Source organism: Nonomuraea sp. NPDC050022, from assembly GCF_044460705.1.
GTDB lineage: Bacteria > Actinomycetota > Actinomycetes > Streptosporangiales > Streptosporangiaceae > Nonomuraea.
This window is the reverse complement of the sequence record NZ_JBITKE010000009.1, coordinates 396,381-510,169: the sequence shown is the minus strand read 5'-3', so window position 1 is coordinate 510,169 and position 113,789 is coordinate 396,381. Positions and strand designations below refer to the sequence as shown.

Here is a 113,789-nt window from a genome sequence, read left to right as displayed (position 1 = left end):
GGACGATCGACATAGCCAGAGCCGCCGGCGTGAGCCAGGCCCTGCTGTTCTACCACTTCGAGACCAAGGACGAGCTGTTCGCGCAGGCGTTCGCCTTTGCCGCCCGGATGCATCTCGACACCCTGGACGCCATCGAGCACTCGCCGGGCACACCGCGCGAGCGGCTGCGCGCGCTGTTGCGCCGCTCCTCCCCCGCGGGCTCCTCCGATGGCTGGCGGCTGTGGATCGACGCCTGGTCGGAGTCCATGCGCAACAAGGAGCTCGAACAGACCGCGCGACGGCTCGACCTGCGGGGCAGGACGATGCTACGCGGGATCATCGAAGCCGGTGTGGCGTCGGGCGACTTCGTCTGCCCCGATCCCGAGGAGTCCACCTGGCGGATCTTCGCGTTGCTCGACGGGCTGGCCATCCAGATCCACGTGCACCCCAAGGTCGTGTCGCGCCGCTGGGCCACCCGGCTCCTCCGTGCGACGGCCGCCGCCGAGGTCGGCCTGAACCCGGACGACCTGTGACTGGCGTCACTCTTCCCCTCTTATTGGATGCTTCGTACAATTACCGGGCGAGGAGAGGAGCAGGCGATGACACGCGCACCGAGCTCTACCACCGCCAGGGAGACCGACGAGCGGGTCGCCGACCGGAGCGCCTACGAGGCGGTCATCCAGCGCCTGTCGAAGGCGTCGGTCGACAAGCACTGGGAGCCGTACAAGGACATCCCCTGGGAGGATCCGGAGTTCCTCGTCGACCAGACCGATCCTCGCTGGGAACTGCCGCAGGTGGACAAGCTCGGCGCCCACCCGTGGTACCAAAGCCGCTCCCCCGAGACGCGGGCCAGGATCGGGCTGTGGCGGCTGGCCACGGCGATGAAGATCGGGCTGCAGTTCGAGAACCTGCTCAAGCGCGGCCTGCTCAACTACGCCTACCGGCTGCCGAACGGGTCACCCGAATTCCGCTACGTCTACCACGAGACCATCGAAGAGGGACATCACGGGATGATGTTCCAGGAGTTCGTCAACCGGACGAAGCTCCCGGTGCGCGGCATGCCGGGGCCGCTCAGCCTGCTCGCCCAGGTCGCCCCCTGGATCCCGCTGATCTCGACCGAGCTGTTCTTCGTGTTCGTGCTCGGCGGCGAGGACCCGATCGACCACGTCCAGCGCAAGGTGCTCAAGGACGACCGGGTCCACCACCCGCTCGAAGAGACGATCATGCGCATCCACATCGCGGAGGAGGCCAGGCACATCTCCTTCGCCCGGCACTACCTGCGCAACCGGGTGCCGAGGATGCCGCGCTACCGGCGCCTCATGCTGGGTGTCGCCTCGCCGATCATCCTGGGGATCATGGCCAGGATCATGCTGGCGCCACCGGGGCCGATGATCAGACGGTTCGCCATCCCGCGTGACGTGGTGACCGAGGTGTACCTGCGCAACCCGGCGGCCAAGCGGGAGATCCGCGACTCGGTGGGCAAGACGCGCGAGCTGTGCACCGAGATCGGCCTGGTGAACGCACTCACCCGGCCGATCTGGCAGGTCATGGGCATCTGGGCCTGAGGGGCTTCGGGCGCGACGAGCTTTAGGAGCGGCGGGCGACCAGCACTTCGGTGGTCGCCCGCTCTTCCCACACGCCCGACGGGTTGGCGACCAGGAGCACCCGCCGGACCGCTTCGGTGAACTCCGTCACCCTGGCGCCGAACCTGTCGGGAGTGGTGTACGAGTACGACAGCTGCAGCCCGATCACGGCGTCGAGGTCCCAGGTCAACCGCCTTTCGAACAGGCTATGAACTGCTGCTCATATTCGCTATGAAAGCCTGAACATCCGCCGTGATCTGTCAAGGTTTCCTCTTGGTTGGCGGCGGTTCGGCCGGGCCGAGCATGATCGGCCCGAGGGCGTGTCATGGGTCGGTGGGGTGCTCGCCGCATCGTTGCCTGCGGTGTCGCTGAGTCTGCCCGCTTGCGATCGCGACAGAGCCAAGAACCGCCCCACCCCGAAACGGCCCACCCGCACCACGTCAGCCAACTCACGAAACAGCTCGCCAGACAACCCGATGACTTTCAGCCGTGTGCCCGACCGGCGCACGGTGCCCGCCCCACCGCCCACCAGCGGTGGACAGCGTCCGGCGGGCCATGCACCCAAGCCGGGACGGCACCAGCCGTACCGGACAGGGTATGTCAGGAATTCTCACCATCGGACCGGCTTCCACCACGCCAAAGCCGCCCCCGTGCTCACGCTTGCCGAGCACGGGGGCAGCCCAAAGCAGGCTACGCCTGTCCGAGTTGCCTGATTCCTTCAGGGAACCACAGGGAATTCAAGACGCTCGACTCCAGCCGGTCGAACGGCGAGTCGCGAGCACGTCGTCATGGTGCTCCCCGCTGGCCTGGAAGGAGTTGGCCGCCATGAACTCGTTCACCGCGAACTCGGCGCGCACCTCCCGCACGACCGGCTCCCACGCGTGCTCGCCGGGGTCGCGGGAGGGGCCGATCAGAGCCACCGCCCCGTCCGGCGGCAGCAGCAGGTCCAGCTCGGCGAGTACGGCCCTGCGGTCCATCCAGTGGAACGATCGGCCCATGACGACGTCGTCGAACGGCGGCAAGGCGGCCAATGTCGTGGAGTCACCGGACAACCAGCGGATGTTCGGCGCACCGGCGGCGAGGCGCCTGCCCTCGGCCAGCATGCCCGCGTCCGGGTCCACGGCGATCACCTCGCGCACGGCCTCCGCCAGCGGGATCGCCACCGTAACGGGGCCGCAGCCGAGGTCGAGCACCCCGCTGCCGGGGCCGAACGCCCGTGCCAGGCAACCGATCGCCTCCTCCCCGTGTCCGGCCCGGTACTTGGCGTAGAAGGGGGCGGCACCGCCGAACAGGTTCGTCATGGTGAGACGATATTCGGGTTTCTGTTGGCGTCCGCTCTCGTTCGAGGGTGATGAGTTCGACGGTAAAGAGGAGGTCGCGTTGAGGGGCACGGTTCACCGGCTCACCCGGCGACGAGACTTGACGAGTTCGGTGAGACGGCTGGTCGTGATCCTGCTGCTCGCCTTCGCCGGGGTGGGCGTCGCCCTCCCGGCGCGAGCGCACAACGTGCTGGTCGGCAGCGACCCCAAGGACGGGGCGACACTGAGCGCCGCGCCCGGGCGGATCACCCTCGTGTTCGACCAGGCGGTACGCCAGGGATACGCGCAGGTGGGCGTGACCGGGGCCGACGGCACGGCGTGGGCCGACGGGACGGCCGAGGTCGCCGCCGAGAAGGTGTCGATCAAGGTCAAGCCGCTGCGGACGGCCGGGGCCTACGTGGTGGGCTACCGGATCCTGTCGGCCGACGGGCATCCGGTCACCGGCAAGATCGGCTTCACCCTCGCGGCGGGCGCCACGGCCGTACAGGAGGGCGCCGCGACGCAGGACGCCGTCAAGGGCGGCACCGGGGACGCCGGAGCCGAGGCCGCCGAGGCGGCGGCGAACGGCGGGGCGGGGATGGCCGTGGTCTGGATCGTGGGGGCGCTGCTGGTGCTGGCCGCCGGCACGGCCGTGTCGCTGCGCCGCGCCCGCACCCCGGCCCCCGCCGACAGCCTGACATCCGAGGGTGAGGCGCGTGATGGTGAGGCGCGCGACGGCGAGAGGGCGGGCGCGTGACGATCACCGCGCCCCCCAGGCAGCGGGTCGGCGGGCGGTGGGTGGTCGGGGCGTTCACGGTGTGCGCGATCGTCGCCGCCGTGGCGGCCAGCACGTTCACCGCCCAGGAGGCGGTGCCGGGCATCCCGATGCCGGGGCCGGTCGTGGCGTACGGGCTGCCGATCGTACGGGTGCTGCTCGATCTGGCGGCCGTGGCCGTGGTGGGGCTGAGCCTGGTGCCCAAGCTGCTCGGCTTCGACGCGCCGGACCTGACCGAGCCGGTCCTGCGCAGGACGCGGCCACTCACCGTCACCGCCGCGTGGGCGTGGGCGGTCTGCGCGCTGCTGACGATCGTGTTCCAGACCGCCGAGCTGAACCCGGGCGGCCTGCCCACGGTCGGCATGATCGCCGCCTACGTCGACGGTGTCGGCACCGGGCAAGGCTTGCTGTTCAGCGCCGCGTGCGCGCTGGTGGCGGCGGGCATCGGGCTGATGGCCGTGCGGTTCGGCGAGAAGGTTCCCGCCGAGCTGCGGATCATCGTGGCGCTGTTCGGCCTGCTGCCGATTCCGGTGACCGGTCACGCGGTCAACTCCGTCTGGCACGACCCCATCATGATCGCGATGGAGACGCATGTGATGGGCGCGGCGGCGTGGGCGGGCGGGCTGGTGGCGGTGGCGGTGTTCGTCGCGCCGCACCCGTCGCTGCTGGCCGCTGCGCTGCTGCGCTTCTCCAGGATGGCGACCGTCTGCCTGCTGCTGGTCGGCCTGTCCGGGCTGATCACCGGGCTCGGCACGATGGCGCTGACGCCCGGCGTGGAGCTGCCGGGCGCCATCGTGACCAGTCACTACGGGGTGCTCGTGGTGGTGAAGCTGACGCTCACCGCGCTGCTGGTGCCGCTGGCCGGGCACATCAGGTTCCGGCTGTTGCCGCTGATCCGCCGCGCCGAGCCCACGGCCGTGGTCGGCTGGGTGGCCGCCGAGGTGGCCCTGATGGGGATGGCCTACGGCGTGGCGGTCGCGATCACCCGGGCCTCGATCGGCTGACGCCGCGTCGCGAGCCACTCGCAGACCAGCCAGGCGATCATCAGCCCCGCCCCGGCCCAGACGGCCGACGACGGGACCAGGGGCGGCGCGCCGAGCAGGCCGGTCTGCCTCTTCAGCGCGCCGTACACCGCTCCCATGATCGAGCTCTGCGCGGTCAGCGCGCCGTAGACGGCGGCCGTCGCCACGGCCGCCCCGAGCACCGCGCGCACCGGCGCCAGACCCCGCATGGGCAACCGTACGGCGAACGCGAGGTCCACGCAGATACCGGCGATCACCAGGAAGTACGGCAGCGCGGACGGCGGGAAGTTGGTGAACGTGAGCAACGGCCAGGCCACCGTCCTGAAGGCCAGGTAGGAGCCGGCCACCAGTGTCGCCGCCCCGAACCTGCCGATCATCATCCGGGCCACGACCAGCACGGTCACGCCGACGACCACCGCGTACACCGGATAGAGGAAGTCCGGCACGGGAAGGGTGAAGTTGGTCATCATCACCCGGTCGACCGGACGGCCCATCTGGTCGGCGGCGAACCGCAGCAGGATGGGCTCGGCGTATTTGACGCCGTTGTCCCAGGCGCCGCTCGACAGGATGCCGTATTCCTGGTGCTGTTCGGGGAAGTGCACGTTCTCCAGGAAGAACGCGAAGAACGCGCCCAGCATGACCGTGCGTTCCCTGCCGGGCGGCGCGCCCATGAACCAGCCGCGGATCACCCCGGCGATCATGAAGAACGAGCCGCCGTACAGCATGAGGTGGGACGGGCTCCACGAGGTGATGTCCAGGCCGTTGACCCGGTGGTTGATCAGGTCCAGCGGCACCGCGACGAGGAATATGCCGGTGCCCCACTGGATCAGCCGGAGCGCCGCCTTGTCCACGCCGAAGCCGGTGTAGCCGTGGATCACGGTCAGCGCGAGGGCCAGGGCCGTGCCGACGGAGTTGAGCAGGTGCGGCGGCGCCAGGTCGTCGCGCAGCCACTTGAAGTGCCAGGAGACGTCCCAGGTCGCGCCGAGCACCTTGAACGTGAACGCCACCAGCCAGCCGTAGTAGAGAACCCTGAACAGGTCGGGCGGCGTCTCGCGCCCCGCCTGCCCGCGGGTCCAATGCGGCAGAGCCCACTCGGCGGCGGTCTTGATGATTGCGGGAGCCTTCACGGCGGAAATCTTACGATGCCTTCTTCCGGAGCAATACGTGCATCTCCCTCGTGCTGTTGTTCTGCCGCCGAAGGCATCGAGACCGGCGCGCATGGTCAGGCGGAGGTCAACGGCTTTCCTCGGTGTCTCAGCTGTACAGGCAGGTGTTTGAGCCCGTTCTGGAAGTTCGACGTGAGGCGGACGGGCGCCCCCGCGAGCTCGACGTCCCAGGCGAGCAGCTCGGCGAAGACCGCCCGGAACTGCACGCGCGCCAGGTGAGCGCCGAGGCAGAAGTGCGGGCCGAAGCCGAAGCTGACGTGGTCGTTCGGGGTGCGGGCGATGTCGAACCGGTCGGGGTCGGTGAAGACGGACGGATCGCGGTTGGCGGAGGCGTGGTAGACGACGACCTTCTCGCCCGCGCGGATGCTCCGGCCGCCGAGTGTGAGGTCGCGGGTGGCCGTACGGCGGAAGTCCATGACCGGCGGCCAGAACCGCAGCATCTCCTCCACCGCCGAACCGAGCAGAGTCGGGTCGGCGCGCAGCCGGGCCAGCTGGGCGGGGTGTTCGAGGAGGGTGAGCAGGCCGCCGGGGATGCCGTTGCGCAGCGTCTCGTTGCCGGCGACGGCGAACAGGAAGAACATGTTCTCGAACTCCGCCTCGGTCAGGCCGCCGTCCCTCATGGCCGACATGACCGACTCGCCGTGGGTGGTCTTGGCCAGGGCGTGCGCGTACGCGAACATGTCCGCCAATGCCGCCCGGGAGCGGGGGTTCACCCCCGGCCCGAGCCGCGGGCGGGAGGCGGTGGCGAGGCGGCCGATCGGGCTGAGCGACTCGGCGTCGGCCGTGGACAGCCCCGCGTAGTCGGCGTCCTGGTAGCCGATCACCCGGGACGCCCAGTCGTACAGCAGCCGCCTGTCCTCGTCCGGCACGCCCATGACGTGCGCGAGCGTCCAGACGGGCAGGTCGGCGGCGACCTCCACGAAGTCGCACGCGCCCGCGGCGAACAGCGACGCGGCCCGCTCCGCGATCGTCCGCTCCAGCGCCCGCACCGCGCGCGGCGTGAACGCGGCCGCCACGATCCCGCGCAGCCGGAAGTGGTCCGGCGGGTCGGTGTTCAGCATCATCGCCTGCACGAAGGCCAGGTCGGCGGGGGTGTCGGGGTCACGGATCTGCGTGGCGCCCAGGTGCGAGGAGAAGTCGTCGGCCGCGCGCAGCACGTGTTTGACGTCGGCGTGCCGGAACACGCCCCAGTATCCGGGCCCCTCGCGCCATGGGCCGACCGCCGGTTCCGGAATCCGGCAGACGGGGGCTTCCCGACGCAGCCGGTCGTAGAGGTCGTACGGGACGGCGTGCGCGTACGTGGCGGGCAGAAAGACCTCACTCACGGGCGGCGAGTCGTCCGGAACCGGCACAGGCGGCTTTTCCACAGGCGGCTTTTCCACAGGGCGCGTCCGTGGCGGAACGTTATCCACAGGCTCTCGCCGCGTCTCCTCGCTCATGCCTGCCAGCCTGCATGATGGGCGGGTGACTCCAGAAGACGGTGAGGCCATTCTGCGCGACTACTTCGCGCCCTGGATCCAGCAGCTCGGGCTGCGCGTGCGGGAGCTGGGTGAGCGCCACGCGGTGGTGTGCCTGCCCTGGTCCGACGCGCTGGCCAGAGAGGGTGGCGGCCTGTGTGGCCAGGCCATGATGGCCGCCGCCGACACGGCCACGGTCATCGCGATCTCCTCGGCCAGGGGCGGGTTCGTGCCGATGACGACGGTGCAGCAGTCGACGACGTTCCAGCGGCCGGTGACGGGCAAGGACGTGCTCATCGACGTACGCATCTCCAAACTCGGCCGGACGCTGGCCTTCTCCGACGTGACGCTGACGGCCGACGGGGCGGCCGAGCCGGCCGCGCGGGCGTCCACGGTCTACGCGATCTTGGGCTGATCCACTGTCTCAGGGGTTTCTCAGGTGCGGAAAGTAGGCTCAACCACATCAACTACCACTGGTTGAAGCTGGTGGTTTGCTCTCACGGTCCCGTCTGGGTGAAAGGAGGCCGGTAGCGTGTGGCTGGTTGATGGCAGCCCAGCCCGCTATGCCGCGTGTGGCGATGTTGCGGGCTGCGATGTGGTCGGCGTGCCCAGCGAGGCCGCACCTTTTGCAGACGAAGCGGCCCCGCGCCGGCCGGTTCGCCGTGGTCACGCACCCGCATTCTGGACACGCCTGCGAGGTGTAGGCGGGGTCGACCAGCAGGAAGGCGACTCCGGCCCGGGCGGCCTTGTAGCGGGTGAAGGTGATCTGCTGGGCGAAGGCCCAGTTGTGCAGGGTGCGCCGCTGGAACCGATGAGCCCTTACCCGGCCGCGGATGCCCTGAAGGTCTTCCAGGGCTATGCCGCGGCCGGTGCGTTCGGCTTCGCGCACCACGTATTTGCTGATTTGGTGGTTGAGGTCGGTCATCATCCGGTGTTCACGCCCGGCAAGGCGGCGCAGCACCCGCCGCGCCGCAGACGTGCCCTTCCTCTGCAACCGACGGCGTTGCCGATGCCGCCGCTGCCGCAGGGTGCGCACGTGGCCATTACCGCCGACCGGCCCCGGCAAGGCGGGGCCGGGCAACACCACCCGGTCGGAGGTGACCGCCAGGTTAGCCACCCCTTGATCCACCCCCACGAAGCCGCCGACCGGCTCACGCACTGCCGGTCGGGGCAGGGTGAGGGTGAGGTGCAGCAGCCACACCCCGCGCCGGCAGATCAGATCAGCCTCCCCCACCGGCAGCGCATCGATCGCTTTGAGGTCTTCCGGCCGGCCGGTGTAGGCGACGGTGACGCGGCCGGTGGGTGTCCACAACGACACCATCCGGGCGTCACGGTTGAAACTCATCAACCGGGCGTCGTAAGGGACAGCGCCGTGCGGCCGGAAGATGTGAGCGCGTTTCTTGCTGACGCGCCGGTTGGCATACGCGGCGGCGACCCGGGCGATCGCCCGCACGGCCGCCTGCGCACCCAGCCCGGCCACCTGCCCGCGCACCTCGTAATAGGCCAGCCGATGCAGCTCCACCACAGCGAAGACCCGGTGCTGCCAGGCCAGCCGGGACACGGCAGTGGCCGCCTGATTACACACCTGCACCGCCGCCGCCAGCGCGTCGGCCTGGGCCGGGGTGGGCGTGAGCCGCAGTTGCACGACCGTGGGCAGGCCGTGTCGTTTGGTGGCGGAGCGGCGGATCGCCATCGCGCACCTCCTGTCACAGCGGCCTCACCCACCGCACATATTACCGAAAGTGACCGAGCCTTTCCATACTGTTTTCGAGAGGAGGGGTGGCGCTTCCTCTCGGTCCTGAAGGACCGGGTCTCCGCGCCACCATTCAGATGAAACGTGTAGCCGCGCTGGTCACGGTGCTCGCCCTCGTGGGGGTGGTGACGTGGCTGGTGTGGCCGTCCGCCCCCGAGGCGAAGGGCCTCGACCAGCGCATCTCCGTCGTCGACGGGCCGGCGGGCGACCAGCGGGTCGAGCTCGACGCGACGTTCTTCCCGGCCGCGGGCGGCGGGAAGGCTCCGGTCGTGCTGCTCGCGCACGGGTTCGGCGGCAGCAAGCAGAGCGTGCGTCAGCAGGCTCAGCGGCTGGCGCAGGACGGCTACGCGGTGCTGAGCTGGTCGGCCCGCGGTTTCGGCCGTTCGACCGGCGAGATCGCGCTCAACTCCGCCGACTACGAGGTCAAGGACGTCAAGCAGCTCATCGACTGGCTGGCCAAGCGGCCCGAGGTCCGGCTCGACGCACCCGGCGACCCGCGGGTGGGCATCGCGGGCGGCTCCTACGGCGGGGCCATCGCGCTGATGACGGCCGCCTACGACAGCCGCGTGGACGCGATCGTGCCGCAGATCACCTGGGCCGACCTGGCCGACTCGCTGTTCCCCGACGGCGGTGGCCAGGGCCCGGCCAACGGCGTGTTCAAGCGCATGTGGGCGGGCTACTTCTTCGGCCGCGGCGCCCCGGTCCAGGGCGGCGGCGCGGCTCAGGGGCTCGGCGCCGCTCAGGGACTGGGCGCGCTCAGTCGGCAGAGCGTGCCGCTGACGGCCGAGCAGGCCAGGTGCGGCAGGTTCCTGCCCGCGGTCTGCGAGATGTACCAGCAGGTCGCCAAGACCGGGCGGGCCACGCCGGAGGCGATCGAGCTGCTGCGCAAGTCCAGCCCGGTGACGGTGGCCGGCCGCATCAAGGCGCCGACGCTGCTCATCCAGGGGCAGCGCGACTCGCTGTTCCCGCTCGGCCAGGCCGACGCCAACGCCAAGGCGATCGCCGCCGCGGGCACGCCGGTGAGCCTGGCCTGGTTCGACGGCGGCCACGACGGCGGCAACGGCGAGGCCGACTGGCTCTACGACCAGACGGCCGGCTGGTTCGGCCACTACCTCAAGGGTGACGGCTCACCGGTCCCGGAGCGGTTCACCGTGACCCGTGACGGCGGCCGCGACCCCGGCACCCGCCAGCGCATCAGGCTCCACCCCGAGTCCACCGCCTACCCCGGCCTCGGCGGCACCGCCACCACCGCGGTCACGCTCAACGGCCCCGAGCAGAACATCGCCAACCCGCCCGGCGGCTCACCCGCCTCCATCTCCACGGTGCCCGGCACCGGCGGCCTGCTCGGCGGGAGCGGCGGCGCGACCAACCTCAGCGTCGGGCTCGACATGCCCGGCCAGGTGGCCGTCTTCGAGTCGGCGCCGCTCACCGCTCCGCTCCAGCTCACCGGCAGCCCGTCGGTCAAGCTGAAGGTCTACGGCAAGGGCGAGGTGACGCTGTTCGCCAAGGTCTATGACGTGGCCGACACCGTACAGCCGCCCAACCTGCCCGCCGGGCTGGTCTCGCCGTTGCGCGTGACGGTTCCGGAAGGCGCCGACAGCGTGGAGGCCACGGTCACGCTGCCCGCCGTCGACTACCGCTTCGCGGTGGGACACCGGCTGCGGCTGGCGGTGACAACGACCGACATGGGTTACGCGACACCCGTCGAACCGGCCTCCTACCGGGTCGGCCTGGCGGCGCCCGCCCTCGCCGTACCAACGGTGTCCGCGCTGGCCGCACCCACGACCGGGGTGGCGTGGTGGGTGTGGGCGATGCCGCTCGCCGCCATCGCGCTGGCCGCCCTCATCATGGCCACCGGCCGGACCCCGTCCCGCCGCCGGATCCCCGGCGTACGAGACCGGCGCCGAACCGCCACCGACCAGCAGGACGGCAGTTCGTCGGACGTGCTCGGGGAGGACGGCGATCCGTCCGGTGCGGGACCCGTGCCTGGCGAAGAGGTGCCGTTGGAGATCAGGGGGCTCACCAAGGCGTACCGCAATGGTGAGCTGGCCGTTGACGACCTGTCGTTCCGGGTCGAGCGTGGTCAGGTGCTGGGCCTGCTCGGGCCCAACGGCGCGGGCAAGACGACCACGATGCGCATGATGATGGGCCTCATCCAGCCCGACGCCGGTGAGGTCCGCATCTTCGGCGACCGGGTGACACCCGGTGCTCCCGTGCTGTCCAGGCTCGGGTCGTTCGTCGAGGGGCCAGGGTTCCTGCCGCACCTGTCCGGCCGCGACAACATCGAGCTCTATTGGGCCGCCACCGGCCGCCCCACCGCCGACGCCCGGTTCGACGAAGCGCTGGAGATCGCGGATCTGGGCAAGGCGCTGGAGCGGGCCGTACGCACCTACTCGCAGGGCATGCGGCAACGGCTGGCGATCGCCCAGGCCATGCTCGGGCTGCCTGACCTGCTGGTCCTCGACGAACCCACCAACGGCCTCGACCCGCCCCAGATCAGGGAGATGCGCGAGGTGCTCAAGCGCTATGCCCGCGACGGCCGTACGGTGATCGTCTCCAGCCACCTCCTGGCGGAGGTCGAGCAGACGTGCAGCCATGTGGTGGTCATGCACAGAGGCCGTCTGGTGTCGGCGGGTCCGGTGTCGGTGCTGCTCAGTGCCGCCACCTCCACCAACGGACATGGGCCGCGCCTCGAAGACGTGTTCCTCGACCTCATCGGAGAGAAGTCGTGACCCACGGCTCCACAAACGGCTCCACCAACGGGATCGCGACCTTGACCGAGTCGGGGACCGCGACAGGCTCCGTGACCGGGTCCACGGCCCGGTCGGCGGCCGGCTACGCGCCCCGCCGGACGTTGCCGTTGCGGGTCGAGATCGTCAGGCAGTTCAAGCGGCGGCGCACGCTCGTCATGTTCGGGCTGCTGCTCGCGCTGCCGTGGATCCTGGTGATCGCCTTCCAGTTCGGCCCGCAGTCCAGCGGGCAGCAGCAGTCAGCGTTGCGCATCTCCGACCTGGCGACGGCCAGCGGTCTCAACTTCGCGGCGTTCGCCCTGTCGGTGTCGGCCAACTTCCTGCTGGTCGTGGCCGTCGCCCTGTTCTGTGGCGACACCGTGGCGAGCGAGGCCAGCTGGTCGTCGCTTCGTTATCTGCTGGCCGCGCCGGTGCCGCGTGATCGGCTGCTGCGGCAGAAGATCATCGTGGCGCTCGGCTACTCGGCGGCGGCGGTGATCTGCCTGCCCCTGATGGCGCTGCTCGCCGGCACACTGGCGTTCGGCTGGCACGACATCCAGGTGCCCGGCACGGGTGAGACGATCCCGGCGCTCGACGTGCTGCCGCGCTTCGGCATCGTGATCGGCTACGCCCTGGTGAGCCAGCTGGTGGTGGCGGCGCTGGCGTTCCTCATCTCCACGATGACCGACTCACCGCTCGGCGCGGTCGGCGGGGCGGTGGGTCTGTGGATCATCAGCACCATCCTGCAGGCCGTGGAGGCGCTGGGCTCGCTGCGGGAGTTTCTGCCGACCTTCTGGAACACGGCCTGGACAGACGCCCTCGCACCGGAACTCGACTGGAGCGGCATGGCCAAGGGCGCGTCGGTGTCGGTGACGTACGCGGCCATCCTGATCGCGGTGGCCTTCCGCCGCTTCCGCCGCAAGGACGTGGTCAGCTAAGACGCCCACCGCCGCAGGAAGGTCCCGCCCACGCCGCCGGAGTCATCCGCCTTCGGTGGCATGGGCCTCTTCGGCGGCGCAGGCCCCTTCGGCGGCGAACGCCCCCGATCGCTCAAGCCCGTTCTGCGGCGGACGCCTTCAGTGAAGGACATCTGCGCCGACCGGTTTCTGGCCGGTGACGGACTTCTGGCGTATGAGGAAGGCGGCCTGCTATGAGACGCCCTTTGTGTCTGGCCTGCCTGCCTAACGGCGCCTAATGGCGTCCAATGACACCCAACGGCGCCTAACGGACGGTCACCCCCAGTGAGGTGGCTTGTCGTCCAGGTAGAAGGAGTCCGGGTCGGTGTCCTGGGAGTCGCGCCAGTCGCCCCAGCCGAGGTCCGTATCGTCGTCCGTCTGCTCCGGGAGGAATTCACTCACGGTATACATGCTACTCAGAGGGACAAACCCATTCCCGGCCCGCGCGGCTTATCCCGTGCGGCGAAGGGCCTCAAGGGTACGATGCCAAAGCAGGTGTCGCCTATCCCCCGTGAGGTCGCCCATGGCCACCCCGACCGGCTGGCGGCGAGAAGGCAATCTGCCGTCGGAGCTGACCAGCTTCGTGGGGCGGACCCGCTTGCTCGCCAACCTCAAGCGACATCTCGCCGAGTCGCGGCTGGTGACGGTCACGGGCATCGGCGGTGTCGGCAAGTCCCGCACGGTGCTTCGGCTGGCGCACCAGATCCGCTCCCAGTACGAGGACGGCGTCTGGTTCGCCGACCTGGCCCGGTTGCAGGACGCCGGGATGGTCAAGCACACCATCGCGTCGGCGCTGGGCATCGCCGACCAGTCGTCGCGGGCCGAGTCCGAGTCCCTGTCGGAGTGGGTCGGCGAGCGCGACATGCTGCTCATCATCGACACCTGCGAGCATCTGGTGCAGGGCTGCGCCGAGCTGGTCGAGGAGTTGCTGGAGCGCGCTCCCAACCTGAAGGTGCTGGCCACCAGCCGCCAGTCGCTGCACCTGCCCTATGAGCACGTGGTGCCCGTTCCGCCGCTGCAGGTGCCGGGCGACGACCCGACCGAGAGCCTGTTCACCAATGAGTCGGTGCAGCTGTTCGGGGCTCGGGCCGGCGCGGTGATGCCCGATTTCGTGCTCGACGAGCAGAGCATCGGGGCGGTGGCCGAGCTGTGCCGCCGACTCGACGGCATTCCGCTGGCGATCGAGCTGGCGGCCGTACGCCTGCGGGCGCTGTCGGTCGATCAGATCCTGGGGCTGCTGGCCGACCGCTTCAGCCTCCTGGCGGGCGCCAGTCGTACGGCACTACCGCGCCATCAGACGCTGCGCGCGGCGATCGGATGGAGCCACGAGTTGTGCGAACCGGCGGAGAGACTGCTGTGGGCGCGGCTGTCGGTGTTCGCGGGCGATTTCGAGCTCGACGCGGCCAGGTTCGTGTGCGCCGACGACCGGCTGCCGTCCGAGGACATCACCGACCTGGTCACCGGGCTGGTGGAGAAGTCGATCCTGCTGATCAGGAGCAATCACGCCGGAGTCCGCTACAAGCTCATCGACACGCTGGCGGAGTACGGCGAGGAGTGGCTGGACAAGCTCGGCCAGACCGAGCAGATGCGGCACCGGCATCTGGAGTACTACCTGAGCCTGGCGCAGCGCAGCGAGGACGCCTGGTCGGGGCCGAGGCAGATCTACTGGTTCGTCCGCATGCGCCAGGAGCACGACAACGTGCGAGTGGCCCTTGAGCACGCGCTGCGGTCGCCCGGGGAGTCCATTCTGGCGCTGACCCTGCTGTCGTCGCTGTGGTTCATGTGGGTCTGCTGCGGATTCGTACGCGAAGGCCGGCTCTACCTGGAACGCGCCCTGCAGGCCAACCCGGGAGTGAGCAAGCAGCGCTGCAAGGCTCTGTGGGTGCTGTCCTACGTACGCAGCGGCCAGGGCGACAGCGCCGGTGCGCTGGCGGCGGCCGAGCAGTGCAGCACCGAGGCGGTCAGGGTCGGCGACTCCAAGGCGGTCATCCTCGCCTCCAAGATGCAGGGGACTGCGGCCCTGCTGCAGGGCGACCTGCAGAAGGCCAGCGCGCTGCTGGGTGTGGCGATCGAGTTCAACACCGACAACAAGGAGCTCAACCCGGGCCTGCTGCCGGCCATCGTCGAGCTGTCGCTGGTGCTGTCCGCGCAAGGTGAGCTGTATGAGGCCGAGTCCCTGCTGCAGGACTGCCTGCAGGTGTGCCGCGAACGCGGCGAGCTGTGGCTGAGCTCCTACGCGCAGTGGTCGCTGTCCATCACCCGGCTGGCGACGGGCCGGGCCGGGGACGCGCTGCAGAGTGCGCGTGAGGGACTGCGGATCAAGCGCCACTTCCACGACACGCTCGGCACGCTGCTGGTGCTGGAGACCACGGCCCGGATCTTCGCCGTCATGGAGCAGGCGCCGCTCGCCGCGCGGCTGCTCGGCGCGCTCCATCAGAACTGGAAGACGGCCGGCCTGCCCATGCTCGGTGCGCCGTTCCTCACCAGCGACCACGAGCAGTGCGTCAAGGAGTGCCAGAAGGTGATGGGCGAGGACTCCTACAAGAACGCCTTCGAGGAGGGCACGCGGCTCGATCTCGATGAGGCGTCCGCGCTCGCGCTCGGCGAGCTGGACGCCCCAGGAGATGTCGACTAGACGGCCTGCGGCCAGCACGTGCCGGTCGGCCAGGCCTGGACGTAGCGGGCGCTGCCGAGCGAGAACTCGATGTGCCCGCGCACCCAGTGTTCGAGGCCGCGTACATACTTGTGCACCGGTAACGAGGCCCAGCGGTCGAGCACCGCGCGCCGGTCGAGGAAGGCGGCGATGGCTTCGTTGTGCATGTTCGCCACCTCTTGCAGGGCCTCTTGCAGGGTGAGGGTCTTGTGCGTGGCCAGCACCGTGACGAGGTTGTGCCGGGCCTTGTCGTTGCCGCGCTCCTTGGCGTACGACAGCAGGTCATTGTCCCAGCCGATGAGGTCGCAGGCTAGGTCGGAGAGCGCGCGCACGTCCGGATGGTGCCATTCCTCCGCTTCCAGCCGGTAGCCGCCGCACGCGTCAATGAGCGCGAGGCAGGTGTACGTGGCTCCGGTGATGCGGCGCATGAGCACGTAGTCCTCGGGCGTGGGGATCAGGTCGACCTCCCGGTTGGCGGCCTCCCAGATCTGGGCGAAAAGGTACTCCTTTACTGTGATGCGCCATCTGTCCACTTGAGCGGGCGTGGCGGTGTCCGAGATTCGGTGGAGCAGCTCGCTCAGGGCGAGCCCGAACGGGTCGGTGGCATCCGGCTCCTTGCGGCCGTCGAGGATCTCGAGGAGCGGCGGAAGGGCGCGGGCCAGCGCAGAGGCCCGGTGTCCCATCAGCTCGCCCTCGCAGAAGGCGTCGTCGAACGCGAAGAGCCAGTTGTACCAGTCGTTGATCAGCCTGAGACTGTCCCGCGGCACGATGGGGTTGGTACGTGCGGCGAGCAGGCCGATCTTTGAGCGCCGGAAGTGCTCGATCGTGTCGGCTCCGGCGAGCATGTGCGAGGCGGCCAGCCATGCGTGGCTTTCCGAGTCGATCTCTGTGGCGTGCACGTTGATCTCGTTCGGGAACGGGCATGGCAATGGAGGGATGCGAAGCGGTCGCCTACTGAAGGAGTGCGCAGAAGTAACCACCTTCCCAGCATGACGATGGGCTGTTCGAAAGGCCACACTCGATAACTTCCCGGACATTTCGCCATATTTCACGCTATGTGCTGATTTGCCGGAACCATTCAAGGAACTGGTCGTTCGCGAACATCCGCGCCGTGTCCACCGCCGAGGGGGCTCCGGCCGCCGGATCCGCGCCCGCGTCGAGCAGCGCTCTGACCACGGCAGACTCCTTCTTGAACACAGCACCCGCCAGAGGTGTCTGGCCACGGTCGTTCGCTCTTCCCGGGTCGGCGCCCAGCTCGGCGAGCATCCGGACGGTCGCGGCGTGACCGTGATAAGCCGCCAGCATCAGCAAAGTGTCACCTTTGCTATTGGTGAGATTTGCCGGAACCCCGGCGTCCACGTAGGCGCGCAACGTCTCCGTGTCGCCCGCCCTGGCCAGGTCGAACATCCGTGTCGCGAACTCTTCGAGCTCCGGATCCTCGTCCATGTCCACCATTCTCCCTCGATAGGGTGCCTTGCACGGAATCGTTGCGGCTCGTCGTAGGTTCTGGAGAGAGTACCTAGGGAAAGGCTGTCCAACCGTGTTCGACCCGACGGATCTCTACAAGCTCGCAGAAGATGCGCCCGAGCTGGCCGATCCCGTGCTCTTGTACCACTTCGACGGCTTCGTCGACGCGGGTGGTGCCGGACGCCTCGCGCTGGGCCACCTGCTGGCTGAGCTGGAGCACCGGACCGTGGCGACGTTCGACGTGGACCGCCTCCTCGACTATCGCTCGCGGCGGCCCATCATGACCTTCGACACCGACAGATGGGTCGAGTGCGAGTCCCCCGAGCTGGCCGTCTACGCCGCGAAGGACGCCACCGGCACCCCCTTCCTGGTGATGAGCGGACCCGAGCCGGACCGTGAGTGGGAGCTGTTCACCCGGGCGGTCGGCGCCCTCATCGACCAGCTGAAGATCAGCAAAATTGTCACGTTGCACGGCATCCCGATGGCGGTCCCGCACACCCGGCCGCTCGGCATCACCATGCACGCCAGCCGTCCCGAGCTGATCAATGCCCAGACCAGCTCCTTCGGCCGGGTACAGGTGCCGGCCAGCGTGGCCGCCCTGATCGAGTTCCGGCTCGGCTCCCAGGGGCACGACGCGCTGGGGTACGCGGTACACGTACCGCACTACCTGTCACAGGCCGAATACCCGCACGCCGCGGTCGCCGCCCTGGAGGCGGTCACGCGGGGCACCGGCCTGCTCTTCCCGCTGGACGCGCTGCGCGAGGCGGCCCAGCGCACCACGACCGAGATCGAGGAGCAGATCCAGGCCTCGACCGAGCTGTCCACGGCGATCAGCGGTCTTGAGCAGCAGTACGACGCGTTCGCGGGCGGCACCGACCGCGAGAACCTGATCGCCGAGGCCACCCCGATGCCCACGGGTGACGAACTCGCCGCCCAGTTCGAACGCTTCCTGGCCGAACGCGACGACGAGTAGCCAGCCACCCACGGCGCGCCCCCACCGCACATCAGGACGAAGACGGCGGGCCACTCCAACCGCACGCCGGACCACGGCGAGAGATCCCCGCCGCGCGCCGGACCGACCACGGCGAGAGAACCCGGCCGCCCGTCAGGCCGAAGACGCGAGCGGCCCCCAACCGCCGCCGGACCAATCGCGGCGAGAGACCCCCACCGCGCCGGGCGATGGCGGTGGGGGCTCGCGTTACGCTGGGCCGATGAGCGAGATCGAGGTCGGCCTGGTCGGGTACGGCACGGCGGGCGCGTTCTTCCACGCGCCCCTGATCCACGCCACGCCCGGCCTGCGGCTGTCCGCCGTCGTCACCGGAAACCCGGCGCGAGCCGACGAGGTGGCCGCGCGCTACGGCGCGGTCCCCGTGCCCGAACTGGCCGGGCTGTGGGACCGCTGCGACCTCGTGGTCGTCGCCTCACCGAACAAGACCCACGTGTCGGTGGCCACCGAAGCCCTCACCCGCGGCAAGCCGGTCGTGGTCGACAAGCCTCTCGCCCGTACCGCCGAGGAGGCCCGCGAGCTCGTACGACTGGCGGCCGAGCGCGACCTGATGCTGACCGTCTTCCAGAACCGGCGCTGGGACGGCGACTTCCGCACCCTGAGCCGGCTCACCGGAGAGGGCCGCTTCGGTGACGTGCTGCGCCTGGAGTCCCGGTTCGAGCGCTGGCGGCCGGTGCCCAAGGGCGGCTGGCGCGAGGCCGGCGGCCCCGAGGAGGTCGGCGGTCTGCTCTACGACCTGGGAAGCCACCTTGTCGACCAGGCGCTGCAGCTGCTCGGGCCAGTACGCGACGTCTACGCGGAGAGCGACATCCGGCGCGAGGGGGTGGCGGCCGACGACGACACGTTCATCGCGCTGTCCCACGTCAGTGGTGCCCGGTCACACCTGTGGGCGGGTGCGCTGGCCGCTCAGGGCGGGCCGCGGTTCCGGGTGCTCGGGTCGCGGGGGGCGTACGTCAAGTACGGGATGGACGTGCAGGAGGAACGGCTGCGCGCCGGGATCTCGCCCGACTCGCCGGGGTTCGGCGAGGAGAGCGAGGCGATGTGGGGGCTTGTCGGGACGGAAGACGACAAAACTGCGGTCCGCACCGAGGCTGGGGCGTATCTCGACTTCTACCGCGGCGTCGAGACCTGCCTGCGCGCGGGCACCGCGCCGCCGGTGAGCCCCGACAGCGTGATCGACGCGCTGACCGTCATCGAGGCGGCCCGCCGGTCGGCGGCCGAGCGCGTTGTCGTGCGACTGCGGCAGGGTACGGCTGAAAGAACCTGATGCGTCGTCACACGACCGTCTCGATCCCCGGTGACGGTCCGTGGTGGCTGAGGTCCTTTAGGAGGGATACCCCCTCCGGAGGAGCGGGAGGGGACGGCCCGTAGCGGCAGAGGTCCCAGGGAGGAGAGACCCCTCCGGAGGAGCGGGAGCGGACGGCCCGTAGCGGCAGAGGTCCCAGGGAGGAGAGACCCCTCCGGAGGAGCGGACGAAAACGGTCCGTGGTGGCTGGGGTCCTTGGAGAGGTCCCCCTCCGGGGGAGCGGGAGAAGACGGCCGTAGTGGCAGGCGTCCCAAGGAGGAACGGCCGGAGGGCCTACACGCGTAGGCGGGCCCGCATCATCTCCGTGTCGGCCTCCGTCCATCCGTTCGACTCCAGCCACGCCGCCGGCCCGCCGAACCGTTCGTCCAGCACCGACAGGAACTGCTCCATGTACCGCGCCCGCGGCATGTGGTCGTCGGCCGGCCGTGAGTCCAGGTCGTCGCGGTACGTGGCGCTGCCGCGCAGCCGGCGCAGCACCTGCTCCAGCCGCTCCCCGGTGGCCACGTAGTCAGCGATGATGCCCTCCCGGGTGACGCCTGTCACCTCCAGGGCCAACGCCGACAGCACCCCGGTGCGGTCCTTGCCGGCCGCGCAGTGCACCACGGCCGCGCCGTCGTTCAGCGCCATCGCCCGCAGCGCGGCCACCACCGCCTCGGGCCGGTCCCGCAGGTAGCCGTAGTAGAAACCGGTCATCCGCAGGTCCTCGTCCAGCTCACGCTCCTGCCAGGGCAGCACCCGGTCGCCGTCGATGGTGTCGGCCTCGACGTCGGTGTGCCTGCCTCCCTCGGCGAACAGCGTCAGATGGTGATGCGTCACCTCGGGCATCCGGGTCAGCGGCCCGGGGCCCTCCAGCGCGACCTCGGCGTTGGAGCGGAGGTCCACGACGTGGCGCAGTTTGAGCTCGCCGACCAGCCGGGACACGTCCTTGTCGGTGAGCCCTTGGAGATTGTCCGCCCGAAAAATCCGTCCGTAGCGGGTGACGCCGCCGTCATGGGTGGTGAGTCCACCCAGGTCGCGCACGTTGACGGCGCCTTCCAGATCGATCCATCGCGTCATCTCGTTCATTGATTAGACCCTATATGTCGCTTAAAAATGAGCGGATTCGAGGTTCATAACGCAGCATGAACGGTATGGATCCGCGTGCTCTGCCCCCGAGGCTGGTGATCGACCCATCCCTGCCTCCGGACATCTCCATCCAGCTGCGATCCAGCCCGCACGTCCTCCGCATGGCCAGAACCGGCCGGCAGATGGGCTCCTCCTTCAATCCCGTCCTGCTCCTCGTCCTTCCGGCGCTCCTGATGATGATCTGGGCCATGACCGGCACGAGCGGCGCGATCGTGGCCGCGCTCGGGATGAGCCTGATCGGACTGCTGCGGTGGATGGCTGTGGACTCGACGAACCGGGCGGCCAAGAAACGCCTCCGGCTCGCCTCCGAGTACGCCGCCGCCTACGTCCTGCCCGAAGATCTCGACCATCCCTGCCAGATGCTGCTTCGCCGCGCCCAGGACGCCGTGGACGCGATCCTGAACTCCCAGGTGAACAGGGCAGGGCTGATCGACACCATCGACAATCGGGTGACGTTGCCGGAGGAGGTGTGGCAGATCGCCCAGCGGCTGGCCAAGCTGTCGTCCATGCACGCCGAGCACGGCCGGCTCATCCCCCGCGACCTGCCCACCGGCATGGAGGACGCCTTCAAGCCGTACACCACCGCGCTGGACGCGGCCTGGACGTCGCTGTCGCGGCGGGTGCGCCACCTGGAGAAGTACGCCAAGCAGGTGGTCAAGGCGGACAAGGTCTTCCACGCGCACCGGCGGCTGGAGGCGCTGGCCGCGCGGACGCCGGACTACCAGCAGCTGATCGCCGAGACCGTCCACGACGAACAGGCCCGTACACACATCAGGGAGCTGTCCGACCAGGCCGCGCATGTGCGCAAGCTGTTCGAGGAGAGCATCTTCCAGGCTCGGCAGGCCGCCGGTGAGCTGATCAGGGCTCCACTCCCCTGATCAGGACTCCACCTTCCTCAGCAGCTCCAGCGTCCTGCGCATGCCGGCCTCGTTGCCGAGGCTGCGGTAGATGTCCCTGGCCTGGGTCAGGGGCTCGACGGCCGCGCGCGGCCCGCCCGAGTCGAGGTGCGCCTCGCCGAGGTAGCGCAGGCTGAGTGCCATCCACCACCGGTCGTCGAGCTCCTCGAAGGCGTGTACGGCCCGGCGCAGCTCACCCTCCGACTCCTCGATCCGGCCCAGCCTGGCCAGCGCCCGCCCGGCCGACAGCGCGGTGCGCGCCACTCCCCAGGAGTCGCCGAGCGCCACCAGGATCTCCTCCGCCCGCCGGACGAAGTCGAGCTCGCGCAGCCCATTGGACGGGTCGCCGACCTCGCCGGCGGCACGCAGGCAGCGGGCCTCCTCCCACAGTTCGCCCCGCTGCCGGAACATCTCGGCGGCGCGGTCGAGGCTGAATCCGGCCTTGGTGAAGCCCTCCAGAGCGGCCCGGTGCTCGCCTTCGCGGTGCCGGCCGCGGGCCTGCGCGGCGAGCACCTCGCCGTAGGCACGCAGCGTCTGGGCCTCGGAGTAGCGGTTGCCCGCGTGCTTGAACACCTCAAGGGCGTCTTCGAGCAGCTCCCTGGCCTCCTCGGGCCGCCGCTCGGCCAGCCGCATCTCGGCGAGGTTGCGCTGGGTGCGGGCCATCCACCAGAAGTCCTCCTCACCCTTGAAGGAGGTGATGGCACCGATCAGGTAGGACTGCGCGCGGTCGAGGTGGCCGTCGTTGAACAGGGCCATGCCGATCGCCCGCATCGCCCGGGCCGCCCACCACGTCTCGCCCAGGTCGGTGAAGATCTCCAGCGCCTGCTCGGCGCCCACCCGGCCCTGCTCGTGCCCGCCGAGACCGCCCTGCACGGCCGCGCGGTCGAGCAACGCGATGCCCAGGGCGCGCCGGTCGCCGGTGTGCCGCGCGGCCTCGCAGCCCGCCTCGGCCACGGCGTGCCAGTCGGTCCAGTAGGCGCGCAGCGAGTGGCACAGCGAGCAGAACGCCCTGGCCAGCCCCGAGGTCAGCTCCCACAGCTCCAGATTCCTGGCCAGGTTGATCATGGCGAGCAGCGAGAGCCGCTCGGCGTTGAGCCAGTCGCCCGCGTGCGTCTGCCCCTCGATGCCGGAGCTGCGCCCGCCGCGGCTCCAGTCCTGCGGCCAGCGTTCCTGGGCCGCCTCCTCCGCGCGGCGGCGGTAGCCGTACAGCACCCGCTCGATCGCGGCCCGGCGCCGGCCCTGGTCGTCCTCCTCAGCCAACTCGGTGGCGAACAGCCGGACCAGGTCGTGCAGGCGGTAGCGCATGGCGCCGGTCTGGTCGACGCCCGAGCTCTCGGCGAGCTGCGCGTCGATCAGCGCCTCCAGCTGGTCGGCGCCGTCGAGCCCGGAGATGTCGAGCAGCTCGCCCGCCACCCAGCCGGGCACGTCTGGCGAGGTGAGCGCGGACAGCAGACGCAGCAGGCGACGCTGCATGCCGGTGCAGTCGTCGTAGCTGAGCTGCACGGAGGCGCGCACGCTCTTGTCGACGGTCTGCGCGAGTTCGAGCTGGTCGAGACGGCGGCGCTCATCGGCCAGCCGATCGGCCATCTCGCGCAGCGCCCAGTGCTCGCGGGTGGCCAGCCGGCCGCCGCAGATGTTGATCGCCAGCGGCAGGTAGTCGCAGATCCGGACGATCTCCTTGGCCGAGGCGAGGTCGTCGACCACCCGGTCGCCGCCGGCCAGCCTGGCCAGCAGCTCCACACCGTGGGCCTCGCTGAACACGCCCAGCTGGGTGTCGTGGGTGCCGTTGAGGAACAGCGGCTGGCGCGAGGTGACCAGCACGGCGCAGCCCGGCTCGGCCGGGATCAGCGGCTTGACCTGGTCGGCGCCGTGCGCGTTGTCGAGGCCGATGAGGATCCTGCGGTCCTTGGTCCAGGTCAGCCAGAGCTTGCGCAGCTCGTCGAGACCGCCGGGATCGGTGGTCAGCCGGACGCCCAGCGCGCGCAGGAACCCGATCAGCACCTCCTCCGGGCGCACCGGGGCGTCGACGCCGCCCCGCAGGTCCGCGTAGAGGCGCCCGTCGGGGAACGCGCCGGCGACCTCCTGCCCGAACCTGGCCGTCAGCGCCGACTTGCCGACGCCGCCCCGGCCGTACACGGAGACGACCAGCGGCGGTGAGACATCTCCGGCCTTGGACTTGCGCCGCTCGCCGAAGACCGTCCGCAGCTCGGCGAGCGACTCGACGCGCCCGGTGAAGTGCTCGGGCACGGGCGGCCACTGGTCCGGCGGACGCGAGGACGGCTCGGCCGTGATCTCGCGCTTGGGCCGCGCCTCGGTCGTGGCCCAGGTGGTGAGCCCGACGAGGAGCGCCGCGATCATCGTCACGCCCACCTTCGCGACGGGCGGGATGTCCCAGTCGACGGAAGCGGCCAGGACGCTGGCCGCCGCGGCCGCGATGCCGGCCGAGACCGGCGCGGCCCATGGAACCCTCCTACGCCGCGAACGCGGCTTCTCCGGCAGCTGCCCTGTCAAGGACCACCTCCGGGGGTGATTCAAGCGGATGGGGTACGGCCTGCGCCAGCCGTACCCCGTCCTTAAGCTAAAGGCCGATCACCGGGCAGGTGGCCGTCACCGTCTTGGCCGGGTCGCTCTCCGACGTCGCGGTGAGCTTGACCTTGCCGAGCCGGTCACCACCCGAGGCGCGCACGGCGTTGACCGTGACCACCTCCTGCTTGCCGAAGTCGACTGCGGCCAGGGCGTTGGGCAGCTGGGCGGTCCAGCCCTTGCCCTGCACCTCGGCCTTGAGCCGGTAGACGTCGGAGTTGAGGTAGGCGCTGACGTCCTCGGGGTGCTGCCCCTGCGCCGAGGCCGCCTTACCGGTGTTGAACAGCGGGAACTTACAGGTCGTCACGCCCTTGCCGGCCGGGATCCCGGCCGCGGGCAGCAGCTTGACGCCGCGCTTCTGCGGGCCCGCGCCGTCGAGCGAGCGGATCGCGACCGTGTACGACAGCGTGCCCTCGCGGTCGCGCTTCAGGTCGGTCACGTAGAAGTGCAGGCGGTTGGCCTGGTCGACGTACTCGTACTGGCTGCCGGAGCCGGTGCCCGCGTGGAAGAGCGCGTCGGACAGCTGGCGGTAGTCGCCGATCGTGATCGGCACCTTGGTCCCGTCGGGCATGACGTAGTCGGTCATCCCGATGTCCTGCGGGTTGGCGTCGATCACCCACTCGAACGGAGAGCGGTCCTGGTTCTTGGTCTTGGCCACGAGCACGCCGGAGTCGGGGGTGAAGGAGTCGGTGCCGACCCGGTCGACGACCTCGACCGTGTAGTTCTCGTAGCCGCCGCCGTCGCAGAGCGGGTTGGTCTGCGTGCTGCAGGCCGGGCCCTTGTCGCCGGTGTCGAAGGAGATGTTGACGCCCGACAGCTCGTTCTGGCCCGGCTGCACCTCGCGGGCGATGACCCTGGCCTTGACCAGGCCCGACTCGTCGAGGGCCTCACGTGACAGGCGCAGCACGTTCTGCTCGTCGACCATCGCCAGCTTGATCTTGTTGCGCAGCATGTGCTGGGCGCCCATGGAGGCGCCGGAGGTCGGCGGGATCAGCCAGCGGGAGTGCGGGCCGCCGGGGCCGTTGAAGCTGCCCCGGCTGAGCATCTCCCAGATGCCGGTGTAGGCGCGGCGGGCCGGGACGCCGTAGGGGTTGTTGTAGTTGTCCGCTACACCGAGGATGTGGCTGAACTCGTGGGCGTACACGGCCATGCCGGAGCTCTCGGCCTGGACGGAGTCGACGCCGAGGTTGGCGTTGGGCCAGAAGGTGGAGCCGGCCTGCCAGGAGGTCCAGTCGACGTAGCGGGTCTCGGCCCAGTTCGGCAGGGCGGGGTCGGGCGGACCCCACTCGTCGGTCACATCCTCCTTGGTAGGAAATTTCATCATCCCGAACTCCTGCCAGGTGGACGACTCGTCCTGGCCGGCGCTCACGTAGAAGATGAAGTCGAACTGCTTGGCCGCCTCTTCGCCGATCGCGCCGATGAACGCGGCGTGACCGTCGGTACGCAGGTTCTTGTCGCACGAGTCGCCCGCCGGGCAGGCGGTGCCGCCCTGGAACTCCATGGCGTACTCGTGGTCCTTGCCCGGCATGGTGTACGGGCCGAAGCCGGTCAGCTCGACCCCGTAACGCCCACCGGAGTCCTCCATCCAGTACTCGTGGATGGTGTGACCCTTGTTGAGGTCGTTCGGGGTGTTGAGGAAGTCCTGGTAGAACTTCGCCACCTGGTCACGCGGGATGTCGTGGGCCTCGGCGCTCGGGTTCTTGAAGATCGTCGAGCCCTTGGGCTGGGTGACCACGAACGGCTGGTTCGGATAGTCCAGGAGCACCAGCGCGCCCTTGAAGGTGCGCTTGGAGCCCTTGACGGCCGGGTCGTTCCAGCGGGTGCCCGGCACCTTCTTGTAGTCCGCCCACGTCATGTGGTCGGGGTTCTCCCAGTTCTGCGGGTCGATGGGCGCGATGCCGCCCACCGAGCGGCTACGCAGCGACTGGGCGTCCGAGGGCGCGTCCTGTTGCCAGGGCTGGGTCTGCGGCCAGTGGTTCTGCCGCCAGGGGTACTCGGGATCGTCTGTGGGGGGTGCTGCGGAAGCCGGGGTCGCCACAAGGCTCATCGGAATCAGCACGAGGGCCGCCAGCAGACCTTTCAGCAGCTTCTTGGGGGCAATCACGGATCGACGTTATAGACGAAGTTGACGGAGATCACCGATCAGTTGTAGGGAAGACTTGTGGCGTGTCCTCCTACAAATGACGAAATATCCAGGTGACGTGGTGGCGGATCTCCAGCGGACCGTGGACGAGCTGGCCGCTCGCCTTGACAGACCGCTGTTGCTGGAGGACCGCGTGCAACGCGTCGTCGTCTACAGCGAGCAGAACGGCGCCATGGACGACGTCCGCCGCGAGTCGATCCTGCGCCGGCACTCCACCCCCGAGGTGCGCCAGTGGGTGCGGTCGGCTGGGATCCACGAAGCCACTGGGCCGTTACGCATCCCGGGCGCGCCGCACCTGGGCCTGCTCCCCCGGGTCTGCGTTCCGGTGCGGCACGAGGCCGGGCTGCTGGGCTTCCTCTGGTTCATCGACTCCGGCCCGGCCATGTCCGGCGCGCGGATGGCCGAGGCCGCCGCGGCGGCGCCCGCCCTGGCCCTGACGCTCTACCACGAGAGCCTGGCCACCGGGCTGGCCTCGCACCGGGAGCTGGAGGCGGTCACCGGCCTGCTGCTCGGTGAGCGGGACTCGGCCAGGCAGCTGATCGAGGCCGGCGCCTTCCCGCAGGCTCAGCCGGTGACCGTACTGGTGGCCAGACCGCTGTCGGACGAGCCGGACGAGGCGCTGCGGCTCGCGCTGGAGCAGGGCCTGCTCGCGCTGCGGCGGCGGCTGAGCGGGCACCACCCCCTGCACCTGGTCCGCTACGACCACGCCGTGCTGCTGACCGCGGGCGGCGCGATGGCGGCCGACGAGCTGCACGCGGCGATGTCGATCCCGGTGGTGGTCGGGATCGGGCGGGCCAGGCCGGCGCTCGCCGAGGCCGCCGAGTCGTACACGGAGGCGCGGCACGCGGCCGAGGTGGCCGCCCGGGTGCCCGATCTCGGGCGATCGGTGGAGTGGGCCCGGCTCGGCGTCTACCGGATGCTCACCCATCTTCCGCACCACGAGCTGCATCCGGGGCTGGCGGAGCTGCTCGCCGACGAGCAGTATCTGCCGCTGCTGGAGACGCTGGAGACGTACCTGGATCTGGCGGGCAGCGCGGTGGCCACGTCGCGGGCGCTGCGCCTGCACCGCACCTCCCTGTACTACCGGCTGCAGCGGCTGGAGGAACTGGCCCGCACCGATCTGAAGGACGGCGGCGAGCGGCTGGCCCTGCATCTCAGCCTCAAGCTCGCCCGGCTCTCCGGCAGCTACCGGCCCAGGGAGGCGCGGCCCGGCACGTGATTGCATGCCCGGCCCAGCTCACGTTTAATGCCCAGAAGGAAAGCCCCCGCAGGTAAAGACCAGAAGGTTTAAGCCCAGCGGGTAAATCCAGCAGGTCATCCGACGGGAGGTCCTCTTGCCGTCCGCGAAGCGTGCCACATCTGGCCGAGCGCCGAAACTCGGCAGGCGCACGCCCGCGCCCATCGTCCTCCACTCCGCCCCGCTGGTGCTGCCGATCGGCGCCGACCCGCTGCGCGGCGCCGCGATCGCGGTCCGGGGCGAACGCGTCCTCCAGGTGGGGCTCCGGGAGGAGCTGCTCGCCTACTTCCCCGTCACCCGGGAGCAACGCTGGCCGGGGATGATCGTGGCGGGGCTGGTGGACGCCTGCGCCACGGCGGCCGTGCCGCCGCCCGGGGTGACCGCGAGAGCCGGCGTCGCCGCCGACCCGGCCGAGCCGGCCCGGCTGCCCGGCGTCTCCTACGTCGAGGTGTCGTACGAGTCCGAGCAGGTCTGGGAGGAGACCGGGCGCGACGCGGTCATCACCGCCATCCGCGAGGTCGATCGGCCGCGTACGGTGGGCATCGCCGCCTACACGCCCGACCCGCAGGTCCTGGAGGACGTGGCGGTGCTGGCCAGGACGTTCGGCCTGCGGCTGCTGGCCGACCTGGACCGCCATTCGCCCGCGGCGCTCGACGAGGCGGGCATCCTGGGGCCGCACTGCCACGTGGCCTGCGACCGGCCGCTGGATCCCGGCGAGCGCAAGCTGCTGCGGCTGCGCAAGAGCGTGGTCGCCCTCTGCCCGTCGCCGCCCGACGACCTGCCGGCGCTCCTGGACGAGGGCAACCGCGTCGCCTTCGGCACCCGCGCCCCCGCCCCGGTGGCCGATCTGCTCACCCTGGCCAGATCCATCAGGCAGTACGCCAAGGGGCGCGGGCTGCGATCCCCGGGCCTGGACCGCAGGCTGGTCGAGGCCGCCACGCTGGGTGGGGCGCGGGCGCTCGGCATGTCGAGTGGGGCGGGCCGGATCGGGGCGCTGGGGCCGGGCAGCCGGGCCGACTTCGCGGTGTTCGACGCCCGCGGCCGTTACCCGTACGCCGCCCTGCTGAGCGGGGCACCCTGCCTCGCCACAGTCGTCGGCGGCGCGGTCATCGGTGGCGCGGTCGTCGGTGGCGCGGTCGTCGGTGGTACCGTCGAAGACGGCGCGGTCGGCGAGAGCTGAGTGGCGCCTAGCGTGGCTGGCCGTCGACCACCCCGAGCAGCTCCTTGAGCTGGTCGCGCTGGTCATCGGACAGGACCGCGAACAGGTCCTGACCCGCCTGTCTGCGCGCCTCTCGCGACCGCTCCTGCATCTCGCGGCCCGTCGGCGTGATCACGACCAGCGTGGAGCGCCGGTTGGCCGGGTCGATCTCCCTGCGCACCAGGCCCGCCCGCTCCAGGGTGTCGATGACCGGCGTGACCGAGCGCGGCACGATCCTCAGCTCATCGGCGAGCTGCACCATCCTGAGCGGCCGGTCGGCGTCGGCGAGCGCGCGCAGCGCCCGCGCCTGCCCCGGGTTCACGCCGAGGGGGGCGAGGCGATGCGCGTAACCGTGCCGCAGGCGGCGGCTGACCCGGTGCAGGAGCTCCGACAGCTCCACGTCCTCCATGCCGGATAGCTTAGCCGGAATAAGTATGAGTTAACCTCTGTTTGAGGGAGCATCTGATTAGGAGGCCTACTTGGCCGAGGAACCACGCGCGCCCTTGCGGCGCATCATCAAACTCTTCCGCGCCTACCGGGGGCGGCTGGCCGTGGTCGGCGCCCTCATCCTGCTGTCGTCACTGGTCTCACTGGCCTCGCCGTTCCTGCTGCGCGAGGTGCTGGACGTGGCGATCCCCTCCCGCGACGCCATGCTGCTCGCGCTGCTGGCCCTGGGCATGATCCTGGTCGCGATCATCACCAGTGTGTTCGACGTACTGCAGACGCTGGTGTCCACCACGGTCGGCCAGCGGGTCATGCACGACCTGCGTACCGCCGTCTACGGCCACCTGCAGCGCATGTCGCTAGCCTTCTTCACCCGCACCAAGACCGGTGAGGTCCAGTCCCGCATCGCCAACGACATCGGCGGCATGCAGTCGGTGGTCACCTCCACCGCCACCTCGCTCATCTCGAACCTGACCACCGTGATCGCCACGGTCGTGGCCATGCTGGCGCTCGACTGGCGGCTGACCCTGATCTCGCTCCTGCTGCTGCCGGTGTTCGTGGGGATCAGCCGCAAGGTCGGCGAGGAGCGCCACCGCATCACCACCGAGCGGCAGCGGAAGCTGGCCGTGATCTCGTCGATGGTGCAGGAGTCACTGTCGATCAGCGGCATCCTGCTCGGCCGTACGATGGGCCGCTCGCCCGCGCTCACCGAGCGCTTCGCCGACGCCTCCGACGAGCTGGCCGAGCTGGGCGTGCGGTCCAGCATGGCGGGGCGCTGGCGGCAGTCGTCGATCCAGATCGTCATGGCCGCGATGCCCGCGCTGGTCTACTGGGCGGTCGGCTACACCGGCGTGATCTCCGTCGGCACGCTGGTGGCGTTCACGACGTTGCAGGTCAGCCTGTTCAGGCCGGCGGTGTCGCTGCTGCGGCTCGGGGTCGAGGTGCAGAGCTCGCTCGCGCTGTTCGGGCGCATCTTCGAGTATCTGGACCTGTCGATCGACATCCACCCGGGCACGCGTACGCTGAGCGACGTCCGCGGCGAGGTCCGCTACGAGCGGGTCGACTTCTCCTACGACTCCCACGACGAGGAGCCCACGCTCAGCGACGTGGACATCACCGTGCCGCCGGGCACCAGCCTGGCCGTCGTCGGCGAGACCGGCTCCGGCAAGACGACGCTCAGCTACCTGCTGCCCCGGCTCTACGACGTGACCGGCGGCCGGGTGACCATCGACGGGGTGGACGTCCGCGACCTCACCTTCGAGACGCTGGCCGAGACGGTCGGCGTGGTCTCCCAGGAGACGTACCTGTTCCACGCCACGATCGCCGAGAACCTGCGCTTCGCCCGCCCGTCGGCCACGGACGAGGAGCTGGCGGAGGCGGCCAGGGCGGCGCGCATCCACGACCACATCGCCTCGCTGCCCGACGGCTACGAGACGCTGGTGGGCGAGCGCGGCTACCGGTTCTCCGGGGGTGAGAAGCAGCGGCTGGCCATCGCCCGCACCCTGCTGCGCAACCCGCCGGTGCTCGTGCTCGACGAGGCGACCAGCGCTCTCGACACGCAGACGGAGCGGGCCGTACAGGAGGCGCTGGACACGCTCGCCGAGGGCCGTACCACGATCATGATCGCGCATCGCCTCTCCACGGTCCGCGACGCGGACCAGATCGTCGTCCTGGACGGCGGCCGGGTCGTCGAGCGCGGCACGCACGACACGCTGATGTCGCTGGAGGGCCACTACGCGGCCCTGGTGGACCGGGACCGCCCACTCGAACCGGTCTGACCTTCTTTCACCGGGCACCCGCCCGCAGTGCCCGCGCTGGACCGCAGCGCCTCCATCTGGCCGCTGAACTCCGGCCGGCCGGCGTCCATCCCTGGAGAACGCCTGACGGCACACCGTAATCTCGGACAGGTGCACACCACCAGATACGCCCCCAACGGCATGGTGTCCAGCGTCGACCACCTCGCCTCCTCCGCCGGAGTGGCGGCGCTGGAGCGCGGCGGGTCGGCCGCCGACGCGGCCATCGCCGCCAACGCCGTCCTGGCCGTAACGGCGCCGCACATGTGCGGGCTCGGCGGGGACCTGTTCGCCCTGATCCACGATGGTTCGGGATCGGTCAACCCCGGGCAGGCGGGCGTAGTCGGCCCTAGGAAGGCGGGCGCGGTCGGCCCTGGGCAGGCGGGCGCGGTGAGCGCGCTCAACGCGTCCGGGAGGGCCGGCTCGGGCGCCGACCCGGACCGGCTGCGCGCCGAGGGACACCGGCGCATGCCGCACCAGCACGACATCCGCTCCGTGCCGGTGCCCGGCTGCGTCGACGGCTGGCTCGCGCTGCACGCCAGGCACGGCCGCCTTCCGCTCGCCGACCTGCTCGAACCGGCGATCCGCCTGGCCCGCGACGGCTTCCCCGCCTCCCCGCTGATGCTCGCGGGCGCGCGCGTGGCGTCCCAGAGCCCCGGCAGTGGCGACTTCGCGACCGTACGCAGGGCGGGCGACCGCGTGTCGCGACCCGGTGTCGCCCGTACGCTCAAGGCCATCGCCGCGTCGGGACGCGAGGGCTTCTACGGCGGCGAGTTCGGCGCGGGGCTGCTCGAAATCGGCGGCGGCGAGTACGCGGAGTCCGATCTGTCCAGCCCGCTCGCCGACTGGGTCGAGCCGCTGAAGGTGCGCGCCTTCGGCCACGACGTCTGGTCGATGCCGCCGAACTCCCAGGGCTACCTCCTCCTGATGTCGCTCGGCATCGTCGAAGGGCTGGGCCTGCCGGTCTCACCGGGCCACGCCGCCTGGGCCCATCTGCTGGCCGAGGCCGCGCGCATCGCCGGGCACGACCGTCTCGACGTACTCCATGAGAGCGCGAAGGACCTGCTCACCCCCGATGAGATCGCCCGGCGGCGCTCACTGATCGACCCGGCGGCGCCGCTGAGCGTGCGGGCCCCGAGCGCCGACGGCGACACGACCTATCTGTGCGCGGTGGACGGCGACGGCGTGGGCGTGTCCTTGATCCAGTCGAACGCGGCCGGGTTCGGCAGCCTGCTGTTCGAGCCACGCACCGGGATCAACCTCCACAACCGGGGCATCGGCTTCTCGCTCACGCCCGGCCATCCCGCCGAGTACGCTCCCGGCCGCCGCCCGCCCCACACCCTCGCGCCCGCGCTGATCACCCGCCCGGACGGCTCACTCCGCTCGGTCGTCGGGACGATGGGCGGCGACGCGCAGCCGCAGATCCTGCTCCAGATCATCACCCGGCTGCTCAGGTACGGGGAGACGCCCGGTCAGGCCGTCTCCGCGCCCAGATGGCGGTTGAGCCCCGGCGACACCGGCTTCGACACCTGGGCCGCCCCGGCCGACCCGGTCATCGACCTGGAAGAGGGCGCCACCTGGGCGGACGGCCTGTCGGCGCTCGGACATCAGGTGTCCGCCCGGCCGTACGGGAGCCTGTTCGGGCACGCGCACGTCATCGACGTACGCCCGGACGGGATGCTGGCGGGGGCGGCCGATCCACGCTCACTCATCGGCGCCGCGCTCGGCCGGTAACGGTATTACCAGGGGCAGGGTTCGGGGCGTGGCGCTGGGTAGGAGAGCGCGTATGACCGAACAACCTCCGGACAGGTACGGCTTGAGCGACGAGCAGCGGATCGAGGTCGACGAATGGACTGACGACCTCGGCCTCAGCCACGACATAGAAGAGGACGACCCCGCGCACGAGGACACGCTCGACGAGCGACTGCGGCGCGAGGCGCCCGACCGGGAACGCGCCCCCCGCCCCTCGCACCGGCTCACCCAGCCCGACGAGGGGCTGGCACCCGACACGGAGAGCGAGGAGTGGGGCGAGGATTGGGGGCAGGACGACGGCGACCTCTCCGCCGAGGAACGCGCGGTCCGCGTCGACCCCGATGACGAGCTGAGGTGAGCCGCTCCAGCGCGGACGGCAGACCGTCGTGACGAACTCAGGCGAGCCGTTCCGGCGCGGGTGGTCGGGCGGGATGAGGAACTCAGGCGAGCCGCTCCAACGCGGGCAGCAGGGCGGGCAGATCGTCGACGATCATGTCGGCGGCCCGCGCCTGCGGCCGCTCGGCGTGCAGATACCCCCAAGGGCCCCGGCGCAGCAACGCCGTGCGCATGCCCGCCCGAGAAGCGGGGAGCACGTCGTTGTCCAGCCGGTCCCCCACATAGAGGATCTCGGCGGGCTCCCGCCCGGCGATGGCCGCCACCTTGGCGAAGAACTCGGGAGCGGGCTTGGACACCCCCCAGCCCTCAGAGGTGTGCACCGAGTCCACGGGTAGGTCCATGGCGACCAGCGCGCCATAGGCCCTGGCCGGCTGGTTGCCCGCGACGATCACCTGGAATCCCGCCTCACGCAGGGCCTTGAAGGCCGCGCGGACGTCGGGGTAGAGATCGTCGGCGTCGAAGTGGTTGCGCAGGCTGTGGGGCTCGTCCCGCTCCCAGGCCGCCATCTCGGCCTCGATGTCGAGGCCGGGCCGTACGAGCTGGAACGCCTCGCTGTGGGAGCGGTCGAGCGCGGCCATTCCGCCGAGCGCGCCCATCAGCACAAAACTGCTCACGCCGAGCCGGTCGGCCCAGCGGGACCAGATGCGGGTCTCGTCGATGAGCGTCTCACCGACGTCGAACACCACTGCCTTGATCATCAAGCCTCCTGGATAGTCCCCCTAACTGTACGGATTCCTCATCGATCTCCAGCAAAGGGACATGTCATCCGTGAAACGGGCGACGCCAAGGACCGGCAACTCGAAGAGCACCGGGCGCCGACGTGTCAGGGACGTCTCGGGACTGAGGGGCTTGAGCTTCCTGGGTTTTGGAGTGTGTTCGAGTCGGGCACGTGGAATACTTAGCGTGCCCGTTCGAATACGAAGGGACAGATTCGCATGGTCGCCATGGCTATTCGGGACGACGAAGACACCGAGCAGGAACAGGTCAGCAACAGCCTTCTGCCGTCTACCGCCCGAGAGTTGTTCGATGCCCTCCCCGAACTCCCCGGCCTCCGGGCAGAAGTCATCGAAGGGAACTTGATCGTGAGCCCAGTAGGCAGCCCTGAACACAGCTGGATCGGCTCCGACCTCTTTGTAGCCCTCCTGCCGCTCAGAGATGAACGCGGCTGGCGAGCCTCTCTGGGCACCCTGAACATCTGCATCGACGGTTCACGAGACTCTCTTGTGCCGGACTACGTGCTAGCACCCCGCGATTGCCCGCGCTGGGGTACCTACGAACTGCAGTCTCAGCACCTCTTCATGGTGGCGGAAGTCGTCGCGCCGAGCAGCGTTCATCGAGATCACCATGAGAAGCCGCAGATCTATGCACAAGGCGGAGTGCCGGTCTACCTGTTGATCGATCCGATCGCCGCTCAACCAGCCGCCACCGTGTTCAGCGAGATCAAGGATGGCGTCTACCAGCAAGCGGCCAGAGCAGTCATGGGGGCTCCACTGCACCTGCCCAAACCGATCGACTTCGAGCTCGACACCTCCATCTTCAAGGCCTAAGCCGCTCCAGACAGAGGGACGAACTCAACGGTGACCGCCTCTCGCACGCCACACGCGAAATTTCACTGGATCGGCGATCAGCGCATGCCCGCGACCGCGCGGGAGATGTTCGACGCCCTCCCCGAACTCCCCGGTTTCCGGGCCGAGGTCATCGACGGGAACCTGATCTTGACTCGCGTTGGGACTCCCGAGCACGCCGACTGCGCGATGGCGCTCTTCCGGACGCTCATACCTGTCCTGGACGAGCATGGTTGGGAAGTATTTACCGGCAACGTCGATGTGTGCATCGAGGGGCCACAAGATCCCGTCGAGCCCGACTTCGTCCTGGCTCCAGTCGACTGCCCCCGCTGGGACGAAAGAGAACTGCTGTCCTCAGGCCTGATCATGGTCGCCGAGGTCGTCTCCACCAGCAGCGCCCGAAGAGACCGAGAAGACAAGCCCCCGCTCTACGCGACCGGCGGCGTGCCGATCTACCTGCTGATCGACACCATCGCCAAACCACCGTCCGTCACCGTCTACAGCGGCATCGACGACGGCGTCTACCGGACCACGGCCACCGTGCCCGTCGGGACCCCGCTCCGGCTGCCGGCCCCGATCGACGTCGAGCTCGACACCTCCATCTTCAAGGCGTGAGCCGCTCGCTCAATCTTCAAGGCGTGAGCCGCTCCATCTATCTCAAAGCGTGAGCTTCTCCATCGCTTTGGCGATGCGCTTCTCCGACACCGGCGTGGGCGTGCCCAGCGTCTGGGCGAAGAAGCTGACCCTCAGCTCCTCGATCATCCAGCGGATCTCCAGCACGTCCGGATCTGAGCGTCGCGCCGGGTGGAGCCGGGCCAGCAGGTCCTCATAGGCGTCCTCCACCTTGTGCACCCGGTCCATCCACTCCTCGTCCCGCCACGGCTCCTCGGGGAGCTTGGTCAGGCGGCGTTCGATGGCTCGGATATAGCGGAGTATGTCGGGTAGGCGGCGATAGCCCGTCGCGGTGATGAAGCCCGCGAAGACGAGTTTGCCCAGTTGGTCGCGGACGTCCGAGGTGGAGGCGCTCTGCCGTAGGGCGTCGAGACGGGTGCCGATCGCGTGCCACACGGTCAAGATCTGCTCCGTGCGCCCCAGCACCTCGGCCGAGGTCTCGTGCACGTGCGCGCGTACGTGCTGATAGAGCCGGTCGAACGAGACCGGGTCCCAGGCGGGGCCACCCAGGTCGAGCATCAGCTTGTCGATCGCCGCGTTGACCACGTCGTCGAAGAGCGCCACGGCGCCCCCGTGCGGGCTGCGCGAGAGGGCCAGTTTGGCCTGGTTGGACAGGCCGCCCAGCAGTGACTTGGCCGGGTTGGTGACGTTGAGCAGGAGCAGGCGGCGGGTGCCGGGCCAGTGGGAGCGGCGCTGCTCGGCCTCCGTCTCGAAGATCTTGATCGACACGGAGTCGCCGTCGTCCACCAGCGCCGGGTAGCCCTTCATGCGGCCCTGCTCGAAGACCTTGGGCAGGGTGCCGAAGCTCCAGGTGTGCAGGCCCGACTGCTCCAGGTCGTCGGCGGCGGCCGAGAGCGTCTTCCGCAGGCGCGGCGCCAGGCGCCGCTTAAGGGCGTCGAGGTCCTTGTCCTCGGCGATCGTGCGCTTGCGCTCGTCGATCACCCGGTAGGTGATGCGCAGGTGGTCGGGGACCTGGTCGAGCTGCCAGGCGTCGTGCGGCACGCGTACGCCGGTCAGCCGCAGCAGCTCCCGCTCCACGGCCTCCAGCAGGGGTTCGCCGCCTTGGCGTACGCCTTCGAGCACCTGCTTGGCGTAGTTGGGGGCGGGGACGAAGTTGCGGCGCAGGTGCTTGGGTAGCGACCTGATCAGAGCGGTGATCAGCTCGTCGCGCAGGCCGGGGATCTGCCAGTCGAACCCGTCGGAGCTGACCTGGTTGAGCACCTGCAGCGGTACGTGCACCGTGACGCCGTCGGCGTCGGCGCCGGGCTCGAACTGGTAGGTCAGCTTCATCCGCTGGCCGAGCTGCCGCCAGGCGTCGGGGTAGTCGTGGGCGCTGACGTCGGCGCCCTCGTTGACCAGCATCTCGGGCGAGTACGTCAGCAGGTCGGGCTCGGCGGTCCTGACCTTCTTCCACCAGGAGTCGAAGTGGCGCGCGGACACGACGTCGGCGGGGACGCGCTGGTCATAGAAGTCGAACAGGGCCTCGTCGTCGACCATGATGTCGCGCCGGCGGGCCCGGTTCTCCAGCTCCTCGACCTCTTCGAGCAGCTTCCGGTTGTCCTGGAGGAAGCGGTGGTGACTGTCCCAGTCGCCTTCGACGAGCGCGTGCCTGATGAACAGCTCGCGTGACAGGTCGGGGTCGATGCGGCCGTAGTTGACCTTCCGCCCGGCCACCAGCGGCACCCCATAGAGGGTGACCTTCTCCAATGCGATCACCGCGCCCTGGTTCTTCTCCCAGTGCGGCTCGGAGTAGGTGCGTTTGACCAGGTGCTGGGCGAGTGGCTCGACCCAGTCGGGTTCGATCTTGGCGTTGACCCTGGCCCACAGCCGGGAGGTCTCGACGAGCTCGGCCGACATCACCCACTGGGGCTGCTTCTTGGCCAGCGCGGAGCCGGGGAAGATGGCGAACCGGGCGTTGCGGGCGCCGATGTACTCCTGGATCGGGCGGCGCCCGTCGGGGGCCCGCTTCTCCATGACGTCCTTGACGCCGATGTGCGACAGCAGGCCCACCAGCAGCGCGGCGTGCACCTGCTGCGGGTCGGCCTGCTGGCTCCCCGGCTGGGCGCCGAGGGACTGGCGGATCTGGCTGTAGATGTCCTGCCACTCGCGTACGCGCAGGTAGTTGAGGAACTCCGACTTGCACAGGCGGCGGAAGGCGCTGGAGGACAGCTCGCGCTGTTTGTCCCGCAGGTGGTTCCACAGGTTGAGATAGGACAGGAAGTCGGACTCCGGGTCGGCGAAGCGGCGGTGCTTCTCGTCGGCCTGCTGCTGCTTGTCGACGGGCCGCTCGCGCGGGTCCTGGATGGACAGCGCGGCGGCGATGACCATGACCTCGCGCAGGCAGCCGTTCTTCTCAGCCTCCAGGACCATCCGGCCCAGGCGCGGGTCGACGGGCAGCCCGGCCAGCTTGCGTCCGATGCCCGTGATGCCGCCCTGGCCGTCGAAGGCGCCCAGCTCGTGCAGCAGGCTCACGCCGTCGCGTACCTGGCGGCGGTCCGGCGGCTCGACGAACGGGAACGCCTCGATGTCGCCCAGCCCGATCGAGGTCATCTGCAGGATGACCGAGGCGAGGTTGGTGCGCAGGATCTCCGGGTCGGTGAACTCCGGCCGCTTGAGGAAGTCCTCCTCCTCGTAGAGCCGGATGCAGACGCCGTCGGAGGTACGGCCCGAGCGGCCCTTGCGTTGGTTGGCGCTCGCCTGCGAGATGGCCTCGATCGGCAGGCGCTGCACCTTGGTGCGGTGGCTGTAGCGGGAGATGCGCGCGTAGCCCGGATCGACGACGTATTTGATGCCCGGGACGGTCAGCGACGTCTCGGCCACGTTGGTGGCCAGCACGATGCGGCGGCCGGTGTGGCGCTGGAACACGCGGTGCTGCTCGGCGGCGCTGAGCCGGGCGTACAGCGGCAGCACCTCGGTGTTGCGGAAGTCGGCCTTGTCGAGCGCGTCGGCGGCGTCGCGGATCTCCCGCTCGCCCGACAGGAACACCAGGATGTCGCCGGGACCCTCGGTGACCAGCTCGCGGCAGGCGTCGACGATGCCCTGCGTCTGGTCGTCGTCCTCGTCGAGCGGCCGGTAGCGCACCTCGACGGGGTACGTGCGGCCCGAGACCTCGACGATCGGGGCGTCGTCGAAGTGGCGGGAGAATCGCTCCGGGTCGATCGTGGCGCTGGTGATGATCAGCTTGAGGTCGGGGCGCTTGGGCAGCAGCTGCTTGAGGTAGCCGAGGATGAAGTCGATGTTGAGGCTGCGCTCGTGCGCCTCGTCGATGATCAGCGTGTCGTACTGCTCCAGCAGCCGGTCGTTCTGCAGCTCGGCCAGCAGGATGCCGTCGGTCATCAGCTTGACCAGGGTGCGGTCGCTCGCCTGGTCGGTGAAGCGCACCTTGTAGCCGACCGCCTGGCCCAGCTCGGTGCCCAGCTCTTCGGCGATGCGCTCGGCCACCGTACGGGCGGCGATGCGGCGCGGCTGGGTGTGGCCGACCAGGCCCCTGACACCGCGGCCCAGCTCCAGGCAGATCTTCGGGATCTGGGTGGTCTTGCCGGATCCGGTCTCCCCGGCGATGATCACGACCTGGTGGTCGCGGATGGCCGCGAGGATGTCGTCCTTGCGCTGGGATACGGGGAGATTTTCCGGATAGCTAATTTCTGGTACGGCTTCGCGGCGCCGGGCGAGGCGTCGCTCGGCGCGTTCCACGTCGGCGAGGATCTCCGCGGTGATCTTGTCCCGGGCCTCGCGGGAGCGTACCCGGCGCACGCCGTCGAGCCTGCGCCGCAATCGCCGCTGGTCGCGCGGCATCAACTCGGGCAGGCGGGACTGAAGCTCGGTGAGTGGAGAGGACAACGCAGAGGTTCCCATACTGCTATCAGGATATTTGAGCTCCGCGTCCCCGGAGCCAACCCACCATGCTGCCCGACGGCGCCGGTGTCCGCATCCGAATATCCGTCGACGGTGATCGCCCAGGTAGGGCCCGCGCTCGCTGGTTGACCGTGATCGCCCAAGACGGGCCCACTCTCCCCAGAGTTGTCGCCTTGGACGACCACGGTCACTAATGAGACTCCCGAGAAGCCCATCAGGTTGCGCTCCGGACCAACCTTTCTTGATCACCCAGGTCGGAGCGTTGCGAAGAAGACGGTCTCACCGTCTCGTACCGGCGCCCGGCCTGCTCCACCGGAGGAGCGTCTCCCTGGACAGACGCCAGCCACGGGCGGCGGGTGGGGCTCACCGTGCCGTGCCGTACAAAATAGCTATTTGACGGCGAGAGCCGCTCCTATGATGCCCGCTTCGTTGCGCAGGCGAGCGGGAACGACGGCGGTGTCCACGTGCACGTACGGAAGGAACTTGTCCGCCTTCTTGCTCACCCCGCCGCCGATGACGAACAGCGACGGCGAGAAGAGCATCTCCACGTGCCGCAGGTACTCCTCCACCCGCCCGGCCCACTTCTCCCACCCGAGGTCGTGCTCCTCACGGGCGTGATCGGAGGCGCGGCGCTCGGCGTCCTTGCCGTGGAGCTCCAGGTGCCCCAGCTCGGTGTTGGGTACCAGGACGCCGTCGACGAACACCGCGCTGCCGATGCCCGTCCCGAACGTCAGCATGATGACGGTCCCCATCCGGTCCCGGCCCTCGCCGAACCTCATCTCCGCGACGCCGGCCGCGTCGGCGTCGTTGAGTACGGTCGCGCCGTCGAAGAGCTTCCTCGCGTCGACGCCGATCCAGGAGCGGTCGACGTTCGCGGCCGTCATGATCACGCCGTCCACGACCACACCGGGGAACGTGACGCCGACCGGGCCCGTCCAGTCGAAGTGCTTGACGATCTCCACCACGACCTCGGCCACCTCACGCGGCTTGGCCGGCTGCGGCGTGGGGATGCGCAGGCGCTCCTCCGTCAGCCGCCCCGACGCGGTGTCCACGGGGGCGCCCTTGATCCCGGATCCGCCGATGTCAATGCCCAAAACTTCCATGTACCTCAACTCCCCAGGAAAACGCCCGATTGACGTCCAAGGCCAATATTTCTGACCGTTACTGAACCGCACTTGCGTCCCCCACGTATCTCCGGCCACAAGCGCTAACAAGGAGGCACGGATGCGGCTCCGCATCATCACACTCTGCGCTGGTGCGGTCGTCTTGAGCACGACCCTCACCGCCCCCGCACAGGCAGCGACGAATACCAAGTTTGACGTCGTGAATCTCATTTCCGACATCCAGGGGAAGGCAGCAGTCCACGATCCTAAACTGGTCAACCCGTGGGGACTGGCCATGGGCAAGACCCTGTGGGTCTCCGACACGGGCACCGGCACCGCGACCGTCTACTCCGGAGCGGGCAGGAAGGAGGCGACCGAGGTGGCCATTCCCGGTGGCGCTCCGACCGGCCAGGTGTTCAACTCGGGGGAGGGCTTCACCGTCAAGGGCAAGCCCGCCACGTTCATCTTCGCCAGCCCGAGTGGCGCGATCACCGGCTGGAACGCCGAGGTGGACCCGAAGAACGCGATCATCGCGGCCTTCACCCGGGGCGCCGACTACAAGGGCCTCGCGATGGTGAACACCGACGACGGCGACTTCCTGCTGGCCGCCGACTTCGCCAACGGGCGCCTCGCCGCGTGGAACTCGGAGTTCGAGAAGATCAACCTGTCCCGCAGGGCGTTCAGGGACCCCTCGGTCCCCTCCAACTACCACCCGTACAACGTGACGTTCAGCGGCGGCAGCGTATGGGTCGCCTATGCCCTGCGGGACTCGCAGACCGGCAAGTCCATCGCGGGCTCCGGCAAGGGTTTCGTCAGCCGCTATAACGTGAACGGGCGCCTGGTCGGGCGCATCGCGCGTACCGGGCTCAACGCCCCTTGGGCCGTGACCGCCGCGCCGAAGCAGTTCGGCGCGTTCGCCGGATCGGTCCTGGTCGGCAACTTCGGCGACGGGACGATCCACGCCTACCGCGGCAACCGCCACCTGGGCGCGCTGCGCGATGGCAACGGCAGGACGGTCCAGTTGCCGGGCCTGTGGGACCTCGAGCCGGGCACCGCCGCCACCGGCGGCGAGAACGCCCTGTGGTTCTCCGCCGGCATCGACAAGGCCCAGCACGGCCTGGTGGGCGTGCTCCGGCCCGCCGGCACGGGATCGCAGGTGAGCACGCCTTCGTCGAGCCCCACGCCGACTAACCACTCGTCGCACAAGCCGTCGACGACGTCCAGTCAGTCTCCGTACGGGAGTTACTGACCGGACCCGCTGAACGTTTCCGGCACGGCAGGCGCGAGCCGTGCCGGAAACAAGCTCTTGTTCTTGTACGAGTTATGTAGGTCGTTTATGAGGCTTGGACGGGATAACACGCATCCCGTGCAAGTCCATATGCATTTATGATCATTCTTCCCAACGGACCGTCTCCTTCCACTCGGCCGAAGGGGGTTTCGCTCCAAGAGACCTCAGCCACGACGGGCCGTTTCCCTTTCGCTCCCTCGGAGGGGTATCCCTGCCGAAGGACCCCAGCCACCACCGGCCGTTTACTTCCGCTCCCCCGGAGGGGGCATCCCTCGCAAGGACCCCAGCCACCACCGGCCGTTTACTTCCGCTCCCCCGGAGGGGGCATCCCTCGCAAGAACCCCAGCCACCACCGGTCGGCACAGGGATCGAGACGGTCGTGTGACGAACCCCCCGGGGAACCTCGGTCGCTAGTCGAAGAGCCCGGTGAGCGCGGGAGTCAGGTCGGCGATGCTCCGGTAGTGCACACCGGTCATCCCCAGGGCCGTGGCGCCCGCCACGTTCTCCAGCCGGTCGTCGACGAACAGGCAGCGCTCCGGCGCGACGCCCGCCAGCTCTGCCGCGAGCTCGTAGATCCGCCGGTCGGGCTTGGCCACCCCCACCCGGGCACTGCTGACCACCGCGTCCGCGAAGTAGGCCAGCCCGAGCCGCTCCAGGTGCTCCTCCAGCGTGTCCATGGCGTTGGTGACCAGCACCACGGGCACCCGCCCCTGCGTCCGCGCCAGCAGCCCCCTGACCTCCTCGTCCACCCAGAACGGCACCGCCGCGAACTCGGCGGCGGCCCGGCGGGCGCGCTCGTCGCCGCCCAGCGCCACAGCGATGGACTCGACCCACTGGGCCTCGGTGATGTGACCGAGCGTGGCGGGGCCGATCAGGTCCGGGTCGAAGGCGGTCTTGCGCAGGGGCAGGCCATAACGGGCCTCAATGTCGGCCTGAACCGCGTGGTCGAAATGGCGGAGCACTCCATCGAGATCACAGAGAACCGCGTCAAAGGGGGTCACAGCCACCCATTGTGCCGTGCCAGCTGGGCGGCCTCGATCCTGTTGCGGGTGTTCGTCTTGCCGATGGCGGACGACAAGTGGTTGCGTACCGTGCTCTCCGAGAGGTGCAGCCGCGCCGCCACGTCCGCGATCGTGGAGCCGTCGAGCGCCGCGGTCAGTACGTCGCGCTCGCGATCCGTGAGCGGGCTGGGCCCGGCGTTCAGCGCGGCGGCGGCCAGGGCAGGATCGAGGATCCGCTCCCCCGCCACCGCCCGCCGGATCGCCGCGGCCAGCTCCTCAACCGGCCCGTCCTTGACCAGGAACCCCGCCGCCCCCGCCTCCATCGCCCGCCGCAGGTAGCCCGGCCTGGCGAACGTCGTCAGAATCAGCACCACGCACTCCGGCAGCGCGGCACGCAGTACGGGCAGCACGTCGAGCCCGCTGCGGCCGGGCAGCTCGATGTCGAGCAGCGCCACGTCGGGCCGGTGCTCCGTGGCGGCCGGCACGATCGCGTCGCCGGAGGAGACCTGGGCGACGATCTCCAGGTCGTCCTCCAGCCCGAGCAGCAGCGCCAGGGCGTCGCGCATCATCCCCTGATCCTCGGCGATCATGACCCTGATCACGACGCCTCCCCTCGCGCTGCGCGCCTACTTCCAGAAGGCCAGCTGGTGCTCGGCAGCGTAGTCGACCGGCCGGACGGCCCCCGGCGCCAGGGACAGGGTGCCGGACGAGACTCGCGGCCAGGCGGGCAGCCCGCGGCCGTTCGGGTCGCCGGTGCGGGCGAAGTTCGTCCAGTAGCTCATCATCTGCCCGGACAGCTTCTCCTGGGCGGGCGACAGCTTGGCCTTGGTCTCCGGGAAGATGTACGGCAGGTCGCCGGCGTGGTAGGCGCCCCAGTCGAAGTCCGCCTCCAGCGGCAGGAACATCGGCGCCTTCCGGTCGGCGAACTCGTAGCCGTAGACCGGCGCCTTCTTGGCCAGCAGGGCGTTCTGCTCATGGGTGGCCCGGGCCCACATACGATCGGTCAACACGGTAGCCCAAGCAATACTTGGCGACTTATAGCGATTTACCGGATATTTCCGGGCAATTCTCTCAGCCTTCGCCCCGAACGCATCTTTTAGCAATTTCCGGTAATCCGGAGAGGTGCCCTGGACGTCGTAATTCATCCCGACAAAGATCCGGTGTTCGTCCTTCGTCGTCCCGGCCAGGACCGGCATCGGGCTGGTGTGCCCCTTCCGCATCGCGTCGGCCGGCGACTCGGGCAGGACGTCGTTGCCGTACGCGTACGACTGAAAGGCGTTCATGATCTGCGGGACCTCAAGGATCTTCTTGACCGGCAGCGCGCGCAGGCACGCCAGGTCCGAGCAGCCGAGCTGCTTGGCGTACACCTCTCCTATAGCGCTCACCTGTGCGGCGGGCCGCCACGCGAAGGACGGCAGGGCGGGCACGCCCGGCACCATGCTGTTGGCGGGCATGTCCATCAGGGTCTCGCCGCTCTGCATGATCGCGCGCTGGAACAGGCCCTTCGCGCCCGGCGAGGATAGCTGGCCGCCGATCGACAGCGCGCCGTAGGAGACGCCGAAGGCGGTCACGTTGCCGGGGTCGCCGCCGAAGACCGCCGCGTTCCGCTTGACCCAGCGCAGCGCCTCCTGCTGGTCCTGCAGGCCGTACGTGCCCGAGTCGCGCAGCCCCGGATAGCCGAACCCGCTGAACACGCCGAGCCGGTAGTTGATCGTCACGACCACCACACCCTTGGCGGCCAGCTTCCGCGCGTCGGAGAAGTGGCCCGCGCCGACCGCGCCGTCGCCGTGGATCCACACCATGACCGGCCGGCCCTTCCCGGGGACGGCGGGCGTCGTGACGTTCAGGAACAGGCAGTCCTCGTTGTCGCTGCTGGTCGGCGCGTAGACGGTGCCGACCTGCGGGCACATGGCGCCCGGCTTGGTGGCCGCCCGCACTCCCTGCCACGCGGGCGCGGGCTTCGGCGCCTCCCAGCGCGCCGCCGTGGCGTACTTGATGCCCTGGAACAGGCGGTTCGTCGTGGTCACCGTGCCGCGCACGGCTCCCGACGCGGTCTCGACGACCGCCGGATCCGCGACGGGCCCGGGTTCGCCGACGGACGTTTCGGCGCACCCCGTGAGGAGTACGGCCAGCGCTAGCAGAATCTTCATGCCTCCACGGTCTCGAGGCCGGGGCGCCGGCAGAAGATTCGCCTGTACGGGATCGCCCAGGACAAAAGTCCTGACGCAACGGTCGGCATTACCATCTCCGAGACAGGATTCGGTACTGAAACGGTGGGCATGAACGATCACCAGCTGCCACGTGAGGTGTGCCAGCTGTTCGCCGACGGCGGCAGAGGGCGGCTCCTGCCGGTCGGTCTGCCCGAGGGCGACGTCGTGTGGCCCGACCCCGGCTACACGCACCAGGGCGAGGCGTCCAGGCCCGCGTTCTGGATGAGCGACGAGGCCGTGACGGGCGACGACTGGGCTCGGTTCCGGGCCGCCCACGCGCGCAGCGGTCTGTGGCCCGTTCTGCTGGACGAGTCCGCGCAACCCTGGTCGATCGGGCAGATCGTGCCGGACGAGGCGCTGATGATAGATCACTTCACGGCCGAGGGGTTCATGGCCGAGGTGTGGCAGGAGTGGGTCTCCCAGATGCCGCCGGACGCCCTGGCGGAGCTGGAGCCGTTCGGAGCGCTCTGTCCGGGTCCTGCCCCGCCGGGCGTGCTGATAGCCGATCCGGGGGCCGTCGCCGACTGGTACGCCCGTGAGCTGTCAGCCAGGGGCCTGCCGCTCGGCCTGGTCGCCGCGCATCGGGGTGCCGACGCGCTGGCCGTGATGGGCTGGCAGGGGGCTTTGCACCACAACGAGTGGATGGTGCCGATGGCGGCGGTGGTGCGCAGCTGGGAGGACCGGTTCGGGATCCGGGTGGTGGGGGTCGGCTTCAACACGCTGGAGCTGAGCGTCGCCGCGCCGCCGGTCGAGCCCGAGCACGCGCTGCATGTGGCGGCCGAGCACTGGACCTTCTGCCCGGACAACGTCGTCCAGGGGCCGGGGGATCTCCAGAGTTACGCGGAGCAGATCATCGGGCGGCATTACTGGTCGTTCTGGTGGGACTAGGCGGGGGTTCGTCACGCGACCGTCTCGATCTCTGTGACGGTCTGCGGTGGCTGATGTCCTTAGGAGGGAAACCCCCTCCGGGGGAGCGAAAGGGAAACGGCCTGCGGTGGCTAGGGTCCTTCGGGAGGGACACCCCTCCGAGGGGAAAGAAGGAGCCGGTCCGTCATGGCTGGGATCCCCAGGGAGGGATACCCCCTCCGGGGAGCGGAAGGAAACGGCCTGCGGTGGCGGAGGTCCCTAGCGAGGGACGCCCTTGCGGGGGAGGAAGAAGACGGTCCGAGGGTCCGGCCGGTTTGGCGGGCCGGACCCTTGGGTGCGGGCGTCCGTGTGACGGCCGCGCGGGCGCCGTGGCCGGCGGATCAGGGAAGGCGGGCCACGGCGCCGTAATTGCCCGACGAGCTCGGCTGGTCCGCGCACACGGAGTCGCCGTCGGGCCGCCAGAGCGGGACCCACACCAGGCCCGGTTCCAGCAGCTCGAGCCCGTCCAGGAGGGTCGCCACCTCCGCACGTGAGCGGATCACGTGTCCAGGCAGCGTCATCGCGAGCAGGTCGTTGATGGCGGGCAGCAGTTCGGCGGGGATTCCGTCGAAGGTGGTCTGCAGGATCGCCAGGTAGCTGCCGTCCACGACGGCGTGGCGCAGGCGTTTGATCACGAAGGAGGCAAGCTCGTCGTCGGTGAGGCTGTGGGTCGACAGAAGCAGCACGCCAACGGGCCGCTCCCAGTCGATGAACCGGGCCACGACCTCGTCGGCGAGCATCTCGTCGATCTGTCGTATGTCGCCCTCCACCACCCGTACGAGGTCGTTGAGCGGCTCAATGGTGACGCGGGCACTGGCCAGTATCAAAGGGTCGTTCTCGACATAGACGACGCGCACATCGGACGCGGCGGACGCGCCACGGGCGACGTCGTGTAACTGACGTCCGGGCGGCAGCGCGCTGGGCACGCCACTGCCGATGATCAGGAACTGGTCGATGCCGGAGCCGGCCAGGTGGGCGACCACCCGCGCCAGGTAAAGCAGAACTGCTCGCGCGGCGGAACCGGTGACCGGAACCGCCTCGTCGTAACGGCGCACCGCATCACTGTCAACCTCGAAGTGGTTCTTCCCTCCCGCGGCGGCGTCGAGTATTCGGGTGACACTCGCGCGGGTGGTGTCAAGGTTGGTCAGATTTCGGATGGCACGCTGACGCATTTGAGTGTTGCCCCTTTCCCCTCGCCGTATCTCACGGGAAAGTCGGTCCCACTGACCCCACTCAATTTGGCCCAACAATACCAATGATCCATCAACCTCAGGATCTGACAATACGAAGAACAATATTTGTTGGGAAATATCCATTTCCCGTTTTTCGTGCTAGGGAGTGTCAGATCACCGATGGCTCAGACGGTCACGGTGCGCGTACAGCAGCTCGTGCGTCTCGTCGCCCATGGTGGTGGAGACCGACAGCTTGGTGAACGCCTGGTGGTAGGCCTCTACCGCGGTCGCGTCGGTGATCACTTCGTCCGATTCGATGGCGTGGGCGCAGGCCACATCGGGCTCGAAAGCCTCCGGGAAGCGCCACATCGTGAACGGACCGCAACGGGGCAGGAAGATCGGATCGTCGATCGGCACCACGTGCAAGGAGATGTTGGGCCGCTTCGCGTACTCGATCAGCCGGTCGAGCTGAGCGGCCTGCGTCTCGGGGTCGGCGATCGAGCGCAGCAGGACGCTCTCGTCGATCACCGCCCACAGCACGGGTCCGTCGCCATGGTTCAGCAGGGCCTGGCGGGAGCGCATCAGGCGCACCGCCGCGTCGGCCGACGCCTGGCCGAGACCGGCGCTGCCCGACACCTCGATGGCGGCCCGCGCGTAGGCCTCGGTCTGCAGCAGCGGGGGGACGATCTGGGTCTGGTACGTGCGGATCAGCGACGCCCGCTGCTCCAGGGCGTAGGTGGCGGCCATCCAGACGGGCACGGAGCCGGCGTCGTACCAGGAGGGCGGGCGTTCGCCGCGGGCCAGCGACAGGACGTATTCGCGGGTGGGCAGGGCGCTCACGCCGTAGAGGGTGAGCAGGCGCTCGACCGTGACGGGCGCGGGCGCGACGCGGCCCTCCTCTATCGCGCCGATGGCGGCGGCCCCTCTGCCCAGGGAGGTCTCGACCTCCTCCGGCGACATGCGCGCGATCAGCCGCAGGTTGCGCAGGCGGTCGCCGAGCGCCTCACGCTGCGGCGCGGTCAGCGGCGCCGCCGCCTCAGGGATCTCGGCAGTAGCGGGGGGCTGGTCGGGCAGCCCCTCGGCCGCGCGCGCGAGCTCGATCACGCCGCGCAGTACGGTCAGCGACCCGTCGGACAGCCCGGAGACCGACGCGCCGATGGCGGCGGCCCGCAGCTGGAGCTCCTCGACCGCGCCCGAATCCGTGGCGTCCTCGCCCAGCAGCCAGCCCACGCTCACCTGTAGGCAGGCGGCCAGGGCGCGCAGCACCTGGAGGGTCGGGTTGGTCTGCTTGCCCGTGCGCAACTGGCTGACGTAGGCGCGGGTGATCGGGATGCCGGCTTCGGTGAGGGCCGCGGCGAGTTGCGCCCCCGTGAACCCGCGCTTGCTCATAGCGAGACCGAGTCGCTCGGCGAAGTTCGCCACTCGTACCTCCCAGCCGCCAGGAGCCTCCAGCGTAAAGGAAGCCTGGCTCGCCGTCCCCTGCCCTGCGGGGCGCGAAACTCCGCAGGGGGAGGTCAACATATACGAAAACTGTCAGTTGACACAACGAGCTGGGTACACCCACTATCGTACTGATCGTGGTAAGTGAGACTTGACAGCCGGAGGGTTCTGGAGAGTCTCCGGCGAGGAGGTGGCCGGACGTGACCGTCGATTCCGTCGATTCCAAGGTCCGTTCCTGGTTCTCGAAGAATCCGGCTCCCCCCGCGCAGGCCAGCGTGATCAGACGCGTCTGCGCTCGGGCGGCCCCTGAAAGGAACGTGATCCATGTAGCAGAGCTGCCACTCGGCGGCGTACAGGTCTGGGTGGAGGACACCCCTGACCGCTGGAGCGTGCAACACCGGATGGCCCGCGAGCTGAGGCTCGCCGGATGGCACACGGAGGCGAGCGCCGATCGCCTGCTGGTGCTCGGCTGGAGCGCCGACTGCCTCCACCACCGCGCCCGCATGCTCGCCTCGGCGCTGCGGGGCCGGCTGGCCGACTTCGACCAGACCGCGGTCATGGCGGTCATGATCGCCAACCCGCTGAAGGACCGGGACCTGTCCATCGACGAGATCGTCCTCGAGGTGGAGGAGCAGCTCAGCAGGTCGCTGCGCTGGCCCGACCGGCTCGCCGATCTCGACGGCCTCGAACGCACCGCGACCGTGGAGTCGCTGCGGCTCCGGCTGGCGCAGATCGCCGGTCTGGAGGCCAAGGTGGCCCGCCGCTGTGCCGAGCACCTGAGCCTGGCCACGCAGGTCGCCCTCACGCTGGCCGGCGGCGAGGTGCCGACCAGGATCCGCGAGAGCGGCCGCGACGTCGGCCTGTCCGAGCGGGTCGTGGCCGCGAGCGTGCCGAACAACAGTCCGGCGCCGGTTCCCGCCGAACCCGCCCCTGCCCCCGTCGAGCCCGAACTCAGCTACGCGGAGTCGACGCGATGACCCTGACGCCCATCCGCGAGGGCGTCGCCGGTCCCACGATGGTGCCCGCGATGCCGACCGCTCGCCGGTTCCGGGGGCGATTCGCCGTACTGCGGCTGGTCGCCTCCGGGGTGGTGGTCGCGATCATGGCGGACAGCACCGCGACGACGCTGGCGATCCCCGTGCTCAGCCGCGACCCGCTGGCGGCCGCCATGCCGCTGTCCGAGGTCACCTGGGTGAGCACGGTCAACTTCGCCGCCGTCGCCGCACTGCTCGCCACCGCCGGACGCTTCGCCGACCTGCTGGGCAGGCGCAGCGTGCTCGCGCTCGGCCTGGCCCTGTACGGGCTGGGCGCCACGACGGTCATCGCCGCCCCCTCCTGGACCCTGCTCCTGGCCGGACGGGTGGCGCAGGGAGTGGGCGCGGCGCTGATGTTCCCCGCCTCGCTGGCGCTGCTGCTCGGCGAGCTGCCCGCCAACCGCCGTGCCGGCGCCATCGCGCTGTGGAGCGCGTCGTCCGGCATCGGGGCCTTAGCCCTGCAGGCGGGCGGTGGCTGGCTGCTGACCGAGTACGGCTGGCGCGGCCTGTACCTGCCCGGCGCGGGGCTCGCGGCGGCACTGCTGATGCTCACTCCGGCACTGCCCCGCAACCGCGGCACCAGGCAGGGCGTACCCGACCTGTTCGGCGCGGTCCTGCTGATCGGCGCGGTCGCGGGAGCGGTGCTGGCCATCTCCCAGGGCAGCCTGTGGGGCTGGACCTCCGTGCGCACGCTGGCGTGCGCGGGAGGCGGCGGGCTGCTCCTGGCCCTGGCCATCGCGATCTCGTGGCGGCATCGCGCCGGAGCGATCGACATGAGCCTGTGGCGGCGTCCCGGCTTCCTGTGGGCCGGTGCCACCTCCTGCATGTACGGAGCCGCGTCCTTCGTCGTGCTGGCCATGGGGCCGCTCTACCTGCGCAACGCCGAGTTCGACGCCAGCACCATCGGCCTCTGGCTCACCCCGATCTCCATCGCCATGATCGTGTCGAGCCCGATGGCCGCGCCCATCAGCCGGCGCATCGGCGTCAACGCCGTCATCTACAGCGGTGCCCTCATCCTCGGAACGGGCTGCGCGCTGATGCTGGCCCAGCCGTCCCCGAACCTGTGGTGCCTGCTGGGCGCCGTCATGCTGGGCGCCGGGTTCGGCTTCCTGTCCACCGGAACGTTCATGGTCGGCTCGATGGCCGCCGACCCCAGCCAGTACGCCTCGGCGGTCGGCGCGATCAACACCGCGCGCATGCTCGGCGGAGCCATCGGCGTGGCCGGCGCCTCGGTGCTGGTCGACCATCCCATGCTGGCCGGACCGATGCCGGGCTTCTCCACGGTGCTGGTGGCCTGCCTGGCGGTGGCGGTGCTGCTCGGCGTCGCGGCGCTGATCCGCGTAGCCCTCGCGGCCACCAGCAGCCGGCCACGCCGTCCCTCGCTGCGCGAAGCGGAGGCGGAGCTGGTCGTGTTGCGCGGCCTGCTCGCCGAGCTCCGCGACAGCTTCGTCCAGGTCCGCAGCGAGGCCGAGCACGAGCTGGCCCGCTTCGGAGTCCGCGATCCGTCCGAGTTCCGGGCCCTTGACCAGCGCTGACAGGAGTGATCATGCTCGCGAACGAGACCCGCAGGCCGTACCCGCACCCCTATGAAGTGCGTTCGCCCAGGCAGGTACTGCCGTCCAGTGCGGCGCCCGATACAGACGACACACAGCCCGCGAGGATCCCACGCCAGAGCATCCCAGCACAGACGATCCCTCGACAGGCCATTCCTACGCAGGCCATACCTACGCAGAGCATCCCCACCCAGGCGGCCTCCGTGCCGCCGCAGACCCCGCCCGAGTTGACGGCCCGCACCGTCCACCGTCTTCGTCACATACGGCAGGTGTCGGACCAGGCGATCAGCGTGATCGACCAGGTTCTTCACCACGTGCCCTGAACCCCCCAGGCTCCTTCGCAGGAGGAACTCATGCTCACCATCCAGGTCGAATCCCCAGCAGGACTGGCAGTCGACAGACAACGGGAGTTCGCCGATACCGTGATCGGGGCAGCGGTGGATCTCCTAGGCGTGGAGCGCGGCGAGATACAGCTCGTCCTCACCGACTGGGACGAGGCACGGGCGCGTCGAGAGGCGGCTTTCTGGGCCGCGGCTTGGTCGGGTTGCTGATGCCGGCCACCCTTACCCGCCGGACGACCGCCGGCGAGGGCGGAAACGTTCTGGGGGTGTCGTTCCGCTGCCCTTACGGTTCCAGAAGGGTCCCCACGGTGCCCGTGCCGGTGCCGCCTACCGTCCCCGTCGTACAAGCACTGAAGCACAAGGCGAACGCCGTAGCGGACGCCGAACTCGGCCGGCTGGCCTCCCGTGCCCCCAGCCTGGACGCCGCCGCCCGCGCCGAGATCAGGGACGCCGTCCAGCGAGTGGTCGACGCCTTCCTGTACGAGCCGATCAACCGGGTGACCAGCTACGCCGACTCCCCTCTGGGAGAGAGCTACGCGGATGCCTTACGTGAGCTGTTCTCCCTGGAACTGCCCGCCTTCGGTCCGGCCGGGAGCGCGGGATGAGCCGGGGCCGGGTCGGCGTGTTCGTACCGCCGGCGAACCCATCGGTGGAGCCCGAACTGGCGCGCCTGTTCGGGTCCCGCGCCGACATGTACGTCAGCCGCTTCCCGGTACGCCCCGGCCTCACCCTGGCGGAGCGGCTGGAGAGCTACAACGAGGTCCTGCCCGCGATGATCTGCTCGTTCGGCAACCTGCCGCTCGACGCGCTGGTCATGGCCTGCAGCGGCTCGCGATATCTGTTCGCACCCGAGGAAGATCGCGCGAGGTGCGACAAGCTGAGCGGTGAGGCGGGCATCCCGTTCGCCTCGGCGACCCTGGCGACGCGGGAGGCGCTGGAGCACATCGGGGCGCAGGAGTTCGTGCTCGTCTCGCCGTATCAGCCCTGGCTCACCGAACTCGCCGAGCGCTTTTGGGCCGCGGCCGGTCTGCACGTCTCCCGCGTGATACCGGTCAGGGCGCAGGGCGGCTTCTCACCGTACGACGTCACGCCGAACGAGCTGGTCGAGCAGGTGGAGCAGGCAGGACTGCCGTCCGACGCAGTGGTGCTGTTCAGCGGCACCGGGATGTCCACGCTGCCCGCGCTGGGCCCCCTGGGCGCCGGAAACGACCGGGTCCTGCTCACCTCGAACCTGTGCAGCGCCTGGTGGGCGCTGGCGCACGCGACCGGTCAGCCGGTCACGCTCAGCCGGGTGCCGCACCGCCCGGTGGCACAGGGCCGGCCGTCATGAACGGCGTCACCGTGGTCGGCGCGGGCCCGGTCGGACTGACCGCGGCACTCACCCTGGCCCGCGCCGGAGTGCCGGTGATGGTGCTGGAACGGGAGCCGGGCCTCAACCGCCAGTCGCGCGCCTCGACCTTCCACCCGGCCACACTCGACCTGCTGGAGGAGCTCGGGATCGCTACCCCGCTGATCGCCCGCGGCCGGGTGGTGGAGCGGGTGCAATGGCGTGACCGGTCGGGCCGGGTGCTGGCCGAGATGCTGATGGGCAGCCTCGACGGCCTGACCGAGCACCCGTTTCGGCTGCACGCCGAGCAGTCCACGCTCACCGCGCTGCTGCTGGAGGCGCTGTCGGCCTACCCGGAGGCGGACGTGCGCTTCGGCACCCCGGTCGACGGGGTGGCCGAGGGCGGCACGGGCGTCCGGCTGCGCATCGGCCGTACGTGGGCGCGGGCCCGCTACGTGGTCGCGGCGGACGGCGCGCACAGCACCATCCGCAGCTCGCTCGGCCTGCCGTTCCCCCGCTCGGAGTATCCGACGCAGGCACTGCGGATCTTCACCGACTCACCGCTCGACGCGCTGCTGCCCGGCCTGGCGCCGCTGACCTACATCCGCGACTCCCGGCAGTCGTGCAGCCTGCTGGCGCTGCCCGATCACTGGCGGATCATCATCAGGATCCCGCACGACACCCGCGACCCGCTCAATCCCCAGAACGTGGCCAAGCTGCTGTTCCGTGCCCTGCCCACCGAGCAGGCGCCGATCCGGGTGATCGGGGCCGACCGCTACAGCCTGGCCCGCGGCGTGCTGGGCGACTACCGGTGCGGGCGGGTGCTGTTCGCCGGGGACGCCGCCCACCTGACCTCCACCGCCGGCGGCCTGAACATGAACGCCGGCATCCACGACGCCGTCGAGATCGGCCAGGTGCTCGCGGCCGTGCTCGGCGGGTTCACCGCACCCGCCGCGCTGGACGCCTGGGCCTGGCGGCGGCGCACCGTACTGGTCAACCGGGTGATCCCGCGCAGTGAGGCGCGGGTGGCCGGCGTACAGGACCGGGACAACACCAAGCTGGCGGCGGCCATGGCGGGACTGCGCGCCATCGCCGGCGATCCGGAGTCCACCCGCGCCTACTTGGCGCAAGCCTCGATGCTCGACACCGTTCCATCTGGCCCGACCCCCCATCACGTGAGGCACGGCTGACATGCGCATCTGGTTCCAGAAACACACCGTCGAGGGTCGTTCCGCGCTGCTGGACAAGCTCTACGCCGAGCATTTATCCAAGATCACCGAACCCGGCACCGAGGTGGAGATCCACACGCTGCCGGCCGACACATACGGCACCGACCTGCCCGAGCACCTGGTCGGATACGGGCAGCTGGGACTGCTGTTCGGCAACTACTTCGCGCAGACGGCCGTGGCGGCCGAACGCGACGGGTGCGTGGCCTGGATCAGCGGCGCGGGGCAGGACCCCGGGCTGGCCGCCGCCCGCTCGCGCGTGTCGATCCCCGTGGTCGGCTACGGCGACGCCGTCTGGCAGGCGGCGCGCATGGAACGCCACCGGCTGGGCCTGATCGGCTTCATCCCGCATCTGGCCGAGCCCATCACCGACAACATCCGGGCGGCGGGCGCCGACCTGGCCTCCTATCAGGTGGTAGAGGACGGCACCACCCTCGTCCAACGGGCCCTGGCCGAGGACTTCGGGCCGCTGCTGGCCGCCTACACGAAGGCCGCCAAACGGGCGGCGGACGCGGGGGCGCAGTGGCTGGTCCCCGCCGAAGGCATCCCGAACGAGATCCTCGTCCACCTCGGCGTGCACGAACTGCACGGCCTGCCGGTGATCGACCCGGACGGGCTGGCGGTCAAGACGGCCGAACACCTGTGCCAGCTGCGCCGGCTCAACATCACCGCGCGCAGCACCTCCGGCTACTGGTTCCGGCTCCCGCCCGCGGACGCCGTCAGGCACGCGGAACGTGTTTTCCTCGGCAAGGTAATCGGAGGCTAGAACCCATGAGCTTCCCCGCAGACCGTCCCCGCCGCCTGCGGCGCACCTCCGCCCTGCGTGGCCTGGTCGCCGAAACCCGGCTGCACCCGGCCGACCTGATCCAGCCCTTGTTCGTCCGCGAAGGACTGGAGGAACCCCGAGAGATCCCCAGCATGCCGGGCCAGGTCCAGCACAGCCGCGACAGCCTGCGCAAGGCCGCCTCGGCCGCGGCCACCGCCGGCGTCGGCGGCCTGCTGATCTTCGGTATCCCGGCCGCCAAGGACCCCGAGGGGTACGGCGCCTGGGACCCGTACGGCATCGCGCAACTGGCCATCGCCGACGTCGCCGCCGAGGTCGGCGACGCCACCGTGGTGATCAGCGACATCAACCTGGACGAATACACCGAACACGGCCAGGTCGGCATCCTCGACGCGACCGGCGACGTCGACAACGACGCCACCCTGCGCGCCTACGCCCAGGTCGCCATCGCCCAGGCCAACGCCGGCGCCCAGGTGGTGGCCCCGAGCGGCATGATGGACGGCCAGGTCGCCGCCGTCCGGCAGGCGCTCGACCAGGCCGGTCACCATCGGGTGGCGATCCTGGCCTACGCCGCCAAGTACGACTCCGCCTTCTACGGCCCGTTCCGCGACGCCGTCGAATCGCGGCTGACCGGCACCCGCTCCACCGCCCAGCAGGACCCCGCCAACAGCCGCGAGGCGCTGCGCGAGGTGCTCCTGGACATCGAGGAGGGGGCCGACATGGTGATGGTCAAGCCGGCGGGCCACTACCTGGACATCGTCCGCATGGTGGCTGACACGGTCCGCGTGCCGGTCGCCGCCTACCAGACCTCCGGCGAGTACGCGGCGATCGAGGCCGCCGCCGCCCAGGGATGGCTCATGCGCGACCGGGCCATCCGGGAGAGCCTCATGGCGATCCGCCGGGCCGGCGCCGGGAGCGTGATCACCTACTGGGCTACGGAGATCGCGGAGCAGTTACCCGGCTGAGGCTTCTGTTTCGGTGACGGGTACGACCTTTAAGGAGGTGGCACGGGTGATGTGGCGGACGCTGACCGACGACGTACGCGAGGAAATCCGCGAGCTGTGCGACGAGTACGGATCCCACCTCTATGACTACTGCCGCACGGAACTCGCCCAGAGCGAGGCCGAGCTGGCGGTCGCCGGGGCGCTGCTGTCGGCGTACGGCCACACGCACCGGGTCGTCGACTCCTCCCTGGTGCGGCCGTGGCTCTATGGGCTGGCCCGGGCGCATCGCGCGGCCGTGGCCGGTCCGGCGAGCATCGGCTCGTGGTCGCGTTCCGGCCGGATGCCGGACCTGCTGCCCGAGGCCCTGCGCGCGCTGGACGGCCCGCAGCGGGAGCTGCTGGACCTGTCCGTACGGCACGGCCTCGCGCATCAGGAGATCGCCGTGATCTTCGATGTGACGCCTCCGGACGTGGATGTCATCGTGACCGAGGCGGCCCGCGGGGTGGAGCGCTGGTTCTCCGCCGTCATCGCCGCCCGGTCCGCCAACGGCTGTGGCCAGCTCGCGGCCAAGGTGACGGCCTGGGCGACGACGCCCACGCGGCGCAACCGGGCCCGCATCAGCCGCCACATCCCCACCTGCCCCACGTGCCGGGCGGCGCCCCGGGCCGTGGTGGCGGCCACACTGCTGCGCGAGCTGCCCATCGCCACCGCTCCCCCCACGCTGCGCGACCGCCTGACGTGGGCTCAGCCGCTTCCGGACGCGGGCGAGCTGTGGCGGGTGGACGGGTTCCCCGTGCAGGTTCGGGGGCTGGTCGAGGCCGCCCCGATGTTGATCTCCCCGATCGCCGACCCCACGGCGGCGATCAGGGGTAGCGCCTGGCCGGCGGCGGGCGCGGCTGCCGCCGGCCAGGAACGCAAACCCCACAGGAGCCACCGCGCCCCCACCCCGCCCCGCTCCAGCACCCCGACATCCGCCCCGCCCCGATCCGGCTCCCCCGCCGCTGCCCCATCCCGCAGCGACGCCCCGGCCGCCATTCCGCACCAGCGGTCCGATCCGGATGCGATCGCGGCGGCTCTCGACCACGAGACCACCATTCCGCTCGCCCGGAAGCCCGCCGCCGGGGTCCTCCCGCGACGTACTCCGGCCACCGGCCCGTCCGCGCCCGGCCTCCTGGCCGCCCCCGTCTGCGAGTTGCCTGCCGCTGGGCCGGTCTCGTCTCCGTCGGAGCCGGTCCTGCGGCTGCCCGGGCTGGTCATCGGCGGGCCGCCCGTGCTGAGCGCCCCCGTCAGCGACCCGCCCGTGCGCGACGCGTCGAACGGCCAGGCACCTCCGGACAGGTCGAACGGCCAAGCACCGCCCGACACCTCGAACGTCCATGTGCCGCCCGACGCGGCCGATCGTGGCCCGGCCGGTGCCGGTCCGCGTGGTCGTCACCCCTTCGGGGATCGCCAGCGGGACGTCCTGGTGGCCACCGCCCGCGACCGGCAGGGCGTCTTCGTCGCGGCCAGCGGCACCCGCCGGGACACCCCCGCCACCAGGAGCCGCCCTGCCCCGTCAGCCCCGGGCAGCCGCCGGGACGCCACCACCACGAGCCCGCACCGGGACGCGGCCGCCCCCGCCAACCGCCGGGGTGCCCCCGAGACCCATCGGGACGCCCAGACCACCACCGGTGACGCCCAACGAAGCGGACAGCTCGCCACCCCAGACACCAGCCGAAACGGACAGTTCGCCAGCGCAGACACCGGCCGAAACGGACAGTTCGCCACGACAAGCATCCGTTCCGGCGTCCAGAGCGCGAGCCCGACTACGGACGCCCTGATCGCGGGCGCCCAACGGGACGCCCTGATCACCACCCCCGGCACCCGCTGGGACGCGCCGTTCCCCACGACGGACACCCACATGGGCACCCAGGCGGACGCCCGCGCGGAGGCCCTGTTCACGACGGCGGCCACGCTCCGAGACGCCCTGATCATGGCCACCGGCGAGCACCGAGACCTGCTGGTCGCGACCCAGAGCACCGACGGCGACACAGACGACGACGGGCCGGACGGTCCGGGGTCGGAGTTCTGGCGTAACGGTCAGGACGACCAGCAGACCGAGTTCTGGCGCAACCGCCCGGGCGAGTACGAGTCCGACGGCCGGTTCTCCATCCGGTCCATAGCCACAGTGGGGCTGCTCGTCGGCGCCGGGATGCTGGTGGCGAGCCTCGCCTGGTCCGGCATCCAGAGCCGCCACCAGCCCGAGGTGCCCGAGCCGCAGACCAAGCTGTCGGGCCCCGGCAGCGCCCCGGCCGTACCGCCGGGGAGCGGGAGCACCCCCAACCTCATGCTCAACCCCACAGTGGTCCCACCGCCCACGGACGTGCCGGCGGCCCCGACGGCCAACCCGGACTCCAAGATGAGCGACACCGCCACCGGCGAGGTCCGGCCGCAGAAGGTGAGTCTGCCCGGCCCCAGGCCGCCGGTCGCGAGGCTGTCGCCGTCGTCGATCAACCTGGGCACCCGCCGTACCGGATCATTCGGGCTGGTCTGTCCGGGAAGCTGCAAGATCACTACGGTGTCCGGGACGAAGGGGATCGCGGTCTCCGCGCACGCGTTCCGCGTCCAGGCGCCCGCGTCGCGGCCCGGCTGCCCGGGGCCGCCCGCCACCGAGTTCGGCAAGGTCACCGTACGGTGGACCGGCACGTCCAGCGGCAACGGCCAGAGCACCACGGGCCTCGTGCGCGGCAGCGGGACCCTCACCCTGCGCCTGTCCTGGACCGTGGCCAACGCCAAGGGATCGTACGTGTCCGACGGCAAGGGCAGCGGCTACTGGACGAACTGCGGCTGGCCCGCCACCGGCGGCGAGGGCGCCCAGCACCAGCCGCTGCCCGGCTCCGGATGAACCTCCATGTGGTGGCGGGCGTACCCGCCACCACAGAGCGAACTTAGAACGCGAACGCTAGAAGAAGGAGTTCTCCGGCTCCGGCAGCTCGATCCGCGCCGGTCCGCGGAACTGCGTCGTGTCCTTCGGCACGTCCACCAGCGGCGCCCCCTGCGTGAACGGCACGATCACACTGCTCCTGGCCAGGTCGAGCGTGACGTTCGCGCCCGTGCCCGCCTCAGAGGTGTAGGTCGTGTCGGTGCCCGCGACCACCAGGGCGATCCGGTGTCCCTTCCGGAAGGTGTAGTCGTGCGGCAGCGTCTGCCACTTGACCCTGCCCCACGTCCCGACCGGCAGCGGCGACGGCGCGCTGAGCGAGTCGCGGTTCTGCACGTCGATCCAGCCGCGGGCGACGATCTCGGCGGGCCGCGTCACGGTGTTCGTGGTCACCTTGCGGTAGCAGGCGTCGTCGGCGGCGGTGCTGTCACCGTGGCAGTCCTCCTCGGCGAGCGTGGTGATGCCCTGGCCGCGCCCCCAGTCGACGCGGTTCGCCTCGCCGAAGTCGACGAGCAGGGCGGTCAGGTTGGCGGCCGGCTTGTCGAGCTTGACCCGCAGGTCGGCCGTGGGCGTGCCGGACAGGCGCAGGTCGAGCGGGAGCGCGCCGCTGGTGAACGCCACCCGGCCCGGCTTGGCCGTACCGACGTCGGCGATCATCTCCTCCTCGTCGAGCGGCACGTCCGTGAAGGACACGCTGGCGTCGCGCCTGGCGGCGGCGAGGCCGAGCGAGCCGTCGGCGGCCGGGCGGAGCGGGACGTTCGTCGCGAACGGCGCCGGCCAGTCGCGCTGGGTGATCCACTGCGTCGGGCCAGTCTGCACGTCGGCGCGCGGGGCGTTCATGATCCCGTTGCGCACGCCCTGCAGCCAGTAGTCGAACCAGCCGTGCAGCGTGTCCACCCACACGTCCCTGCGGCCCTCGAAGTCGAACGGGTCCACGTGCTGGTACTGGCCCACCCAGATCTTGCGCGGTACGTTCCGCTTGGCCAGGGCCTGCCACCAGGTGGAGAAGTTGTCCGGCTTGACGTTCAGGTCGTTGGCGGTGTGCACCACGAAGACGCTGGCCCTGACCTTGGAGGCATCGCCGAGCAGGCCGTTGACGTAGTCGCGCTCGGCCCAGAAGGCGTTGTAGTCGCCCGTGTCGTCGCCGTCCTCGGCGTCCATGCGATCCCGTACGGCCTGGCACTTGGCCTCGGGGTCGGTGTCGACGTAGTTGGCCAGCCAGGAGGCGTAGTCGTAGTTGTAGACCACGCCGTTCGAGCGCTGGTACCTGTACCAGGAGCTGATCGCCGAGATCGGCACGATCGTCTCCAGGCCGCGTACGCCGGTGGCGGCGACGGCGTTGGCCAGCGTGCCGTCGTAGGACTTGCCGATCATTCCGGCCTTGCCGGTGGTCCAGTCGGCCACGGCCTGGGTGCCGTCCGCGCGGTAGGCCTTGGCCCGGCCGTTCAGCCAGTCCACGACGGCCTTGCCGCCCAGGACGTCCGCCTTGCCGCCGATGTCCGGGCAGCCCTCGGACTTGGTGGTGCCGAGCATGTCGACGTTCAGGACGGCGTAGCCGCGCGGCACGAAATAGTTGTCATAGAAGAGCGGAAATTTCGTGACATTCCCGGCGGCGTCGTAGACCTTCCGCTCCGCCTCGTTGCCACGTCCAGAATTGTCGTAGTACGGACTCTCGTCGATGATCACCGGCACCTTGAGCCGGGGACCGGACTCCTTGGGCCTGATGATGTCGACGCGTACCCTGTCCAGCCGGCCGTCGGAATCGCCGTCGACGCTCGACTCGACGTAGACGTATTCGCGGACTGCGTCCGCGTAGGAGAAGACCGGCTGCGTACGGCCGTTATCAACGGTGATCCTGGGTCCGGCGGCCGCTTGCGCGGGACTCGCGATCGCCATGGTCAGGGCGACGGCGATGAGGGCCGGGCGTAATTGAGGCACGCGTGTCCTCCGAGACGATGGGCGCCAAAGTACCCGCAATCTCTCACCCGGCAGGGGGCCTGACAAGATCCGGTGCACCTACGTGCAGGGGCGTGTCGGGCGGATATGGCCGCATCCGGCCAGTGACGTGAGTGCACCTACGTGAACGACGGGGCGTCCTCTCCAGTCTCTAACCGATCCACCCCGATCCCATGGAGGGCCCATGCGCGTCATCAGCCTCACCGCCGTCGTCCTGCTCGCCGTTCCCGCTCCCGCGTACGCCGCCGGACCTCCCGCCGGAGTGCCGAAGGGCGCGATGAGCGTACGCGTGGCCAAGATCGTGAACGGCGACACGATCGACGTCACGACCGGCGGCGGCAAGAAGGCGCGCGTCATGTTCCTGGAGGCGGACGCTCCCGAGCGCGGCCAGTGCTGGGGCAAGGCCGCGACCCAGCGCACGGCGGCGCTGCTGCCGGTCGGCCGGCTCGCGTACGTCGTCGCCGACAAGAAGCCCGTGGACGGCTTCGGCCGCCGGCTGTTCTACGTGTGGAACGCCAAGGGCGTGCACGTCAACCGCAACCTCGTCCGGTACGGCTACGCGAAAGCGGTCCTGGTCAAACCGAATGATCGCTACATCAAGGTGATGCGGAGCGAGGAGGCCGTGGCCAAGCGGCAGAAGCTGCGCATCTGGTCCGGCAAGTGCGACACCGGCACGACGACCCCCACCCCGACTCCCACTCCGACTTCTGGCGCCAACGACCCGCGCTACCGGACCTGTGGTGACGCCAACGCCGCCGGGTACGGCCCGTACCGGAAGGGCGTTGACCCCGAGTACGCCTGGTACCAGGACCGCGACGGCGACGGCCTCGTCTGCGAGCGCTGACCCCGGCCGATGACCGATCACCTGACGGCCGCTTAGGATACGGTTTCCTTTAGGCAATCACTGAGAATCGGCGAACGGCTCATGCGAAACGTGGCGCGGACCTCCCTCGTGGACGCCGCGATCGAGGAGCTCCGGGGGGAGATCACCAGCGGCGCGTGGCCGGTGGGGACCAAGATCCCGTCCGAGCTCCGGCTCGCGGAGACCCTCGGCATGAGCCGGCTCTCGGTGCGGGAGGCCGTACGCGTGCTGGCCCACTCCGGGCTGCTGACCACTCGCCAGGGCGACGGCACCTACGTCACGGCGGTCGACGAGTCGCAGGTCGCGCTGGGCAGGCGGCTGGCCAAGGCGGCCGCGATGGACATCATCGACGTGCGACGTGGCCTCGACATGGTGGCCGCCCGGCTGGCCGCCGGGAAGCGGACCGAGCAGGACCTCACCGGCCTGCGGGAGGCGCTCGTACGCCGGGACGCGGCCGGACGGGCGGGCGACGTGGACGCGTTCGCCGACGCGGACGTCGACTTCCACCTGCGAGTGGCGGACGCGGCGCACAACCCGCTGCTCGGCGACCTCTACCGGAGCATGAGCGAGGCGTTGCGCGACAGCGTCCGCCACATGGAGCAGGCGGCGCTGGTGCTCGACGGGTCGCACGAGGAGTTGCTGCGGGCGATCGAGGACGGCGATCCCGGCGCCGCCGTGGCGATCTCCGTCGCCATCCTCGACCAGCAGGAACGCGACCTCTAGGGTCTGCGGGCCAGGCCGAGAACGTGGGTCAGGGCCGGCGACCCCGGTGTAGCCCGATGGACGAACCGGTCGGAGTCTTCGATCACGAACCCCGCCTCCCGGATCGCCGCCCCGGTGTCCCGGTTGGGCCGGCAGTCTCCGGCCATCAGCCGCCACAGCGGAGTGATGAGATCCTGCAGCACGCCCCGGACCGGGTTCGCCGAGCGTACGTGCTCGAAGAAGCGCAACTCGCCACCCGGCCTGAGCGCCCTGCGCAACTCGGCCAGCAGCACGGCCGAGTCGGGGACGGAGCACAGCACCAGCGACACCACGGCCGCGTCAAACGACCCGGCCTCGTACGGCAACGAACCGCCATGCCCCCGCACCACCGTGACGGGCACCGGCGCCAGGGCCGCGGCCCGCTCCCCCAGGGCGCGCAGCCGGTCCTCCGGCTCGATGGCGACGACCTCGGAGACCTGCGGGGGATAGTGCGGGAAGTTCAGCCCGTTTCCGGCGCCCACCTCCACCACCCGGCCGCTGAGCCCGGACAGCAACCGGCGCCGCAGCCCGGTCATGCCGTGCCGCTCGGCCTCGGCGCTGAGCCGCTCGTACATGCGGGCGAAGCGCGGATGCTGAAACGCCGAAAGATCCTGCATGCCCCCACGCTAATTCGCCCTAAGGCCCACCGCGCATGGCCATGGCCGCCACTGTGGCGGCCATGGTCTCGCTGGGGGCTGGTTCCGTCAGGGGCTTACGAGCGCTGACCCGGCCCGCTCACTGCGACACGGTGTTGTTGATGTAGCGCTCGATCTTCCACTCGCCGCCGGACTTCTTGAGAAGGAAGAACTCCCGATACTTCTCGCTGCCCTCGGTGCTGGTGGTCCGGACGAAGGCCACATCGCCCATCATGCGTGTCTCGTCGATGGTGTGCGTGGCGATCATCTTCGCCTTGAACAGCTCCTTGAACAGTGTGGTCAGCGCGTCGGTGCCCTGTGCGGTCGGCTTGCCCTCCACGGCCGCCATTCCGTCGGTGGCGAACGCCTCGACGGCCTTGTCCGGCTCTCCGGCCTTGGCGGCGTCGAAGAACGCCATCACGGCCGCGCGCGGCGTGGTCATCGGCGCCATCGACGCGCTCTCGGATGGTTCGGGGCTCATGTTGCCCGACTCGGATGGCATCGGGCTCATGGTGCCCGACTCCGATTCGTACGGTGAGGGGCCCGATTCGGAGGGCATCGGCGATGCCGCCGCGCCCATGAGTCGCATATCGTTACCGCCCGCGGCACAGCCCGTGACGAGCAACGCCGGGACGACTGCCGCCAGCAGGAGTGCTCTGGCCTGGGATTTTGTGCTCATAGCGGGGTGATTCCCCGCAAAAGCCGTCACGAATGCGCCATTTGTCCACTCCGGACGACCCCTTTACCAGCTGCCGCCTCAGCCCCTGGGATTGCTCACAGTAACCTTCACAGGAGTTGATGAGATCGTTCAGAGGTTGGATCGTTGCCGGGCCGCGACCAAACGGCCGCCGCCTCGCCGATAGCGTCCAACGAGTGCCGCACCTGGAGACCATCCTGAGCACTACCCCCGAACCCGAGCCCCTGCCGCAACGCGACGACGCGGAGCGCTGCGACAGCGTCGACTCCGACCGGCGCTGTGTCCTGCCGGTGGGACATCAGGCAGCCCACGTGTACCCACCGGCGGACGTATTGGCCGAACCATAGAAGCGACCCTGGCGCCCGCTAGGCGCCCGTACCCACCTGTACCAGCCCGGCCTCCACCCGTATCGGATAGACCGGAACAGAGAACTCCGGCTCATCCAGACACACCCCGCTCACCAGCGAGAACACCTGCTTGTGCAGGGGCGACGCCACAGTCGGCTCCCCCTGCCGGGTGCCGACGATACCCCGCGACAGCACCTGCGCCCCACTGAACGGGTCCAGGTTGCCGATCGCGTGGACGGTGCCGTCGAACGTACGGAAGACGGCCACCTGCCGTCCGTCCACCAGAGCGCACACCCCGCGCTCCGGCAGCAGTCCCTGATAGCCACAGACTGGGATCCAACCACTCATCGGGCAGCCACCTCCACGGGCTTGATCTGGTCGCGTTCGGTCTCGAAGACGATGGACGGGTCAGGGACCCCGGGCGCGTTGACGAAGCTCACGAACCTGCCGAGCTTGTCCGGGTCATCGATGGTCGTCTGCCACTCGTCCACGTACGTGGCGACGTGGTGCTCCATCTGGGCGTCCAGCTCGGCGCAGATCCCCAGGGAGTCGTCGATGATCACCTGTCGCAGGTAGTCGAGCCCGCCGTCGAGCGACTCCAGCCAGGCGGCGGTGCGCTGCAGCCGGTCGGCCGTCCGTATGTAGAACATGACGAACCGGTCGATCGTCCTGATCAGCTCCTCGGTGGTCAGATCCGCCGCCAGCAGGTCGGCGTGGCGCGGCTTGAAGCCCCCGTTGCCGCCGACGTACAGGTTCCAGCCCTGCTCGGTGGCGATGACCCCGAAGTCCTTCGAGCGGGCCTCCGCGCACTCACGGGCGCAGCCGGACACAGCCGACTTGAGCTTGTGCGGCGCGCGCAGGCCGCGGTAACGCAGCTCCAGGTCGATGGCCAGGCCGACGGAGTCCTGGACGCCGTAGCGGCACCAAGCCGAGCCGACGCACGACTTCACCGTCCGCAGCGCCTTGCCGTAGGCGTGGCCCGATTCGAACCCGGCGTCCACGAGCCGCCGCCAGATCTGCGGCAACTGCTCGACGCGGGCCCCGAACAGGTCGATCCGCTGCCCTCCGGTGATCTTGGTGTAGAGGCCGAAGTCGCGGGCCACCTCGCCGATCACGATGAGCTTGTCCGGCGTGATCTCGCCGCCGGGGATACGCGGGACGACCGAGTAGGTGCCGTTCTTCTGGATGTTGGCCAGGAAGGCGTCGTTGGTGTCCTGCAGGGCCGCCCGCTCGCCGTCCAGGACGTGCCCGTTGTGCAGCGAGGCGAGGATCGAGGCCACGGCCGGCTTGCAGATGTCGCAGCCCCTGCCCTGCCCGTGCGCGGAGACCAGCTCCGAGAAGGTGCTGATGCCGCGCACCCTGACGATGTCGTACAACTCGGCCCTGGAGTAGGCGAAGTGCTCGCACAGCGCCTTGCTCAGCTCGACCCCGGACTTCTCCAGGAGCTGCTTGAGCATCGGCACGCAGCTCCCGCAGGTGGTGCCCGCCCGCGTGCACGCCTTGACCCCGGGCACGTCGGTGAGCGCCTTGTCGGCGATGGCGGTGCGGACCGTCCCCGCGCTGACGTTGTTGCACGAGCACACCTGCGCGTCGTCGGGCAGCTCCAGCTCCGCCCCCGACCCGGTGAACAGCAGGTCGGACGGCGCTGCGGGCAGCGGCTTGCCGACGAAGGGCCGCAGCGACCCGTACGGCGAGGCGTCGCCGACGCAGATGCCGCCGAGCAGCGTCTTGGCGTCGTCGCTGATGAACAGCCTCTTGTAGACGCCGGCCACCGGGTCCATGTAGGTGACGTCGAGCGCCCCGTCCATCGCGCCGAACTGCGCCACCTCGACACCGAGCAGCTTCAGCTTGGTGGACATGTCGGCCCCGTCGAAGGTGGCGGCCCCGCCCAGGATGCGGTCCGCGGCCACCTCCGCCATGGTGAAGCACGGCCCGACCAGCCCGTACACCATGCCGCCCGCCAGCGCGCACTCGCCGATCGCGTAGATCGCCGGGTCCGAGGTGCGCATCCCGGCGTCCACCGTGATGCCGCCGCGCTCGCCGACCTCCAGCCCGCTCGCGCGGGCGAGCTCGTCGCGCGGCCTGATCCCGGCGGAGAAGACGACGATCTGGGCGTCGAGCAGCGTTCCGTCGGGCTTGCGCAGGCCGGTGACGCCGCGCTCGCCCGCGACGATCTCCTTGACGCCCGCGCCCGCGTGCACGCTGAGCCCGAGCCCTTCGATGTGGCTCTTGAGCACCGAGCCGCCGCCCTCGTCGACCTGCCGGGGCATCAGCCAGGGGCTCATCTCCACGATGTGCGTCTTGAGTCCCAGCCCGCGCAGCGCGTCGGCGGCCTCCAGGCCGAGCAGCCCGCCGCCGACCACCACGCCCTCGGTCGCGTCCTTGGCGGCCATCCTGATCGCGTCGAGGTCGTCGATCGTCCGGTAGACGTAGGCGTGCTCCGCGCCAGGCACCGGCGGCACGAACGGCGCCGACCCGGTCGCCAGCACGAGCACGTCGTACGACTCGGCTGATCCGTCGGCCAGCGTGACCGTACGGGCCGCGCGGTCGATCCCGGTGACGCGCCCGCCGAGCCTGGTCACCGTGCCCGGCGGCACCGGGTAGGTGAGGTCCTCGACGCTGGTCCCCGACAGGTAGGAGGTCAGCGCCACCCGGTCGTAGGCGGGGCGGGGCTCCTCGCCGATCACCGTGACCTGGCCGCCGAAGCCCCGCTCGTGCAGCGTTTCGACGAGCCGGTGGGCGGTGGGTCCGTAACCGACGACAACGATCTTGCTCATGCCGAGATCCCTTCCTGCTCACACAGCCAGCCGACGATGCCCTCCACGGCATCCCGGCACGTCCCACACCCGGTCGTGGCCCTGGTCGCGGCCGCCACTCCGGCCACGTCCCGCGCGCCGGCCTCCCAGCACGCCCTGATCTGGCCCTTGGTCACGTTGTTGCACTGGCAGACCTTCGCCGCGTCGGGCATCAGCACCGGGCTGTCGGCCACGGTGACCGCCCCCAGGCCGGGGAACAGCAGCCCGGCCCGATCACCCGGCAGCGGCCCGCCGCGGTCGAACAGCTGGGTGAGCGTGCCGACGGCGTCGGTGTCACCCAGCAGGATCGCGCCGACCAGCCGGCCGTCGCGGATGACGAGTTTGCGGTACGTACCGCGGGCCCGGTGGGTGAAGCGCACCACCTCGGCGTGCTCCTCGGTGAGGTGGGTCTCGCCCATCGCGGCCAGCTCGACACTCCTGGCCTTGAGCCTGGTCACCAGCCGCGAGCCCCGGTAGAGCGCCTTGCCGCCGGTGATGATCTCGGCGGCGACGGCCGCCTGCTCCCAGGCGGGGGCGACCAGGCCGTAGACGGTGCCCTCGTGCTCGGCGCACTCGCCGATGGCGAACACCGCCGGGTCCTCGGTACGCATCTCGTCGTCCACGACGATGCCCCGCCGGACGTTCAGGCCCGACTCCTTGGCCAGGGCCGTCATGGGCCGCACGCCGCAGGCCAGCACGACGAGGTCGCCCTCGACCAGTTCGCCGTCGGACAGCCGTACGCCCTCCTCCAGGATGGCCTCGGCCGTCACGCCGGTGCGGATGTCCACGCCCAGCCCGGTGAGCGTCTCGCCGAGCACCAGCCCGGCCTCGGCGTCCAGCTGCCGCTCCATCAGATGGCCGGCCAGGTGCAGCAGCGTCACTGGCAGGCCGCGCCCGGCGAGCCCGCGCGCGGCCTCGATGCCGAGCAGGCCGCCGCCGACCACCACCGCTCTGCGTCCGTGCTCGGCCGCCGCCAGGATGCGGTGGCAGTCGTCGAGCGTGCGGAACGGGATCGCCAGCTCGGCTCCCGGCACCGGCGGAACGATCGCCTCGCTGCCGGTGGCCAGGACCAGCACGTCGTACGGTGTGCTCCGCCCGTCGGCGGTGATCACCGTCTGGGCGTTCCTGTCGACGCGCACCACCTCGGTGCCGAAGACGGCCTCGACGTCGTGTGTGGCGTACCAGCTCGGGTCGAGCAGCCGCACCTGGTCGGGACCCGAGCTCCCGGCCAGGACGTTGGACAGCAGCACCCGGTTGTAGGGCTGCCAGGTCTCGGCGCCGAACACGGTGACCGGCATGTGCGGATCACGTGCCCGCACCTCACCGACCAGCCGCGACCCGGCCATTCCGTTCCCCACTACGACGAGCCTCATGCGACCTTCTCCACCCTGACGGCGCAGACCTTGAACTCCGGCATCCGCGATGACGGATCGAGCGCGGGATTGGTCAGACGGTTGGCTCCCTCCCAGTGGAACGGCATGAAGACGGTGTCTCGCCTGATCGAGTCGCTGACCCTGGCGACCCCCGTGCTCTCGCCCCGCCGGCTGAGCACCCGTACGACGTCTCCGGCGGTGATGGCCAGCTGCTCGGCGAGGTCGGGATGGAGCTCGACGAACGGCTCCGGCGCGGCCTTGGACAGGGCGGCGATCCTGCGGGTCTGCGCGCCGCTCTGGTACTGGGCGAGTACGCGGCCCGTGGTCAGGTAGACCGGGTAGTCGTCGTCGGGCTCCTCGGCCGCGGGCCGGTGCTCGACGGGCACGAACCTGGCGCGCCCGTCGGGAGTGGCGAAGGAGTCGAGGAACGGACGCGGCCGGCCGGGGTCGTCCGGCGACGGACACGGCCAGAACACGCCGGTCTCCTCGGTGATCCGCTCGTAGGTGATGCCCGCGTAGTCGGCCACCCCGCCCGCGCTGGCGCGGCCCAGCTCCTCGAACACCTCCCGCGGCTCGGCCGAGAACCGGTGGCCGAGCCGGCTGGCCAGCTCCCGGACGATCTCCAGGTCGCTCCTGACCCCTTCGGGAGCGGGTACGGCCTGACGGCGCAGCAGGACCCGGCCCTCGAGGTTCGTCATCGTGCCGGTCTCCTCGGCCCACTGCGTCACGGGGAAGACCACGTCGGCCCGTGCGGCCGTCTCCGACAGCACGATGTCGCAGACCACCAGCAGGTCCAGCGCGTCCAGCCGCTCGGTCACGTGCGCGGAGCGCGGCGCGGAGACCACCGGGTTGGAGCCGAAGACCAGCAGGGCGCGCGGCCCCTGGGGCGTCCCTAGCGCGTCGAGCAGCTCGTACGCCGAGCGTCCCGGGCCGGGCAGCTCTTCGGGTCGTACGCCCCAGATCGCGGCGACGTGCTCGCGGGCGGCCGGGTCGTCGATCTTGCGGTAGCCGGGCAGCTGGTCGGCCTTCTGACCGTGCTCCCTGCCGCCCTGGCCGTTGCCCTGGCCGGTCAGGCAGCCGTACCCGGAGCCGGGGCGGCCGGGCAGCCCCAGCGCCAGGGCCAGGTTGATGAACGCGGTGACGGTGTCGGTGCCCTTGGCGTGCTGCTCGGCTCCCCGCCCGGTGAGCACGGCGGCCCGTCCGGCCGAGGCGAGCGCGCGTACGGCCTCGCGCATCCTGGCCACCGGCACGCCGGTGACGCGTTCGACCCGCTCGGGCCACCAGGACGCGAGCGACGTACGGACCTGCTCGAAGCCCGAAGTCCTGGCGGCGACGTAGTCCTCGTCGACGAGCCCTTCGGCGATGACCAGGTGCAGCAGCCCGAGGGCGAGCGCCAGGTCGGTGCCCGGCGTGGGCTGCAGGTGCAGCCAGGCCAGCTTGGCCGTCGCGGTGCGGCGGGGGTCGATAACGATGAGCCGCGGCCCGGTCAGGTGGCGGACGAAGGGCGGCATGGTCTCGGCGACGTTCCCGCCGGCCAGCAGCACGACGTCGGTCTCGGCCAGGTCGGTGATGGGGAACGGCAGGCCGCGGTCCAGCCCGAACGCCCTGAGCGAGGCGGCCGCGGCCGACGACATGCAGAAGCGGCCGTTGTAGTCGATCTGGCTGGTGCCGAGCGCGACCCTGGCGAACTTGCCGAGCTGGTAGGCCTTCTCGTTGGTCAGCCCGCCGCCGCCGAACACGGCCACTCCGTCGGGGCCGTGCACGGCGCGTATGGCGGTCAGCCGGTCGGCGACGTAGTCGAGGGCGGTGCCCCAGGCCACGGGCCGGCCGTGGAGCAGCGGCGTGGTCAGGCGCTCGCCGTTGGTCAGCAGGTCGGCCGCCGTCCAGCCCTTCTGGCACAGGGCCCCGCCGGAGTTGGCCGGTACGTCGGTGCGCGGGGTGATCGTGATGTCGGTCCCCGTGGCGGTGATCGTCATGCCGCACTGGAGGGCGCAGTACGGGCAGTGGGTCGCGGTCACCACGGCGTCCTCAGACACGGGCGTGGGCCAGACTGCCGACCAGCGAGACGCCGACCTTGCGCGTGTAGCACCACCAGGTGAGCGCGAAACAGGCCACGTAGAAGGCGCCGAACCCGACGAACGCGGTGGCCGGGCTCCCCGTCTCGGCGAACGACATCCCGAACGCGCGGTTGATGAGGAAGCCGCCGAGCGCCCCGACCGCGGAGATGATCCCGATGGCGGCCGACGCCTGCCGCTTGCCGTACATCAGGGCCTCCTCGCCGGTGCCGCGCTCGGCCACCGCCTTGGCCTGGAAGATCGCGGGGATCATCCGGTAGGTGGAGCCGTTGCCGACGCCCGCCGTGAGGAAGAGCATCTGGAAGGCCAGGAAGAACAGCCAGAAGTCGCCCGAGGTGCTGCCGAGCCAGACCAGGACCACACCGACGCCCATGGCGGCGAAGTTCCACAGGGTCACCGGCGCGCCGCCCATCTTGTCGGCCAGCCAGCCGCCCACCGGCCTGATCAGCGAGCCGAGCAGCGGGCCGACGAAGGCCACCGCCGCCCACGGCGAGCCGGGGAACAGGCTCTTGGCCAGCAGCGGGAAGGCCGTCGAGTAGCCGATGAACGAGCCGAACGTACCGATGTACAGGAACGACATGATCCACGTCTGCGCCCGCCCGGCCACCGCCAGCTGCTCACGCGGCTTGGCCCTGGCGCTCGACAGGTTGTCCATGAAGAACCACGCGCAGGCGGCGGCCACGACGGCCAGCGGCACCCAGAACCACCCGGCGGCCGCCAGCCCGAACCCGCCGATCACCAGCGGCATGACCAGCTGCACGGAGCTGACCCCGATGTTGCCACCGGCCGCGTTCAGCCCGAGCGCCACGCCTTGCCGCGAGCGCGGGTAGAAGTAGGTGATGTTCGCCATACTGGAAGCGAAGTTGCCGCCGCCGACCCCGGCCAGCGCCGCGATCACCAGGAACATCCAGTACGGCGTGCCCGGATCGCTGACCGCCAGCCCGAGCAGCACCGCCGGTATGACCAGCAGCAACGCGCTGACCGTGGTGAACGTGGCGCCACCGAACCTGGCCGGCCCGAAGGTGTAGGGGACGCGCAGCACGGAGCCGATGAGGTTGGGCAGCGCCACCAGCCAGAAGAGCTGGTCGGTGGAGAAGTCGTAGGCGCCCATCTTGGCGGCCACGATGCTCCACAGCGTCCACACCGTGAACCCGAGATGCTCGGCCAGGATCGAGAAGGCGAGGTTGCGCCGGGCGATCCGCTTGCCGGTGCTCTCCCAGAAAGCCTTGTCGTCGGGGTGCCACTCGGCGATCCAGCGCGCCATCGTTCCTCCTACACTCGGCCCACTTGGCCAACTCGGCCGTTCGGCGGCCAGAACCCGAATGTAGGAATCGCGCGTTACGCACTTTGACGATCCGTGGCTGTGCGTTCGTTACATGTAACTCACTGGCGTAACGAGCAATCAACATGTGTCACGGCGGAAACCTGCTGTTAATCCAGACTTTTGCTGGTGTAGGCGGCGACTAGTCCAGGTTCTTGCCGATGTAGGCGGCGACCAGCTCGGCGAACTCCTCAGGGGTGACGATCCGCACCCCGAGCTGCTCGGCTTTGGCCCGCTTCGACCCTGCCTTCTCCCCGGCTACCAGGAGTGACGTCCGGGCTGAGACGCTCGACGACGACTTGCCGCCGGCACGCTCGACCAGCTCGTTGACCTCGTTGCGGGTCAGCTCCGCCAGCGGCCCGCTCATGGCTCCGGTCACCACCACCGACATCCCGTCCAGCGGCCGCGCCTCCTTCGTCTCGCCAGTCGGCTCCTCGCCCGCCGGCAGACGCGTGGCGCCCCCGGGCTCGGTCATGTTGACCCCCGCGGCCACCAGCTTGTCGATCAGGTCGGTGAGCTCGGCCAGCTCGGCGACCAGCAGCGTGGCCTTCTCCGGCCCGACGCCCTCCACCTCCTGCACCCCGTCGGCCCCGGCGGCGCGGATGGCGTCCATCATGCCGAAGTGCCGGGCGATGCGGCGGGACATGGACCGCCCGGTGCCGCGCACACCCAGCGCGCAGAACACCCTGCTCAGCGGCTGGGCCTTGGCCCGCTCGATGGCGGCCAGGAGATTGTCGGTGCTGATCTCGCCCATCCGCTCCAGGCCGAGCAACTGCTCGCGGGTCAAGGTGAACAGGTCGGCGAAGTCGACGATCAGCCCGGCGTCGAGCATCTGCTGGATCCGGTTTTCCGCGAGCCCCTCGATGTCGAGGGTGTCACGGCCGACGGCGTAGGCGATGGAGGCGATCGCCCGGCACTGGCGCCCGCGCACGCATCGCCAGCGCTCCTGCGAGGCGTCGATGGCGTCACCGCACGACGGGCAGACCTGGGGAATCTCGATCGGCTGCTCGTCGCCGGTGCGCAGGTGCACCACCGGGGCCTCCACGCGCGGGATGACGTCGCCCGCCTTGTAGACGGTCACGCTGTCGCCGAGCATCAGGCCGCGGCGGGTGATGTCGGCGACGTTGTGCAGGGTGGCGTAGGTGACGGTGCTGCCGTCGAGCTCCACCGGCTCCAGCACGGCCCGGGGGGCGATGATGCCGGTGCGGCCGGTGTTCCACTCCACGCCGATCAGCTTGGTGATCTTCTCGGTGGCGGGTAGCTTGTAGGCGATCGCCCAGCGCGGCGCTCGTGAGCTGAACCCGGCCGCCACCTGGTCGACCGCCAGATCACACTTGATCACGATGCCGTCGATGCCGAACGGCAGCTCCGGACGGACGGCGGCGATCTTTTCGACGCGCTCCTGAACCTGCTCCAGCGACTCGGCCACGATGCCCGCGACCGGCGTGGCCGCCGTGGTCTGCACTCCCTGCCCGGCCACCCACGCCATGACCTCGCTGTGCGGCAGCTCGCGCAGGCGCACGGCCGGCTCGGAGCCGTCATCGGGGTGGGGCAGCGCGCCGTAGCCGAAGAACGTCAGCTCGCACACATACGGCCGGTCCTGTGCCCGCAGCGTGCCCGCCGCCGCGCTGCGCGGATTGGCGAACGTGGTGCCGTCATGCGCCTGCCGCTTGGCGCAGGCGTCCTCGAACTGCGAGGCCGTCATCATCACCTCACCGCGCAGCTCCACCGTGACCGCCTCGGCCAGCCGGTCGGGCAGGCCGACGATCGTGCCGATGGCGTGGGAGACATCCTCGCCGGCGACGCCGTCTCCCCGGGTCACGAGCTGCGTCAGGCGGCCGTGCCGGTAGCGCGCCGAGATCGCCAGGCCGTCGAGCTTGGGCTCCACGCTCCAGGCGGCCACCGCCCGCCCCAGCCTCCGCTCCAGCCCGGCGGCCCATTCAGCCAGTTGCTCAGCACCGAACACGTTGTCCAGACTCAGCATGGGCACGGTATGCGGCACATCCCCGACCACCGCCCCGCCGGCCACCTTCCCGGTCGGCGAGTTGGGCAGCACCTGGTCGGGGTGCTTGGCCTCATATGCCTCGATGCCACGGACCAGCCGGTCGTAGGTGTCGTCGTCGCGGGTGGAGGTGCCGTCGGTGTAGTAGGCAGCGGCGGAGTCGACAGCAAGCTGCACGGCTTCGGCGTAGGCCGTTTCGTCGGCCAGGACGGTGATGGGGGGCTCGTCGGTCATAGGGCCATCATGCCTGTTGGCACCGACAGTTCTGCGCCGGACATCTGGGGCTTGAGCTGCGCTTGAACCGGCCCACCCGCCCGGCTCATCGGCGCCGTGCCGCGCCCGATCGGGCCCGTGACCCTCGCGGACGCCACGACTCCGCTCAGTTCGGGACAGCCGAGCCCACCACCGAACAAGCCTGCCCGTCCGCTCAGTTCGGGACAGCCGAACCCACCGTTCGGTTCGGGACGGCCGAGCCCTACCACTCAGTCCGAGACGGCCGAGCCGACCGCCGAGCCGGTCCGCGTGTGCATCCGGCCCGCGGGCAGGTCGCGCAGGCGCCGCAGCGGGCTCGCCAGCAGGATGAGGCCGCTCAGCGCGAAGACACCCAGCATCACCCACAGGGCCGCGCGCACGGAGAACGCCTCGGCCAGCGTGCCCGCCACCAGGGCGCCGAGCGGGATGGCGCCGAAGTTGACCACCTGGATACTGGTGCTCACCCTGCCCATCAGCTCGCCGGGCACGTACGACTGCGTGAACCCGCTGAAGATCACGTTCCCGGCGACGATCCCCCCGATGATCGTGATGCTGGCCGCCACGAACAGCACCAACCCGACGCCGCGATCCGCGCACGCGATCAGCAGGCCCAGCGGCGCCAGGCCGGCCTTGCCGAGCAGGACGGCCCGCGCGCTGCCCAGCCGGGCCGCCAGCGGTCGGGCGGCGAAGGCGCCGGCGACGCCGCCCGCGCTGGTGGCCGCGAGCAGCGCGCCTGTCGTGCCCGCGGACAGGCCGATGTCGCCGACCAGGAAGACGACGAGCAGCGACTGGTAGCCGGTCAGCGCCAGGTTGGCCACGCAGCCGTAGAACATGTTGCCGCGCAGCAGCGGGTCGCCCACCACCGTGCGCAGCCCGTCCCTGATCTCGCTGCGCAGCCGTCGCCGGGGCCGCGGCTCCACGATCTCGACGTGCCTGACGCGCATCAGGCAGAGCGCCGAGACGGCGAAGCTCACCGCGTCCACCACCAGACCGCCGAGCGCGGAGGCGAGCTGGGCGAGGAGCCCGGCCACGCCAGGCCCTGTCAGGTTGGCCACCTGCTCGCTGCCCTGCAGCTTCGCGTTGGCCTCCAGCAGGTCGTGGTCCTCGACCAGCGACGGCAGGTACGCCCGGTAGGCGGTCGCGAAGAACACCTTCGCCGTCCCGGCGACCAGCGCGACCGCGACGAGCTGGCCGGTGGTCAGAACGCCGAGCAGGGCCGCGGCCGGAACGCTGAGGAAGGCCGCCATCGACACCCAGTCGGCGGCGAGCATCACCCTGCGCCGGGAGAGCCGATCGACCCAGGCCCCCGCGGGCAGGCCGACCAGCAGCCACGGCAGCCAGACGGCCGCCGCCAGCACGCTGACGGCGAACGGGGAGGCGTGCAGCACGGTCACCGCGACCATGGGCAGCGCGACTCCGGTGACCGCGCTGCCCAGGCTGCTGGCGCTCTCGCCGATCCACAGCAGCCGGAAGTCACGCTTCCGGAGCAGGCCGAACCTGGGCTTGGTAAGCGTCTCGGCCGTCATGGCCGCCCCGGAACGCCACGGGCGAAGGTGAAGACGGTGGCGCGTTCCTGGCCATCGTCGGGGATGTCTCGCTCGGCCCATTTGTCCATGACGGCGATGATCTCGGCGGCGAACTGCGCCAGCTCGTCGTCGGTCGCCTGGATCCAGGTCTCGGTGGAGAACGGGCCACGCTGCCAGCGTTCATGCTCGGATTGGGGCTGGTCGGCCCAGCGCCGTACGTGGCCGACCTGCCGTTCCAGGTTGAGCGACTCAAGGGCGCGGGCGATGGCCTCGCCCGCCGCGTCCTCGGCGAAGTCCGTGGAGGACCAGCACAACTTCTCCGAGGTGCGCCGCCACCAGCGCTCGCGCCGGTCGCGGGCCAGCTCGGGCGCCTCCTCGATCAGCCCGGCGCCGGCCAGGGCGCGCAGGTGGTGGCTGACATTGCCCACCGCCTCGCCCGTGCGCTGCGCCAGCGCGCTCGCGGTGCCGGGGCCGTGGATCTTCAACAGGTCGAGCAGGCGCCGGCGCACCGGGTGCGCCATGGCCGCGAGCACCCTGGAGTCGGTGATCTGGGACATGACGCCACCCTAAATACACAAGAGCCATTGTGCAACATTTCTTGTGCTTTAGACGGCACCGACCGGCGTCTGCCAGGGCTCATCAAGGGTGTCCCGTTCATCGAGGTGGAGGGCGGCCCGCACAACATCGGCCGGACCTTCCCCGAAGAGGTCGACCGCGCCCTGCTCGACTTCATCTGAGAAATTTCGCGCTCCCCTGTCGATCCGGGCCATCGCGATTCGTGTGAAGGGTGAGACGCCGGCACGAGAACGACGCCAAATCCGACAGGAGAAGCTCGCCATGAAGATTGTCGTGACCAGCAGCGTGACGCTCGACGGGGTGGCGCAGGCGCCGGGCCGCCCGGACGAGGACCCGCGCGGCGGCTTCAGCCACGGCGGCTGGGCCCTGCCCTACAGCGACCACATCATGGGCGCGGTCATGGGGCGGCGGATGGCCGAGGAGGGCAGCCTGCTGCTGGGCCGCCGCACGTACGAGGACTTGTTCGGCTACTGGCCCGAACAGAACGACGGCAACCCGTTCACCGAGGTGCTCAACCGGACACACAAGTACGTGGCATCGCGGACGCCGTCCCAGCCGTTGCCGTGGGCCAACTCGACCCTGCTGGACGGCGACGCGGTCGAGGCCGTGGCCGGGCTGCGGGCGCAGCCAGGCCCGACCCTGGGCGTCATCGGCAGCCTGGACCTGGTCAGACAGCTAGCTCGCCGTGATCTGATCGACGAGTACGTCCTGCTGACGCATCCGCTGGTGCTGGGCACCGGCAGCCGGCTGTTCGCCGACGACGGCGCCTCCCGCCCGCTGCGGCTGACGGACAGCGTAACGACCACCACCGGCGTAGTGATCGCCACCTACCAGAGGGAGACCCGATGACCGAGTACCTGCTCAGTGTGTACCAGCCGGACGGGCCACCACCGGCCCCGCCGATCCTCGCCAAGATCATGGACGACCTCGAAGCACTGAACCAGGAGCTGCGGGCCGCCGGTGCGTGGGTCTTCAGCGTGGGTCTATACCCACCGACCACGGCCACGGTGCTCCGCGCCCAGAACGGCGACGTACTGATGACCGACGGCCCTTTCACCGAGGGCAAGGAACACGTCGGCGGCTTCACCGTTGTCGAGGCCCCGGACCTGGACGCGGCCCTCATCTGGGCCGGCAAGATGGCCCAGGCCACCACCCTGCCCATAGAGGTCCGCCCAATCCGATGACCCCGGACCCGATCACGCCCGACCCAGCACCGCCCGATCCGGTGACGCCGAGTCAGACGCCACCCGACCCGTTGATGCCCGACCGGACCCTGCCCGACCCGACCACGCCTGACCCGACCAGGCGGGACCCGATGGCAGCCGACCCGATGCCACCCGATCCGATGGAGCCGCATCCGATGGCGCCGGATATCGAGGGTGTGTTCCGGGAGGAGTACGGGCGGGCCGTGGCGGTCCTGGTGCGTGTCTTCGGCGACATCGATCTCGCCGAGGAGGCGGTCCAGGAGGCCTTCGCCGAGGCGGTCAAGCGGTGGCCGTCCACCGGTCTGCCGCCCAGCCCCGACGGTTGGATCATCACCACCGCCCGCAACCGGGCCATCGACCGGGTGCGCCGCGAGGCGAGCCGCGACCGGCGGTACGCCGAGGCCGCCAGGCTGCGCGTCCCCGATGAACCGGCCGAGGAGGGTCCCGTGCGTGACGACCGGCTGCGTCTGATCTTCACCTGCTGCCATCCCGCGCTGGCCACCACCGCCCAGGTCGCCCTCACCCTGCGACTGCTGGGCGGCCTGTCCACCGCGGAGATCGCCCGCGCCTTCCTGGTCCCCGAGCCGACCATGGCCCAGCGCCTGGTCCGAGCCAAAGGCAAGATCCGCGACGCCCGCATCCCCTATCGCGTACCCGCCGACGCCGACCTCCCGGCCCGGCTGCGATCCGTGCTGGCCGTGGTGTATCTGATCTTCAACGAGGGCTACACCGCGAGCTCCGGCGATCGGCTGACCCGCGAGGACCTCGCCGCCGAGGCGATCCGGCTGGGCCGCCTGCTGGCCGCGCTGATGCCCGACGAGCCCGAGGTCCTCGGATTGCTCGCGCTGATGCTGCTGATCGAGTCGCGGCGAGCCACCCGCACCACCCCGGACGGCGACCTGGTGCTCCTGGCCGACCAGGACCGGGCCCGCTGGGAGCACTCCCTGATCGCGGAAGGCCAGGCCATCGTCCGAGCCTGCCTGCGACGCGGCCGACCCGGGCCTTACCAGATCCAGGCCGCGATCAACGCGGTGCACAGTGACGCGCCGTCGGCGGCGGCCACCGATTGGGGGCAGATCCTCCAGTTGTACGACCAGCTCGCCGCCGTGGCCCCGAGCCCGGTGGTCGCGTTGAACCGGGCGGTGGCGGTGGCCGAGGTCAACGGGCCGTCAGCGGCACTCGCCCTGGTCGACGACCTCGACCTGGACGGCTTCTACCTCTATCACGCGATCCGCGCTGACCTGCTCCGCCGCCTGGGCCGTGGGGCGGAGGCGGCACAGGCGTATGAGGCGGCGATCGCCCGCAGCGGCAACGCGGCCGAACGCGCCTTCCTGCACCGTGCGGCTCTGGCGGTGAATCCGGCCTCAGACTGAACCGAGCGCCTTCTACCACTGATCGCGCCTGGTACGGGGATTCCTCATCTCCAGCGGCGCGGCGCTGGGCGCCAACCGCTCCTACTCCACAAAGTACGAGTCGTGCTTGTCGAAGAATGTGGCACGCTCCTCCTCCGAAGAGTGTGCCAGGTGCGACACCTGCTCGAAGTACTCCTCGCGCGGGGCTCCCGGGGTGAACAGCAGCAGCATGTCGGCCGGAGCGTCGGAGTCGTTCCGGAAGGCGTGTAGCCCGCCCTGGGGCACGTGCAGGAAGTCTCCCTTGCGGGCGTCGACCCACAGCACACCGTCGAACACGCGCACCATGCCGTCCAGGATGTAGAACGATTCCGAGATCCGCTTGTGGAAGTGCGTCTTAGGGCCGCCCGCCCTGGGCCGCATCTCCACCCGGTACAGCCCGAACTCACCCCGGGTGGTGCCGGTGGTCGCCAAATAGTGGAGGGCGTCCTTGCCGGTACCGCTCTCACCGATGTCCGGTGGTGCGGTGGCCGGACGGAAGACGGCGCTGACCTCACCGTCCTCACCCCAGTACTTCTGCTCCGGGTACGGGTACGACATGTCTTGATCCTTTCGTGTACGGCAGGACCGGCGGGCATCCACCGGTGTGGACGGCCGGGAGTCCCCCGCCGGGTCTCAATCGATGGTTTGGTGATGGGCGAAGCGGGACACCAGCGGCGGTTCCATCAGCCAGCTGTGGGTCCGACCGTGCGGCCGGTGCGAGGCCGCGGCGGTCCGCTGCAGCATGCCGAAGGCGATCGACGCACCGATGGCCACCAGGCCCGCGCACAGCGGCATGGCCCGGCTGAACGACGTATCGAAGGCTGCGTCCGAACGGTAGGCGTCCGGTCCCATCCCGACCAGTAGCGGCAGTGCCGCCACAGCCACTAGCCCGGCCGCCCGGGCCGCAGCGTTGTTGATGCCGCTGGCCAGCCCGGCGTTCGAGGCGCTCACCGAGGACAGCAGGGTCACGGTCAGCGGAGCGACCATGACCACCATGCCGGCTCCCATCACCAGCAGGGCGGGGAGGACGTCGGTCAGGTAGGACGCGCCCGGCCCGACCCGCAGCATCATCAGCATGCCCGCCCCGCACACCAGCGGGCCGATGGTGAGCGGGATCCGCGGCCCCAGACGCTGGGCGAGCACCCCGGAGCCGGAGGAGAACAGCAGCATCAGCAAGGTGTTGGGCAGCATCGCCGCACCGGCTGCCAGCGCCGAGTAGCCGACGACGATCTGCAGTTGCAGAGCGGTCAGGAAAAAGAACCCGCCCGTGCCCGCGTAGACGCACAGGGTGATCAGGTTGACGGCGGAGAACTGCCGGGACGAGAAGATGGCCGGCGGAATCATCGGGTCGACGCTGCGCCGTTCCACAGCGAGGAAGGTGGCACCCGCCACCACGCCGCCGACGGCCGCGATGACGGCCACCAGACCGCCGTGGCGCGCCTCGGTCAGCGCGTAGGTGGCCAGAGCGAGCGCCAGGGCGCCCAGGACGGCGCCGGGTACGTCGAAACCGAGCCGCCGTCGGACCTCCGCGCCGGCCGCGAAGATGGCGTCCGGGGGCGTGCCCACGGACTCGGGGACATGGCGCAGCGCGACGGGCACACACAGCAGCGCCGGGACGATGCTCAGCAGGAAGGTCCAACGCCAGCCGGGGCCGTCCACCAACCACCCGCCCAAGAACGGCCCGAGGGCCGCGCCGATACCGCCGAAGCCCGACCACAGGCCGATCGCGCGCGGCCGGTCGTCCGGGTGAAAGGATGCCTCGATGATCGCCAGTGAGCCGGGGGTGAGCAGTGCGCCGCCGACGCCCTGCAGGGCCCGGGCAGCGATCAGCGTGGTGGCGTCCGGAGCCAGGCCACACAGCAGGGAGGCCGCCGCGAACCACACGATGCCCACGACGAAGATGCGCCGCCGCCCGAAACGGTCGCCCAGGGACCCGCCCAGCAGGATGAGGCCCGCCAGGGTCAGCATGTAGGCGTTCACCGTCCACTGGAGGACGGCGAGGTCAGCTCCGAAGTCGTCGCCGATATGCGGCAGCGCAACGTTGGTGACGGTCGATCCGAGCAGTACGACACTGGACCCCAGCACGGTGGCCAGCAGGGTCCACCGGCCACGGGCACTGCTGACGCGGAGGGAGGCGGCGCCGTCTGTGGCGGGGGAGTGAGTCATGGTGTGTCCTGGCGTCGTCCGACGAAGCGCTCGCGGCCGGCGTTCTCCCGCCGCAGTTCGCGCACGTCACGAACGGCCGTAGCGAATGCCGCGGGACGCTCCTGCGGAAGGTTGTGGCCGGCCCCCGCCACTGTGCGGTGGAGCCGGAGGCCGGTGAAGTGATGGGCGGTCGGAGAACCGTCCGTGACCGGAAAGTTGCCGTCGGCCACGCCCAGGACGGCCTGCTGACCCGAGCGCGGAGTCGAATCGGAAAGAAACCTCGTGGGCCCGTGGCCCCGCAGATAGGGGACGACGACCCGGAACCCGCTCTCCGCGAGCAGCGGGGCCACGGCCACGTAGCTGTGGATGTCGTAGGGAAAACCGTGCAGGAGCAGCACGGTGTCGTTCGCCGCAGAGCCCGTCTCGTAGTAGGCAACTTCGAGTACGTCGGTGCGGACCCGGCGGAGCGGCGCAAGTGTGTGGTGTTCGGACATGCGAGCCTCTGGTTTCTGTTGCCCGTGGGACGGACGGTATGTGTCCGGGCGGGTCGGAGCGGCCGACTCAGCCGAACATGCCCGGTGTGTAGTCGCCGGCGGGCTGCCGGTTGATGACGTTGATACGGTTGTAGGCGTTGATGACGGCGATCAGCGAGATGAGAGCGGCGAGCTGGTCATCGTCGTAGTGCTTCGCGGCGTTCGCCCATGCCTTGTCCGACACGCCGCCCGCGCCGTCCGCGATGCGCGTGCCCTGCTCGGTCAGCTCCAGCGCCGCGCGCTCCGCGTCAGTGAAGATCGTGGCCTCGCGCCACACGGCCACCAGGTTCAGACGCTGCTGTTCCTCACCCGCGGCGAGGGCGTCCTTAGTGTGCATGTCGGTGCAGAAACCGCAGCCGTTGATCTGGCTGGCACGGATCTTCACCAGCTCCTGAGTAGCGACTGGGAGGGCCGTCCGCACCGCCGCGCCGGTCGAGCTGAGGTGTTTCATGACCTTGCCGGCGAGGGCGTTGCCGAAGTAGTCGATACGCGCTTCCATGACGGATCTCCCTGGGTACGGAATAGTTGCCACCTAATGACCGGGAGCCTCCCGAATCTGTGACAACCCGCGCGTACGCCGGCACGGAACACGTGTGAAGACAACCTGTGTTTGTGGCCCCGACCTCGAGAACCACCGACGTGTGCAGTTGCCGGCATCGAATGCGTGGGCGAAGGCCGTCGGCCCGGCGTCACTCCGTCAGGGCTGGTGCGGGATGGTTTCCTCCTGGAAGTCGCACCCCGGGTTCGGCGCGTCCACCGAGAGCGGCGCGCCGTGCGGGATCACGTACAGCACTTCCATGACGACGGGCTTGTCGCCCCGGTGCTGGCCGCTGTGCTCGATGATGGTCTGCCCAGCCTGGTACACGCCGTCGGACTCGCAGGTGAAGTCGAAGTGGCTGAGCGTTCCCATGCGGATGACGCCGTCGTGGTAGTGCCAGCCGGTGCTGCCGCCCGGCTCGACCGTGATCTCGCGCAGGATGTAGTCCTGGTCACCCCCTGTCCTCTGGAAGCGGACCGTGGCGTTGACGCCGCTGCTCGGGGTGGCGTTCGCCGTGCCGGGAAGCAGGGCGATGAGGCGTGGCCGCCGTGGGCTTGGGGGGCGGCCGCCGGTTCGTCCCTGCAGACAGGGCAGCTCCCGATCTTGTGACACGGCTCCGCGACGTTACCCGGGGGCGACCACGCGCGGGGAGGGACGGGTGCCGGTCAGCGCGGGATGGTGTCGCGGTGGGCGGCCAGCCACGTGTCGAACGACTGCAGCCTCGGGTTGAGCTTGCGCAGCAGCTCGAAGTCGATGAGCTCGGCGATGTCCGGGGCGGCCGCGATCAGGTACTGGAGCATGTTGCCGACCTCGCCCGCGCCCGGGAACCCCGCGGCCCGGATCATGTCGGGGCTGACCGCCTGGTAGGTGACGGGCTCGCCGAGCGCCAGGCTCAGCGCGGCGGCGTACTGCTCGCCGGTGAGCACGGACCCGGCGACGCTCACCCGCCTGCCGGCCATCCCGATCCCGTGGCGGAAGATCCCCAGCGCGGTCCTGCCGACGTCCTCCGCAGCTTGCGCGGCCACCCGCGCCTCGTCGAACCCGAGCGGCAGCACCAGCGCGCCCGTCTCGTCACGCCGGGGCGCGAACATGTCCCGGAACGCCTCGTAGTAGACGTTCGCCTGCAGGAAGGTGGTGGGCACGCCCGACTCCAGGAAGAACCGGTCGGCTTCGGCCTTGCCGTCGGCGTGTGGCACCTTGTACGAGCCCTCGAAGCTCGGCGTCCCGTCGCCCGGCCGGAAGTAGCCGCGGGTGTCGGACAGCGTGGACCAGACGAAATGCCGTACGCCGGTCTCCTGCCCCGCCCGCGCCGCGTTGCCGGCCTGCTCCCGCTCCTTGATGGTCGCGGGCCGCGCCCGCTCCTCCTCGGGCATGCGAGGCTCCCAGAAGTTGGTCACCACGAAGGCGCCGTGGGCGCCGTCGAACGCCTTGCGCAGGCTGCCCGCGTCGTCGAGATCGGCCCCGACGACCTCGGCCCCGAGCGCGGCCAGCTCCCTGGCCCGCGCCGAACCCGGGTCCCGGGTCAGGGCTCGCGCGGCGAACCGCCCACTGCGGTCGTCGAGGATCGCGCGGACCAGCCCGCCCCCTTGCGCTCCGGTCGCGCCCACCACGGCGATGATCTGCTGCTCGCTCACAGAGACAAACCCCTCACGTGTTCAGGTTGATGTATCAACCGGATCACCATACAGCCCCAGGTTGATACGTCAAGCAACGGGTAGAGTGGGGGTCATGGGATGGGAACAGGAGCTCGGCGAGGCCGACCGGATGTGGCGCACGTACATCGAAATGGCCAAGCACCTCAACTCGCACCTGCAGCAGCACCTGCAGCGCGAGTGCGACCTGTCCGCGGCCGACTTCGAGGTCCTGGTCCGGCTCACGGAGTCGGAGCGGCGGGAGATGCCCGTCGCGGCGGTGGCCGCCGCGACCCAGTGGGAGAAGAGCCGCCTGTCCCACCAGCTCACCCGGATGGCGCAACGCGGGCTGGTCGAGCGAGTGGACTCCAACGACCGCCGCTACCCCGACGTGCGGCTCACCGACAAGGGCTACACGGCGATCAACAAGGCAGTCCCCGAGCACACCGAGATGGTTCACGCCCTGGTCGTCGACGTGCTGGGGCCCGAACGGCTGGCCGGCTTCGCGCAGGCCTGCGCCGACGTGCTCCGCGCACTCGACGAGCACCGGGAGCGGGACTGCTCGTTGTGATCACGAAGTAGCCGTCGGCGTTGGGCACGGGCCCGCCCGACGCGGAAGGGACCGGCGCGTAGTCCGGAAGGCCGGGCGAGTCGGTCGCGGCAGCGGTGCCCGAGAACCGCCGAGCAGCGAGGCGGCGGTGGGAACTGCGGCGGCGACCGACGTGCGCCTCAAGAACGTGCGGCGGTTGGTTGTGCTCGTCTCTTCAGGAGGGGTGAAGTTCGACAACGACGCGATAGCTGGCAGGTTCTGAGGTGATGTGAAGGCCCGGATCGTCGAACATGCGCTGCAGCGAGGCATGCCACTCGGGATTGCCGGTGGCTTTGTCGAGCGCGGTGCCCGAGGTCCACTCGGCGATGTGGACGAACCGCGCCTCAGGGGCGTCGGCGAGTGGCCTGTGCAGGCGGGAGCGGAGGAAGCCGGGCTGGGTCGACATGATCCGGGCGTTCTCCTGGTACACCTCGACGAAATAGTCGGCTTCGTCCGCCGGCACGGTGTAGCTCTTGATCACAGTTACTGGCCCGTCAACGCCGGTCTTCGATTCCAGGGATTGACTCATACCCATGGAGACCGGCGACGCCTCGAATTTGTGACACCAGCCAGCTGTTGACCTCGATGCCTCAGCCATCAAGCCGACTCGGGTGAGGGCCTCCGCTTGGCGGTGGTTTTCGCCTGACCATCCGTTTTGTGTTTCCGTACGGCGTGTCGTGGACGCCCGAGGCGCTTGGGTGGGCGTCGGCTTCCATGGGCCCAGGGCGGTGTGGTCACTCCTTCGGTGCTCGGCGGGGTGTCTTTGCGCTGGTCAGCCGGGTGCTGGGAGCGCCTCGCGGGGGACGACGGGAGCGGCCATGGACCGTCCCTGCGTGCGCGGGGGGCACGGGCACGTACTGCGTGCCAATGAGGCCGGTCGAGGGACCATCCCCGCGGCTGAGGTTGAAGCCATCCGCGCCTCCGCCGCCCAGCAGCGCATGCGTACAGCCCTGGCCGAGTGGGAGGAGGCGGACGCCATCGCCTGGGAAGCACTCGCTCGCGCGGACGACGGCGACCGCCCGCGCTGAGCAATCCGAGCAGACCGCCGAGGGCCGGTGTCACTCCCCTATTGGATCTGGTCGGTCGGGCGGATGAGGATCTCGTTGACCGCGACGTGCTCCGGCTGGGTGACCGCGTACACGACGGCGTTGGCGATGTCCTCGGGCTGCAGGGTGCGCATGGAGGCGGCCATGTTCTGTGCGGCGGCCCGCATCGTGGGGTCCGTGTTGTGGCCGGTCAGCTCGGTGGCGACGAAGCCGGGCTCGATGGCCACGACACGCACACCCCGGGTGGTGACCTCCTGCCGCAGCGACTCGGAGAAGGCGGTGATGCCGAACTTCGTCGCGGCATACACACCGGCGTAGGCCGACGCGATCCGGCCCGAGGTCGAGGAGACCTGCACGATCGTGCCCCTGCGCTCCAACAGGTGGGGCAGACTCGCATGGACCATGTACATCGAGCCGAGCAGGTTGGTCTCGACCATGCGGGTCCATTGCGTGATGTCCGCACCCACGATCGGGCCGTTGAGCATCACCCCGGCGTTGTTCACCAGGACGTCCAGGGCGCCGAAGCGCTCGACGGTCGCCGCGACCGCGGCCCGCACCGACTCTTGGTCGGTCACGTCCAGTTCGAGGGCCAGCACCTCACCGGGCGCCTTGCGCGCCAGCGACTCCAACCGGTCGGCACGCCGGGCCCCGACCGCGACACGTGCCCCTTCCGCTGAGAGGGCCAGCGCAGTGGCCTCGCCGATGCCCGACGACGCTCCAGTGACGAGGATGACCAGTCCATTCAACGTGTTGCTCATGGCTTCCTTTCCGGAGGGGTTCACAGGTTTCGTCATGCCGCAATAGCTCGGCCGTGCTCAGGACGGGCGAGGAGCGCGGCGGTACTTGCATTGAGCGAGCTCTTCGTCGTCCACCAGGACGAGCACCGGCTTGCCGGGGCCACACAGCATGGTGGCCGTGAAACGGACCGGGAGTCCTCGCGGTTGTCGCCGTCTTGATAACGGCTCACGTCACTACCAGGAGTGCGGGTGCGGCGGCGCCGATCTTCATCGGGATCCCTTTCATCCGCCGGGCCACCTGATTGCCCCCGGTCGCCAGCTAAGACCGGACAGCCTCCAGGCTTGTGACAGCTGCCCTTCCGGCACCGCAGCGCGACGCCCTCGAGACGGTCTTCGGGATACGAGGGGGAACGCCGCCCGAACGCTTCCTGGCCGTACTGAGCCTGCTGTCTGACGCCTCGGAGAAGGGTCCCCTGCTCTGCGTGGTCGACGACGCGCAGTGGATGGACCGGGCCTCGGCGCAGGTCCTCGCCTTCGTCGCCCGGCGGCTCCTCGCGGAGTCTGTCGCCCTCGTCTTCGGCTCTCGCAAGCGGTCCCAGGACCTGCTCGGACTGCCGGAGCTCGAGGTCACAGGCCTGACAGCGGAAGACGCGCACGCCCTGCTGACCTCGGTGACGCACGTCCAGATCGATCAGTACGTCCGCGACCGGTTCGCGGCCGAGACCAGGGGAAACCCGCTGGCCCTGCTGGAGCTGCCGCGTGATCTGGCGGGCGGGTTCGGCCTCCTGGACGCCGAGACGCTGCCTGGCCGGATCGAGCAGAGCTTCCTGGACAGGATCGACGGCCTGCCCGCGCAGACCCGGCTGCTCCTGCTGGTCGTCGCGGCCGAGCCGGTCGGCGACCCCTCGCCGGGAGAGCATCCCGCCGATTCCCGCCGAGATCGCGGCGCTCATGCGCGAGGTCTCGACCGTGGGAAAGCTCGTCGAGTAGCCGGATCTTGTCACAAGTGCCGGGGCTGTCCTGTCTTAGCTGGCAATCAGGCCACATCACTGAACGGGGGAAGTTGTTGTGACCGCGTTGGCGATGGTCGCCGAGTTCGACGATGTCGCGGGCTGGACCGCCGACGCCGTCGAGCTGCTCGGGAAGCGGCATGCCGTACCGGCTGCCTGCCGTGCCAGCGCGAGCCCCGCGGCGCTGGCATGGCTGGCCGAGGCGTGCGAGCTGGCGCCCGGGATGCGGCTGCTCGATGTGGGCGCGGGAGTCGGCGGGCCGGCGGCCTGGGCGGCCGAGCGGTTCGGGGTCCGGCCAATCCTGATCGAGCCGATGCCGGCCGCCCCGCAGGTTCTCCAGGCCCCCGACGGCAACCACTTTCCCACCTGCCGGGAGCTCGGCGCGCTGCTCGAAGGCGCCGGGTTCGAGGTTTTCGAGCAGCTCGACCAGCCCGTCCGGGCGCCTCTGTCGTGGTCGCGGCGCGCCGACCACGTCGCCGCGGTAGTCGCCCGCCGCCACCGGGCTGATCCCGCCTACGCGCTCGCTGCCCGCCAGGGCGAGCGCTTCGCCCGCCTGTTCGCCACCGGCCAGATCGCCGTCCGGCTGATCCACGCGGTCAGCAGGCCGGCCGTACAACCCATGGAGGAGACATGTGCACCCCGAACGGTGAGAACGAGGTCCTGTACGAGCTCCACGTCGAGATCGAGGAGGAGCTGATCATCGCCGAGGCCAGCCACCCGAAGGAGGAGATGGAGCGGCCGGTCACCGAGTGGCTGTACGACCCGGCGGACGTCGAGCGCGAGGAGATCGCTCTGCGGGTGCTGCGCGACGCGGTCGTGGTGCTGGAGGACGGCTCGCGGCCGGGTGGCGACGTTGCCTGAGCCACGGATCGACACGCTCGACAGCCTCCGCGAGCACCTGCAGTGGGCGATCGAGCTGGAGCACGCGACGCTGCCGCCGTACCTGACCGCGCTGTACTCCCTCGACCCGGAGCGCAACCCGGCGGCCGTCGAGGTGCTGAGCAGCGTCTTCGTGGAGGAGATGCTGCACCTGGCGCTGGCGGCGAACCTGCTCAACGCCGTCGGCGGCGCCCCGCGGCTCGACACGCCCGAGATGCTGCCGCCTCACCCCCGCAAGCTGCCCCACGGCGACCTCGAGCTGTCGCTGGTGCCGTTCGGCCCGGAAGCGCTGGAGATGTTCCTGCGCCTGGAACAGCCCGCACCGCCCGGAGCCCCGCCGGAAGACGATAACTACGAGTCCATCGGGCAGTTCTACGCGGCGATCGAGCAGGGGTTGCGCTACTTGTGCGACACGCTCGGCGAGAAGGAGGTCTTCTCCGGCGACCCGGACCGGCAGGTGAGCGGCGGCCACTTCCGCCATACCGGCGGCAGGCTGGTCGCCGTCACCGACCTCGCCTCCGCGCTGGACGCGCTTGAGGAGATCGTCGAGCAGGGAGAGGGCACCGCCCGCAGCGAGGTCTGGGACGGTGACCAGGACGAGGTCGCCCATTACTACCGCTTCATGGAGCTGAAGCTCGGCCGCCGCTACCGGCGCGGGGACACCCCTGAGTCCGGGCCCACCGGTGAGAAGCTTTCGGTGGATCTCACGGCGGTGTTCCCCATGACGCCCAACCCCGCGGACCGCGCCGCGCAGGAGGAGTTCAACCACACCTACTGCGCGATCCTGCACCTGCTGGAGGTGGCCTTCAACGGCAGCCCGAGGATGCTCGCCGTCGCTACCGGGGAGATGTACGCGCTCAAGGCCCAGGCGCAGGTGCTGATGCGGCGGGGCGGCCTCACCTTCGAGTACGTCCCGCCTGAGCTGCGCCGCTGGAGCGCGGGCGACCATCAGCGGATCGTCGTGCTCCGCAACGGGCCGTACGTCGTGTACGGCCGCGTCCCCCTGCGGCGCAAGCGGAAGATCGTCTCCGCCGAGCAGAAGAACGCGCTCACCTGGAAGACCGGCGAGCCGCTGGAGACCGAGGAGACCTATGCGCTGTGCCGCTGCGGCCATTCGGGCGCTAAGCCGTTCTGCGACGGCACCCACGCCGCGATCGGCTTCGACGGCACCGAGGCCGCGCCGATGCGGCCCTACCAGGAGCTGCAGCACGTGCACGACGGCGTCGGCATCTCCGCGCAGCGGGTGGGCGAGCTGTGCGTCCACGCCGCCTTCTGCATCGGCCGCGCCAGGCCCATCGCCAAGATGCTCGACGACACCGCCGACAGCGACGTGCGCTCCGACGTCATGGGCCGCATCGATCACTGTCCCTCCGGCTCCTACAGCTACGCACTCGAACGCGGCGGAGAGACGATCGAAGCCGACCTCCCGCGCGCCATCTCGGTGCTGGAGGAGGAGGACGGCCTGGCCAGCGCGCTGTGGGTGACCGGCGGCATACCCATTACCCGGTCGGACGGCCGGCCCGTGGAGACCAGGAACCGGATGACGCTGTGCCGTTGCGGCCACTCCGGCAACAAACCGCTGTGCGACGGCACCCACCGCGAGATCGGCTTCCACGAGTGAACAACCAGAAAGGCAATCCCATGAACCAACCCGTCGTCCTCCTCGTCCACGGCGCCTTCGCCGAGTCGGCCAGCTGGAACCGCGTCATCCAGCGCGTGCGCAGCAACCAGCTCACCACGGTCGCCGTGGCCAACCCGCTGCGCAGCGTGGAGGGCGACGCCGCCTACCTGCGCGACGTGATCAACGGCATCGGCGGCCCTGTCGTCCTGGCCGGTCATTCCTACGGCGGCATGGTGATCAGCCAGGCGGCGGCGGGCAATCCGGCCGTGCGCGCCCTGGTCTACGTCGCCGCCTTCGCTCCCGAGCCCGGCGAGAGCGCGCTGCTGCTGTCGAGCAAGTTCGAGGGCAGCACACTCGGCCAGGCGCTGCAGGCCTACCCGGTGGCCTCCGGCGGCAACGAGCTCCGCATCGACCCCGCGAAGTTCCACCGCCAGTTCTGCGCCGACCTCGACACCGAGGAGGCCGCGCTGATGGCCGCGACCCAGCGGCCGGTGACCGAGCGCGCCCTGTCCGACGGGCTCGCCGTCGACGAGGCGCCCTGGCGCACCATCCCGTCCTGGTTCGTCCACGGCGACGAGGACCTCAACATCCCGGCCGCCGCACTGCGCTTCATGGCCGAGCGTGCGGACTCTCGCGGCACCCGCGAGGTCGCCGGCGCCTCCCACGCGCTCGCGGCCTCCCAGCCCGACGCCGTGACAGCGACCATCCTCGACGCTGCCGCCCACGCGCGAGGCTGACGAACCCCTGCCCAGGCCAACGGGCGAATCGATGTGGGGCACATGAACGCGGAATCCCCGGAACAGGCGAACGCTCTCGATCGAGCGGCGTCCGCCTTCGTCGAGCTGCGCCCGCGGCTGTTCGGCATCGCCTACCGGATGCTGGGCAGCGCGGCCGAGGCCGAGGACATCGTCCAGGAGGTGTGGCTGCGCTGGCAGGGCACCGACCGCGAGACAGTCGAGAACCCGCCGGCCTTCCTCGCGCTGGTCACCACCCGGCTGGCCATCAACCTGGCCCGGTCCGCGCGCGTGCGGCGCGAGTCCTACATCGGCCCCTGGCTGCCGGAACCCGTGGACACCAGTCTGGACCCCACTGTCGGCGCCGAACGCGGCGAAGCGCTGGAGCTGGCCTTCCTGCTGCTTATGGAGAGGCTCAATCCCACCGAGCGCGCCGCTTACGTCCTGCGCGAGGCCTTCGACTACCCCTATCCGCAGATAGCGGAGATCCTGCGGCTCACCCCGGTCAATGTCAGGCAGATCGTGAGCCGTGCCCGCAGGCGCCTGACCGCCGTACGCCACAAGCCCATCGACAGGCTCCAGCACCGGCGCATTCTGGAGACGTTCCTCGACGCCGCCCAGACGGGAAATGTCGGCGCCTTGGAGGAGCTCTTCGCCGCCGACGTCGTCAGCTCCTCCGACGGCGACGGCATCAGGGGATCGGCCAAGTTCCCCGTGCTGGGCAATGAGCGGGTGGCCAGGTTCGTGGCCGCGTTCTCACCGCGGTTCTGGCCGGGCACCGCCATCACGTGGGTTGAGATGAACGGGCTGCCAGGCGTGCTCGTCACCCGGGGCGGCAACGGCGTCGCCCTGCTCGCCATCGAGGCCTCCAGGGAGGGGATCCACCACCTGTTGTGGATCCTCAACCCGGCCAAGATCGAGGCCTTCGAGCGGTCTCGTAGCCGCTTTGTCACAACGTAAGGGGCCATCCGGTCTTATCTGCCAACAACGAAGGAGGCGGCAGACCATGACCGAGGCGGGCCCGAGTCGCTGGCGGAGATGCTTGACGAACGGCAGCACCTGCTCGAGATCGCCCTGTGGATGTTCGGCTCGGACACCACGGCCGACCACGTCGTCCAGGAGACCTATCGCCGCTGGTACGCCCTTGACCAGGAGGAGCGCGCCGCCATCGCGGTGCCACGCGCCTCGCTGACGCGGACAGCGGGCAGCATCTGCCTGGAGCTCCTCGCCGACCCCGACCACGTGCCCGGCGGCCCGGTGACTCCGGCCCAGCCCGTGCCCGGTCCGACCTCGCACCAGGCCGGATACGGCCAGGCGATGCTCGCCAGGCACGAGCGGGTGGCCCGCAGGTTCGCCGCGGCCTGCCAGGCAGGCGATACCGAGGCGCTGCGGGAAGTCCTGGCCGCCGACGCGATTGTCATCAGCGATGGCGGCGGCAAGGTGCGCGTCGCCGTACGGCCGACTTACGGCGCGGAGGCGGTCACGCGGGTCGTCACGGCGTTGCTGATCGACCAGCCAGAAACCGAGCCGGCCATCGGGTCGGTGAACGGCAGGACGGGGCTCGTCCTGCGGCGGGCGGGCAAGGCCGTGGCGGTGGTCAGCGTGAGCGTGGCCGGAGCCGAGGTCACGGCGGTATGGATCATCCTCAATCCCGACAAACTCCAGCGTTGGCGCTGAAGGGCATACCAGATCCTCTCCACTGACCACGACTACAACGGGGCGGAATTCAAGCCGCTCTACTCCACGCCCGTCGCCGTGACCGGCGGCAGTTCCTTACACGGATGGGCGAGCGGCCAGGCCAGATCCGCTGACGGCGGCTGGGCGAGCGCCGCTCGCGCGCGGTGTCCGGCAGGCCGACCACGGGCTGGGACAGCCTGACCGCCTCCGAGCTGCACATCGTCAGGCTCGTCGCGGGCTGCGCCACCAACAAGCAGGTCGCCGATCGGCTCTACCTGTCGCCGCACACGGTCAACACCCACCTGCGGCACGCCTTAACCAAGCTCGAGATCAGCTCGCGCGTCGCGCTCACCAGGCTCGTCCTCGAACAGGAGGCAGCCTGTCACAACTGAGAGGGGCTGCCTTGTCTTAGCTGACGACGGGGGGGCGCACCACAGCGCCCCGAAAGCCAGAAGGGTGCCCACAATGAAAATCGTGGTGATCGGCGGGACCGGGCTCATCGGGTCGAAGCTGGTGAAGAAGCTGGGCGAGCACGGCCACGAGGCCGTGGCCGCGTCGCCGAACACCGGCGTCAACACGCTGACCGGCGAGGGCCTGGCCGAGGTGCTGAAGGGCGCCCAGGTCGTGATCGACGTGTCGAACTCGCCCTCGTTCGAGCGCGAGGCCGTCATGAAATTCTTCCAGACCTCCACCGGCAACCTGCTGGCGGCCGAGGCGGCCGCGGGCGTGGGCCACCACGTGGCGGTGTCGATCGTGGGGACCGAGCGGATGCCGGAAAACGGCTACTTCGCGGCGAAGATCGCCCAGGAGAAGCTGATCGAGAAGTCGGGCATCCCGTTCTCGCTGGTGCACTCCACCCAGTTCTTCGAGTTCGCCCGCGGCATCGCCGACGAGAGCACGGTCGACGGCAAGGTGCACATCGCGCCGGTGCTGTTCCAGCCGATCGCGGGCGACGACGTGGCCCAGGCGGTCGGCAGGACCGCGGTGGGGACGCCGCTGAACGGCCGGATCGAGATCGCCGGACCGACCCAGTACAAGATGGACGAGTTCTTCCGCAAGGCGCTGGCCGCCTGGGGCGACACCCGCGAGGTTCTCGCCGACCCGCAGGCGCGGTACTTCGGCAGTGTGCTCGGCGAGCGGTCGCTGGTGCCCGGTGAGGACGCGCAGCTCGGCACCATCACCTACAAAGACTGGCTCGACCAGTCCACCGCGAAGTAGGGCCGGGCGATGGACAAGCCGCGATCGACCGCGTGGCAGACGGCGCTGACCGTGCTGCAGGAGGCACAGCCTCCGTTCATCCCCGAGGGCGCGCACGCGATGACCGTGGTCATCGAGTACCCGCCCGGAGACCCGGGCGCACCGCCGCATCGCCACCCGGGTCCCGCCTTCGGCGTCGTCCTCGAGGGCGAGAACACGGTCACCATGCTGTGCGAGTCGGGCAAGCCGATGTTCACGCTGGTGGAAGAGGCCGAGCCGGCCCAGCGCAAGGACCGCCGCGCGCCACGCCCGTCCTGAACCCCGGCGAAGTACCCGCAGCGTGACGGCACCGGCTGCCGTCATCGCTGCCTGATCCCAGGATCGAACCAGGCAGCCGGCCTACCGGCCGGCGGTCCGATCCGCCATGCCAACAACCCGAGGTATGACACGAATGAACCACGAACGACCGGTTCGGATCGACACGCTCGGCAGCCTCCGTGAGCACCTGCAGTGGGCGATCGAGCTGGAGCACGCGACGCTGCCGCCGTACCTGACGGCGCTGTACTCGCTGGATCCGGAGCGTAACCCGGCGGCGGTGGAGGTGGTGAGCGGCGTCTTCGTGGAGGAGATGCTGCATCTGGCGCTGGCGGCGAACCTGCTCAACGCCGTCGGCGGCACGCCGCGCCTGGACATGCCGGGGATGCTGCCGCCGCACCCGCGCAAGCTGCCGCACAGCGATCTGGAGGTGTCGCTGGTGCCGTTCGGCGCGGAGGCGCTGGAGATGTTCCTGCGCCTGGAGCAGCCGGCGGCACCTAGCGCGCCGCCGGAGGACGAGGGCTACGAGACGATCGGGCAGTTCTACGCGGCGATCGAGCAGGGGGTGCGCTACTTGTGCGACACGCTCGGCGAGAAGGCGGTCTTCTGCGGCGACCCGGTCCGGCAGGTGAGCGGCGCCCGCTTCCGTCACACTGCCGGATCGCTGTTCGCCGTCGAGGATCTGGAGTCCGCGCTCGGCGCGCTGAAGGAGATCGTCGAGCAGGGGGAAGGCAACGCCCGCAGCGAGGTCTGGGACGGTGACCAGGACGTCCTCCGCCCCGAGCGGGACGAGGTCGCCCACTACTACCGCTTCCAGGAGCTCAAGCTCGGCCGCCGTTACCAGCGAGGCGACACCCCGAACACCGGCCCGACCGGCGAGGAGGTCGGCGTCGATCCGGACGGCGTGCTCCCGATGACACCCAACCCGCGGCCCGCCGCGCAGGGCAGTGCCGTACGGGCGGCGCAGGATCTGTTCGACACCACCTACAGCACCCTGTTGTCCCTGCTGGAGCAGGCATTCAGCGGCGACCCGAACCGGCTCACGGACGCCACCCGCACCATGTTCACGCTCAGGGCCCAGGCGCAGGCGCTGATGGCGCTGCCCGGCGGCGCCGGTCCCACCTTCGCCTACGTGCCGCGCGAAGCACGTAGCTGATCCATAGCGAAAGAAGGCACATCATGAACAAGCACATCCTCGAGCCCGCCGCCTGGGAGGTGGCGCAGGCCACCTCGAAGCCGCCGTTCCTGTACGAGCTCGGCCCCGAGGGCGCCCGCAAGGTCCTCGACGACCTGCAGGCCGCCCCGATCGCCAAGCCGGACGTGGACGAAAAGTGGATCGTCGTCCCCGCCGGGGTCGGCAACGTGCGGGTGCGGATCGTCAAGCCGGTCGGCGCGATGGGCACGCTCCCCGTCGTCCTGTACGTGCACGGCGGCGGCTGGGTCATCGGCAACGCGGGCACCCACGACCGGCTCGTGCGCGAGCTCGCCGTCGGCGCGAGCGCGGCCGTCGTCTTCGTCGAGTACGACCGCTCGCCCGAGGCCCGCTACCCGGTGGCCCTCGAGCAGGCTTACGCCACCGCACGGTGGATCGTGAAGTTCGGCGCCAAGGAGGGGCTGGACCCCTCCTGGCTGGCCGTCGCGGGCGACTCGGTCGGAGGCAACATGACCGCGGCGCTGACCATCCTGGCCAAGCAGCGCGGTGACGTGCATTTCGTGCACCAGTCCCTGTACTACCCGGTCACCGACGCCGGCCAGGACACCGACAGCTACCGCGAGTTCGCCGACGGGCCGTACCTGACGGCCAAGGCGATGGCCTGGTTCTGGGACGCTTACACCACCGACGCCGCCCAGCGCGCCGAGATCACCGCCTCGCCGCTGCGCGCCTCCCTGGCCGACCTCGAGGGCCTGCCGCCCGCGTTCATCATCGTCGACGAGAACGACGTGCTGCGTGACGAGGGCGAGGCCTACGCCCGCAAGCTGATCGCGGCCGGGGTGCCCACCTCCAGCGTCCGCTACAACGGCACGCTGCACGACTTCATGATGCTCAACCCCGTCCGCGCCACCGAGGCCACCAGCGCCGCCATGGCCCAGGCCATCGACGTCCTCAAGACCGCCTTGAAAGCCGGAGAATCTCGGCGAGAATCGGCGCCGGTGTTGTCGACTACGCGCTGATCTTGGTCTACTTCGCGATGGTCCTGCTGGTCGGGGTGGCCGTGCGAAGGAGAGTCTCCAGCAGCCTCGATTTCCTGCTCTCCGGGAGGTCGTTGCCCGCTTGGATCACCGGGCTCGCCTTCATCTCGGCCAGTCGCGCGGCTACCGGGATGCCGCTCACCCCCGAACTGGGCCAAGATCCTGCTGACGTGCTCCTTCCTAGCCGACATGATCACCGCTCTGATGTCCATCGAGAAGGAGGACACCACCTGACGCCATGTGCGAGCTCACCAGACGGCAGGCTGCGAAGAGGCCCGCGTGGACGGCGGCAGCGCTCTGTGGCGACAGGTGTCCCAGGTGCCGACAACACCGCCCGCACCCGACATCCGGTCATCTCCCGGCACGTGCCGGGCCGTCGAGGGAGGACCGACGCCTCATGCACCCGCTTCCCGGCGGCATGGCTGTCGGTATTCGAAGTCGTCTGCACGAATACGCGAAGTGGTCTGCACGCCCGCAGCGTGCAGACCACCTGGTGACGTACGGCGTAGGTGGCCCATCGCTCGGGTCGGAGCGACGGGACGCAAGGTAGCTCTGTGTAGCGGTCGTGGCTGTTTGTGTTCTCAGAAATGGCTCATTTCTGAGAACGCCAGGCGGCTCAGCCGCGCGGCGCGGACATGATCACCAGGACGCCGGCCAGGCAGATCAGCGCGCCCATGACATCCCAGCGATCGGGCCGGAAGCCGTCGACGACCATGCCCCAGGCCAGCGATCCGGCGACGAAGACGCCGCCGTAGGCGGCCAGGATGCGGCCGAAGTTCGCATCCGGCTGCAGCGTGGCGACGAACCCGTACAACCCCAGGGCGATGACGCCGGCGCCGACCCAAGCCAGGCCGCGCTGCTCGCGGACGCCTTGCCAGATCAGCCAGGCCCCGCCGATTTCGGCGAGTGCGGCCAGGGCGAACAACACCAGGGAACGGACGATCGTCATAACAGGCAGTACAACGCATCCCAGCGGCCAGCCCCTCACCGGGCTGCCGGGGCTGGTGCAGCGTGGCGGGTGTTCAGCATCCGCAGCCGTTCCCGCTGCATCCGCGGCTTCCGACCGCGGCGGACCCGCCGACCGGGTCTCGGCCGGGTGGATCCGGCTACGGGCTGAGGTGTGCGCTCAACGCCGGTTGCCGCTGTCCGCTCCGTCACAGCGAGCGTTTCAGGAAGGCCACGGCCGGCGATGCGCCGTAACGGCGCCGGGCCCCGTGCGGGTCAGAGGCCGTCTCCCTGGAGGCCACCGACCCTGTACGGCGGGTGGCGCCAGCCCGGCGGTGCCGTAAAAGGAAGGACAAAAGCATCGGGACGGAGGTCACGTGGCCACGTGGACGAAGTGACCGCGGCGGGTGGGGAGGACGGCGGGGGACGCGTCGGGCTCGTCGAGCCCGGCCAGCAGGATTTCGGCGAGTTGGCGGCGCTGAGAGCTGGTCAAGGTCATGGGCAGCACGATGGGCATCAGCTCGATGGCGTCGCCGGGTAGCTCGCGGACATGGCAGGGCAGGAGGAGAGAGGAGTGAAGCACGACCCACTATCGCAGCCGCCACCGACAGATCGCGGCTACTTGGTCTCACCGAGACCTGAGTGAAGCCTGCCCGACGCCGAAGGAGCGCGATTACCCCTCCTGACCTTGGGTAACAGGACCAGAACAAAGGGGGAATCATGATCAAAATGCTCCACAAGATGGGCATCAGGTCCAGTCATATGTACGCGGCCGGTTTCGCGTCGATCGGTGCGTCCGTCACGTCCTGGTTGATGTCGAGGAACCTGGAGAAGGCCAGCCTCGCCCGGGCGGATCGCTGGGGGATCTTCGTCGGCCAGTGGGCGCCCACGTTCATCGGCCTGGGCGTCGCGCTCCGCATCGAGGAGACGCACGCTGAGATCGACGAGGAGGCGAAGGTCGAGATGTTCGACCGCGCGTCCGGCGGCGTGCGCCAGCGGACGCACGCGGGCACGTAACGCGAGCTGGACACACGGCACGAAACGACCGCAGGCCGCCTCTCACCGAAGCGGCCTGCGGTCTCATGCCGAGAGAAAGCCAGCCCCCGAGCCGAGAGACAACCGAGCGGCAGAGAGGGCTAGCGGTGCTCGGCCAGGCGCTTGAGCGGTTCGTCGGTCAGTCTGAACATCGTCCACTCGTCGAGCGGTACGGCGCCCAGCTTGCGGTAGAACCCGATGGCCGGTTCGTTCCAGTCGAGTACCGACCATTCGAGCCGGTGGTAGCCGCGTTCGGCGCAGATCCGGGCCAGCTCGGCCAGCAGTGCCTTGCCGTAGCCGGACCCGCGCATCCCGGGACGGACGTACAGATCCTCCAGATAGATCCCGTGTGTCCCCCGCCAGGTCGAGAAGCTGAGGAACCACACCGCGAACCCGGCCACCTCACCGTCGTGTTCGACGACATGCGCGAACACGGCGGGCTCAGCGCCGAAGAGCACCTCGCGCAGCTGCTCCTCTGTCGCCCGCACCTCATGCGCGGCCTTCTCGTACGTGGCCAGCTCATGCACGAGCTGGAGCATCGCGGGGACGTCGTCAACAGTGGCGCGGCGAATCATGGGCCTCAGAGTAGTAGGGGCAGGCAAACGCCAGAACACCGGAACCGGTTGCAGTGATTTCGGCGCTTAGAGACCCGATGTTTCATGTCCGATAATCCCTCGATCTGGATGTTTCCAAATCCTATCCCTTGTCACATCCGACCTTTGAGCCTAGCTTGAGCGTCAGGTCTGCAACCGACTGTCAGGCAGGAGCACACACCCCCATGAGCGAATCCGCCTTACCAAGAGCAGCCGCATGGGTTGCCGCCGTCGTTCTGGCGATGTTCTCGATCGTCATCCCCGCTCAGCCCGCGGGGGCGCTGGCGGTGTTCAACGTCAAGGACTACGGAGCCACCGGCAACGGCTCCACGAACGACACCTCCGCCATCAACTCGGCCATCACGGCGGCCAACAGCGCCGGCGGCGGGACCGTACAGTTCCCGTCGGGCACCTACAAGTCCGCCAACACCATCCACATGAAGAGCAACGTCACCCTCCAGCTCGACGCCGGCTCCACCATCATGGGCGCCTCCAACGACGACTACGACGCGCCGGAGTCGAACCCGAACGACAACTACCAGGACTACGGGCACAGCCACTTCCACAACGCGATGATCTATGGCGACCGCCTCACCAACATCGGGTTCGTCGGGACGGGCACCATCGACGGCGGCGGCAACCTCATCACCGGCAACCCCGACTCAGGCGAGGCGGACAAGATCATCTCGCTCACCCGGTGCGACGGGCTGACGGTCAGCGGCATCCGCCTGCGGCGCGGCGGCCACTTCGCGATGCTCACCAACGCCTGCAACAACATCACCTCGGACGACCTGCGGATCGACACCGCCAGCGACCGTGACGGCTGGAACGTCATCAGCGCCCAGAACGTCACGATCCGCCGCCCGAACATCGCGGCCAACGACGACGCCCTCGTCTTCAAGAGCGACTGGGCACTCGGCCAGACCTATGCGAACGGGAACGTCACCGTCACCGACGCCCAGCTGTCGGCGGTGTGCTGCAACGCGCTGATGTTCGGCTCGGAGACCTGCGGCAACTTCACCGGCTACCACTTCGAGCGCATCTCCATCAACGGCTCGAACAAGTCAGGGCTCGGCATGGTGTCGATGGACGGCACGGTCATCTCCGACGTGCACTACAAGGACATCACGATGACCAACGTACGGGCGGCGATCACCGAGAAGATCGGCACCCGCAGACGATGCGGCGGCAGCCCCGGCGTCGGCCGCATCGAGAACATCACCTACGAGAACGTCACCTCCTCCGGCCAGAGCGGCAACAACTTCACCGCCACCCTGTGGGGCGAGTCGAACACCAGCAACCGGATCCGCAACGTCACGTTCACCAACGTCGACCTGACCGTCCCCGGCGGCAACGGCTGCATGGGCACCGGCGTGCCGAGCAACGACGCGACCAACTACAACCCGAACAGCATCGGCACCCGGCCGGCGTACGGGTGGTACATCCACAACGCGCACGACATCAAGTTCGTCGACAGCTCGGTCCAGTTCAACTCCAACGACTGCCGGCCCGCGGTGATCGCGAACACGGGCAGCACGGTGTCGTTCGACCGGTTCACGGCCGAGCGGGGCAGCAACAGCCCGAACGACATGGTCTTCCAGACGATCACCGGCTACTGCGTCCAGAACAGCCAGAACACCGCCGGCGGAGCCCTGCGGGTCAGCGCCACCGGCTCTTCCGACACCTGTACGCCGGGCAACCCCGGCACCGAGTTCCTGGAGGCGGAGGACGCCACGATCTCCCAGGGCGTCGTGGAGTCCAACCACGCGGGCTTCAGCGGCACCGGCTTCGTCAACGGCGACAACCTGGTCGGCAGCTACGTGGAGTGGAGCGCGCCGGCGACGCAGGCGGGCAACACCACGCTGACCTTCCGCTACGCGAACGGCACCACGTCCAACCGGCCGATGGACATCACGGTCAACGGCGTGCTGGTCGCCGACGAGTTCCCGTTCCCGCCGACCGGGGCCTGGACCACCTGGCAGTCCGTGACGGTGACCGCGCCGTTCAACGCGGGCGCGAACGCCGTACGCGCCGCCTCCACCACGGCCGGCGGCGGCCCGAACCTCGACTACCTCGACACCGAGGTGGCCGGGCCCGCGCCCACGGAGTACCAGGCGGAGAACGCGACGATCTCCCAGGGCGTGGTCGAGTCCAACCACGCGGGCTTCACCGGCACCGGGTTCGTGAACTATGACAACCTGGTCGGCAGCTACGTCGAGTTCGCGGTGACGGCCGCCCAGGCGGGCAACGCCACGGTGGTCCTGCGCTACGCGAACGGCACCACGTCCAACCGGCCGATGGACATCACGGTCAACGGCGTCCTGACCTCCGACGAGCTGGCCTTCCCCACCACCGGGGTGTGGACGACCTGGAGTACCGCGACGGTGACCGTCCCGCTCAACGCGGGTGCCAACGTGATCCGGGCGACCTCGACCACGGCCGGCGGCGGCCCGAACCTGGACAAGATCTCGGTCGCCTGAGCGAACCTTCCCCCTTCCGCCTTCCTGCGGGCGGAACGAACCGCCGCCCCGCCTCCACCGGCGGGGCGGCGGCTTCGCGAAGAGCCCAGGAGCTAGCTCGGCGGCTTCGTGAAGAGGCCCGGGAGCTAGCTCGGCGGCTTCGTGAAGAGGCCCGGGAGCTAGCTCGGCGGCTTCGTGCAGAGGCCCGGGAGCCCGGCGGCTCGGCGGCAGCGGCGCGCGATATAAAGATCACCAAGGAAGGCGCGCCATTTGGGAGCGCTCCCATAGGCCGAAAACAGGAGGATCTCTCCTTTGTTCCACAACCGCATCGCCGCGGTGTTCACCGGTATGGCACTCGTGCTCTGCACCATCGCCACACCCAGCTCGGCGACCCCGCCCACCACGACCAACCCCGCAAAACCAACCAAGCCCAGCACCGTCACCCTCATCACCGGCGACGTCGTCGACTTCACGCCGGGCGAGAACGGCGAGCCACCGAAATTAGCCACCCGGGCAGCGCCCCGGCCCGATGGCTCGACGGTGACGTTCGCCACGCTGCCCCACCGCGACGGAGGCACCCTGGTCATGCCGTCCGACGCCGCCGACCTGGTGGCCGCGGGCACCCTCGACGAGGAGCTGTTCGACGTCGAGACACTCGTACGGGAGAACCGCGCCAAGGCGATCCCGCTGATCATCACGTACAGCGGCAACCCCGGCGCGAAGGCCGCCGAAGCCCTGCCCGGCACCGAGCGCACCCGGACGCTCGACATCATCCACGGCGCGGCCATGACGGTGCGGACCACCGAGTCCGGCAAGCTGTGGTCGGCACTCCGGCCAGGAGCCACGCTCAAGAGCGGCATCTCCAAGATCTGGCTCGACCGCCGCGTCAAGGCGTCCCTCGACCAGAGCGTCCCGCTCATCGGCGCCCCCACCGCGTGGCAGAAGGGCTTCGACGGCACCGGCACCAAGGTCGCGGTCCTGGACACCGGCATCGACGCCGAACACCCCGACTTCGCCGGCCGCATCCTCGCCACGGAGAACTTCTCCACCACTCCGGACACCACCGACGTGGTCGGCCACGGCACCCACGTCGCCTCCACCATCGCCGGCTCCGGCGCGGCCTCCGACGGCAAGTACCGGGGAGTCGCGCCCGCCGCGTCGCTGCTCGTCGGCAAGGTGCTCGACGACGACGGCTACGGCGAGCTGTCCTGGCTGATCGCGGGCATGGAATGGGCCTCGGCCCAGGGCGCCGACGTGGTGAACATGAGCCTCGGCGTGTGCTGCGGAGACGGCACGGACCCGACGAGCCAGGCGGTCAACGAGCTGACGAAGAAGTACGGCACGCTGTTCGTCGCCGCCGCGGGCAACGAGGGCGAGCCTCAGACGGTGAGCGTCCCCGCCGCCGCCGACAAGGCGCTCGCGGTCGGCGCGGTGGACAAGGTCACCGGTACGACCCTGGCCCCCTTCTCCAGCATCGGGCCCCGCCTCGATGACGCCGCGGTCAAGCCGAACATCGTGGCCCCCGGCGTCAACATCGTCGCCGCCCGCTCCGGCACCTCCGGCCAGCCGTCCATCCCCGGCAACGACCGCTACACCTCCTTCAGCGGCACCTCGATGGCCACGCCGCACGTCGCGGGCGCCGCGGCGGTGCTGGCCCAGCAGCATCCCGACTGGGACGCCGACGAGCTGAGCGCCGCCCTCGTCTCCACCTCGGCGCGCAACGCGGAGCACAACTGGTTCGAGGAAGGCGGCGGGCGGCTGGACCTCGGGCGCGCGGTCACCCAGAGCGTCTTCGCCGACCCGGTCGTCGACTTCCTCCGCCTCGAACGGGGCAAGGGCAGCGTCACCAAGAAGGTCACGTACCTCAACACCGGTGCCGCGCCCGTCACGCTCGCGCTGAAGGCCGACACCCGTGCCTGGAGCGGCGGCCCCACCCCGGCGGGCGCGATCCGCCTGGGCGCGGAGACCGTCACCGTCCCCGCGAACGGCACCGCCACCGTCGACCTCACCGTGAACCCGGCCCTCGGCCCCGAGGGCGCCTACGGCGGCTGGGTCACCGCGACGGCGGGCGACGCCCGGCTGGCCACGCCCTTCAGCTACTACACCGGCCCGGACACGCACCTGCTGAAGATCTCCCTGACCAACTCGTACGGCGCCAAGGAGTTCTCCTCCCGTCCCGGCCAGGGCGGGCGCCTCGGGCCGCTGGTCTACATCATCCCGCTGCGGCGGAGTAACAGCCCGGATGACCCCTTCCATCCGTACGCGTACTACTACGGCCGCCTCGACCTGACCGGGAACGGCGAGCAGTACCTCCCGGACGGTGACTACGAGGTGATCGCCGTCGCGAACGAGACCTACATGAGGACCCGCACCTCCCTGGTCATCCGCGATGTGACCCTGAAGGACGACCAGACCCTCGACCTGGACGCCCGCGACACCGCCCCCCTCAAGCCGACCTCACGCACCGCCATGGACGCCGAAGGCAAGGTCCAGTACGTCCGGACCTTCACCGACCGCCCCTCCCCCGTCACGATCACGGCGAGCACGGAGAACGGCAGGCACGTGGACCTGTACGCCACGCCGGTGACGTCGGTCAAGGCGGGCACGATGAGCCTGTCGCACATGTGGCAGATGGAGCCCGGCGTGCTGGCCGCCGCCACCGCCGGCCCGCTCACCCTCGACCCGTCCTACGAGGTCGACACGGTCCGCTCGCTCATCACCAAGCCCACCGCCTATCCCCTGGTCTTCGCCGGTCAGGGCAGGCCAGCGGACTTCGAGGGCCTGGACCTCACCGGCAAGCTGGCCCTGGTGGGCGTGCCACTGGGCACCGGCCCGACGCCGTACAGCGACGCGACCCCGCGGATGGACGAGGCGTCCGCGCTGGCCAAGCAGGGCGGCGCCGCCGGTTTCATCGGCTTCTACGACGCCGACGGTGCCGGGACACGGCTGCCGGGCTTCGCCGACACCAGGTTCCTGCGGTTCGGGCTGGACGCGGCGCAGGGTCGCGCGCTGCGGGCCGTCGTCCAGCGTGGCGCTACCTCGCTGCGGCTCACGCCGTACTCCGGGGAGCCCTCTTTCTACCGGCTACGGTACGACTCGAAGGGGAAGATCCCCCGCAAGCCGGAGAAGCTGGACCGGGACCGCCTGGCCCGCGTCGAGACCCGCTACCACGCCGACCAGCCGAACGCCCAGGGACACCTGCTGGTGACGACGTCGGCCGGTGGCACCGAGCTGTCGTTCGGGCAGTGGGTGACGATGCCGTTCGAACGTACCGAGTACTACGGCCCGGCCCGCGATGACGTGCGCTGGTCACGCGCGGTCGGCAACCAGGGCTTGGAGCTGCGCTCGCAGGACACGTTCGGGCGGGCGGCCGGTACGGACGAGGACTGGTTCAAGGCCCCGCTGGTGCCCGGCGCCGCCGCCGGGCTGGCGCCCTGCGCGCTGTGCCGGGACGGAGACCGGTTCGTACCCGCCGAGCAGTGGCTGGACTCGGACCCGCGCCACTACAGCGACCTGAGCACGGTCTCCTCCGCTCCCCGTCTCGTGGCGGGCGGCACCGAGATCCCGGTGCAAGGCTGGGGCCCCCGCTCGTTCACCGTGCCCGCTGGACCGTCGGCGTACCGGCTGGACACGGTGGACACCACCTACCGGACCTTGTCCCCCAAGGTGACCTCCGGCTGGCGGTTCACCTCGACGGGAGCGCCGTCCGGCAAGCCGCGCGACCATACGTGCAGCTTCGGTCCCGCCTGCGCGTTCCAGCCTGCTCTGGTGCTCAGGTACGACCTGCCGGTGGACCTGCTCAACCGGGCCTCTTCCGGGCGGCCTTTCACCTTCGAGCTGACCGCCCGCCCGGCGGCGCGTTCGGCTTCGGAGGCACGCTCGGCCCGGGTGGAGTACTCCGTCGACGACGGCACCACCTGGCGCCAGGCCGAGAACGTGCGCAAGCTCGGCGACGGCCGTTTCCGAGTGCGCATCCTCCACCCAGCACTGGCCGCCACCAGCGGCTTCGTATCACTGCGGGTGAACGCTGAAGACAAGACTGGCGGCACGGTCACCCAGACCGTCGACCGCGCGTACGGCCTGAAGTAACCTCTTCGGCTTCGGCGGCCACGGGATGCTCGCGTTCCGTGGCCGCCTACCCGCATGTCCAGTGCCGCCGTTCCGGCACAATGGCAGCGAATTTGAGCCCGAGAACGGCGCGACGGTCGACGTTCGCGAGCATGACGATCTTGTCATGTCCCGCGCTGCACGTCGCGACACGCATGCTGGACTTCAGCAGCCCAAGGACACCCTGGCCTCGCCGGCTCCGGGACGTCAGCTCTTTCTTCACCCTGGAGGAGCTCCACTGGCCGGCACCTAGGTCGACCGCCGGGTGCTCTCCCAGTCGGCGGTCGACTGGCAACGGCATGCGGTCGAGCGTCTGTTCGGCGATGATCCAGCGCTCGGTTCAAAGGCTTTCCGTCGAGAGCTCCAGGACTGCCTACGCGCTACCCTGACCATCGCCAGTGACAGTCGCCGGAAGCTGCGCCACCTCATCGACCTCGGCCGGCCCGGATACCCCGAAAATTCCGCCGGGGGAGCCGCCATACATACGCCGAAGTCGTGGTGTCACTGGTAGAGCCACGACTGAAGTACCCGCACTACATGCTCAAGAAGAAGGACCGTCGATCACGGTGAGCTTCGGGAGTACTCGACGGCGCTCAGCGGCCGCGATGACGGCCACGTCGAGCGGACGGAGCGAAAGGCCCTCAAGGGGTGCTTTCTATGGCCTATCACGCCGATGTGAAGCGGGGGTGGCGTCCTTGATCTACAGTGACAGTTCGGCAGAACGCCCAATTGGGTGGAACTACTCCGCCCTCGCAACCAGTTCTTCAGGAAGGCCCCGGCGGATGACCTGGAATGCATGGATGGGCGTACTTCACTGGGCAGCGTTCGTCATGGCCTGCGCGGTCGGGGCGTTCGGTTTGCTGGCGCTGAACACTAAGCTGCTGCATGCACGATGGCAGCGTCACCGGGGTGGAATCAGAGCGGGCCAACTGATTGCCAAGGCCGCCTGCTTGCTAGCGGTGTTTCTGATGGCCATGGCTAGCATTGCCCTCTTCGACTTTCCTCGCTGGCTGGTGCCGGCTCTGATCCCGCTTCAACTGGTATGCCTCGGCGGCTATATATGGTTGTGGTTGGTGGCACAGAGGATTAGATCGGAGAATGCGCCTCAATGAGGCACACCCCATCATGCTGGCGGAAACGGCCTGCACATTGGCCTTCGCCTCCGCCTCGGTCACCCAGACCACCGTCGCCTCGTCCTCATGAGCCACGGACAGACTCTAGAACCCCAAACCCATCCCGATCAGGTGATTTCGGGAAGTTTCCGCCGCACCGAGGCCAGGATCTCGCGAACCCCTGGTGACTAGCTGCTGATCCAGTGAAAGGGTCTCGTTCATGGACGAGCTTAGAGAATTGATCGAATCCTTCTTCAAGGCGGTCTCGTTCGACGAGGGTGGCCGGCCGTCCTACGCCGCGATCCACGATCTCTTCATCATGGACGGCAGGCTGATCAGGAGCAGCCCCGGCGACCCGGAAATCCTCACCGTCGCCCAATTCGCGACTTCTCGCGGCAAGCTGTTCGAGGCGGGCGAGCTCACATCCTTCCGCGAAACCGAGTCGGCGGCGACAACGGAGACATTCGGCAACGTGGCTCATCGTTTCAGCACCTACCGGAAAGAGGGCGTCTTGAACGGGGCGCGGTTCACCGTAGAAGGCCTCATCTCAACTCAGTTCGTCCGGTTGGCGGGCGAGTGGAAGATGAGTTCCATGGCCTGGGACGATGAACGCCCCGGCCTGGTCATCCCCCAGCGATACAGATGACCAGGCAATACCGGCGACTGATCCGCAGGCGCCGGATCAACCCACCACGCCGGGCACGGCGTACTTACCTTCCGCGTGGAGCGGGAAGAGCTCACGGGCCTTCCCCGTCCGCACATTCACCGCGTAGGCCACCTCTGACGCACCGCTCGTGGACGACTGCTCGACGGCGATCAGCGTGATCTCGTCGGCCGTCAACCAACCGCCCAGCTTGTCCGGCAGCATGTTCTCCGGAAGGCCGGACACCGCCACCCGCTTCTGGGTGGCCCCGGTGAGGGCGTCGAAGATGACGATCGTTCCGTCTCTCCGCACCATGGGCGCCGTACGGCGCAGGACCTGCCCCACTCGAACGAGCGTGCGGCCATCGGGGTTCAAGGCGCTGAAAGCGTAGGTGAAGTCGGGGATGGTGACCGGCTTATGGCCACGCACCCAGACCTGGGTGGTGTTGTCGTACGGCTTGGCCAGCACCACCGGGCCGTCACCATCTGCCACGCTCACCGGCCACCAGCCCTTGTCCAGTTCCTCCACTGTCCCCTGCTCGACGTCCACGAGCATTTTCGGCTGACGCCGGCCACCCCAACCGGAGACGATGAAACGCAACCCGTTGGGTGACATCCGAAGGGCGTACTCGTCGGCGAAGTCCTCCTTCGGCTGCTTCAGCGGTGACTTCCAGATCCGGCCACTGGCCAGGTCGCGCACCACGATTTCGCGGCTCTGCACGCTGTAGTAGGCGATCCGGCGACCGTCAGCCGTGGCCGTCACCGGCCCCGGTCCGGCGGGTAGCTGGTAGATTTCGCCGCTTTGGGTGACGATGCGCCACCCGTCCTGCTTGCACCCTTCTGCGCAGGACGGCCGATAAGCCTGCTGTACCGGCGCGACCCCCTTCTCGGGCAGCGGGAGCGCCTTGGTCTCCGGTGGTGTGAGTACGACCGGCGGCACCCGCCGTACCTCTTGCTGGAGCAGTATGACGGAGCCGCCGGCGATCCCGACGACCACCGCGGCTGCGGCGGCCAGCGACAGGCGGACCACACGGCTGCGGCGGCGCGCTCCCCTGATCGCCAGGTCGGCCAGGTCGACGTCGGGAACATGGGCGGCCAGCTCGTGCAGATCATCACGGAGCGTGTTCATCTGTCCGCCTCCTGCGGGGTGAGCGCGCGCAGCTTCGACAGCGCGTAATGCGTCTGACTCTTGACCGTGCCCAGCGAGACGCCCATGAGCTGGGCGGTCTCGTGTTCGGTGCGATCTTCGTAGTAACGCAGCACGATCACCGTCCGCTGTTTCGGGGTGAGCTGGGCGAGCGCCTGAAGCAAGGCGAGCCGCCGCACGGTCGCCTCGTCGTGCGACTGGCCGACCTCCGGCAACTCGCTTCCCGGCAGCTCGACCCGCTTGCGTCTGCGCCAGGAGATGTTCTGGTTGACCAGGGCCTTACGGGCGTACGCCTCGGGATTACCGCCCTTGGTGAGCTTGGGCCAGTGTGAGGCGACACGGGTGAGGACCGTCTGCAACAGATCCTCGGCGAGATGGGTGTCTCCAGTGAGCAGGTACGCCGTCCGCATCAGCGATTGCTGACGGGCACGCACGAACTCCTGGAACCCCTCAAAACGGTCCATGCTCTTAAGAACTCCGGGGAAGACTCCGAAGTTGGAATGCTCGCTTACATAGGGCCACCAGCACTACTGGACGTGCCCCTGAAGGAGCCGTTCCCACAGCCGCTTCGCGTCGGCGACCCGAAGCCAAGGACTCTCACTGAGACGGATGCCCTCCGACGACCTCTCCGTACGGCGGATATGGTGGACTTACTCAGGCGCTCCCGTACTGGCCGAGACGTTCGAGCCATGCAGAGCTCCGGCGTCCCCTATGTCAGGAATCGAGACGATCAGAACACAACTCTCGCCCTCCTCCTCGCCCTGATCGCCACCGCGCATCCCGCCGAACGACACCTCCCCGAGATAACCGCCATACAGCTCCATCGCCTGAACTCCTTTCGCCTGCCTCCGTTGTGGCACAACCTTAGGCTCACCTATACCCACCTGTCTAGGACTAGCCTGGGCGCGACCTGTACTGTTTGGTCTATGTATGTAAGTAGGTGACGGTCTAGGGTCCGCCTGTGATGTTGCCTGACACGCCCTGGACTTCCGACGACTGGAACCCCGAGTTCTACCGATACGAGCAGATAGCCGACTGGGTTGGAGAGCGCATCCAAGCCGGCGACTACCCGCCACGTACTGTGCTGTCCGAGGTACAACTCCAGGGCTACTTCGCCGTCGGCCGTGACACCATCCGCAAAGCGTTCGCCATCCTTCGCGAACGTCAGCTGATCATCACCAAGCCCGGCAGGGGATCCGTCGTCGTACGCCGCGATGACAACGAATCCTGAGACAGCCAGCTTCTTGGAGTTCGAATAGACCACCACTTAGTTTTGTGGTCGAAAGCCCTTAGCGGCTAGGCGCCTTATGGCCTGCACGTAGCGGGCCGATTGCCGAAACCATCTCTCACGCTTGATCGTCTAACGGTGCGTTCCGTTTCTTCGCGATCTGAGGACACACCGATGCGGCAACTTCGCCCAGCACTCCCCGCCCTCTTCGTCATCATTTGCCTCACCGCGTGCGGGCCCATCAACTTGCCCGCACCGGGCAAGACGGTCGCCGGGTCAGATCAAGCACCCACCGCCACCGCAACCAAGGCCACCAAAGCGAAAAAGCCCAGCCCGACCACAGAGGCGAAGGCGTCGAAGAAGAAGCTGCCGAATGTCGTCGGCATGAACCTCCAAGCAGGCCAAGACAGGTTGCAAGCAGCGGGCTTCTACATCCTCAACGACAAGGACGTCACTGGCCAGAACCGTTTCCAGGTGTACGACCGCAACTGGGTCGTCACCCGGCAATCCCCTGCCGGCGGCAGCCGGGTCAGCACCTCCACGCTGATAACCCTCTATGCGAAGAAGTACGGCGAATAACGCACCATAGTTGCATCAGCCCAGGCGCCAGAAAAAGCGCCGCCACCCATGAAAGGGCGGCGGCGCTCATGGCTCAAACGTCAGGTGCGGTGCACGTCAGGTGCAGTGTTCGAAGGGGCTGTTGTAGGTGGACGCACCGGCCTTGCCGCCCCACTTGACGCACTTGTCCGCCGCGCTGGCGACTACCGGGCCCGCGTAGTAGGTGAAATTGCCCGTGTCGGTGGCCCGCGTCTTGCCCTTCACCTCCAGATAGGCGCTGGTGGCGGTGGCCTTGCCGAGGGAGGTCGACTTGATGGTGGCCACGCAGTTCTTGCCGTTGGCCGAGTTGAACAGCAGGTAGACCTTGCCCGCCGTGCCCAGGGCAGCCGAGTCGATCACCTTGTAACCGCTGCCGCACACCGACTCGGCAGTGTTGGGGTTGCCGCCGCCTCCGCAGTTCTTGGAGGTGAGGGTCTGGTTCGGGTAGCCGAACGTGACCCCGTTGAAGACGGCCTTCTGGATGTTCGACGGGTAGCTGCTGCCCTTGCGCACCTCGAAGTGCAGGTGCGGCGAGATGCCGTTGCCCGGCTTGCTGGTGTTGCCGACCGCGCCGATCTTCTGACCCTGGGTGACCTTGGCGCCGGCGGCGACGGCGCGCGAGTTCAGGTGCGCGTAGAAGGTCGTATAGCCACCCCCGTGGTCGATCTTGACCAGGTTGCCGTAGCCGTTGGTCGAGCCCTGGTGGGCCGAGATGACCACGGTGCCCGCCGCGGCGGCGACCACAGTGTCGCCGAGGTCGGCGTTCGCCGTGCTGCCCCGGTTGAAGTCGATCTCATACGACCGGTGCGCGCTGCTGCCGCTGGAGTTGCCGGTCCACTTCTGGCCGCAGGGGAAGGGGAGCTGGAAGCGCGGGGCGGCCAGGGTCGACACCTGCGGCCCCTCCACCTGGTTCGGGGGGTCGTTGTTGTCCGTCCCAGAGGTCGGCGTGGGGGTGGCGGTGGCGGTCGGCGTAGCGGACGGCGTCGGAGTGGCCTCGGCCCCCGTCGTGCTCGCTAACGCGCCCTGGCCCGATGCGAGACAGATGAACAGGGCGAACCCCGCCGTGAGCACAGCTTTGGGTCTCATACCAATCCTTTCAACGCGTGCCGGAGCCGCGCATGGGTCTATGGGGTCGTTCCAAGCGCTCTTGCTGGAGATCAAGAGTGCGGATGAGCCATACAGAGAACATCCAGAAGCCGCATAGAGGACCATCCGCGCCGAGCACACGCCGGCCGGGAAGCACAGTTTGACCTGCGGTTTCAGCCCGCAGGCTCCTCCCCTTCGATCAGGACCCCCTTCGGCCGTGCGGGCAGGAGTGAGACCGTGCCCAGCAGCCAGTCCGCCAGCCGATCGCGTTCGACCAGGATCAGCGGCTGCCGGGCACCGAGCGCCTCCAGCCGGGCCTGACGGGTCAGCTGCCCCGAGGTGACCAGGACGCCGATGTGCCCGGCGAAGGTGTTGGCGAGCGCGCCCAGGAAGTTGCGGACCTCGGGCGCGCCGACGGTCTTGCTGTAGCGCTTGCACTGGATGGCGTACTGCCCGTGTCCGGGAGCGACGGCGGTGATGTCCACCCCACCGTCGCCACTACGGCCGCGTTCGCGGACCTGCCGGAAGCCATCGGCGATCATCCGCTGGGCGACCAGATGCTCGAACTGCGATCCGGACATCCGGTCGATCTTCGCCAACTCGACGTTGGCCGCCAGGAACTGCCGTCTGCGCGCCTCGATGGCCTGGTAGCGCAGGAGCAGCCCGCCGCCGAGCACCGCCAGGACCAGGCAGACGATCGCCGCCGCCCAGACCGGATGGTCGCGGACGAACGAGACCACGACCGCCCCGGCGATGGCCACACCCGCGACTCCCAGGACCCATATGTCCTGTCTTCTTCTCCGTGACTTTCCCCGTCTGGATCCCCTCGCCATGGGTTCCCCTCCTCGATGGGTGGTGTCCATGGCGAGTGTGAGCCACCGCTCCGACAAAAACAGGGTCAGTAGCCCGCCGGTGCCGGCCAGTGGCGCTCGACCCCAATCTTGTCCAGCTCCCCGGTGAACTCTTCCAGCAGGGTCTCCTTCTCCCTGACCTCCTGCGGCTCCACCCCCCGGCGCAGGCAGTACGCGGCCAACTGGCCCGCGGCCTCACCCACGTTCCACTCCACCGGATGCAGGCGGAAACACCCGTTGGAGATGTGCGTGGTGCCGATGTTCTTGCCCGCGGGCAGCAGGTTGCGCATCCTGACCGGCAGCAACGCGCCGAGTGGGATCTCGAAGGGCACGCTGGCGATGTCGATGTAGTTGTCCCCGCCGGTCGACGGGTGCAGGTCGATGCGGTACGCGCCGACTCCGACGGAGTCATGGTGCCGCGCCGTGCCCCGGTCGCCGAGGATGGCCCTGGAGACGTGGTGTTCGGTGACGGTGGTGACCGCGCGAATGCGCCGCGATTCCCTGACATATGCGGACTTCGCCAGCCCGTCTGCGGTGCCGACCACGTCGTGGCGGAGCCGGAGCCCCGGGAAGCCGGTGCCGCCGTCAGGGCGGGGCGCTTCGGTCTGGAGCCAGTACAGCACCGACAACGACAACTGCTTGGCCTCCTTGTGCGCCAGCGCCGCCGTGTCGGCGTCGACCTCGATGATCGGGCGCAGCCAGTAGTCGTTCAGCGGCCAGTTGACCAACGTGATATCGGAGGCGGCGAAGCCGGGCTCGAACAGGTCCCGAGCGAGGATCCTGCGGAACATCCACAGGTCCTTGTCCCCTGATTGGGCACTCTGGTCGGCCAGCACCGCGCGGGGGTCACCGGTCGGGTTGGGGTCGAACCAGCGGGCTTCGGCCTCCAGGGTGCGCGGGTCCGGCGCGCTGAAGCCGAGCAGCGGTCCGGGCCAGAAGTCGGGCCGGTAATCGCGCCAGAATCCGTAGTCCGCGGGCCGGTCGATGACATGGTTCTCGCCGTCGTGATGGGAGACGGCGAAGCAGTAGGTGATGCCCTGCATGTTCAGCGGCTGGTACTCCTCCGGCGCGTGCGGCTCGTCGTACTCGTCGTGGGCCTCCGCGCCCGTGACGTACTCCGTCTTCGCCAGCGGCAGCAACTCGCCGGTCTCCGTCGCGTCGAGGACATAGGCGGCGGTGATGGTGCGCGAGTCGCCGGAGCGGAGGTCCAGCAGCGTGACGGCGCTGACGCGGTCACGGTCCACCTCGACCTCGACGGGGCGGTGTTCGAGGAGGACGCGCAGGCGCCCGGCGGCCACATGGGGAGCCAGCATGGCCTGCAGGACTGCCAGGGAGACGCGTGGTTCGTGGCACAACTTGCTGACATATCCGGCGCCGGGGTTCAGTTCGCGCCAGCGCTGTGCGCCGCCGGTCATGGGGTACCAGCGCCGGTAGTAGTCGCGGATGGAGCCGCGCACCTCACGATAGGTGGCGGTGGCTCCGTAACTCTCGATCCACGGGTGCTCGTCAGGGGGTACGGCCTGCGCGGTGAGCTGGCCGCCGATCCAGTCCGTCTCCTCGGTGAGGACGACGTCGTGGCCCGCGCGGCAGGCGGCCAGGGCCGCGGCGACGCCGCCGAGCCCACCGCCGACGATGAGAATGTCGGTCATGGGTGCTGCCTTTCGAGAGGGCTAGCGGGGAGGTGCCGCGGTCTCGCCCGGCTCCAGCTCGCAGGTCATGAGCTGGTGTCTGGGGACCGTACGGTCTCCCGCGATGAGTTTCGTGAGCAGCCGGACGGCCGCGGCCCCCATCTCGCGACGGGGTACGGCGAAGCCGGTCAGACCCGCCGGGCGGTCAGCGGGGTCGCCGAGCGTGGCCAGGGAGAGGTCGTCGGGGAAGCGGAGACCCGCGCCCTCGGCGGCCACCAGGAGGGCGCGGTGGGCGGCGTCGGTGTCGGTGGCCTCGGTGACCAGCGCGGTTATGCCCTGGTCACGCCAGGCCCGCAGCCGATCGGGCGTCAGGTCGGCGCCGCCGGTGCGGACCACCTCGGCGGCCAGCCCGCATTCGTCCATGCCGCGTCTGAAGCCCGCCTCCCTGTCGACGGAGGTGATCGCCTCGTCGGCTTCGCGTACGTACAGGATGCGCCCATGCCCCAGCCCCGCCAGGTGCCGCACCACGGCGGCGCCGGCGGAGACGTAGTCGGCGCCGACGTAGGGCAGGCGGTCGCCGAACTCGTCATGCCGCCCTATATAGACGACGGGCAGATCGGTGGCCAGCAGGCGGTCCATCTCCGGCACGGGCAGGTGCCTGCCCAGGAACAGGCAGCCGTCGGCCAGGCGTACCCGGTTGAGCACCTGGGCGTGCGGGCGCTCGCCCGTGACGCTGGAGGCGATGAACATCAGCAGGTCGTAGCCCTGCGCCGCCGACTCCTCCTCGATACCTACCAGGAACGGGTAGTAGGCGTGCGACATCTCCGTGGGGAAGGTCGAGGTGAAGGTGTAGAGGCCGAGCAGGTTGTTCTGACCGGCCGCCAGGCGGGTGGCGATCGGGTCGGGCACGTACCCGAGCTGCTCGGCGGCCGCCATGACCTTGCGCTGGGTCTCCTCGGCGATGCCCATGGCGGCGGCGCCGCCGCCGAGGATCAGCGACACGGTCGGCTGTGAGACGCCGGCCAGGCGAGCGATGTCCGCCTGACGAGGACGACCGCTGGGTCTCATGGCATATCCCCCAAGAAGTAGTAGATCACGGAGCTTCGAGCCCGCCGTCGGGCCTGCGCACCCGCGCGGCCCACCGCTCGTGCAGGTGTGTCTCCGGCGGGTATCGCCTGGCGGCGCCCTCATCGAGGTCGATGCCCCAGCCGGGCCGGTCGGAGGGGGTGATGTAGCCGTTCACCGTCCGCAACGTGCCCGGGAAGACCTCGTGCACGGTCTCCGGGTAGACGTGCGCCTCCTGGATCCCGAACGCGGGGCTGGTGACATCGAGCGTGACGTTGGCCGCCGCGCCCACCGGCGACACGTCCGGCGGCCCGTGCCAGGCCGTCCGTACGCCGGTCAGCTCGCACAGCGCGGCGAGCTTGCGCACGGGCGTCAGCCCGCCGACGGCTGAGACGTGCAGGCGCAGGTAGTCGACGCCACCGGAGGTGATGAGCCGCGCCGCGTCGGTCACCGAGGAGACCAGCTCGCCGGAGGCGATCGGCATCGGCGCCGCCGCCCGCACCTCGGGCAGCCGGTCGAAGTGCTCGGGCGCGAGCGGGTCCTCCAAGAAGAACAGCCCGTACGGCTCCAGCGACCGCGCGAGCACGACGGCCTCCTTCGGCGTGAGCCGGTTGTGCGCGTCGTGCAGCAGGCCGAGCTC

107 protein-coding genes (2 of these 107 cut by a window edge) are annotated in these 113,789 nt (G+C 69.7%); 55 read left to right on the top strand and 52 right to left on the bottom strand.

What is annotated here, in order from left to right:
* Together ACIBO2_RS37575 and ACIBO2_RS37570 are read left to right on the top strand one after the other, a co-directional pair.
* Positions 1-512, top strand: partial view of a TetR/AcrR family transcriptional regulator gene (locus ACIBO2_RS37575; RefSeq protein ID WP_358545281.1) — the 3' portion only. 88 nt of this gene lie to the left of the window's left edge; the window shows 512 of its 600 coding nt (coding positions 89-600); its start codon lies beyond the left edge, outside the window; its stop codon occupies positions 510-512.
* Positions 513-578: 66 nt separating this feature from the next.
* Positions 579-1,544: a diiron oxygenase gene (locus ACIBO2_RS37570; RefSeq protein WP_358545279.1), complete on the top strand. Its 966-nt coding sequence runs from the start codon at positions 579-581 to the stop codon at positions 1,542-1,544.
* A gap of 22 nt (positions 1,545-1,566) precedes the next feature.
* Here ACIBO2_RS37570 and ACIBO2_RS37565 read toward each other — a convergent pair whose 3' ends face one another.
* Positions 1,567-1,752, bottom strand: a complete 186-nt coding sequence (locus ACIBO2_RS37565; protein ID WP_358545277.1) for a hypothetical protein — start codon at positions 1,750-1,752, stop codon at positions 1,567-1,569.
* Between the two features lie 547 nt (positions 1,753-2,299).
* Positions 2,300-2,863, bottom strand: coding sequence for a class I SAM-dependent methyltransferase (locus tag ACIBO2_RS37560; protein WP_397303154.1), 564 nt, complete (start codon positions 2,861-2,863; stop codon positions 2,300-2,302).
* Between the two features lie 130 nt (positions 2,864-2,993).
* Between ACIBO2_RS37560 and ACIBO2_RS37555 the strand changes: the two genes are divergently transcribed.
* The gene (locus tag ACIBO2_RS37555; protein ID WP_397303151.1) at positions 2,994-3,617 is read left to right on the top strand and encodes a copper resistance protein CopC; all 624 of its coding nucleotides are present in this window, start codon (positions 2,994-2,996) and stop codon (positions 3,615-3,617) included.
* Positions 3,614-4,639 (top strand): CopD family protein, encoded by a 1,026-nt coding sequence (locus ACIBO2_RS37550; RefSeq protein ID WP_358545271.1) that lies wholly within the window; start codon positions 3,614-3,616, stop codon positions 4,637-4,639. Before ACIBO2_RS37555 ends, ACIBO2_RS37550 begins: the two co-directional genes overlap by 4 nt.
* Here the strand turns inward: ACIBO2_RS37550 and ACIBO2_RS37545 are convergent.
* Positions 4,597-5,784, bottom strand: a complete 1,188-nt coding sequence (locus ACIBO2_RS37545; protein WP_358545269.1) for a hypothetical protein — start codon at positions 5,782-5,784, stop codon at positions 4,597-4,599. The two genes, ACIBO2_RS37550 and ACIBO2_RS37545, sit on opposite strands and share 43 nt — an antisense overlap.
* A gap of 95 nt (positions 5,785-5,879) precedes the next feature.
* Positions 5,880-7,148: a cytochrome P450 gene (locus ACIBO2_RS37540; protein WP_358545267.1), complete on the bottom strand. Its 1,269-nt coding sequence runs from the start codon at positions 7,146-7,148 to the stop codon at positions 5,880-5,882.
* 139 nt (positions 7,149-7,287) lie between these two features.
* On the opposite strand from ACIBO2_RS37540, the gene ACIBO2_RS37535 reads away from it, so the two are divergent.
* On the top strand, positions 7,288-7,695 hold the full coding sequence (locus ACIBO2_RS37535; RefSeq protein ID WP_225289115.1) for a PaaI family thioesterase: 408 nt from the start codon (positions 7,288-7,290) through the stop codon (positions 7,693-7,695).
* Between the two features lie 48 nt (positions 7,696-7,743).
* Here ACIBO2_RS37535 and ACIBO2_RS37530 read toward each other — a convergent pair whose 3' ends face one another.
* Positions 7,744-8,973, bottom strand: a complete 1,230-nt coding sequence (locus ACIBO2_RS37530) for an RNA-guided endonuclease InsQ/TnpB family protein (protein ID WP_397303148.1) — start codon at positions 8,971-8,973, stop codon at positions 7,744-7,746.
* 137 nt (positions 8,974-9,110) lie between these two features.
* Here ACIBO2_RS37530 and ACIBO2_RS37525 point away from each other — a divergent pair, with 137 nt between their 5' ends.
* The gene (locus ACIBO2_RS37525) at positions 9,111-11,765 is read left to right on the top strand and encodes a CocE/NonD family hydrolase (protein WP_397303145.1); all 2,655 of its coding nucleotides are present in this window, start codon (positions 9,111-9,113) and stop codon (positions 11,763-11,765) included.
* Complete coding sequence (locus ACIBO2_RS37520) at positions 11,762-12,700, top strand: ABC transporter permease subunit (protein ID WP_358545263.1); 939 nt, start codon at positions 11,762-11,764, stop codon at positions 12,698-12,700. Before ACIBO2_RS37525 ends, ACIBO2_RS37520 begins: the two co-directional genes overlap by 4 nt.
* A 294-nt stretch (positions 12,701-12,994) precedes the next feature.
* Here the strand turns inward: ACIBO2_RS37520 and ACIBO2_RS37515 are convergent, their stop codons facing one another.
* Positions 12,995-13,120, bottom strand: coding sequence for a hypothetical protein (locus ACIBO2_RS37515; protein ID WP_358437978.1), 126 nt, complete (start codon positions 13,118-13,120; stop codon positions 12,995-12,997).
* 121 nt (positions 13,121-13,241) lie between these two features.
* On the opposite strand from ACIBO2_RS37515, the gene ACIBO2_RS37510 reads away from it, so the two are divergent.
* Positions 13,242-15,353 carry an ATPase gene (locus ACIBO2_RS37510; protein WP_358545261.1) on the top strand — a complete coding sequence of 704 codons (2,112 nt, stop codon included), beginning with the start codon at positions 13,242-13,244 and terminating at the stop codon, positions 15,351-15,353.
* Here the strand turns inward: ACIBO2_RS37510 and ACIBO2_RS37505 are convergent.
* Together ACIBO2_RS37505 and ACIBO2_RS37500 are read right to left on the bottom strand one after the other, a co-directional pair.
* Complete coding sequence (locus ACIBO2_RS37505; RefSeq protein WP_358545258.1) at positions 15,350-16,270, bottom strand: hypothetical protein; 921 nt, start codon at positions 16,268-16,270, stop codon at positions 15,350-15,352. The genes ACIBO2_RS37510 and ACIBO2_RS37505 overlap by 4 nt on opposite strands.
* A gap of 154 nt (positions 16,271-16,424) precedes the next feature.
* Complete coding sequence (locus ACIBO2_RS37500; RefSeq protein WP_357940627.1) at positions 16,425-16,826, bottom strand: ankyrin repeat domain-containing protein; 402 nt, start codon at positions 16,824-16,826, stop codon at positions 16,425-16,427.
* An 85-nt stretch (positions 16,827-16,911) separates the two neighbouring features.
* On the opposite strand from ACIBO2_RS37500, the gene ACIBO2_RS37495 reads away from it, so the two are divergent.
* Both ACIBO2_RS37495 and ACIBO2_RS37490 read left to right on the top strand, forming a co-directional pair.
* Positions 16,912-17,811, top strand: a complete 900-nt coding sequence (locus ACIBO2_RS37495; protein WP_357940625.1) for a PAC2 family protein — start codon at positions 16,912-16,914, stop codon at positions 17,809-17,811.
* Between the two features lie 238 nt (positions 17,812-18,049).
* Positions 18,050-19,111: a Gfo/Idh/MocA family oxidoreductase gene (locus tag ACIBO2_RS37490; protein WP_358545254.1), complete on the top strand. Its 1,062-nt coding sequence runs from the start codon at positions 18,050-18,052 to the stop codon at positions 19,109-19,111.
* Positions 19,112-19,423: 312 nt separating this feature from the next.
* Here ACIBO2_RS37490 and ACIBO2_RS37485 read toward each other — a convergent pair whose 3' ends face one another.
* Complete coding sequence (locus ACIBO2_RS37485; protein WP_397303137.1) at positions 19,424-20,215, bottom strand: tyrosine-protein phosphatase; 792 nt, start codon at positions 20,213-20,215, stop codon at positions 19,424-19,426.
* A 65-nt stretch (positions 20,216-20,280) separates the two neighbouring features.
* Between ACIBO2_RS37485 and ACIBO2_RS37480 the strand changes: the two genes are divergently transcribed.
* Entirely contained in the window at positions 20,281-21,153 is an 873-nt protein-coding gene (locus ACIBO2_RS37480) for a hypothetical protein (protein ID WP_397303134.1), read from the top strand.
* On the opposite strand, the gene ACIBO2_RS37475 is transcribed toward ACIBO2_RS37480, so the two are convergent.
* Together ACIBO2_RS37475 and ACIBO2_RS37470 are read right to left on the bottom strand one after the other, a co-directional pair.
* Positions 21,154-23,682: a tetratricopeptide repeat protein gene (locus ACIBO2_RS37475; RefSeq protein ID WP_358545249.1), complete on the bottom strand. Its 2,529-nt coding sequence runs from the start codon at positions 23,680-23,682 to the stop codon at positions 21,154-21,156.
* A gap of 67 nt (positions 23,683-23,749) precedes the next feature.
* Positions 23,750-25,858 (bottom strand): M6 family metalloprotease domain-containing protein, encoded by a 2,109-nt coding sequence (locus tag ACIBO2_RS37470; protein WP_397303131.1) that lies wholly within the window; start codon positions 25,856-25,858, stop codon positions 23,750-23,752.
* A gap of 76 nt (positions 25,859-25,934) precedes the next feature.
* On the opposite strand from ACIBO2_RS37470, the gene ACIBO2_RS37465 reads away from it, so the two are divergent.
* Positions 25,935-27,116: a helix-turn-helix domain-containing protein gene (locus ACIBO2_RS37465; RefSeq protein ID WP_358545246.1), complete on the top strand. Its 1,182-nt coding sequence runs from the start codon at positions 25,935-25,937 to the stop codon at positions 27,114-27,116.
* Positions 27,117-27,231: 115 nt separating this feature from the next.
* The gene (locus ACIBO2_RS37460) at positions 27,232-28,314 is read left to right on the top strand and encodes an amidohydrolase family protein (RefSeq protein WP_358545244.1); all 1,083 of its coding nucleotides are present in this window, start codon (positions 27,232-27,234) and stop codon (positions 28,312-28,314) included.
* Positions 28,315-28,321: 7 nt separating this feature from the next.
* On the opposite strand, the gene ACIBO2_RS37455 is transcribed toward ACIBO2_RS37460, so the two are convergent.
* A complete protein-coding gene (locus ACIBO2_RS37455; protein ID WP_358545242.1) occupies positions 28,322-28,741 on the bottom strand; it encodes a MarR family transcriptional regulator in 420 nt (139 codons plus the stop codon).
* 70 nt (positions 28,742-28,811) lie between these two features.
* On the opposite strand from ACIBO2_RS37455, the gene ACIBO2_RS37450 reads away from it, so the two are divergent.
* The 3 genes from ACIBO2_RS37450 to ACIBO2_RS37440 all read left to right on the top strand — a co-directional run bounded on the left by ACIBO2_RS37450 (position 28,812) and on the right by ACIBO2_RS37440 (position 32,679).
* Entirely contained in the window at positions 28,812-30,554 is a 1,743-nt protein-coding gene (locus ACIBO2_RS37450) for an ABC transporter ATP-binding protein (RefSeq protein ID WP_397303128.1), read from the top strand.
* 129 nt (positions 30,555-30,683) lie between these two features.
* Positions 30,684-32,303: a gamma-glutamyltransferase gene (locus tag ACIBO2_RS37445; protein WP_358545240.1), complete on the top strand. Its 1,620-nt coding sequence runs from the start codon at positions 30,684-30,686 to the stop codon at positions 32,301-32,303.
* A gap of 52 nt (positions 32,304-32,355) precedes the next feature.
* Positions 32,356-32,679 carry a DUF5709 domain-containing protein gene (locus ACIBO2_RS37440; protein ID WP_358545239.1) on the top strand — a complete coding sequence of 108 codons (324 nt, stop codon included), beginning with the start codon at positions 32,356-32,358 and terminating at the stop codon, positions 32,677-32,679.
* Between the two features lie 82 nt (positions 32,680-32,761).
* Here the strand turns inward: ACIBO2_RS37440 and ACIBO2_RS37435 are convergent, their stop codons facing one another.
* On the bottom strand, positions 32,762-33,415 hold the full coding sequence (locus ACIBO2_RS37435) for an HAD family hydrolase (protein ID WP_358545237.1): 654 nt from the start codon (positions 33,413-33,415) through the stop codon (positions 32,762-32,764).
* A gap of 237 nt (positions 33,416-33,652) precedes the next feature.
* On the opposite strand from ACIBO2_RS37435, the gene ACIBO2_RS37430 reads away from it, so the two are divergent.
* The gene (locus tag ACIBO2_RS37430) at positions 33,653-34,264 is read left to right on the top strand and encodes a Uma2 family endonuclease (protein WP_397303124.1); all 612 of its coding nucleotides are present in this window, start codon (positions 33,653-33,655) and stop codon (positions 34,262-34,264) included.
* Between the two features lie 30 nt (positions 34,265-34,294).
* Positions 34,295-34,897 (top strand): Uma2 family endonuclease, encoded by a 603-nt coding sequence (locus tag ACIBO2_RS37425; protein WP_358545233.1) that lies wholly within the window; start codon positions 34,295-34,297, stop codon positions 34,895-34,897.
* A 42-nt stretch (positions 34,898-34,939) separates the two neighbouring features.
* Here the strand turns inward: ACIBO2_RS37425 and hrpA are convergent, their stop codons facing one another.
* Complete coding sequence (hrpA, locus tag ACIBO2_RS37420) at positions 34,940-38,809, bottom strand: ATP-dependent RNA helicase HrpA (RefSeq protein ID WP_397303120.1); 3,870 nt, start codon at positions 38,807-38,809, stop codon at positions 34,940-34,942.
* Positions 38,810-39,198: 389 nt separating this feature from the next.
* The gene (ppgK, locus tag ACIBO2_RS37415) at positions 39,199-39,912 is read right to left on the bottom strand and encodes a polyphosphate--glucose phosphotransferase (protein WP_358545229.1); all 714 of its coding nucleotides are present in this window, start codon (positions 39,910-39,912) and stop codon (positions 39,199-39,201) included.
* Between the two features lie 220 nt (positions 39,913-40,132).
* Here ppgK and ACIBO2_RS37410 point away from each other — a divergent pair, with 220 nt between their 5' ends.
* The gene (locus tag ACIBO2_RS37410; RefSeq protein WP_358545227.1) at positions 40,133-41,161 is read left to right on the top strand and encodes a TIGR03118 family protein; all 1,029 of its coding nucleotides are present in this window, start codon (positions 40,133-40,135) and stop codon (positions 41,159-41,161) included.
* A gap of 449 nt (positions 41,162-41,610) precedes the next feature.
* Here the strand turns inward: ACIBO2_RS37410 and ACIBO2_RS37405 are convergent, their stop codons facing one another.
* The 3 genes from ACIBO2_RS37405 to ACIBO2_RS37395 are packed head-to-tail and all read right to left on the bottom strand — an operon-like array spanning position 41,611 to position 44,351.
* Positions 41,611-42,201 (bottom strand): HAD-IA family hydrolase, encoded by a 591-nt coding sequence (locus tag ACIBO2_RS37405; RefSeq protein WP_358545225.1) that lies wholly within the window; start codon positions 42,199-42,201, stop codon positions 41,611-41,613.
* Entirely contained in the window at positions 42,198-42,803 is a 606-nt protein-coding gene (locus ACIBO2_RS37400) for a response regulator transcription factor (RefSeq protein WP_358545223.1), read from the bottom strand. Before ACIBO2_RS37400 ends, ACIBO2_RS37405 begins: the two co-directional genes overlap by 4 nt.
* Positions 42,804-42,827: 24 nt before the next feature.
* Positions 42,828-44,351 (bottom strand): carboxylesterase/lipase family protein, encoded by a 1,524-nt coding sequence (locus ACIBO2_RS37395; protein WP_397303114.1) that lies wholly within the window; start codon positions 44,349-44,351, stop codon positions 42,828-42,830.
* Positions 44,352-44,480: 129 nt separating this feature from the next.
* Between ACIBO2_RS37395 and ACIBO2_RS37390 the strand changes: the two genes are divergently transcribed.
* Positions 44,481-45,299 carry a DUF4253 domain-containing protein gene (locus ACIBO2_RS37390; protein ID WP_358545219.1) on the top strand — a complete coding sequence of 273 codons (819 nt, stop codon included), beginning with the start codon at positions 44,481-44,483 and terminating at the stop codon, positions 45,297-45,299.
* 359 nt (positions 45,300-45,658) lie between these two features.
* On the opposite strand, the gene ACIBO2_RS37385 is transcribed toward ACIBO2_RS37390, so the two are convergent.
* Positions 45,659-46,489, bottom strand: coding sequence for an SAM-dependent methyltransferase (locus ACIBO2_RS37385; protein WP_358545217.1), 831 nt, complete (start codon positions 46,487-46,489; stop codon positions 45,659-45,661).
* A gap of 174 nt (positions 46,490-46,663) precedes the next feature.
* A complete protein-coding gene (locus tag ACIBO2_RS37380) occupies positions 46,664-47,911 on the bottom strand; it encodes a Scr1 family TA system antitoxin-like transcriptional regulator (RefSeq protein WP_358545215.1) in 1,248 nt (415 codons plus the stop codon).
* A 335-nt stretch (positions 47,912-48,246) separates the two neighbouring features.
* Here ACIBO2_RS37380 and ACIBO2_RS37375 point away from each other — a divergent pair, with 335 nt between their 5' ends.
* The 9 genes from ACIBO2_RS37375 (at position 48,247) to ACIBO2_RS37335 (ending at position 58,022) form a co-directional block, all read left to right on the top strand.
* Positions 48,247-48,906: a hypothetical protein gene (locus tag ACIBO2_RS37375; RefSeq protein ID WP_397303109.1), complete on the top strand. Its 660-nt coding sequence runs from the start codon at positions 48,247-48,249 to the stop codon at positions 48,904-48,906.
* Positions 48,903-50,498, top strand: a complete 1,596-nt coding sequence (locus tag ACIBO2_RS37370) for an MFS transporter (RefSeq protein WP_358545211.1) — start codon at positions 48,903-48,905, stop codon at positions 50,496-50,498. The genes ACIBO2_RS37375 and ACIBO2_RS37370 overlap by 4 nt, the downstream gene beginning before the upstream one ends.
* 371 nt (positions 50,499-50,869) lie before the next feature.
* Positions 50,870-51,067 carry a hypothetical protein gene (locus ACIBO2_RS37365; RefSeq protein WP_357940570.1) on the top strand — a complete coding sequence of 66 codons (198 nt, stop codon included), beginning with the start codon at positions 50,870-50,872 and terminating at the stop codon, positions 51,065-51,067.
* Positions 51,068-51,165: 98 nt separating this feature from the next.
* The gene (locus ACIBO2_RS37360) at positions 51,166-51,462 is read left to right on the top strand and encodes a hypothetical protein (protein WP_397303106.1); all 297 of its coding nucleotides are present in this window, start codon (positions 51,166-51,168) and stop codon (positions 51,460-51,462) included.
* On the top strand, positions 51,459-52,187 hold the full coding sequence (locus tag ACIBO2_RS37355) for a hypothetical protein (protein WP_358545205.1): 729 nt from the start codon (positions 51,459-51,461) through the stop codon (positions 52,185-52,187). Before ACIBO2_RS37360 ends, ACIBO2_RS37355 begins: the two co-directional genes overlap by 4 nt.
* Positions 52,184-53,374, top strand: a complete 1,191-nt coding sequence (locus ACIBO2_RS37350; RefSeq protein ID WP_397303103.1) for an FAD-dependent oxidoreductase — start codon at positions 52,184-52,186, stop codon at positions 53,372-53,374. The genes ACIBO2_RS37355 and ACIBO2_RS37350 overlap by 4 nt, the downstream gene beginning before the upstream one ends.
* 1 nt (position 53,375) lies before the next feature.
* A complete protein-coding gene (locus ACIBO2_RS37345) occupies positions 53,376-54,176 on the top strand; it encodes an aspartate/glutamate racemase family protein (protein ID WP_358545201.1) in 801 nt (266 codons plus the stop codon).
* 5 nt (positions 54,177-54,181) lie between these two features.
* Positions 54,182-55,159 (top strand): porphobilinogen synthase, encoded by a 978-nt coding sequence (gene hemB, locus ACIBO2_RS37340; RefSeq protein WP_358545199.1) that lies wholly within the window; start codon positions 54,182-54,184, stop codon positions 55,157-55,159.
* 37 nt (positions 55,160-55,196) lie between these two features.
* Positions 55,197-58,022 (top strand): hypothetical protein, encoded by a 2,826-nt coding sequence (locus ACIBO2_RS37335; protein WP_397303099.1) that lies wholly within the window; start codon positions 55,197-55,199, stop codon positions 58,020-58,022.
* A gap of 57 nt (positions 58,023-58,079) precedes the next feature.
* Here the strand turns inward: ACIBO2_RS37335 and ACIBO2_RS37330 are convergent, their stop codons facing one another.
* Entirely contained in the window at positions 58,080-59,996 is a 1,917-nt protein-coding gene (locus ACIBO2_RS37330; RefSeq protein ID WP_397303096.1) for a Xaa-Pro dipeptidyl-peptidase, read from the bottom strand.
* 202 nt (positions 59,997-60,198) lie between these two features.
* Here ACIBO2_RS37330 and ACIBO2_RS37325 point away from each other — a divergent pair, with 202 nt between their 5' ends.
* A complete protein-coding gene (locus tag ACIBO2_RS37325) occupies positions 60,199-60,858 on the top strand; it encodes a thermonuclease family protein (protein ID WP_397303093.1) in 660 nt (219 codons plus the stop codon).
* 81 nt (positions 60,859-60,939) lie between these two features.
* Positions 60,940-61,599 carry a FadR/GntR family transcriptional regulator gene (locus ACIBO2_RS37320; protein WP_358545192.1) on the top strand — a complete coding sequence of 220 codons (660 nt, stop codon included), beginning with the start codon at positions 60,940-60,942 and terminating at the stop codon, positions 61,597-61,599.
* Here the strand turns inward: ACIBO2_RS37320 and ACIBO2_RS37315 are convergent.
* The 10 genes from ACIBO2_RS37315 to ACIBO2_RS37270 form a co-directional block, all read right to left on the bottom strand.
* Positions 61,596-62,234 (bottom strand): class I SAM-dependent methyltransferase, encoded by a 639-nt coding sequence (locus tag ACIBO2_RS37315; protein WP_397303090.1) that lies wholly within the window; start codon positions 62,232-62,234, stop codon positions 61,596-61,598. The genes ACIBO2_RS37320 and ACIBO2_RS37315 overlap by 4 nt on opposite strands.
* A gap of 118 nt (positions 62,235-62,352) precedes the next feature.
* The gene (locus ACIBO2_RS37310) at positions 62,353-62,754 is read right to left on the bottom strand and encodes a nuclear transport factor 2 family protein (RefSeq protein ID WP_358545188.1); all 402 of its coding nucleotides are present in this window, start codon (positions 62,752-62,754) and stop codon (positions 62,353-62,355) included.
* Positions 62,755-63,314: 560 nt separating this feature from the next.
* Positions 63,315-63,644 (bottom strand): nitrite reductase small subunit NirD, encoded by a 330-nt coding sequence (nirD, locus tag ACIBO2_RS37305; protein WP_225289070.1) that lies wholly within the window; start codon positions 63,642-63,644, stop codon positions 63,315-63,317.
* On the bottom strand, positions 63,641-66,073 hold the full coding sequence (gene nirB, locus ACIBO2_RS37300) for a nitrite reductase large subunit NirB (RefSeq protein ID WP_358545186.1): 2,433 nt from the start codon (positions 66,071-66,073) through the stop codon (positions 63,641-63,643). The genes nirD and nirB overlap by 4 nt, the downstream gene beginning before the upstream one ends.
* On the bottom strand, positions 66,070-67,464 hold the full coding sequence (locus ACIBO2_RS37295) for an FAD-dependent oxidoreductase (protein WP_358545184.1): 1,395 nt from the start codon (positions 67,462-67,464) through the stop codon (positions 66,070-66,072). Before ACIBO2_RS37295 ends, nirB begins: the two co-directional genes overlap by 4 nt.
* The gene (locus ACIBO2_RS37290) at positions 67,461-69,482 is read right to left on the bottom strand and encodes a molybdopterin oxidoreductase family protein (protein WP_397303085.1); all 2,022 of its coding nucleotides are present in this window, start codon (positions 69,480-69,482) and stop codon (positions 67,461-67,463) included. The genes ACIBO2_RS37295 and ACIBO2_RS37290 overlap by 4 nt, the downstream gene beginning before the upstream one ends.
* A gap of 10 nt (positions 69,483-69,492) precedes the next feature.
* Positions 69,493-70,803: an MFS transporter gene (locus ACIBO2_RS37285; protein ID WP_358545180.1), complete on the bottom strand. Its 1,311-nt coding sequence runs from the start codon at positions 70,801-70,803 to the stop codon at positions 69,493-69,495.
* Positions 70,804-71,002: 199 nt separating this feature from the next.
* Positions 71,003-73,096 (bottom strand): NAD-dependent DNA ligase LigA, encoded by a 2,094-nt coding sequence (gene ligA / locus ACIBO2_RS37280; RefSeq protein WP_358545178.1) that lies wholly within the window; start codon positions 73,094-73,096, stop codon positions 71,003-71,005.
* A gap of 248 nt (positions 73,097-73,344) precedes the next feature.
* On the bottom strand, positions 73,345-74,640 hold the full coding sequence (locus ACIBO2_RS37275; RefSeq protein ID WP_397303081.1) for an MFS transporter: 1,296 nt from the start codon (positions 74,638-74,640) through the stop codon (positions 73,345-73,347).
* Entirely contained in the window at positions 74,637-75,197 is a 561-nt protein-coding gene (locus ACIBO2_RS37270) for a helix-turn-helix domain-containing protein (RefSeq protein WP_358545174.1), read from the bottom strand. Before ACIBO2_RS37270 ends, ACIBO2_RS37275 begins: the two co-directional genes overlap by 4 nt.
* A 27-nt stretch (positions 75,198-75,224) precedes the next feature.
* On the opposite strand from ACIBO2_RS37270, the gene ACIBO2_RS37265 reads away from it, so the two are divergent.
* The 4 genes from ACIBO2_RS37265 (at position 75,225) to ACIBO2_RS37250 (ending at position 77,794) form a co-directional block, all read left to right on the top strand.
* Positions 75,225-75,377 carry a hypothetical protein gene (locus tag ACIBO2_RS37265; RefSeq protein ID WP_358545173.1) on the top strand — a complete coding sequence of 51 codons (153 nt, stop codon included), beginning with the start codon at positions 75,225-75,227 and terminating at the stop codon, positions 75,375-75,377.
* Between the two features lie 100 nt (positions 75,378-75,477).
* The gene (locus ACIBO2_RS37260; RefSeq protein ID WP_358545171.1) at positions 75,478-76,065 is read left to right on the top strand and encodes a dihydrofolate reductase family protein; all 588 of its coding nucleotides are present in this window, start codon (positions 75,478-75,480) and stop codon (positions 76,063-76,065) included.
* Positions 76,062-76,400 (top strand): YciI family protein, encoded by a 339-nt coding sequence (locus ACIBO2_RS37255; protein ID WP_358545170.1) that lies wholly within the window; start codon positions 76,062-76,064, stop codon positions 76,398-76,400. The genes ACIBO2_RS37260 and ACIBO2_RS37255 overlap by 4 nt, the downstream gene beginning before the upstream one ends.
* 161 nt (positions 76,401-76,561) lie before the next feature.
* Entirely contained in the window at positions 76,562-77,794 is a 1,233-nt protein-coding gene (locus tag ACIBO2_RS37250; protein ID WP_397303257.1) for an RNA polymerase sigma factor, read from the top strand.
* 81 nt (positions 77,795-77,875) lie between these two features.
* Here the strand turns inward: ACIBO2_RS37250 and ACIBO2_RS37245 are convergent, their stop codons facing one another.
* The 6 genes from ACIBO2_RS37245 to ACIBO2_RS37220 form a co-directional block, all read right to left on the bottom strand.
* On the bottom strand, positions 77,876-78,370 hold the full coding sequence (locus ACIBO2_RS37245) for a cupin domain-containing protein (RefSeq protein WP_358545166.1): 495 nt from the start codon (positions 78,368-78,370) through the stop codon (positions 77,876-77,878).
* Positions 78,371-78,445: 75 nt separating this feature from the next.
* Positions 78,446-79,978, bottom strand: a complete 1,533-nt coding sequence (locus tag ACIBO2_RS37240) for an MFS transporter (RefSeq protein WP_397303076.1) — start codon at positions 79,976-79,978, stop codon at positions 78,446-78,448.
* Entirely contained in the window at positions 79,975-80,451 is a 477-nt protein-coding gene (locus ACIBO2_RS37235; protein ID WP_358545163.1) for an alpha/beta fold hydrolase, read from the bottom strand. Before ACIBO2_RS37235 ends, ACIBO2_RS37240 begins: the two co-directional genes overlap by 4 nt.
* Before the next feature lie 67 nt (positions 80,452-80,518).
* A complete protein-coding gene (locus ACIBO2_RS37230) occupies positions 80,519-80,989 on the bottom strand; it encodes a carboxymuconolactone decarboxylase family protein (protein ID WP_358174934.1) in 471 nt (156 codons plus the stop codon).
* Between the two features lie 198 nt (positions 80,990-81,187).
* Complete coding sequence (locus ACIBO2_RS37225) at positions 81,188-81,640, bottom strand: hypothetical protein (RefSeq protein WP_358545162.1); 453 nt, start codon at positions 81,638-81,640, stop codon at positions 81,188-81,190.
* Between the two features lie 53 nt (positions 81,641-81,693).
* Entirely contained in the window at positions 81,694-82,662 is a 969-nt protein-coding gene (locus ACIBO2_RS37220; RefSeq protein WP_358545161.1) for an NmrA/HSCARG family protein, read from the bottom strand.
* A gap of 94 nt (positions 82,663-82,756) precedes the next feature.
* Between ACIBO2_RS37220 and ACIBO2_RS37215 the strand changes: the two genes are divergently transcribed.
* On the top strand, positions 82,757-83,230 hold the full coding sequence (locus ACIBO2_RS37215) for a MarR family transcriptional regulator (RefSeq protein WP_358545159.1): 474 nt from the start codon (positions 82,757-82,759) through the stop codon (positions 83,228-83,230).
* 193 nt (positions 83,231-83,423) lie between these two features.
* Here the strand turns inward: ACIBO2_RS37215 and ACIBO2_RS37210 are convergent, their stop codons facing one another.
* A complete protein-coding gene (locus tag ACIBO2_RS37210; RefSeq protein ID WP_397303070.1) occupies positions 83,424-83,777 on the bottom strand; it encodes an antibiotic biosynthesis monooxygenase family protein in 354 nt (117 codons plus the stop codon).
* A 289-nt stretch (positions 83,778-84,066) separates the two neighbouring features.
* Here ACIBO2_RS37210 and ACIBO2_RS37205 point away from each other — a divergent pair, with 289 nt between their 5' ends.
* Positions 84,067-84,276, top strand: coding sequence for a hypothetical protein (locus tag ACIBO2_RS37205; RefSeq protein WP_358545157.1), 210 nt, complete (start codon positions 84,067-84,069; stop codon positions 84,274-84,276).
* A gap of 38 nt (positions 84,277-84,314) precedes the next feature.
* Here ACIBO2_RS37205 and ACIBO2_RS37200 read toward each other — a convergent pair whose 3' ends face one another.
* Positions 84,315-85,052 (bottom strand): SDR family NAD(P)-dependent oxidoreductase, encoded by a 738-nt coding sequence (locus ACIBO2_RS37200; RefSeq protein WP_358545155.1) that lies wholly within the window; start codon positions 85,050-85,052, stop codon positions 84,315-84,317.
* A gap of 32 nt (positions 85,053-85,084) precedes the next feature.
* Positions 85,085-85,984 carry a hypothetical protein gene (locus ACIBO2_RS37195; RefSeq protein WP_358545153.1) on the bottom strand — a complete coding sequence of 300 codons (900 nt, stop codon included), beginning with the start codon at positions 85,982-85,984 and terminating at the stop codon, positions 85,085-85,087.
* A gap of 115 nt (positions 85,985-86,099) precedes the next feature.
* On the opposite strand from ACIBO2_RS37195, the gene ACIBO2_RS37190 reads away from it, so the two are divergent.
* From ACIBO2_RS37190 to ACIBO2_RS37140, 11 genes are all read left to right on the top strand, one after another.
* The gene (locus ACIBO2_RS37190; RefSeq protein WP_397303066.1) at positions 86,100-86,738 is read left to right on the top strand and encodes a hypothetical protein; all 639 of its coding nucleotides are present in this window, start codon (positions 86,100-86,102) and stop codon (positions 86,736-86,738) included.
* A complete protein-coding gene (locus ACIBO2_RS37185) occupies positions 86,672-86,902 on the top strand; it encodes a hypothetical protein (protein WP_397303063.1) in 231 nt (76 codons plus the stop codon). The genes ACIBO2_RS37190 and ACIBO2_RS37185 overlap by 67 nt, the downstream gene beginning before the upstream one ends.
* On the top strand, positions 86,895-88,541 hold the full coding sequence (locus ACIBO2_RS37180) for a ferritin-like domain-containing protein (protein ID WP_397303060.1): 1,647 nt from the start codon (positions 86,895-86,897) through the stop codon (positions 88,539-88,541). Before ACIBO2_RS37185 ends, ACIBO2_RS37180 begins: the two co-directional genes overlap by 8 nt.
* Before the next feature lie 20 nt (positions 88,542-88,561).
* Complete coding sequence (locus tag ACIBO2_RS37175) at positions 88,562-89,278, top strand: alpha/beta hydrolase (protein ID WP_357940500.1); 717 nt, start codon at positions 88,562-88,564, stop codon at positions 89,276-89,278.
* Between the two features lie 42 nt (positions 89,279-89,320).
* Positions 89,321-90,235 (top strand): RNA polymerase sigma-70 factor, encoded by a 915-nt coding sequence (locus ACIBO2_RS37170; protein WP_358545147.1) that lies wholly within the window; start codon positions 89,321-89,323, stop codon positions 90,233-90,235.
* 78 nt (positions 90,236-90,313) lie between these two features.
* Positions 90,314-90,952 (top strand): hypothetical protein, encoded by a 639-nt coding sequence (locus tag ACIBO2_RS37165; RefSeq protein WP_358545146.1) that lies wholly within the window; start codon positions 90,314-90,316, stop codon positions 90,950-90,952.
* Between the two features lie 164 nt (positions 90,953-91,116).
* A complete protein-coding gene (locus ACIBO2_RS37160) occupies positions 91,117-91,344 on the top strand; it encodes a helix-turn-helix transcriptional regulator (RefSeq protein ID WP_357940493.1) in 228 nt (75 codons plus the stop codon).
* Between the two features lie 73 nt (positions 91,345-91,417).
* The gene (locus ACIBO2_RS37155) at positions 91,418-92,170 is read left to right on the top strand and encodes an SDR family oxidoreductase (protein ID WP_397303055.1); all 753 of its coding nucleotides are present in this window, start codon (positions 91,418-91,420) and stop codon (positions 92,168-92,170) included.
* A gap of 9 nt (positions 92,171-92,179) precedes the next feature.
* Positions 92,180-92,467 (top strand): cupin domain-containing protein, encoded by a 288-nt coding sequence (locus ACIBO2_RS37150; RefSeq protein WP_358545142.1) that lies wholly within the window; start codon positions 92,180-92,182, stop codon positions 92,465-92,467.
* Positions 92,468-92,600: 133 nt separating this feature from the next.
* Positions 92,601-93,620, top strand: a complete 1,020-nt coding sequence (locus ACIBO2_RS37145; protein ID WP_397303052.1) for a ferritin-like protein — start codon at positions 92,601-92,603, stop codon at positions 93,618-93,620.
* A gap of 23 nt (positions 93,621-93,643) precedes the next feature.
* On the top strand, positions 93,644-94,636 hold the full coding sequence (locus tag ACIBO2_RS37140; protein WP_397303050.1) for an alpha/beta hydrolase: 993 nt from the start codon (positions 93,644-93,646) through the stop codon (positions 94,634-94,636).
* A 7-nt stretch (positions 94,637-94,643) separates the two neighbouring features.
* Here ACIBO2_RS37140 and ACIBO2_RS37135 read toward each other — a convergent pair whose 3' ends face one another.
* From ACIBO2_RS37135 to ACIBO2_RS37125, 3 genes are all read right to left on the bottom strand, one after another.
* Entirely contained in the window at positions 94,644-94,796 is a 153-nt protein-coding gene (locus ACIBO2_RS37135; RefSeq protein WP_358545137.1) for a hypothetical protein, read from the bottom strand.
* Positions 94,797-95,270: 474 nt separating this feature from the next.
* Positions 95,271-95,603, bottom strand: a complete 333-nt coding sequence (locus ACIBO2_RS37130) for a YnfA family protein (RefSeq protein ID WP_397303046.1) — start codon at positions 95,601-95,603, stop codon at positions 95,271-95,273.
* A 369-nt stretch (positions 95,604-95,972) separates the two neighbouring features.
* A complete protein-coding gene (locus ACIBO2_RS37125) occupies positions 95,973-96,182 on the bottom strand; it encodes a hypothetical protein (protein WP_358545134.1) in 210 nt (69 codons plus the stop codon).
* A gap of 137 nt (positions 96,183-96,319) precedes the next feature.
* Between ACIBO2_RS37125 and ACIBO2_RS37120 the strand changes: the two genes are divergently transcribed.
* The gene (locus ACIBO2_RS37120; protein ID WP_358545132.1) at positions 96,320-96,616 is read left to right on the top strand and encodes a hypothetical protein; all 297 of its coding nucleotides are present in this window, start codon (positions 96,320-96,322) and stop codon (positions 96,614-96,616) included.
* A gap of 119 nt (positions 96,617-96,735) precedes the next feature.
* Here ACIBO2_RS37120 and ACIBO2_RS37115 read toward each other — a convergent pair whose 3' ends face one another.
* Positions 96,736-97,209 carry a GNAT family N-acetyltransferase gene (locus tag ACIBO2_RS37115; RefSeq protein ID WP_358545130.1) on the bottom strand — a complete coding sequence of 158 codons (474 nt, stop codon included), beginning with the start codon at positions 97,207-97,209 and terminating at the stop codon, positions 96,736-96,738.
* Between the two features lie 260 nt (positions 97,210-97,469).
* Here ACIBO2_RS37115 and ACIBO2_RS37110 point away from each other — a divergent pair, with 260 nt between their 5' ends.
* The 4 genes from ACIBO2_RS37110 (at position 97,470) to ACIBO2_RS37095 (ending at position 105,551) form a co-directional block, all read left to right on the top strand.
* Positions 97,470-99,707, top strand: a complete 2,238-nt coding sequence (locus ACIBO2_RS37110; protein WP_358545129.1) for a glycosyl hydrolase family 28 protein — start codon at positions 97,470-97,472, stop codon at positions 99,705-99,707.
* Between the two features lie 291 nt (positions 99,708-99,998).
* Positions 99,999-103,775, top strand: a complete 3,777-nt coding sequence (locus ACIBO2_RS37105) for a S8 family serine peptidase (RefSeq protein WP_397303042.1) — start codon at positions 99,999-100,001, stop codon at positions 103,773-103,775.
* Positions 103,776-104,593: 818 nt separating this feature from the next.
* On the top strand, positions 104,594-104,905 hold the full coding sequence (locus ACIBO2_RS37100; protein ID WP_397303039.1) for a hypothetical protein: 312 nt from the start codon (positions 104,594-104,596) through the stop codon (positions 104,903-104,905).
* Between the two features lie 220 nt (positions 104,906-105,125).
* Positions 105,126-105,551: a DUF4440 domain-containing protein gene (locus tag ACIBO2_RS37095; RefSeq protein WP_397303037.1), complete on the top strand. Its 426-nt coding sequence runs from the start codon at positions 105,126-105,128 to the stop codon at positions 105,549-105,551.
* 36 nt (positions 105,552-105,587) lie between these two features.
* Here ACIBO2_RS37095 and ACIBO2_RS37090 read toward each other — a convergent pair whose 3' ends face one another.
* From ACIBO2_RS37090 to ACIBO2_RS37080, 3 genes are all read right to left on the bottom strand, one after another.
* Positions 105,588-106,676, bottom strand: a complete 1,089-nt coding sequence (locus tag ACIBO2_RS37090; RefSeq protein WP_358545120.1) for a hypothetical protein — start codon at positions 106,674-106,676, stop codon at positions 105,588-105,590.
* Positions 106,673-107,158 carry a SigE family RNA polymerase sigma factor gene (locus ACIBO2_RS37085; RefSeq protein WP_358545118.1) on the bottom strand — a complete coding sequence of 162 codons (486 nt, stop codon included), beginning with the start codon at positions 107,156-107,158 and terminating at the stop codon, positions 106,673-106,675. The genes ACIBO2_RS37090 and ACIBO2_RS37085 overlap by 4 nt, the downstream gene beginning before the upstream one ends.
* 186 nt (positions 107,159-107,344) lie before the next feature.
* Entirely contained in the window at positions 107,345-107,518 is a 174-nt protein-coding gene (locus ACIBO2_RS37080) for a hypothetical protein (protein WP_358545116.1), read from the bottom strand.
* Between the two features lie 140 nt (positions 107,519-107,658).
* Between ACIBO2_RS37080 and ACIBO2_RS37075 the strand changes: the two genes are divergently transcribed.
* A complete protein-coding gene (locus ACIBO2_RS37075) occupies positions 107,659-107,925 on the top strand; it encodes a winged helix-turn-helix domain-containing protein (RefSeq protein WP_357941471.1) in 267 nt (88 codons plus the stop codon).
* A gap of 171 nt (positions 107,926-108,096) precedes the next feature.
* Positions 108,097-108,501: a PASTA domain-containing protein gene (locus ACIBO2_RS37070; protein WP_358545114.1), complete on the top strand. Its 405-nt coding sequence runs from the start codon at positions 108,097-108,099 to the stop codon at positions 108,499-108,501.
* 96 nt (positions 108,502-108,597) lie between these two features.
* Here ACIBO2_RS37070 and ACIBO2_RS37065 read toward each other — a convergent pair whose 3' ends face one another.
* The 5 genes from ACIBO2_RS37065 to ACIBO2_RS37045 form a co-directional block, all read right to left on the bottom strand.
* Complete coding sequence (locus ACIBO2_RS37065; protein WP_358545112.1) at positions 108,598-109,605, bottom strand: M23 family metallopeptidase; 1,008 nt, start codon at positions 109,603-109,605, stop codon at positions 108,598-108,600.
* A gap of 173 nt (positions 109,606-109,778) precedes the next feature.
* Entirely contained in the window at positions 109,779-110,366 is a 588-nt protein-coding gene (locus ACIBO2_RS37060) for a restriction endonuclease (RefSeq protein ID WP_397303032.1), read from the bottom strand.
* A gap of 137 nt (positions 110,367-110,503) precedes the next feature.
* Entirely contained in the window at positions 110,504-112,105 is a 1,602-nt protein-coding gene (locus ACIBO2_RS37055; protein ID WP_397303029.1) for an FAD-dependent oxidoreductase, read from the bottom strand.
* Between the two features lie 21 nt (positions 112,106-112,126).
* Entirely contained in the window at positions 112,127-113,152 is a 1,026-nt protein-coding gene (locus tag ACIBO2_RS37050) for a LacI family DNA-binding transcriptional regulator (protein ID WP_358545107.1), read from the bottom strand.
* Positions 113,153-113,177: 25 nt separating this feature from the next.
* Positions 113,178-113,789: the end of an enolase C-terminal domain-like protein gene (locus tag ACIBO2_RS37045; RefSeq protein ID WP_358545105.1), read on the bottom strand. Its footprint extends 639 nt past the window's final position; the window shows 612 of its 1,251 coding nt (coding positions 640-1,251); the start codon falls outside the window, past its right edge; it ends in the stop codon at positions 113,178-113,180.

Coding starts and splice junctions, on each gene's coding strand:
- ACIBO2_RS37570 (WP_358545279.1), top strand. CDS start 579: ATGACACGCGCACCGAGCTCTACCACCGCCAGGGAGACCGACGAGCGG.
- ACIBO2_RS37560 (WP_397303154.1), bottom strand. CDS start 2,863: ATGACGAACCTGTTCGGCGGTGCCGCCCCCTTCTACGCCAAGTACCGG.
- ACIBO2_RS37530 (WP_397303148.1), bottom strand. CDS start 8,973: ATGGCGATCCGCCGCTCCGCCACCAAACGACACGGCCTGCCCACGGTC.
- ACIBO2_RS37525 (WP_397303145.1), top strand. CDS start 9,111: ATGAAACGTGTAGCCGCGCTGGTCACGGTGCTCGCCCTCGTGGGGGTG.
- ACIBO2_RS37510 (WP_358545261.1), top strand. CDS start 13,242: ATGGCCACCCCGACCGGCTGGCGGCGAGAAGGCAATCTGCCGTCGGAG.
- ACIBO2_RS37500 (WP_357940627.1), bottom strand. CDS start 16,826: ATGGTGGACATGGACGAGGATCCGGAGCTCGAAGAGTTCGCGACACGG.
- ACIBO2_RS37490 (WP_358545254.1), top strand. CDS start 18,050: ATGAGCGAGATCGAGGTCGGCCTGGTCGGGTACGGCACGGCGGGCGCG.
- ACIBO2_RS37485 (WP_397303137.1), bottom strand. CDS start 20,215: ATGAACGAGATGACGCGATGGATCGATCTGGAAGGCGCCGTCAACGTG.
- ACIBO2_RS37480 (WP_397303134.1), top strand. CDS start 20,281: ATGGATCCGCGTGCTCTGCCCCCGAGGCTGGTGATCGACCCATCCCTG.
- ACIBO2_RS37465 (WP_358545246.1), top strand. CDS start 25,935: ATGACGAAATATCCAGGTGACGTGGTGGCGGATCTCCAGCGGACCGTG.
- ACIBO2_RS37455 (WP_358545242.1), bottom strand. CDS start 28,741: ATGGAGGACGTGGAGCTGTCGGAGCTCCTGCACCGGGTCAGCCGCCGC.
- ACIBO2_RS37440 (WP_358545239.1), top strand. CDS start 32,356: ATGACCGAACAACCTCCGGACAGGTACGGCTTGAGCGACGAGCAGCGG.
- ACIBO2_RS37435 (WP_358545237.1), bottom strand. CDS start 33,415: ATGATCAAGGCAGTGGTGTTCGACGTCGGTGAGACGCTCATCGACGAG.
- ACIBO2_RS37430 (WP_397303124.1), top strand. CDS start 33,653: ATGGTCGCCATGGCTATTCGGGACGACGAAGACACCGAGCAGGAACAG.
- hrpA (WP_397303120.1), bottom strand. CDS start 38,809: ATGGGAACCTCTGCGTTGTCCTCTCCACTCACCGAGCTTCAGTCCCGC.
- ppgK (WP_358545229.1), bottom strand. CDS start 39,912: ATGGAAGTTTTGGGCATTGACATCGGCGGATCCGGGATCAAGGGCGCC.
- ACIBO2_RS37395 (WP_397303114.1), bottom strand. CDS start 44,351: ATGAAGATTCTGCTAGCGCTGGCCGTACTCCTCACGGGGTGCGCCGAA.
- ACIBO2_RS37390 (WP_358545219.1), top strand. CDS start 44,481: ATGAACGATCACCAGCTGCCACGTGAGGTGTGCCAGCTGTTCGCCGAC.
- ACIBO2_RS37385 (WP_358545217.1), bottom strand. CDS start 46,489: ATGCGTCAGCGTGCCATCCGAAATCTGACCAACCTTGACACCACCCGC.
- ACIBO2_RS37370 (WP_358545211.1), top strand. CDS start 48,903: ATGACCCTGACGCCCATCCGCGAGGGCGTCGCCGGTCCCACGATGGTG.
- ACIBO2_RS37365 (WP_357940570.1), top strand. CDS start 50,870: ATGCTCACCATCCAGGTCGAATCCCCAGCAGGACTGGCAGTCGACAGA.
- ACIBO2_RS37355 (WP_358545205.1), top strand. CDS start 51,459: ATGAGCCGGGGCCGGGTCGGCGTGTTCGTACCGCCGGCGAACCCATCG.
- ACIBO2_RS37350 (WP_397303103.1), top strand. CDS start 52,184: ATGAACGGCGTCACCGTGGTCGGCGCGGGCCCGGTCGGACTGACCGCG.
- ACIBO2_RS37345 (WP_358545201.1), top strand. CDS start 53,376: ATGCGCATCTGGTTCCAGAAACACACCGTCGAGGGTCGTTCCGCGCTG.
- hemB (WP_358545199.1), top strand. CDS start 54,182: ATGAGCTTCCCCGCAGACCGTCCCCGCCGCCTGCGGCGCACCTCCGCC.
- ACIBO2_RS37325 (WP_397303093.1), top strand. CDS start 60,199: ATGCGCGTCATCAGCCTCACCGCCGTCGTCCTGCTCGCCGTTCCCGCT.
- ACIBO2_RS37320 (WP_358545192.1), top strand. CDS start 60,940: ATGCGAAACGTGGCGCGGACCTCCCTCGTGGACGCCGCGATCGAGGAG.
- ACIBO2_RS37315 (WP_397303090.1), bottom strand. CDS start 62,234: ATGCAGGATCTTTCGGCGTTTCAGCATCCGCGCTTCGCCCGCATGTAC.
- ACIBO2_RS37310 (WP_358545188.1), bottom strand. CDS start 62,754: ATGCCATCCGAGTCGGGCAACATGAGCCCCGAACCATCCGAGAGCGCG.
- nirD (WP_225289070.1), bottom strand. CDS start 63,644: ATGAGTGGTTGGATCCCAGTCTGTGGCTATCAGGGACTGCTGCCGGAG.
- nirB (WP_358545186.1), bottom strand. CDS start 66,073: ATGAGCAAGATCGTTGTCGTCGGTTACGGACCCACCGCCCACCGGCTC.
- ACIBO2_RS37295 (WP_358545184.1), bottom strand. CDS start 67,464: ATGAGGCTCGTCGTAGTGGGGAACGGAATGGCCGGGTCGCGGCTGGTC.
- ACIBO2_RS37285 (WP_358545180.1), bottom strand. CDS start 70,803: ATGGCGCGCTGGATCGCCGAGTGGCACCCCGACGACAAGGCTTTCTGG.
- ligA (WP_358545178.1), bottom strand. CDS start 73,096: ATGACCGACGAGCCCCCCATCACCGTCCTGGCCGACGAAACGGCCTAC.
- ACIBO2_RS37275 (WP_397303081.1), bottom strand. CDS start 74,640: ATGACGGCCGAGACGCTTACCAAGCCCAGGTTCGGCCTGCTCCGGAAG.
- ACIBO2_RS37270 (WP_358545174.1), bottom strand. CDS start 75,197: ATGTCCCAGATCACCGACTCCAGGGTGCTCGCGGCCATGGCGCACCCG.
- ACIBO2_RS37260 (WP_358545171.1), top strand. CDS start 75,478: ATGAAGATTGTCGTGACCAGCAGCGTGACGCTCGACGGGGTGGCGCAG.
- ACIBO2_RS37255 (WP_358545170.1), top strand. CDS start 76,062: ATGACCGAGTACCTGCTCAGTGTGTACCAGCCGGACGGGCCACCACCG.
- ACIBO2_RS37250 (WP_397303257.1), top strand. CDS start 76,562: ATGGAGCCGCATCCGATGGCGCCGGATATCGAGGGTGTGTTCCGGGAG.
- ACIBO2_RS37245 (WP_358545166.1), bottom strand. CDS start 78,370: ATGTCGTACCCGTACCCGGAGCAGAAGTACTGGGGTGAGGACGGTGAG.
- ACIBO2_RS37240 (WP_397303076.1), bottom strand. CDS start 79,978: ATGACTCACTCCCCCGCCACAGACGGCGCCGCCTCCCTCCGCGTCAGC.
- ACIBO2_RS37235 (WP_358545163.1), bottom strand. CDS start 80,451: ATGTCCGAACACCACACACTTGCGCCGCTCCGCCGGGTCCGCACCGAC.
- ACIBO2_RS37230 (WP_358174934.1), bottom strand. CDS start 80,989: ATGGAAGCGCGTATCGACTACTTCGGCAACGCCCTCGCCGGCAAGGTC.
- ACIBO2_RS37215 (WP_358545159.1), top strand. CDS start 82,757: ATGGGATGGGAACAGGAGCTCGGCGAGGCCGACCGGATGTGGCGCACG.
- ACIBO2_RS37210 (WP_397303070.1), bottom strand. CDS start 83,777: ATGAGTCAATCCCTGGAATCGAAGACCGGCGTTGACGGGCCAGTAACT.
- ACIBO2_RS37205 (WP_358545157.1), top strand. CDS start 84,067: ATGGACCGTCCCTGCGTGCGCGGGGGGCACGGGCACGTACTGCGTGCC.
- ACIBO2_RS37200 (WP_358545155.1), bottom strand. CDS start 85,052: ATGAGCAACACGTTGAATGGACTGGTCATCCTCGTCACTGGAGCGTCG.
- ACIBO2_RS37195 (WP_358545153.1), bottom strand. CDS start 85,984: ATGAGCGCCGCGATCTCGGCGGGAATCGGCGGGATGCTCTCCCGGCGA.
- ACIBO2_RS37185 (WP_397303063.1), top strand. CDS start 86,672: ATGTGCACCCCGAACGGTGAGAACGAGGTCCTGTACGAGCTCCACGTC.
- ACIBO2_RS37175 (WP_357940500.1), top strand. CDS start 88,562: ATGAACCAACCCGTCGTCCTCCTCGTCCACGGCGCCTTCGCCGAGTCG.
- ACIBO2_RS37170 (WP_358545147.1), top strand. CDS start 89,321: ATGAACGCGGAATCCCCGGAACAGGCGAACGCTCTCGATCGAGCGGCG.
- ACIBO2_RS37165 (WP_358545146.1), top strand. CDS start 90,314: ATGCTTGACGAACGGCAGCACCTGCTCGAGATCGCCCTGTGGATGTTC.
- ACIBO2_RS37155 (WP_397303055.1), top strand. CDS start 91,418: ATGAAAATCGTGGTGATCGGCGGGACCGGGCTCATCGGGTCGAAGCTG.
- ACIBO2_RS37150 (WP_358545142.1), top strand. CDS start 92,180: ATGGACAAGCCGCGATCGACCGCGTGGCAGACGGCGCTGACCGTGCTG.
- ACIBO2_RS37145 (WP_397303052.1), top strand. CDS start 92,601: ATGAACCACGAACGACCGGTTCGGATCGACACGCTCGGCAGCCTCCGT.
- ACIBO2_RS37140 (WP_397303050.1), top strand. CDS start 93,644: ATGAACAAGCACATCCTCGAGCCCGCCGCCTGGGAGGTGGCGCAGGCC.
- ACIBO2_RS37130 (WP_397303046.1), bottom strand. CDS start 95,603: ATGACGATCGTCCGTTCCCTGGTGTTGTTCGCCCTGGCCGCACTCGCC.
- ACIBO2_RS37120 (WP_358545132.1), top strand. CDS start 96,320: ATGATCAAAATGCTCCACAAGATGGGCATCAGGTCCAGTCATATGTAC.
- ACIBO2_RS37115 (WP_358545130.1), bottom strand. CDS start 97,209: ATGATTCGCCGCGCCACTGTTGACGACGTCCCCGCGATGCTCCAGCTC.
- ACIBO2_RS37110 (WP_358545129.1), top strand. CDS start 97,470: ATGTTCTCGATCGTCATCCCCGCTCAGCCCGCGGGGGCGCTGGCGGTG.
- ACIBO2_RS37100 (WP_397303039.1), top strand. CDS start 104,594: ATGGGCGTACTTCACTGGGCAGCGTTCGTCATGGCCTGCGCGGTCGGG.
- ACIBO2_RS37095 (WP_397303037.1), top strand. CDS start 105,126: ATGGACGAGCTTAGAGAATTGATCGAATCCTTCTTCAAGGCGGTCTCG.
- ACIBO2_RS37090 (WP_358545120.1), bottom strand. CDS start 106,676: ATGAACACGCTCCGTGATGATCTGCACGAGCTGGCCGCCCATGTTCCC.
- ACIBO2_RS37085 (WP_358545118.1), bottom strand. CDS start 107,158: ATGGACCGTTTTGAGGGGTTCCAGGAGTTCGTGCGTGCCCGTCAGCAA.
- ACIBO2_RS37080 (WP_358545116.1), bottom strand. CDS start 107,518: ATGGAGCTGTATGGCGGTTATCTCGGGGAGGTGTCGTTCGGCGGGATG.
- ACIBO2_RS37075 (WP_357941471.1), top strand. CDS start 107,659: ATGTTGCCTGACACGCCCTGGACTTCCGACGACTGGAACCCCGAGTTC.
- ACIBO2_RS37070 (WP_358545114.1), top strand. CDS start 108,097: ATGCGGCAACTTCGCCCAGCACTCCCCGCCCTCTTCGTCATCATTTGC.
- ACIBO2_RS37065 (WP_358545112.1), bottom strand. CDS start 109,605: ATGAGACCCAAAGCTGTGCTCACGGCGGGGTTCGCCCTGTTCATCTGT.
- ACIBO2_RS37055 (WP_397303029.1), bottom strand. CDS start 112,105: ATGACCGACATTCTCATCGTCGGCGGTGGGCTCGGCGGCGTCGCCGCG.
- ACIBO2_RS37050 (WP_358545107.1), bottom strand. CDS start 113,152: ATGAGACCCAGCGGTCGTCCTCGTCAGGCGGACATCGCTCGCCTGGCC.